Annotated in this window: 117 protein-coding genes and 1 tRNA gene (2 of these 118 only partly in view); 95 read left to right on the top strand and 23 right to left on the bottom strand. The window is 40.9% G+C overall.

Going from position 1 to position 115,343, the window contains the following annotated elements; genetic code table 11:
• From N523_RS0115235 to N523_RS0115215, 5 genes are all read right to left on the bottom strand, one after another.
• Window positions 1-2,268, bottom strand: partial view of an nSTAND1 domain-containing NTPase gene (locus N523_RS0115235; protein WP_028833947.1) — the 5' portion only. Its footprint begins 987 nt before the window's first position; 2,268 of the gene's 3,255 nt are visible here — the first part of the coding sequence; it begins with the start codon at window positions 2,266-2,268; its stop codon lies off the left edge, out of view.
• A 76-nt stretch (window positions 2,269-2,344) separates the two neighbouring features.
• Window positions 2,345-3,178, bottom strand: a complete 834-nt coding sequence (locus N523_RS0115230) for a mechanosensitive ion channel family protein (RefSeq protein WP_028833948.1) — start codon at window positions 3,176-3,178, stop codon at window positions 2,345-2,347.
• Between the two features lie 37 nt (window positions 3,179-3,215).
• On the bottom strand, window positions 3,216-3,947 hold the full coding sequence (locus N523_RS0115225) for an LrgB family protein (protein WP_028833949.1): 732 nt from the start codon (window positions 3,945-3,947) through the stop codon (window positions 3,216-3,218).
• The gene (locus N523_RS0115220) at window positions 3,940-4,293 is read right to left on the bottom strand and encodes a CidA/LrgA family protein (protein ID WP_013465649.1); all 354 of its coding nucleotides are present in this window, start codon (window positions 4,291-4,293) and stop codon (window positions 3,940-3,942) included. Before N523_RS0115220 ends, N523_RS0115225 begins: the two co-directional genes overlap by 8 nt.
• Window positions 4,294-4,376: 83 nt before the next feature.
• Entirely contained in the window at window positions 4,377-5,168 is a 792-nt protein-coding gene (locus N523_RS0115215; protein WP_028833950.1) for a crotonase/enoyl-CoA hydratase family protein, read from the bottom strand.
• Between the two features lie 290 nt (window positions 5,169-5,458).
• Here N523_RS0115215 and N523_RS0115210 point away from each other — a divergent pair, with 290 nt between their 5' ends.
• The 3 genes from N523_RS0115210 to N523_RS0115200 are packed head-to-tail and all read left to right on the top strand — an operon-like array spanning window position 5,459 to window position 7,151.
• Window positions 5,459-5,779 (top strand): HI1450 family dsDNA-mimic protein, encoded by a 321-nt coding sequence (locus N523_RS0115210; protein ID WP_013465646.1) that lies wholly within the window; start codon window positions 5,459-5,461, stop codon window positions 5,777-5,779.
• A 46-nt stretch (window positions 5,780-5,825) separates the two neighbouring features.
• Complete coding sequence (locus N523_RS0115205) at window positions 5,826-6,638, top strand: DUF481 domain-containing protein (protein ID WP_013465645.1); 813 nt, start codon at window positions 5,826-5,828, stop codon at window positions 6,636-6,638.
• Window positions 6,639-6,665: 27 nt separating this feature from the next.
• Window positions 6,666-7,151: a hypothetical protein gene (locus N523_RS0115200; RefSeq protein WP_013465644.1), complete on the top strand. Its 486-nt coding sequence runs from the start codon at window positions 6,666-6,668 to the stop codon at window positions 7,149-7,151.
• A gap of 41 nt (window positions 7,152-7,192) precedes the next feature.
• Here N523_RS0115200 and N523_RS0115195 read toward each other — a convergent pair whose 3' ends face one another.
• Together N523_RS0115195 and ygfZ are read right to left on the bottom strand one after the other, a co-directional pair.
• Complete coding sequence (locus N523_RS0115195) at window positions 7,193-7,678, bottom strand: FKBP-type peptidyl-prolyl cis-trans isomerase (RefSeq protein WP_013465643.1); 486 nt, start codon at window positions 7,676-7,678, stop codon at window positions 7,193-7,195.
• Window positions 7,679-7,689: 11 nt separating this feature from the next.
• Complete coding sequence (gene ygfZ, locus N523_RS0115190; protein WP_016899678.1) at window positions 7,690-8,601, bottom strand: CAF17-like 4Fe-4S cluster assembly/insertion protein YgfZ; 912 nt, start codon at window positions 8,599-8,601, stop codon at window positions 7,690-7,692.
• Between the two features lie 152 nt (window positions 8,602-8,753).
• On the opposite strand from ygfZ, the gene N523_RS0115185 reads away from it, so the two are divergent.
• Both N523_RS0115185 and N523_RS0115180 read left to right on the top strand, forming a co-directional pair.
• On the top strand, window positions 8,754-9,005 hold the full coding sequence (locus N523_RS0115185) for an FAD assembly factor SdhE (RefSeq protein WP_013465640.1): 252 nt from the start codon (window positions 8,754-8,756) through the stop codon (window positions 9,003-9,005).
• Window positions 9,006-9,060: 55 nt separating this feature from the next.
• Complete coding sequence (locus N523_RS0115180; protein WP_028833951.1) at window positions 9,061-9,417, top strand: hypothetical protein; 357 nt, start codon at window positions 9,061-9,063, stop codon at window positions 9,415-9,417.
• On the opposite strand, the gene nadB is transcribed toward N523_RS0115180, so the two are convergent.
• Window positions 9,392-11,002 carry an L-aspartate oxidase gene (gene nadB / locus N523_RS0115175; RefSeq protein WP_013465638.1) on the bottom strand — a complete coding sequence of 537 codons (1,611 nt, stop codon included), beginning with the start codon at window positions 11,000-11,002 and terminating at the stop codon, window positions 9,392-9,394. The genes N523_RS0115180 and nadB overlap by 26 nt on opposite strands.
• Before the next feature lie 245 nt (window positions 11,003-11,247).
• Between nadB and rpoE the strand changes: the two genes are divergently transcribed.
• The 10 genes from rpoE to pdxJ all read left to right on the top strand — a co-directional run bounded on the left by rpoE (window position 11,248) and on the right by pdxJ (window position 19,797).
• Window positions 11,248-11,829: an RNA polymerase sigma factor RpoE gene (gene rpoE / locus N523_RS0115170; RefSeq protein ID WP_028833952.1), complete on the top strand. Its 582-nt coding sequence runs from the start codon at window positions 11,248-11,250 to the stop codon at window positions 11,827-11,829.
• A 1-nt stretch (window position 11,830) separates the two neighbouring features.
• The gene (locus N523_RS0115165) at window positions 11,831-12,445 is read left to right on the top strand and encodes a sigma-E factor negative regulatory protein (RefSeq protein ID WP_024602341.1); all 615 of its coding nucleotides are present in this window, start codon (window positions 11,831-11,833) and stop codon (window positions 12,443-12,445) included.
• Between the two features lie 4 nt (window positions 12,446-12,449).
• On the top strand, window positions 12,450-13,403 hold the full coding sequence (locus N523_RS0115160; RefSeq protein ID WP_016899682.1) for a MucB/RseB C-terminal domain-containing protein: 954 nt from the start codon (window positions 12,450-12,452) through the stop codon (window positions 13,401-13,403).
• Window positions 13,404-13,415: 12 nt separating this feature from the next.
• Window positions 13,416-13,865 (top strand): SoxR reducing system RseC family protein, encoded by a 450-nt coding sequence (locus N523_RS0115155; protein WP_013465635.1) that lies wholly within the window; start codon window positions 13,416-13,418, stop codon window positions 13,863-13,865.
• A gap of 122 nt (window positions 13,866-13,987) precedes the next feature.
• A complete protein-coding gene (gene lepA / locus N523_RS0115150) occupies window positions 13,988-15,775 on the top strand; it encodes a translation elongation factor 4 (protein ID WP_013465634.1) in 1,788 nt (595 codons plus the stop codon).
• Window positions 15,776-15,791: 16 nt separating this feature from the next.
• Window positions 15,792-16,727, top strand: a complete 936-nt coding sequence (gene lepB / locus N523_RS0115145; protein ID WP_013465633.1) for a signal peptidase I — start codon at window positions 15,792-15,794, stop codon at window positions 16,725-16,727.
• Window positions 16,728-16,729: 2 nt separating this feature from the next.
• Window positions 16,730-17,407 (top strand): ribonuclease III, encoded by a 678-nt coding sequence (gene rnc, locus N523_RS0115140; RefSeq protein WP_008466504.1) that lies wholly within the window; start codon window positions 16,730-16,732, stop codon window positions 17,405-17,407.
• Window positions 17,397-18,329, top strand: a complete 933-nt coding sequence (gene era / locus N523_RS0115135; protein WP_013465632.1) for a GTPase Era — start codon at window positions 17,397-17,399, stop codon at window positions 18,327-18,329. Before rnc ends, era begins: the two co-directional genes overlap by 11 nt.
• Window positions 18,330-18,351: 22 nt before the next feature.
• Window positions 18,352-19,044 (top strand): DNA repair protein RecO, encoded by a 693-nt coding sequence (gene recO / locus N523_RS0115130; RefSeq protein ID WP_013465631.1) that lies wholly within the window; start codon window positions 18,352-18,354, stop codon window positions 19,042-19,044.
• Window positions 19,045-19,065: 21 nt separating this feature from the next.
• The gene (gene pdxJ / locus N523_RS0115125; protein WP_010387803.1) at window positions 19,066-19,797 is read left to right on the top strand and encodes a pyridoxine 5'-phosphate synthase; all 732 of its coding nucleotides are present in this window, start codon (window positions 19,066-19,068) and stop codon (window positions 19,795-19,797) included.
• A gap of 29 nt (window positions 19,798-19,826) precedes the next feature.
• Here the strand turns inward: pdxJ and barA are convergent, their stop codons facing one another.
• Entirely contained in the window at window positions 19,827-22,601 is a 2,775-nt protein-coding gene (gene barA, locus N523_RS0115120) for a two-component sensor histidine kinase BarA (RefSeq protein WP_028833953.1), read from the bottom strand.
• 111 nt (window positions 22,602-22,712) lie between these two features.
• Here barA and rlmD point away from each other — a divergent pair, with 111 nt between their 5' ends.
• The 5 genes from rlmD to eno all read left to right on the top strand — a co-directional run bounded on the left by rlmD (window position 22,713) and on the right by eno (window position 30,195).
• A complete protein-coding gene (gene rlmD, locus N523_RS0115115; RefSeq protein ID WP_028833954.1) occupies window positions 22,713-24,038 on the top strand; it encodes a 23S rRNA (uracil(1939)-C(5))-methyltransferase RlmD in 1,326 nt (441 codons plus the stop codon).
• Between the two features lie 8 nt (window positions 24,039-24,046).
• Window positions 24,047-26,203, top strand: coding sequence for a GTP diphosphokinase (gene relA / locus N523_RS0115110; protein ID WP_028833955.1), 2,157 nt, complete (start codon window positions 24,047-24,049; stop codon window positions 26,201-26,203).
• Window positions 26,184-27,008, top strand: a complete 825-nt coding sequence (gene mazG / locus N523_RS0115105; protein WP_028833956.1) for a nucleoside triphosphate pyrophosphohydrolase — start codon at window positions 26,184-26,186, stop codon at window positions 27,006-27,008. Before relA ends, mazG begins: the two co-directional genes overlap by 20 nt.
• Window positions 27,009-27,165: 157 nt before the next feature.
• Window positions 27,166-28,800 (top strand): CTP synthase, encoded by a 1,635-nt coding sequence (locus tag N523_RS0115100; protein WP_013465625.1) that lies wholly within the window; start codon window positions 27,166-27,168, stop codon window positions 28,798-28,800.
• A 96-nt stretch (window positions 28,801-28,896) separates the two neighbouring features.
• Window positions 28,897-30,195, top strand: a complete 1,299-nt coding sequence (gene eno / locus N523_RS0115095; protein ID WP_013465624.1) for a phosphopyruvate hydratase — start codon at window positions 28,897-28,899, stop codon at window positions 30,193-30,195.
• Between the two features lie 128 nt (window positions 30,196-30,323).
• On the opposite strand, the gene mutH is transcribed toward eno, so the two are convergent.
• Window positions 30,324-30,995, bottom strand: coding sequence for a DNA mismatch repair endonuclease MutH (gene mutH, locus N523_RS0115090; protein ID WP_028833957.1), 672 nt, complete (start codon window positions 30,993-30,995; stop codon window positions 30,324-30,326).
• Between the two features lie 530 nt (window positions 30,996-31,525).
• Here mutH and rppH point away from each other — a divergent pair.
• The 18 genes from rppH to N523_RS19490 all read left to right on the top strand — a co-directional run bounded on the left by rppH (window position 31,526) and on the right by N523_RS19490 (window position 47,794).
• On the top strand, window positions 31,526-32,044 hold the full coding sequence (gene rppH, locus N523_RS0115085) for an RNA pyrophosphohydrolase (protein ID WP_013465620.1): 519 nt from the start codon (window positions 31,526-31,528) through the stop codon (window positions 32,042-32,044).
• 23 nt (window positions 32,045-32,067) lie between these two features.
• Window positions 32,068-34,332, top strand: a complete 2,265-nt coding sequence (ptsP, locus tag N523_RS0115080; RefSeq protein WP_028833958.1) for a phosphoenolpyruvate--protein phosphotransferase — start codon at window positions 32,068-32,070, stop codon at window positions 34,330-34,332.
• A gap of 65 nt (window positions 34,333-34,397) precedes the next feature.
• On the top strand, window positions 34,398-35,207 hold the full coding sequence (locus N523_RS0115075) for a sulfite exporter TauE/SafE family protein (protein WP_013465618.1): 810 nt from the start codon (window positions 34,398-34,400) through the stop codon (window positions 35,205-35,207).
• Window positions 35,208-35,219: 12 nt separating this feature from the next.
• On the top strand, window positions 35,220-36,023 hold the full coding sequence (gene lgt / locus N523_RS0115070; protein ID WP_028833959.1) for a prolipoprotein diacylglyceryl transferase: 804 nt from the start codon (window positions 35,220-35,222) through the stop codon (window positions 36,021-36,023).
• Window positions 36,024-36,036: 13 nt separating this feature from the next.
• On the top strand, window positions 36,037-36,888 hold the full coding sequence (locus N523_RS0115065) for a thymidylate synthase (protein WP_028833960.1): 852 nt from the start codon (window positions 36,037-36,039) through the stop codon (window positions 36,886-36,888).
• A gap of 17 nt (window positions 36,889-36,905) precedes the next feature.
• Window positions 36,906-37,784, top strand: coding sequence for a UTP--glucose-1-phosphate uridylyltransferase GalU (gene galU / locus N523_RS0115060; RefSeq protein ID WP_013465615.1), 879 nt, complete (start codon window positions 36,906-36,908; stop codon window positions 37,782-37,784).
• A 276-nt stretch (window positions 37,785-38,060) separates the two neighbouring features.
• Window positions 38,061-38,912: an SPOR domain-containing protein gene (locus N523_RS0115055; RefSeq protein ID WP_197019879.1), complete on the top strand. Its 852-nt coding sequence runs from the start codon at window positions 38,061-38,063 to the stop codon at window positions 38,910-38,912.
• A gap of 70 nt (window positions 38,913-38,982) precedes the next feature.
• Window positions 38,983-39,579, top strand: a complete 597-nt coding sequence (locus N523_RS0115050) for an SPOR domain-containing protein (RefSeq protein WP_028833962.1) — start codon at window positions 38,983-38,985, stop codon at window positions 39,577-39,579.
• Between the two features lie 136 nt (window positions 39,580-39,715).
• Entirely contained in the window at window positions 39,716-40,306 is a 591-nt protein-coding gene (locus tag N523_RS0115045; protein ID WP_028833963.1) for a DUF4402 domain-containing protein, read from the top strand.
• A 37-nt stretch (window positions 40,307-40,343) separates the two neighbouring features.
• Window positions 40,344-40,793 carry a DUF4402 domain-containing protein gene (locus N523_RS0115040; protein ID WP_028833964.1) on the top strand — a complete coding sequence of 150 codons (450 nt, stop codon included), beginning with the start codon at window positions 40,344-40,346 and terminating at the stop codon, window positions 40,791-40,793.
• 21 nt (window positions 40,794-40,814) lie between these two features.
• A complete protein-coding gene (locus tag N523_RS0115035) occupies window positions 40,815-41,639 on the top strand; it encodes a fimbrial biogenesis chaperone (protein ID WP_028833965.1) in 825 nt (274 codons plus the stop codon).
• Between the two features lie 3 nt (window positions 41,640-41,642).
• Entirely contained in the window at window positions 41,643-44,633 is a 2,991-nt protein-coding gene (locus N523_RS0115030; protein ID WP_028833966.1) for a carboxypeptidase-like regulatory domain-containing protein, read from the top strand.
• An 18-nt stretch (window positions 44,634-44,651) separates the two neighbouring features.
• Window positions 44,652-45,314 (top strand): SPOR domain-containing protein, encoded by a 663-nt coding sequence (locus N523_RS0115025; protein ID WP_028833967.1) that lies wholly within the window; start codon window positions 44,652-44,654, stop codon window positions 45,312-45,314.
• Between the two features lie 67 nt (window positions 45,315-45,381).
• A complete protein-coding gene (locus N523_RS0115020; RefSeq protein ID WP_028833968.1) occupies window positions 45,382-45,975 on the top strand; it encodes a FlgO family outer membrane protein in 594 nt (197 codons plus the stop codon).
• Window positions 45,976-45,987: 12 nt separating this feature from the next.
• A complete protein-coding gene (locus N523_RS0115015) occupies window positions 45,988-46,665 on the top strand; it encodes a FlgO family outer membrane protein (RefSeq protein WP_013465606.1) in 678 nt (225 codons plus the stop codon).
• A gap of 8 nt (window positions 46,666-46,673) precedes the next feature.
• Window positions 46,674-47,351, top strand: a complete 678-nt coding sequence (locus tag N523_RS0115010; RefSeq protein ID WP_028833969.1) for a FlgO family outer membrane protein — start codon at window positions 46,674-46,676, stop codon at window positions 47,349-47,351.
• Between the two features lie 74 nt (window positions 47,352-47,425).
• Window positions 47,426-47,500: transfer RNA gene (locus tag N523_RS0115005), tRNA-Arg, on the top strand.
• Window positions 47,501-47,794 (top strand): hypothetical protein, encoded by a 294-nt coding sequence (locus N523_RS19490; protein ID WP_036959866.1) that lies wholly within the window; start codon window positions 47,501-47,503, stop codon window positions 47,792-47,794. It abuts the tRNA gene before it with no gap.
• Window positions 47,795-48,099: 305 nt separating this feature from the next.
• Here N523_RS19490 and N523_RS0114990 read toward each other — a convergent pair whose 3' ends face one another.
• From N523_RS0114990 to N523_RS0114975, 4 genes are all read right to left on the bottom strand, one after another.
• Complete coding sequence (locus tag N523_RS0114990) at window positions 48,100-48,267, bottom strand: hypothetical protein (protein WP_155949132.1); 168 nt, start codon at window positions 48,265-48,267, stop codon at window positions 48,100-48,102.
• 393 nt (window positions 48,268-48,660) lie between these two features.
• Window positions 48,661-49,593: an exopolyphosphatase gene (locus N523_RS0114985; protein WP_028833971.1), complete on the bottom strand. Its 933-nt coding sequence runs from the start codon at window positions 49,591-49,593 to the stop codon at window positions 48,661-48,663.
• Window positions 49,594-49,726: 133 nt separating this feature from the next.
• A complete protein-coding gene (locus tag N523_RS0114980) occupies window positions 49,727-51,175 on the bottom strand; it encodes a dihydrolipoyl dehydrogenase (RefSeq protein WP_028833972.1) in 1,449 nt (482 codons plus the stop codon).
• A 53-nt stretch (window positions 51,176-51,228) separates the two neighbouring features.
• Window positions 51,229-51,957, bottom strand: a complete 729-nt coding sequence (locus N523_RS0114975; protein WP_008466566.1) for a glutathione peroxidase — start codon at window positions 51,955-51,957, stop codon at window positions 51,229-51,231.
• 113 nt (window positions 51,958-52,070) lie between these two features.
• On the opposite strand from N523_RS0114975, the gene N523_RS0114970 reads away from it, so the two are divergent.
• On the top strand, window positions 52,071-52,970 hold the full coding sequence (locus tag N523_RS0114970; protein WP_028833973.1) for a LysR substrate-binding domain-containing protein: 900 nt from the start codon (window positions 52,071-52,073) through the stop codon (window positions 52,968-52,970).
• A gap of 14 nt (window positions 52,971-52,984) precedes the next feature.
• Here the strand turns inward: N523_RS0114970 and N523_RS0114965 are convergent, their stop codons facing one another.
• Complete coding sequence (locus N523_RS0114965) at window positions 52,985-54,172, bottom strand: flagellar assembly protein T N-terminal domain-containing protein (protein WP_013465600.1); 1,188 nt, start codon at window positions 54,170-54,172, stop codon at window positions 52,985-52,987.
• A gap of 139 nt (window positions 54,173-54,311) precedes the next feature.
• Here N523_RS0114965 and N523_RS0114960 point away from each other — a divergent pair, with 139 nt between their 5' ends.
• Window positions 54,312-54,770 (top strand): LPP20 family lipoprotein, encoded by a 459-nt coding sequence (locus tag N523_RS0114960; protein ID WP_010387855.1) that lies wholly within the window; start codon window positions 54,312-54,314, stop codon window positions 54,768-54,770.
• A gap of 88 nt (window positions 54,771-54,858) precedes the next feature.
• Here the strand turns inward: N523_RS0114960 and flgN are convergent, their stop codons facing one another.
• From flgN to flgA, 3 genes are all read right to left on the bottom strand, one after another.
• The gene (gene flgN, locus N523_RS0114955) at window positions 54,859-55,290 is read right to left on the bottom strand and encodes a flagellar export chaperone FlgN (protein ID WP_013465599.1); all 432 of its coding nucleotides are present in this window, start codon (window positions 55,288-55,290) and stop codon (window positions 54,859-54,861) included.
• Entirely contained in the window at window positions 55,283-55,603 is a 321-nt protein-coding gene (gene flgM, locus N523_RS0114950; RefSeq protein WP_013465598.1) for a flagellar biosynthesis anti-sigma factor FlgM, read from the bottom strand. Before flgM ends, flgN begins: the two co-directional genes overlap by 8 nt.
• Before the next feature lie 75 nt (window positions 55,604-55,678).
• Complete coding sequence (gene flgA, locus N523_RS0114945) at window positions 55,679-56,386, bottom strand: flagellar basal body P-ring formation chaperone FlgA (RefSeq protein WP_016899218.1); 708 nt, start codon at window positions 56,384-56,386, stop codon at window positions 55,679-55,681.
• Between the two features lie 138 nt (window positions 56,387-56,524).
• On the opposite strand from flgA, the gene N523_RS0114940 reads away from it, so the two are divergent.
• The 17 genes from N523_RS0114940 (at window position 56,525) to fliD (ending at window position 74,627) form a co-directional block, all read left to right on the top strand.
• Window positions 56,525-57,457 carry a chemotaxis protein gene (locus tag N523_RS0114940; protein ID WP_013465596.1) on the top strand — a complete coding sequence of 311 codons (933 nt, stop codon included), beginning with the start codon at window positions 56,525-56,527 and terminating at the stop codon, window positions 57,455-57,457.
• 20 nt (window positions 57,458-57,477) lie between these two features.
• On the top strand, window positions 57,478-58,308 hold the full coding sequence (locus N523_RS0114935; protein ID WP_013465595.1) for a CheR family methyltransferase: 831 nt from the start codon (window positions 57,478-57,480) through the stop codon (window positions 58,306-58,308).
• 129 nt (window positions 58,309-58,437) lie between these two features.
• The gene (flgB, locus tag N523_RS0114930) at window positions 58,438-58,848 is read left to right on the top strand and encodes a flagellar basal body rod protein FlgB (protein ID WP_013465594.1); all 411 of its coding nucleotides are present in this window, start codon (window positions 58,438-58,440) and stop codon (window positions 58,846-58,848) included.
• Window positions 58,849-58,850: 2 nt separating this feature from the next.
• Window positions 58,851-59,282: a flagellar basal body rod protein FlgC gene (gene flgC, locus N523_RS0114925; RefSeq protein WP_013465593.1), complete on the top strand. Its 432-nt coding sequence runs from the start codon at window positions 58,851-58,853 to the stop codon at window positions 59,280-59,282.
• Window positions 59,283-59,295: 13 nt separating this feature from the next.
• The gene (locus tag N523_RS0114920) at window positions 59,296-59,973 is read left to right on the top strand and encodes a flagellar hook assembly protein FlgD (protein WP_013465592.1); all 678 of its coding nucleotides are present in this window, start codon (window positions 59,296-59,298) and stop codon (window positions 59,971-59,973) included.
• A gap of 58 nt (window positions 59,974-60,031) precedes the next feature.
• Window positions 60,032-61,354, top strand: coding sequence for a flagellar hook protein FlgE (flgE, locus tag N523_RS0114915; RefSeq protein ID WP_024602010.1), 1,323 nt, complete (start codon window positions 60,032-60,034; stop codon window positions 61,352-61,354).
• A 133-nt stretch (window positions 61,355-61,487) separates the two neighbouring features.
• The gene (locus N523_RS0114910) at window positions 61,488-62,231 is read left to right on the top strand and encodes a flagellar basal body rod protein FlgF (protein WP_013465590.1); all 744 of its coding nucleotides are present in this window, start codon (window positions 61,488-61,490) and stop codon (window positions 62,229-62,231) included.
• Between the two features lie 21 nt (window positions 62,232-62,252).
• Window positions 62,253-63,041: a flagellar basal-body rod protein FlgG gene (flgG, locus tag N523_RS0114905; RefSeq protein WP_013465589.1), complete on the top strand. Its 789-nt coding sequence runs from the start codon at window positions 62,253-62,255 to the stop codon at window positions 63,039-63,041.
• Window positions 63,042-63,055: 14 nt separating this feature from the next.
• The gene (gene flgH / locus N523_RS0114900; protein ID WP_013465588.1) at window positions 63,056-63,739 is read left to right on the top strand and encodes a flagellar basal body L-ring protein FlgH; all 684 of its coding nucleotides are present in this window, start codon (window positions 63,056-63,058) and stop codon (window positions 63,737-63,739) included.
• Window positions 63,740-63,751: 12 nt separating this feature from the next.
• A complete protein-coding gene (locus tag N523_RS0114895) occupies window positions 63,752-64,846 on the top strand; it encodes a flagellar basal body P-ring protein FlgI (protein WP_028833974.1) in 1,095 nt (364 codons plus the stop codon).
• Between the two features lie 150 nt (window positions 64,847-64,996).
• The gene (gene flgJ, locus N523_RS0114890; RefSeq protein WP_028833975.1) at window positions 64,997-65,992 is read left to right on the top strand and encodes a flagellar assembly peptidoglycan hydrolase FlgJ; all 996 of its coding nucleotides are present in this window, start codon (window positions 64,997-64,999) and stop codon (window positions 65,990-65,992) included.
• A gap of 1 nt (window position 65,993) precedes the next feature.
• Entirely contained in the window at window positions 65,994-68,000 is a 2,007-nt protein-coding gene (gene flgK, locus N523_RS0114885; RefSeq protein ID WP_028833976.1) for a flagellar hook-associated protein FlgK, read from the top strand.
• A 2-nt stretch (window positions 68,001-68,002) separates the two neighbouring features.
• Window positions 68,003-69,262, top strand: a complete 1,260-nt coding sequence (gene flgL, locus N523_RS0114880; RefSeq protein ID WP_028833977.1) for a flagellar hook-associated protein FlgL — start codon at window positions 68,003-68,005, stop codon at window positions 69,260-69,262.
• 276 nt (window positions 69,263-69,538) lie between these two features.
• Window positions 69,539-70,990 (top strand): flagellin, encoded by a 1,452-nt coding sequence (locus N523_RS0114875; protein ID WP_028833978.1) that lies wholly within the window; start codon window positions 69,539-69,541, stop codon window positions 70,988-70,990.
• Between the two features lie 217 nt (window positions 70,991-71,207).
• Entirely contained in the window at window positions 71,208-72,689 is a 1,482-nt protein-coding gene (locus N523_RS0114870) for a flagellin (protein ID WP_028833979.1), read from the top strand.
• A 99-nt stretch (window positions 72,690-72,788) separates the two neighbouring features.
• Window positions 72,789-73,175 (top strand): flagellar protein FlaG, encoded by a 387-nt coding sequence (locus N523_RS0114865; protein ID WP_028833980.1) that lies wholly within the window; start codon window positions 72,789-72,791, stop codon window positions 73,173-73,175.
• A 27-nt stretch (window positions 73,176-73,202) separates the two neighbouring features.
• Window positions 73,203-74,627, top strand: coding sequence for a flagellar filament capping protein FliD (gene fliD / locus N523_RS0114860; protein ID WP_028833981.1), 1,425 nt, complete (start codon window positions 73,203-73,205; stop codon window positions 74,625-74,627).
• Window positions 74,628-74,816: 189 nt separating this feature from the next.
• Here fliD and N523_RS0114855 read toward each other — a convergent pair whose 3' ends face one another.
• On the bottom strand, window positions 74,817-75,140 hold the full coding sequence (locus tag N523_RS0114855) for a hypothetical protein (protein ID WP_028833982.1): 324 nt from the start codon (window positions 75,138-75,140) through the stop codon (window positions 74,817-74,819).
• On the bottom strand, window positions 75,140-75,535 hold the full coding sequence (fliS, locus tag N523_RS0114850) for a flagellar export chaperone FliS (RefSeq protein ID WP_008112168.1): 396 nt from the start codon (window positions 75,533-75,535) through the stop codon (window positions 75,140-75,142). The genes N523_RS0114855 and fliS overlap by 1 nt, the downstream gene beginning before the upstream one ends.
• 365 nt (window positions 75,536-75,900) lie before the next feature.
• On the opposite strand from fliS, the gene N523_RS0114840 reads away from it, so the two are divergent.
• On the top strand, window positions 75,901-77,337 hold the full coding sequence (locus tag N523_RS0114840; protein WP_028833983.1) for a sigma-54 dependent transcriptional regulator: 1,437 nt from the start codon (window positions 75,901-75,903) through the stop codon (window positions 77,335-77,337).
• Window positions 77,338-77,468: 131 nt separating this feature from the next.
• On the opposite strand, the gene N523_RS0114830 is transcribed toward N523_RS0114840, so the two are convergent.
• Window positions 77,469-78,056: a DNA-3-methyladenine glycosylase I gene (locus N523_RS0114830; protein ID WP_028833984.1), complete on the bottom strand. Its 588-nt coding sequence runs from the start codon at window positions 78,054-78,056 to the stop codon at window positions 77,469-77,471.
• Window positions 78,057-78,185: 129 nt separating this feature from the next.
• Here N523_RS0114830 and N523_RS0114825 point away from each other — a divergent pair, with 129 nt between their 5' ends.
• From N523_RS0114825 to N523_RS0114675, 31 genes are all read left to right on the top strand, one after another.
• Window positions 78,186-79,298, top strand: a complete 1,113-nt coding sequence (locus N523_RS0114825; protein ID WP_028833985.1) for a sensor histidine kinase — start codon at window positions 78,186-78,188, stop codon at window positions 79,296-79,298.
• Window positions 79,295-80,719 (top strand): sigma-54-dependent transcriptional regulator, encoded by a 1,425-nt coding sequence (locus N523_RS0114820; RefSeq protein ID WP_028833986.1) that lies wholly within the window; start codon window positions 79,295-79,297, stop codon window positions 80,717-80,719. Before N523_RS0114825 ends, N523_RS0114820 begins: the two co-directional genes overlap by 4 nt.
• Window positions 80,720-80,876: 157 nt before the next feature.
• Window positions 80,877-81,209 carry a flagellar hook-basal body complex protein FliE gene (fliE, locus tag N523_RS0114815; RefSeq protein ID WP_016899229.1) on the top strand — a complete coding sequence of 111 codons (333 nt, stop codon included), beginning with the start codon at window positions 80,877-80,879 and terminating at the stop codon, window positions 81,207-81,209.
• 20 nt (window positions 81,210-81,229) lie between these two features.
• Window positions 81,230-82,945, top strand: coding sequence for a flagellar basal-body MS-ring/collar protein FliF (gene fliF / locus N523_RS0114810; protein ID WP_008112179.1), 1,716 nt, complete (start codon window positions 81,230-81,232; stop codon window positions 82,943-82,945).
• Window positions 82,938-83,978, top strand: a complete 1,041-nt coding sequence (gene fliG, locus N523_RS0114805; protein WP_013465559.1) for a flagellar motor switch protein FliG — start codon at window positions 82,938-82,940, stop codon at window positions 83,976-83,978. Before fliF ends, fliG begins: the two co-directional genes overlap by 8 nt.
• 3 nt (window positions 83,979-83,981) lie before the next feature.
• Window positions 83,982-84,785, top strand: a complete 804-nt coding sequence (fliH, locus tag N523_RS0114800; RefSeq protein ID WP_013465558.1) for a flagellar assembly protein FliH — start codon at window positions 83,982-83,984, stop codon at window positions 84,783-84,785.
• A gap of 18 nt (window positions 84,786-84,803) precedes the next feature.
• Window positions 84,804-86,138, top strand: coding sequence for a flagellar protein export ATPase FliI (gene fliI / locus N523_RS0114795; protein ID WP_008112184.1), 1,335 nt, complete (start codon window positions 84,804-84,806; stop codon window positions 86,136-86,138).
• Window positions 86,138-86,584, top strand: coding sequence for a flagellar export protein FliJ (gene fliJ / locus N523_RS0114790; protein ID WP_028833987.1), 447 nt, complete (start codon window positions 86,138-86,140; stop codon window positions 86,582-86,584). The genes fliI and fliJ overlap by 1 nt, the downstream gene beginning before the upstream one ends.
• Before the next feature lie 87 nt (window positions 86,585-86,671).
• Complete coding sequence (locus N523_RS0114785; protein ID WP_028833988.1) at window positions 86,672-88,480, top strand: flagellar hook-length control protein FliK; 1,809 nt, start codon at window positions 86,672-86,674, stop codon at window positions 88,478-88,480.
• Window positions 88,481-88,537: 57 nt separating this feature from the next.
• Window positions 88,538-89,065 (top strand): flagellar basal body-associated protein FliL, encoded by a 528-nt coding sequence (gene fliL, locus N523_RS0114780; protein WP_013465555.1) that lies wholly within the window; start codon window positions 88,538-88,540, stop codon window positions 89,063-89,065.
• A 9-nt stretch (window positions 89,066-89,074) separates the two neighbouring features.
• On the top strand, window positions 89,075-90,166 hold the full coding sequence (gene fliM, locus N523_RS0114775) for a flagellar motor switch protein FliM (protein WP_010387912.1): 1,092 nt from the start codon (window positions 89,075-89,077) through the stop codon (window positions 90,164-90,166).
• Between the two features lie 20 nt (window positions 90,167-90,186).
• The gene (gene fliN / locus N523_RS0114770) at window positions 90,187-90,585 is read left to right on the top strand and encodes a flagellar motor switch protein FliN (RefSeq protein WP_013465554.1); all 399 of its coding nucleotides are present in this window, start codon (window positions 90,187-90,189) and stop codon (window positions 90,583-90,585) included.
• A complete protein-coding gene (fliO, locus tag N523_RS0114765; protein WP_024602027.1) occupies window positions 90,582-90,965 on the top strand; it encodes a flagellar biosynthetic protein FliO in 384 nt (127 codons plus the stop codon). Before fliN ends, fliO begins: the two co-directional genes overlap by 4 nt.
• A gap of 4 nt (window positions 90,966-90,969) precedes the next feature.
• On the top strand, window positions 90,970-91,710 hold the full coding sequence (gene fliP / locus N523_RS0114760; RefSeq protein WP_013465552.1) for a flagellar type III secretion system pore protein FliP: 741 nt from the start codon (window positions 90,970-90,972) through the stop codon (window positions 91,708-91,710).
• Window positions 91,711-91,751: 41 nt separating this feature from the next.
• Window positions 91,752-92,021: a flagellar biosynthetic protein FliQ gene (locus N523_RS0114755; protein ID WP_010387922.1), complete on the top strand. Its 270-nt coding sequence runs from the start codon at window positions 91,752-91,754 to the stop codon at window positions 92,019-92,021.
• Window positions 92,022-92,023: 2 nt separating this feature from the next.
• Entirely contained in the window at window positions 92,024-92,803 is a 780-nt protein-coding gene (gene fliR / locus N523_RS0114750; RefSeq protein WP_013465551.1) for a flagellar biosynthetic protein FliR, read from the top strand.
• Window positions 92,804-92,812: 9 nt separating this feature from the next.
• A complete protein-coding gene (gene flhB, locus N523_RS0114745; protein WP_013465550.1) occupies window positions 92,813-93,943 on the top strand; it encodes a flagellar biosynthesis protein FlhB in 1,131 nt (376 codons plus the stop codon).
• A gap of 71 nt (window positions 93,944-94,014) precedes the next feature.
• On the top strand, window positions 94,015-96,123 hold the full coding sequence (gene flhA, locus N523_RS0114740) for a flagellar biosynthesis protein FlhA (RefSeq protein WP_008112204.1): 2,109 nt from the start codon (window positions 94,015-94,017) through the stop codon (window positions 96,121-96,123).
• A 21-nt stretch (window positions 96,124-96,144) separates the two neighbouring features.
• Window positions 96,145-97,635: a flagellar biosynthesis protein FlhF gene (flhF, locus tag N523_RS0114735; protein WP_028833989.1), complete on the top strand. Its 1,491-nt coding sequence runs from the start codon at window positions 96,145-96,147 to the stop codon at window positions 97,633-97,635.
• On the top strand, window positions 97,628-98,488 hold the full coding sequence (locus N523_RS0114730; RefSeq protein ID WP_010387928.1) for a MinD/ParA family ATP-binding protein: 861 nt from the start codon (window positions 97,628-97,630) through the stop codon (window positions 98,486-98,488). The genes flhF and N523_RS0114730 overlap by 8 nt, the downstream gene beginning before the upstream one ends.
• A 26-nt stretch (window positions 98,489-98,514) precedes the next feature.
• Complete coding sequence (locus N523_RS0114725; RefSeq protein ID WP_008112209.1) at window positions 98,515-99,225, top strand: RNA polymerase sigma factor FliA; 711 nt, start codon at window positions 98,515-98,517, stop codon at window positions 99,223-99,225.
• A 40-nt stretch (window positions 99,226-99,265) separates the two neighbouring features.
• Complete coding sequence (cheY, locus tag N523_RS0114720) at window positions 99,266-99,649, top strand: chemotaxis response regulator CheY (RefSeq protein WP_008112210.1); 384 nt, start codon at window positions 99,266-99,268, stop codon at window positions 99,647-99,649.
• 16 nt (window positions 99,650-99,665) lie between these two features.
• On the top strand, window positions 99,666-100,433 hold the full coding sequence (locus N523_RS0114715; RefSeq protein WP_028833990.1) for a protein phosphatase CheZ: 768 nt from the start codon (window positions 99,666-99,668) through the stop codon (window positions 100,431-100,433).
• 14 nt (window positions 100,434-100,447) lie between these two features.
• A complete protein-coding gene (locus tag N523_RS0114710; RefSeq protein WP_028833991.1) occupies window positions 100,448-102,664 on the top strand; it encodes a chemotaxis protein CheA in 2,217 nt (738 codons plus the stop codon).
• A 53-nt stretch (window positions 102,665-102,717) separates the two neighbouring features.
• A complete protein-coding gene (locus tag N523_RS0114705) occupies window positions 102,718-103,869 on the top strand; it encodes a protein-glutamate methylesterase/protein-glutamine glutaminase (protein ID WP_028833992.1) in 1,152 nt (383 codons plus the stop codon).
• A complete protein-coding gene (locus N523_RS0114700) occupies window positions 103,862-104,626 on the top strand; it encodes a flagellar motor protein (protein WP_028833993.1) in 765 nt (254 codons plus the stop codon). Before N523_RS0114705 ends, N523_RS0114700 begins: the two co-directional genes overlap by 8 nt.
• Window positions 104,627-104,631: 5 nt before the next feature.
• Window positions 104,632-105,594, top strand: coding sequence for a flagellar motor protein MotB (locus tag N523_RS0114695; protein WP_028833994.1), 963 nt, complete (start codon window positions 104,632-104,634; stop codon window positions 105,592-105,594).
• A 12-nt stretch (window positions 105,595-105,606) separates the two neighbouring features.
• A complete protein-coding gene (locus N523_RS0114690; RefSeq protein WP_008112222.1) occupies window positions 105,607-106,377 on the top strand; it encodes a ParA family protein in 771 nt (256 codons plus the stop codon).
• Window positions 106,378-106,380: 3 nt separating this feature from the next.
• On the top strand, window positions 106,381-107,103 hold the full coding sequence (locus N523_RS0114685; RefSeq protein ID WP_028833995.1) for a chemotaxis protein CheW: 723 nt from the start codon (window positions 106,381-106,383) through the stop codon (window positions 107,101-107,103).
• Between the two features lie 21 nt (window positions 107,104-107,124).
• Complete coding sequence (locus tag N523_RS0114680; protein WP_008112225.1) at window positions 107,125-107,622, top strand: chemotaxis protein CheW; 498 nt, start codon at window positions 107,125-107,127, stop codon at window positions 107,620-107,622.
• Window positions 107,623-107,640: 18 nt separating this feature from the next.
• A complete protein-coding gene (locus tag N523_RS0114675) occupies window positions 107,641-108,042 on the top strand; it encodes a DUF2802 domain-containing protein (RefSeq protein WP_008112228.1) in 402 nt (133 codons plus the stop codon).
• Between the two features lie 27 nt (window positions 108,043-108,069).
• Here the strand turns inward: N523_RS0114675 and N523_RS0114670 are convergent, their stop codons facing one another.
• Both N523_RS0114670 and fliK read right to left on the bottom strand, forming a co-directional pair.
• On the bottom strand, window positions 108,070-108,378 hold the full coding sequence (locus tag N523_RS0114670) for an EscU/YscU/HrcU family type III secretion system export apparatus switch protein (RefSeq protein ID WP_010387940.1): 309 nt from the start codon (window positions 108,376-108,378) through the stop codon (window positions 108,070-108,072).
• 2 nt (window positions 108,379-108,380) lie between these two features.
• Window positions 108,381-110,546, bottom strand: coding sequence for a flagellar hook-length control protein FliK (gene fliK / locus N523_RS0114665; protein ID WP_028833996.1), 2,166 nt, complete (start codon window positions 110,544-110,546; stop codon window positions 108,381-108,383).
• A gap of 113 nt (window positions 110,547-110,659) precedes the next feature.
• Between fliK and ccmA the strand changes: the two genes are divergently transcribed.
• The 6 genes in view from ccmA to N523_RS0114635 are tightly spaced (at most 2 nt apart) and all read left to right on the top strand, a layout consistent with a single transcriptional unit that may run on beyond the window.
• Complete coding sequence (gene ccmA / locus N523_RS0114660; protein ID WP_155949133.1) at window positions 110,660-111,280, top strand: cytochrome c biogenesis heme-transporting ATPase CcmA; 621 nt, start codon at window positions 110,660-110,662, stop codon at window positions 111,278-111,280.
• Window positions 111,280-111,966: a heme exporter protein CcmB gene (gene ccmB / locus N523_RS0114655; protein WP_028833998.1), complete on the top strand. Its 687-nt coding sequence runs from the start codon at window positions 111,280-111,282 to the stop codon at window positions 111,964-111,966. Before ccmA ends, ccmB begins: the two co-directional genes overlap by 1 nt.
• 1 nt (window position 111,967) lies before the next feature.
• Window positions 111,968-112,705 carry a heme ABC transporter permease gene (locus tag N523_RS0114650; protein WP_010387946.1) on the top strand — a complete coding sequence of 246 codons (738 nt, stop codon included), beginning with the start codon at window positions 111,968-111,970 and terminating at the stop codon, window positions 112,703-112,705.
• Window positions 112,706-112,707: 2 nt separating this feature from the next.
• On the top strand, window positions 112,708-112,911 hold the full coding sequence (gene ccmD, locus N523_RS0114645) for a heme exporter protein CcmD (RefSeq protein WP_008112240.1): 204 nt from the start codon (window positions 112,708-112,710) through the stop codon (window positions 112,909-112,911).
• Entirely contained in the window at window positions 112,908-113,387 is a 480-nt protein-coding gene (gene ccmE / locus N523_RS0114640) for a cytochrome c maturation protein CcmE (protein WP_008465420.1), read from the top strand. The genes ccmD and ccmE overlap by 4 nt, the downstream gene beginning before the upstream one ends.
• A gap of 1 nt (window position 113,388) precedes the next feature.
• Window positions 113,389-115,343: the 5' portion of a heme lyase CcmF/NrfE family subunit gene (locus tag N523_RS0114635; protein WP_028833999.1), read on the top strand. The gene runs 7 nt beyond the window's last position; the window shows 1,955 of its 1,962 coding nt (coding positions 1-1,955); the start codon lies at window positions 113,389-113,391; its stop codon lies beyond the right edge, outside the window.

Below are 115,343 nucleotides of genomic sequence, written 5' to 3'. Positions count from 1 at the left end.
AAATAATGGCTCAGTAGCAGCGTAATCACTTTTATCATAATGAAGCTGACCGAGCCAAAAGGCATTGGCACCGGCAAGGGTGAGTAGTTCTAAATTATTTGGTTGTATTTTTAAAAGTGCCTCAAGACGCGTGCGGGCGTTTTCAAAGGCAGTGAAGGCCTCAATGGTTTTACCGCGCGAATAGGCCACTTCGCCCATGGCTTCGAGGGTTTGTGCATACTGAAAGCGACTTTTAAACTCGGCTTGTTGACTGCTAAAGTTAAATAGTGAGCTTGGCTCCTCGACTTGATTGGTAAAATACTCAAGTGCTTTATTACTAATGCCATCAAGTAAGTCCATACGCTTAACGCTGCGTAATTTATCGGCAAAGTCACCGACCATAAAGCCAAGTAGGCTTTCGGCCTCTTGGCGCTTTTGCTGTGCAAGTTGCTGCGCTTGAAAACTAGTGAAGCTCATGAATAGGGCAACACAGGTAAGTAAGCAAAGCAGTGCAATCGTGCCGCGTTTTATTATTGTTTTTGTTTTACTATTTTTGAGAGAGTTATTTATAAGGGCGCGTTCGTCATTGTCTAGTTTGAATATATTGTCGTTTAATAACGTGAGCGCTTCTTGCAATGGTTTACCCGGTGCTAATAGGTAAGCGCTACTTTTATGTTCATTAAGCCACTGTTGCGTGTGGTGGTGCAAACGGCTTTTAATAGCAAGGGCATCTTTATGATCGTTTATCCACTGTTTAGCACGTGGCCATTGGCGTAATAATGCCTCGTGGGCAAGGCTAAAGCAGGCTTCTTGGTTTTGTAAGTGCGATACAAATAAGCGGCTGTCGACCATGGCTTGTACAAGCTCTTTTTGGCTGGTGTTGGTTAATGCTTGTAAGCGGGCCGCACGGCTAGTAATGGTTTTACCATCTGAGTTTAGCGTCACTAACTGCGATAATACGCTTTTTAGTTGTTGTTGTTGTTTTGCGCTCAGCCCAATAAAAACATCTTCTGCCTTTTTACCAATGGCGCCTTCAATACCGCCGAGTTTTTCATACACGCTGTGCAATAACTCATTATTTTCACTGCGCTGTAAATACAGCTCTTGCAGTGTGTATTGCAACATGGGCAGGGCATCAGGGTTGTTGGCGGTATCTGCACACAGTATTTCATCCAGCGGAGTTTTGGTTTGCGGGTCGTGTGAGAACGTTAAATTAGCGGTTAATGCCGGCAAGCGAATAATTTGTTGTAGTTCCTGGCGGTTGGGCGGGGTTAAATCATAATGGGCGCCGTTCGCTTTTGCGGCCATAAGGCTGGGTTGCTCTACCACTAAAGGGTAAAAGTCGTTACGACACGCACTAAATACGATCACCGCTTTAGAGGTGGCTAAACGTTCAATAATCGATAAAAAATGACTTCGGGTGTTGGGACTAAATAGTGGCGATGAAAGCAGCACCTCTAAGCGGTCTATAAACAAAAAAAACTGCGGTGTGTTTAGTTTTGTATTTGCCTTACTGATTGCAGTTTGTAACGTGTTTATCACTTCGTCAATTGTGTGCTCTAATTGCTGCGCCAGTGTTTGCGAGCTTAATCCTTCAAATACGGGGTGTTGGTTTATATCCCAATCAAGCATGGCAGAGGCTAAATCTAAATACAGCCTAGTTTGATGCACATCTGCAAAGTCGAGCTGAGTGTATGAAACAACGCCAATACCATCATAACCACGCTCATCAAGTAGCTTTGGTAAAATACCCGCATTGACTAACGACGATTTACCCGTACCACTTGGGCCAAGTATTAAGCAAAAAGCACGACCACATTTCACTTGGTTTGATACGTTTTCGAGTAAGGTGGTGATGGCTTGGTTACGACCAAAAAATAAATGGGTATCAGTTGGGTTATACGCGCTTAAACCTAAAAAAGGAGAACCGCCTTGCCACGTGTTTATAGAGCTTGATGTATCTTCTGCAAATGGAAACTCAAGTTTTGCAATAATACGGTAGCCGCGTTTACGAATGGTTTCTATGTATAGCGGGGAGCTTGCCTTATCACCCAGTGCTTTTCGCAGTTGTGTGATGGTTTTATGCAGTGGGTTATCGCCTACTTCAATGTTTTGCCAGCACTGATTGAGTAATTCGTCGCTGGTGACCATATTGCCTTTTTGTAAGCACAGATATAATAATACATCCATTGCTTTAGGTTCTAATTGCGTTACTTTTTCAGCACATTGTATACAATTGCTGGCAGGTGTTACCTGCCAGTCGCCTAGATAAAAAGGTGATTGATGCATAAGGACTCGTTATTATTTTATTTGTAAGCACGCTTAATTAATTTAATATGATTTAAAATCATATTAAGGTTTTTATTTATTTTAGGTCGCTTTTATTAAGCGTAACAATGCGTTGTGGAAACGGAATTTCAATATTGGCATCGTTAATCGCTTTATACACACCGCCATTTATTGCGAGTTTAGTTTCAATAATTTTAGTGGTGGGCACCCAATAACGATAACTAATAGTGACGCCGCTATCAGCAAAACGTTCTATACCAATTTGTGCATTAGGGTGTTTAGCTACGAGTTCGTGATTGACTAATACGTTTTCAATAAGGCTTATCGCATTATCACTACAGGCACTGTAGGCTATGTCTATTTCACCTTTTACCAGTGAATAATTAAATGAGTTATGCAGAATTTCGCCAACAATATGCTTGTTAGGTATGGTTATTTCTACTTTTTCTTCATTAATTAATATGGTGTGCCCCAGCTCAATTACTTTTACTTGGCCACTAACGCCTTTTACTTCTATGGTATCGCCAACCACAAATGGCCGCGTAGCAATAATGGCAAGCCCCGCGCCATAATTAGAAAGCATACCTTGTAACGCTAAGCCTGCGCCTAATGAGGCGGCACCTATTGCAGCTACAAATGGGGTCACACTAATGCCAATTTTACCAAGCGCAATAATGATCACCATAATGATCAGCAGTACTTTTACAACATTACTGACAAAATTAGTCAGGGTGATATCAATGTTGTGGCGGGTCATTAAGTTTGCTACAACTTCGGCGAGCTTTTTAGCGACCCACAGGCCAACGAGTAGAATAAAAATAGCGCCCACTATTTGCATACTGTAGGTAACTAAATACTCGGTAAGTAGGGCGTAGTACTTTTCAAATTGCTGAATTTCGGAACTGATCATGCTGGGCTCTATTTTTAGCGATACTGTTATCCGCTTACTATAACAAAGTGTTAACTAAAATTGGATATAATAGTGGTACTATCACTGCGGTTAATAATGCACTGAGTGCCATAGCCACTGATGAAAATGCGCCTATTTTTGGGTGTTCGGCAATAGCTGCCGCGGTACCAATTGCATGGCACGCGGTACCGATTGCAATTCCTTGTGCCTCAAAGTTATAAATCTTAACTAATTTGAGCAATATAAAGCCAAACAAAGCCCCCAATAAACCAATAAAAATAACCATGGCAGCGGCAAGTGAGCTAATTCCTCCTAATGAGTCAGTAACCAGCAGTGTGATAGGGGTTGTTACACTGAGTGCCGCAACAGAGGCGCTCAATTGTGAGGGCACAGCAAATAAAATACTTAATACAAAAGCCACTAGTGTGGCGTTAACAATACCTATACTGCAAGTAGCGACAATTAATAGTAAGTTTTTACGTACGTGCATAAATTGCTGATAAAGTGGCAAGGCTAAAGCAACAATGGCCGGCTCTAATAGCCAACTTAGTAACTGACTATGTGAGGCAAATTGTGAATAGGGTAATTTAAGGTTGACTAACAGTAGGGCAATAATGCCAATGCTTAAAAAAACAGGGTTGGTTAATGACTTTAAAATAGTCTGATTTATTTTAAGATTAACCGCTCTTAGTGCAATAAAGAGAATAATAATAAATGGCACGGTTAACCACCATAGGCTGGGGGTTATGCTGGTGGTTAAGTTAGTCATTATTAGCTCTGCCTTTAAAATAGCCCACTAGGCTTGCCACTAAAATTAAACTACTGAGTGGGACTAATAAGATGACCGCAGTTAAGAAAGGCCAATGTGATTTAATTAGCCCTAAATGTTCTATAAAACCGACGCCTGCAGGAATAAAGAAAATAGGCATTACATTCAAAATAGGTGATGCGCAGGGGGCGAGTTGATGTTCTTTAACTATGCCTAATAACAGTAACGTTAGCAGCAAAACCATGGCGAGTAGAGGAGCAGGGAAACTCGCATCAAGAAGATGCATAATGAATTTGCTTGTTGCCAAGCACAGTAAAATAATAGCGCTACTTAGTAGGTATTTCATTAATTTGGCTCACTAGAATAGAAGAGCCTAACTTTAACAAATAACGCTGTTTTATGCATTGTGCCTTAGTATTACCATCAATGTTACCAGCGCTTGGCGTTTGTAAACTCAATATCAGCTTTCCCTTTAGCTTTAGCAATGGCTTTTTTAGTATTAGGGTTGATCAGTAAGCGAATTTGGCTCCATGTTTCTTTAGCGAGTATTTTTCGAGCAGGGGCTTTATAGCTTTGTTGAGTTACACGCTTTATTGCGGCTAATGTGTCAGGTGAGCGCGCTAGCAGTGTATCAAGCATCTCTTTAGTTGCTTTATCTGTATCGTCGGTTGTTTTGGTTACTAAACCTAGTTCAAAAGCATGTTGTGCGTTTATTGGATTTGCGTGACTTGCTAACCAAAGCGCTTGGTCGCGTTTTACTAAGCCTGAAAGCATAACATTAGCGCCCATATCTGGGCATAACCCCCAGCGCGCTTCCATAATGGCGAGTTTGGCATCGTGGTGAACAATCCGGTAATCGGCACCCAGTGCTATTTGCAATCCCCCCCCAAGGCAATTTCCGTTTATTTTTGCAATAACAGGCACACTCAATGATTGCCAACCAAGTACTACTTTTTGCGCTAAATTTTGATTACCAGGAAGCCATTTAAATAGGAGTTTTATAATATTTATTGGCGAGGCCATAACCGCGTTAATATCAAGCCCTGCACAAAAGTGTTCGCCTTCACCGGTTAATACAACCGCACGAATATTGGCATCTTTTTTAATATTTTTAATCACCTTGTTAAGCTCAATAAACATAGTAAAGCTTAAGGCATTTTGTTTTTCTACTCGATTTAATGTGACGGTGGCAATGCCCTGTTTTTTTTCTAGTTTTATCATCTTGCACTCCTCTGACCTGTTACTTGAGCTTATGTTTTTATTTGTGCTAAGTAAAGTGGGTGAAGATGAATAAAAAACAAAGTGAATTTTTTAATGCAATTGCGGTCTGTTATCTTTCAAGGCAAATTTAATCTTTAAAAGTCAACAGACCCTAATGCTAACCAATCCATTAATATCTATAAGTATTAGGTAAAAGCAAAAAAGTCAGTATTTAACGTGTTTTTTTTATCAAAACACTAACAACTTTTGATATTATGGCGCCAACTTAAAAGCTCAGAGGTTAACCACTCATGTCAGGTCCACGTTTATTTACGGTAGAAGAAGCAACCCATCAAGCTTATGATATTTTTTTGGAGCTGGCTCCCAACAACCTGAGTGATAAAGATGTTGAAGAATTTAACCTGCATCGTGAAGAACTTGGCTTTATTGAAGAAGATGAGCCCGATGAACAGTGGCAAGATTTTGTTGCACTAGAAATAGAGCCTGAGCATTTTATTCAAGTATTAGTGGGCCTTGAGTTTGATAACGAAGACGTCTTATTTGCGAAAATTTTAATTAGCCGTGATAAAGACGCGCCTTTTTGCCATATTTTATGGAAAGAAAGTGAATAACTTTTTCGGCCCCTTTTCATTATTACCATTTGCAAGAGAATGTATTTTGCGAAAGTACGTTGTATTACTGCTTTTATTATTTAGCTCCTACAGCTGGGCAGTGGATCCCTTTGAAGATTTTCATCAATATGGGGAGCTCTCCGATGAAGAAATTCATGAGCTACACAAAGGCGAAGTACTTTATGGTGATACCGAGTTTGGTTTTATTTTAAGTAAAGGTAATACCAACTCAACCAGTTTTAAACTCAAAGGTAATCTTTACCAAGATTTTGAAAACTGGCGTAATCAATTCAAAATAGATTCCTTATACAAACGTGACGAAAATGAAGAAACGGGCCAGTCGGATGTTACGGCTAATCGCGTGTTTGTTTCTGCGCAGGGTAACTATAAAGTTGGTGTTAAAAATTCGTCGTTCTTTATTTATGGTGATTATGAAGAGGATGAATTTAGCGGTCTTGATTTTAAAAGTACGGTGGCAACCGGCTATGGTGCACGTATTTATCAAGGGGTTAAAAACAAAGTAGATATAGATATTGGCCCTGGTTTATATCGCTCCGTTGCTGATGATGAGTCAACAATAAGCGAAGACGATAAAGACAAAATGGGTTACTTGTTACGTATTGCCATGCAATGGGAGCGATTAGTATCTAAGCGCACCCGATTTAATCAAGACATTAGTATAGAGCAGTCTTTATCTGGGCTTAACTCACGGTTAAAGTCAGAAACCGCCTTAATTAGCCAAGTGGTTGGGGCTGTATCGCTCAAGTTTGCTTATATGTACCGCTATAACTCTAAGCCTGAAGAAGATAAGCTTAAATATGATTCAGAGCTCAGCGCAACGTTAGTATACAGTTTTTAATTTTTTAACTTTTTAATTGAGAGTGTTATGTATCAGCATAAGCAGTATGCGGTATTTATATTTGTAGTATTGGCATGGATAGGTGGGTTTGTTGCACTTGCATGGAATTTAATGGGTGCCGATGTGCCGTTAATGGTATTTGCAGGTATTTTATTGCTGGTGGGTTTTTTATTTCATGGTTTAACCATTAAAGTTGATGAAGCCCATATTAGCTGGGCATTTGGTCCAGGCGTTGCGGGTCAAAAATTAGCACTAGAGGACATAGTTGACGTAAAAGCAGTACAAAACTCATACCGTCACGGTATTGGTATTCGCATTACGCATGATGGTTGGATTTATTCAGTATCAGGCTTTAGTGCCGTGCAATTAACGCTTAAAGATGGCAGCCAATACCGCTTAGGCACTAATGACCAAGCCGGATTAGTTGCTGCGCTTGAAGATAAAATAACCCCTGGCGAAGCACCAGCAGCAGAGCCTCAAGTTAAATTACGTACGCATAATAATATGCTATAAAAAAAGCGCCTGAGGCGCTTTTTTTATTACTGGATTAGGGTTTAGTGGTCGTGACCACAACCGCCTTCACCATGTACATGGCCATGCTCAAGCTCTTCAGCCGTTGCATCGCGTACTTCTAAAATCTCTACATCAAAATTGAGCGTAATACCAGCGAGTGGGTTGTTACCATCAACAATCACTTCTTCGTCTTGAATATCGATGATCATGACTGACTGGTCGCCGTCATCGGTGGTTGCACGAAATTGCATGCCCACTTCAATGTCCATGCCTTCAAACATTGATTTTGGCACGGCTTGCATTAGGTGATCATGACGTTCACCGTAACCTTCTTCAGGTTCAACTTTTACACTTAGTGTATCGCCAGCTTGTTTGCCTTGCAGCGCGTTTTCAAGTCCTGAGATCAGGTAACCCGTACCAACGATAAAAATTAATGGCTCACCGCCAAATGAGTTATCAATGGTATTGCCGTCATTATCTAGTACAGAGTAATGCATTTTTACCACTTTATTTGCTGCAACGATCATAGTCATTCCTATTATTCATCTTCAAGAGAGTAAGGTAGAGGCAGAATGTTTAGCTCTACCGAAGGGGTATGTTTTGCACGAAGAACCTGAGCGGTGTCAGTATCGTTTGGCAACACAACTAAGCCAGTTAAAGTGTGTGTTTTTTCATTAAAGCTTTGCGCAATAAGTTTGCCCGCGCGGCGCCAGTTTTCACCTAACTGGGTTTCGATATCGGGTGCATCGAGCAATCCTTCACTTTGCCCTGTAACGATATACATGGCACGTTTATTTTTACCTAAGTATTTCATACGTGCGACGGTTTCTTGGCCGGTGTAGCAACCCTTTTTAAAACTGATGCCATTGATGGCTTGAAGGTTAACCATTTGCGGCACATACTCATCAATTGCATCAACGCTTAACTGAGGCTCACCAGCTAGCAGTGAGGCCTGTTGCCACATAGCGTCGTTGTCGAGGGTAGATACTTCATCAGGTAAGCAAAATTGGCTATCAACCATAAGTAAAACGCGGTTTGGCGCAAGTTTAAGGGCTTTGCCGTTAGCAAAGTCGCATGCTGTGGCATCGTCACTAAAGTGAATATCAAGTTGCGTAAGCAAATCAGTTAGGTCATCACCTAATAAACCAATTAATCGCTCTGGGGCTTTATTAATTTCAACTTTTGCAAATACAGCGTATTTTTTTAACTCAGCCAGAGAGCGTTCTACTTCAGCACTTGATCCGGTTAAATAATAGTTTTGCTGGTAAGAAAATAGCTTAAATACACCCCACAGCTTACCTTTTGCGCTACAGTGACCTGTCCACAAAAAGTTGTTGTTGTTGATTTTATTGAGATCTTGAGTGATTTGTCCGTGTAGGTAAGATAATTTATCTGTGCCTGAGAGGCTAATAACCTGATGTGATAAAGGACATGCATAAACCAGAGACATAAACACCTTCTTTGCAATAACAAATGAAACCACATAATAACGTAGTTAAAGCCGATGGTACAGCCACCAACAAGCGTTGTTTTTTTATAATTTAGTGCTGTTAAATTAACGCGCATTTGTTAAACTCGAATTAATTAAATATGAGGTTTAAAATGGTTGAAATACATAGTAAAGCACGTATCCGTTGGGCTTGCCGCCGTGGCATGTTAGAACTAGATGTTTTGTTTATGCCGTTTGTTGAAGAAGCTTATGATTCGTTAGATGCTAAACAGCAGGCGACTTTTCAGCGCTTATTAACACAAGAAGACCCAGATTTATTTGCTTGGTTTATGGGCCATGAAAAATGTAAAGACGTTGAGCTAAACAGTATGGTTGAGCTAATTTTAGACCGAGTTCGTGTATAGGTTTACCGTCACAAATAATCAGACAGACCACAAACAGATTGTGGTCTTTTTTTGTGTGCTAACTTTAATATTATGCTTATTTACCACTTCTATTTTGGCAACTCTTTTTTGCATTGCGCTTAATATCGTTGCTGGCATTATCGTTTGGCGAAAAATCGTGGCTGCTCAGCCAGAGCAGGGCGTTATATTATTAGAGCCAAATCAATTTCGTTTTGAGAATGAAAAGCTGCTAATTCAAGGGGTTATTGGTAAGCAAAGCCGATTGCTTGGTCGCAGTGTGTGGTTGTATATTAATGGCTTTAGTGAAAACTATTGGCTGATTATCTCAGCCAATAGTGTTGATGAGCAAAGCTACACGCGTTTAAAACGCGCAACATTTGCGGCAATTAATTGCGCTTTGGAGTCAAAATAGTTGGCGTTGGATTTTCGTTTTGCTCTGGGTAGTCAATGGTAAAGTGCAGTCCGCGACTTTCTTTACGTTCCATAGCACTTCTAATTATAAGCTCGGCTACTTGAACTAAGTTACGTAACTCAAGTAAGTTATTACTCACTCTAAAGTTCGCGTAGTAATCGTGGATTTCTTGCTGTAATAGTTCAACACGATGAAGCGCGCGTTCAAGTCGTTTGGTTGAGCGCACAATCCCAACATAGTCCCACATAAATAATCGCAGCTCATGCCAGTTATGGGTGATCACGATTTCTTCATCTGAGTTAGATACGCGGCTTTCATCCCAACTAGGTAACTCAACCAGTGCAGGAGCGGTCTCTATTTTACTCAAAATGTCTTTTGCTGCTGCATGGGCAAATACAATGCACTCTAATAATGAGTTACTTGCCATACGGTTAGCACCGTGCAGCCCAGTGTAAGCCACTTCACCCACAGCGTATAAATTAGCTAAGTCGGTTTTGCCATTAAAGTCGGTCATAACGCCGCCACAGGTATAATGCGCAGCAGGGACAACAGGAATTGCCTCCTTGGTGATATCAAGCCCTACGCTTAAACATTTGGCGTAAATCGTTGGGAAGTGTTCAATAATAAAATCTTTGTCTTTGTGGCTAATATCTAAATATAAGCAATTTGCACCAAGGCGCTTCATTTCAAAATCGATAGCGCGCGCGACTATGTCGCGCGGGGCGAGTTCTTCTCGCTCATCAAACTCTTTCATGAATCGCGTGCCATCTGGGCGTTTTAAATAGGCTCCCTCACCACGCATTGCTTCGGTAATTAAAAAGTTTTGCAACTCAGGGTGATAAAGACTGGTTGGATGAAATTGATTAAATTCCATATTAGCAACGCGACACCCTGCACGCCATGCCATGGCAATACCATCACCGCTAGAAACATCAGGGTTAGAGGTATAAAGGTATACTTTACTTGCGCCACCCGTTGCTAGGGCAACAAATTTTGCGCCAATTGTTTCTACTTTTTTGGCTTTTTTATTCCACACATACATGCCATGAACATGTGAACCCGTTTTGCCAATACTTTTATCGGTAATTAAATCAATCGCGTTGTAATGCTCTAACAAGGTGATATTGCTGTGCGCTTGAACTTGGCTAATCAAGGTTGTTTGCACAGCTTTACCTGTAGCATCGGCTGCATGCAAAATGCGTCGGTGGCTATGCCCACCTTCACGAGTTAAATGAAAGCGCTCTTTACCTTTGCTATCAAACTCCATATCAAAAGGCACGCCTTGGTCAATCAGCCATTGTAGGCAGTCATGAGCATTGCTGGCAGTGTAATGAACCGCCTCTCTGTCGCATAAACCGCCACCGGCGTCTAAGGTATCTTCAACGTGAGACTCTATACTGTCATTTTTTTTATCAAAAACAGCGGCAATTCCGCCTTGGGCATAAAGAGTAGAACCTTCGGTTAATTCACCTTTACTAATTACGGTAACGTTACAGTAATTAGCCAAAGATAAAGCAAGTGATAAGCCTGCTGCGCCGCTACCAATAATAGCGACATCGGTAATGTGATGTTTATTTTGGTTCATCTGTGAGGTACTTTGCGGTTACAATGCTCAGATAGAGCAATATTTATTTTTAATACTTATAGTTGTACCATATTTGTAGCACTACCACGAAGTGGTTTTAGCGTATAAATACGTAATTTTTTAGCTATTTTATAAAAAAACAATATGAAGCAGAACTTTTTATTCATCTAAGGGTCAGAGTAGGTGTGAACAATGGCGACACTATGAATAATAAGCAAGAATCAATCAGAGGAGTACCGGCTCGAATGAGCGAGCAGGAATTAGATTTAGCGTTAGTGAAAAGGGTTCAGCAGGGAGATAAAAACGCCTTTAACCTATTAGTTAAGAAGTATCAGAACAAGATTGCCGGTTTGATCTCACGTTATGTATCAAATCAGGGTGACATTGCTGATGTAGCACAAGAGGCGTTTATTAAAGCGTATCGTGCCCTTCCTAATTTTCGTGGTGACAGTGCTTTTTATACTTGGCTTTACCGTATCGCCGTTAATTGTGCTAAAAATTACTTAGTGGCTCAAGGGCGTAAACCGCCAGCAAATGATATAGATGCTGACGATGCCGAGTTTTATGAGGGTGCTGATTCAATGCGTTCAAACGCATCACCTGAAAATTTACTATTAAGCGAAGAAGTAGGCGCTGTTATTTTTAATACGATTGATAGTTTGCCTGAAGATCTTAAAACCGCGATTACCCTTAGAGAAATTGAGGGGATGAGCTATGAAGAAATAGCCGTGGTGATGGATTGCCCAGTCGGGACGGTGCGTTCGCGTATTTTTCGTGCCCGTGAAGCAATTGATAACAAATTAAACCCATTAATAGGCGAGTCTTAGTATGACAAAAGCACACGTTAACCGCTTAGATAACGAATCGTTATCAGCATTACTTGACGGTGAGCAAGCATTAAATGATGCCGAGATTGCATCTGCTGATGTAGCTACATTTGGCCGTTACGCGTTAATCGGTGATGCAATGCGAGCTAAAGAAAACAACAAAAATATGGATTTTGATATTAGCGATCGCATTTCGTTAGCACTTGATAGTGAGCCGGTTTATGCAGACTTTAGCCAGTCTGAAAGTGTGGCAAAGCCGGTAAATACTGAAGCCGATAATAAAATCGTGGCGTTTAATTGGCGCAAGCCGGTTGCGCAGTTAGCAATTGCAGCTAGCGTGGCAATGTTTACTATTGTTGGCGTGAACACCTTGCCGCAAGGTGAAGATGCTGTGCAAAACGAAATTCCTTTATTACAAACCACGCCGTTAACCGGCATGGCATCGCCAGTAAGTTATTCATCAGCACCGGCGCTAGAGAACGCAGAGAAAGGCTTACGAGAGCTTCAACAGCAACGTATTGGCGCTCTAGTACTTGAACACCAGCGTCAAGCACGTGTGGCTCATTCGTTGAAAACTGCGAAAACAGATGAAACGTCACAAGAGGAAAAAAACTAATTAGATGAAAGTAATAACTTTTGTTATGTCGTTGGTGTTAAGTTTTAATGCTTTCGCCAATGACACAAACCCCGCTAAAGATTTACTGCTTGAAATGGCCAGTGCAGTTCATACACGTAATTTTGATGCCTCTTTTGTTGTTGTTAAAGGCAAAAGTATGGAGCCCTACCGTTGGGTGCATGCTAAACAGGGGGACGTTGAGCTTGAGCATTTGAGTTTACTCAACGGTGCTGGCCTTGAAATGATCCGCATTGACAACCAAGTTACCTATTTTGAGCCACAATCAGAGCCGTATTCATTAACAACCGACTCAATTGCCGGCCCTATTCCTGAAGTGCTTTTTAAAGATATTAACCGCTTAAGTGCGCATTATGATTTTGTGCTTGGTGGTAAAGGCCGTATTGCTGGGCGTCCCGCGCAATTAGTTCGAATTGAATCTAAAAACGAAGACAAATACAACTATTGGATATGGATTGATACTGAGTCGTCGTTATTATTAAAAGCGGCGTATGTTAATCATCAAGGTGAAGCGCTTGAGCAATTACAGCTCACTCATATTAGCGTGACTGAGCAACCGGCAAACTTATTATTAGAAGTGCTTAATCGTAACTTTCCAACCCCATTACCTGCCAATTCAATTGACGAACAAACTAAAGCGAATGCCATGAATTGGACTATTGGCTGGTTACCTGAGGGGTTTGAATTACTTAAGTCAGACAGGCATAAGCTCGACTTAAATAATGAATTAACAGATTATTATTTATTTTCTGATGGGTTTGTTGAAGTATCTGTGTTTGTACAACGACCACTACCGGGTAAGCGTTTAAGCGGTGCCCTCACCTCAGGGGCAACTACGATTTATGTACACAACGGCGGAAATTTTGATGTCTCTGTGGTGGGAAACATTCCAACCATGAGTGCCAAAGCCATTGCTGAGTCTGTATCGCGGGCATTATAAAGTAACTAAACTATGATTGAACAAACGTTAACCGTCGTGGCCCTTAGTGGCCACGTTGCGCATTTAGAAGCCCAACAAAAACAGGCCTGTGAAGGCTGTAATGGACGCTGTGGCTCACAAGTGTTTAGTAAGTTATTTGGTACCGCCAAAAAAACATTACCTTATAAATTTGAAACACAGTTAGAAATAGGCCAAAAAGTAACTTTGTCATTGGATGATAGCCATGTTGTAAAGCATGCCTTTGCAGTTTACATGCTGCCTTTGTTTTTGAGTTTAATATTCGCTTTAATAGCCAGTGAATTGATATTGTTAGCCGAAGGCTGGCAAATTTTAGCCGCGATATTGGGTGGGATCACCGGCTTTTTAATTGCTAAAACATGGGTGAAATCATTAAGACATGAGATAAAAGTGATAAAAATTCATCCAATTAGCCTCCCTTTAACTCAAATAGATGGTGATTGACGCCAATTAAATGTAAAATTGCGTTTTTATGCCACAGTAACTTGAAAATACACAGCAAGTATTTTCAAGTTATTTAGGCATATGACCTTAGTCCTTTAAAATAGAAGTTTAGAATCCAGTTTATGAAGCATATCCGTAATTTTTCGATCATCGCCCACATTGACCATGGTAAATCGACCCTTTCTGACCGTTTGATCCAAGTTTGTGGTGGTTTAACCGACCGTGAAATGCAGAAGCAAGTTCTGGATTCAATGGATATTGAACGTGAACGTGGCATTACCATCAAGGCACAAAGTGTAACCTTAAATTATAAAGCGAATGATGGTGAAACTTACCAGCTTAACTTTATCGACACCCCTGGGCACGTTGACTTTACCTATGAAGTATCGCGTTCGTTAGCGGCTTGTGAAGGGGCACTGCTCGTTGTTGATGCTGGTCAAGGCGTAGAAGCGCAAACATTAGCAAACTGTTACACCGCCATTGAAATGGACTTAGAAGTTATACCGGTACTTAATAAAATTGATTTACCGCAAGCTGATCCATTACGTGTAGCCGAAGAAATTGAAGACATTATTGGTATTGATGCCCTTGATGCCGTGCAATGTAGCGCCAAAACAGGTGTAGGTATTGCTGAAGTACTTGAAATGATCGTTAAAGATGTACCGCCACCAGTTGGTGATAAAGACGCGCCATTACAAGCGCTAATTATCGATTCTTGGTTTGACCCGTACCAAGGCGTTGTATCGCTAGTGCGTATCAAACATGGCGAACTTCGCGCGGGCGACAAAATTAAAATCATGTCAAACGAGAACGTACATACCGCAGATCATGTGGGGATTTTTACGCCTAAACAAACTAACACCGGTGTTTTACGCACTGGTGAAGTAGGCTTTGTTATTGCTGGTATCAAAGAAATACATGGTGCACCGGTGGGTGATACCATTACTCATCAAAAAAATGCGGCACCACTGCGCTTACCTGGTTTTCAAAAAATTAAGCCGCAAGTTTATGCGGGTATGTTCCCAATAGCCTCTGATGATTACGAGTCATTCCGCGATGCACTTAACAAACTAAGCTTAAACGATGCCTCGTTATTCTTTGAACCAGAAAATTCAACTGCGTTAGGGTTTGGTTTCCGTTGTGGCTTCTTAGGTATGCTGCACATGGAAATTATCCAAGAGCGTTTAGAGCGTGAATACGACATTGATTTAATCACCACAGCACCAACGGTTATTTACGAGGTCGTAACTAAAGAGGGCACGACGCAAATTGATAACCCGTCTGATCTTCCGCCAGTTAACGATATTTTAGAGATACGTGAGCCGGTTGTAGAAGCTAATATTTTAGTTCCACAAGAGTACTTAGGCAGCGTAATCACCTTATGTGTTGATAAGCGCGGTATGCAAACTAAAATGAGTTATCACGGTAAGCAAGTTGCAGTAACGTATGAACTGCCAATGGCTGAAGTGGTAATGGACTTCTTTGATAAGCTAAAATCAACAAGCCGTGGTTTTGCCTCGCTTGATTATAACTTTAAGCATTTCCAAACCTCAGACATGGTACGTGTAGATATACTTATCAATGGCGAGCGTGTGGATGCATTGGCTATCATTGTTCACCGCGACAGCGCACAATCACGTGGTCGACAGCTTGCTGATGCGTTAAAAGAACTTATACCACGTCAAATGTTTGATATTGCGATTCAGGCAGCAATTGGTCAACATGTAATCGCCCGAACAACTGTTAAGCAACTACGTAAAAACGTAATCGCTAAATGTTACGGTGGTGACGTGAGCCGTAAGAAGAAATTACTTCAAAAACAAAAAGATGGTAAAAAACGAATGAAGCAACTTGGTAACGTTGAAGTGCCTCAAGAAGCGTTCTTAGCCATTTTGAAAGTTGGTAAATAAAAATAAAGGATAATAAATGGCTGGCTACTTTTCAGTTTTATTGGTGTTGTTAACTTTAGGCTCAGGTCTAATATGGTTAATAGATCACTTAATGTTTGCCCCTAAAAGGCAAGAACGTTTAGCAATTGCTCAAACTTCTGCCGGTGGTCAACTTGATGAAGAAACCGCAGCATTGATTGCGCCTGAGCCAATGATTACTGAAACAGCAAAGTCGATTTTTCCGATGATTGCTGCTATCACTATTTTTAGATCATTTATTTTTGAGCCGTTTCAGATCCCATCGGGTTCAATGATGCCCACCTTATTAGTGGGTGATTTTATTTTAGTGCAAAAGTATTCTTATGGGATTAAAGACCCAGTATGGCGCAGCCAATTAGTGGATGTAAGCGAACCAGAGCGTGGCGATATTGTTGTTTTTAAATACCCGTTAGATGAGAGAGTGGACTATATTAAACGTGCTATAGGTTTACCTGGCGATAAAATAGTTTATCGTGATAAGCGTTTATATATTCAACCAAAATGCGAAGAAGGTGAAGTTCAAAAGGGCGCACTTCTTTGTAATGAATTCAATAAAATTGATTTTAAATTAATTAATGATAATGAATTTAAGCAAGGCCCAATGGATTTAGCGCGTTTAAATGAAGATTTAACCACGACTAACCATGACATTTTAATCAACCCAAAATCGCCTGAACGTAAGGGGCGTTACTACCAGCAATTGGGCACACCTGCGGATGAATGGGTGGTTCCAGCTGATCATTACTTTATGATGGGTGATAATCGCGATAACAGCCAAGATAGTCGCTTTTGGGGCTTTGTACCAAAAGAAAACTTGGTGGGTAAAGCTGTCTTTATATGGATGAGTTTTGAATTTGATAATGGCCCAGATGACATTTTACCAGGATGGGTTCCAACTGGTGTTCGTTTTGAACGCCTAGGTAATATTCAGTAACAATGAAAAAAAATGTAACAGAGTTATACAAAAGAATTGGCTACACATTTGCTGATCAAGGGTTACTTGAGCAAGCAATGACGCATCGCAGCCACAAAGGTCAACATAACGAGCGACTCGAATTTTTGGGCGACTCAATTTTGAGCTTTGTCATTGCCAATGCACTGTACGCTAAATTTCCTAAAGCACGCGAAGGCGATTTAAGCCGCATGCGTTCGACTTTAGTTCGCGGCCAGACGTTAGCTGAATTTGGCCTTGAATTTGAGCTTGGTGATTACCTACGCTTAGGTCCTGGCGAGCTAAAAAGTGGTGGTTTTAGACGCGAGTCAACCCTAGCGGATGCAGTTGAAGCTATTATTGGCGCTGTATTTTTAGATTCAGACATAGATCGCTGCGGCGAGCTTATTTTAGCGTGGTATGAATCACGTTTAGATGCTATTTCACCAGGGCTTAACCAAAAAGATCCTAAGACCCTGCTGCAAGAGTATTTGCAAGCTCGTAAGCTATCATTACCAGGCTACACCGTAGTTGATACTAAAGGTCAGGCACACAATCAAACATTCACGGTTGAATGTATCGTTGATGGAATGGATAGCATTATTTCTGTTGGCAGCTCACGGCGTAAGGCCGAACAAAAAGCGGCCGAAAAAGCATTGAAGATACTTAAAAATGAATCTTGATACCTTAATACAGCCTCATGAAGGCGAAATAGACACATTTTGTGGCATGGTTGCGATTGTTGGCCGTCCTAATGTGGGTAAATCAACACTGCTTAATGAAATTATTGAGCAAAAAGTCAGTATTACCTCACGTAAGCCACAAACCACGCGCCACCGTATTATGGGTATTCATACTGAGGGTAAGCACCAAGCGGTGTACGTCGATACCCCAGGCCTGCACGTTGAAGAAAAGCGTGCTATTAACCGTTTAATGAACCGTGCAGCGTCTAGCTCAATTGGTGATGTTGAGCTGATCATTTTTGTGGTTGAAGGCACTCATTGGAATGCCGATGATGACATGGTACTTAACAAAGTAAGCCAAAGTGGCAAGCCGGTATTGTTAGTTATTAACAAAATTGACCAAGTGAAAGATCGCGACCTTGTACTTCCACATATGAAGTTTTTAGGCGATAAGTTTGATTTTGTCGGTATTATGCCCGTATCTGCGACTCAGGGTAAAAACATTAACCTGATCAAAGAAGAAGTGACTAAGCGCTTACCACCGTGCGAATTTTACTTTCCTGATGACTACGTAACTGACCGCTCAATGCGCTTTATGGCGGCTGAAGTTATCCGTGAAAAGCTAATGCGCTTTATGGGTGAAGAGTTGCCGTATTCAGTGACTGTGGAAATAGAGCAGTTTAAATGGCAAGAAAACGGTATTTGGCATATTAATGGCCTGATACTAGTTGAGCGCGAAACGCAAAAGCGCATGGTAATTGGTAACAAAGGCGAAAAGCTAAAAGTAATCGGCCGTGAAGCGCGTAAAGACTTAGAAGAAATGCTTGAAAATAAAGTGTTTTTAGAGCTGTGGGTTAAAGTTAAATCGGGCTGGGCTGACGATGAGCGTGCCTTAAGAAGCTTAGGTTACGGTGAAGATTAACATTTTATACGCAGCATAATTTATGGACAGCGATTTCTATAAAGCTTATTTATTACATCGGCGTCCATATAGCGACTCGCAAGTAATGCTCGATATGCTAGTAGAAGGCGTTGGCCAGCTTAGAATGCTCGCACGAGTTAGTGGCCGTCAGGCCACTAAATACAAAGCTCAACTCCAACCATTTCAAGCCTTACTCGTCCATTACAATGGCAAATACGATCTAAAGTACATCAATAAATTTGAGCTTCATGGTAATCCGTTATTTTTAACCGGTGATAAGCTTTACTGTGGCTTTTATTTAAATGAATTAACCAACCGAATTGTGCCGATTAATGAACCCATTGATCAGGTTTTTCAACTTTATAAAACTCACCTAGAAAACCTTAATAGCGGGACTGACATGCAAGCAGTGCTTCGCTCTTATGAGTTTCAATTGCTAGAGCTACTAGGTTATGGGGTTGATTTTAGTTTTGATGCGGATGGTGAGCCAATTGATGACACGCAAACGTATAGCTACTTTGCAGAAGTGGGCTTTGCGGTGCAACACGACTCTCGTTCTGGGTTTACCGGTTCACAACTCAATGCCATAGCAAATCATGACTTTAGCCAAGCGGATGTGTTATATATGGCAAAGCAATTAAGTCGTTATTTATTAAAACCATTGTTGGGCAACAAGCCATTAAAAAGTCGTGAATTATTTACGGCCTCTCAATAAACAAATTTCACAGGTACAAAAATGAAAGATATTCTTCTAGGCGTGAACGTAGATCATATTGCAACGCTTCGCCAAGCACGAGGCACTTCTTATCCTGATCCTGCCCATGCAGCCAGTGTTGCAGAGCATGCCGGTGCTGATGGCATTACTATTCATTTACGCGAAGACCGCAGACACATTCAAGACCGCGATGTGTATGTAATGGCTAAAACCATTCAAACACGTATGAACCTTGAAACCGCAGTAACCGATGAAATGATTGCTATTGCGCTTGAGGTTAAGCCTGAATATGTATGTTTAGTACCTGAAAAACGTGAAGAGCTCACTACCGAAGGGGGCTTAGATGTGGCAGGCAATATCGATAAAATAGCCGCTGCGACTAAAACATTAACACAAGCTGGAATTAAAGTATCACTGTTTATTGATGCTGATAAAGCGCAGTTAGATGCAGCAAAAGCGTGTGGTGCACCTTATGTTGAAATTCACACTGGGGCTTACGCAGATGCCACCAACGATGAAGACACTGCCAAAGAGCTTGAGCACATTCGCCAAGGGGTGAAATATGCAGCCAGTATTGGTTTAATTGTTAATGCTGGCCATGGTCTGCATTATCACAATGTAAAACCAATTGCAGCGATGCCAGAGATTTATGAGCTAAACATTGGCCACGCTATTATTGCCCGCGCAGCCATTGACGGTTTAGACAAAGCGGTTCGTGATATGAAACGCTTAATGCTTGAAGCTCGCGCGTAGAGTTATAATTAACGATATTAAAGACGAGCTTATTTATTAGTGATATCAATGTTGGCATCAACAAGTAAGTTTTCAAGCTCGTCTTGCAACTCAAATAACTCGGGCTCAATATTCTCAAGCGTACATTCATTTTTAAGTGATGTTTCGATCGTTTCAGCCAATATTTTTAATTTTGGTACACCTGTATAGCAGCATGCGCCATGAAATTTATGGATAACGCTAAGTACTTGAGGGCAATCTTCGCTGGTTATTGCTTGATTTAGTAAGTTCAGGGTTTCGGGCACGCTTAGCAGTAACATATTAAGCATTTCATTGGCTAATTCTGCTTTACCGCCTGCACGTTGCAATGCCAGCGTCCAGTCAAGGCGAGTGCTATCAAAAGGAGCAGGGCTATGTTCAAATGTGCTTTTTGACTTATCACGACTCACTGGTAATTGCGGGCTATGATCGCAAATAATCTGGTTTAGCATATCTTCATCGATAGGCTTAGTTAAATAACCTTCAAAACCATCTTTTAATAACTGTTCTTTTTCACTATTAAGTGCATGCGCCGTCACGGCAATAATAGGCGTATCTTCATTCAAAGATGACTCTTTAATGAGTTTACAGGCTGTAATACCATCCATTATAGGCATTTGAATATCCATAAAAATCACATCATATTTATGGCTTTTGCTTAAACTATACGCTTGTGACCCATTATGCGCGGTATCAATTAATTCAACTTGCTCGTTGAGTAGGGTGTAAATTAATTTTAAATTAGCGTCATTATCATCCACCACTAACACTTTTAGTGGCAGCAGGGTTTGTTCATGCTGTTCTATATTATGTGCCGGGTGGTCGAGTCGATAAGGTGCTGCTAACAGCTCACATAGCTTTCGGTGATTAAGAGGTTTACTCAAACAGGCGTCAGCGCCGCTGCCGATGAAGGCTTCGCGCATGTTGTGCGATACGGTATTGAGCATTAAATATAAATAATCGGTTGATTCTCTAACCGCTTTTACATAGCTTTTTAAACGCTGCATATCGTCAACTGATGCCATGTGACCAATAAGACAAATATCAAAATTGATCTCTGAATTTTTTATGCACTCTAAAAATTCGGTTTCGTTATAGCAAGGAGTGACACTGACTTTCCACTCTTGTAATAATGAGGTAACAGCATGATGGGTATGCTTATGCGGCTCTAAATAAAGAACACGTTTACCAATTAATGACTGGGTAGGCAAATCGTTGATAAATACATGATTTGGTAATCTAAATACACCATTAAAGGTAAAACAAGTTCCGCTACCAGGGGCTGAATTTAAGGTAATACGGCCGCTCATTGCTTCAACGATATGTTTAGTAATAATAAGCCCTAAGCCGGTACCGCCAAATTTGCGGGTAATACTGGAGTCGGCTTGACCAAAGGCGGTGAATAGCGCGTCTTGTTTATCTGCTGGAATACCTACCCCAGTATCTGCGACTGACACTAAGACAGAGGTGCGCTCTTCATCAAGCAAACGATGGCTAATATCAACTTTTATCGCGCCTTTTTCAGTAAATTTTATAGCGTTACTTAATAAGTTAATCAGCACTTGTTTAAACCGTGTGGGGTCGCCGGTTAAGTGGTCAGGCACCTGAGGATTAATATAAATAGAAAGCTCAAGTTGTTTGTCGTGTGCGCTAGGTGCTAGTAATGTCATAACTTCGTTTACGCTATCGCGCAGTTGAAACTGAATAGACTCAAGCTCCATGGCTCCGGCTTCTAACTTGGAGAAATCTAATATGTCGCTAATAATAGTCATTAAGCTGTTAGCCGAAAGCTCTATGGTATCAAGGTAATCTTTTTGGTTTTTATTCAGAGGCGTTTTATAAAGCTGACGGGTAAATCCAATAACCCCGTTAAGTGGGGTGCGTAACTCATGACTCATTTTAGCTAAGAAGTCAGATTTAACACGGTTAGCATCCTGCGCTTCTTTTTTAGCCATGGTGAGCTGGATATTTTGTGTTTCGTATTGTTCAAGCGTTTCGCGGTAATCGCTGGTTGCCTGATCAATATTTTTTTGCATTTCATCTTTTTGCATCACCATAGAATGCGAGATGGTATTGAGCCCCTCACGTAATAACTCAAACTCGCCATTCATGGGTTCAGTTAATCCGGTTTGTCTTTTACCTTCAATCAACCTGTCGGTAGCAAGTACTAACTTATTAAGCGGGGTCATAAACATCCGACTAAGTCTTAGCGCTAAAATAGCGGCTAATACTAAGGCGAGAATAATAATAATACCGCTGACCAATAATGCACGTTGTTGGCCAATAACAGCTTTGTCGCGGTTAAGCTGAATCACAACGGTGCCCAACGAGGTTTGGAACTCAGAAGTATTCCAGTCGCTATTGGGGGTTGTATGGTTAATGATAGGGGTGAAAAAGGTTACTAAGTCTTCACTTTGCTGAACATAGGTGGCTTTAAAGCCATTTAATTGCGTTTGCTCAATTAAAGTGTCGAATGAGCGATGATAATTACTGGTTATAATAAGTTGGTTGTTATCATTAAAGATGGCAATCGATTTAATCGAAGGGGAGTGTTTGTTGTGTGTATAGCGAATGATGCGATTAAGCAGTTTTTTATTTTTTTCCAGTAAAGGTTGTTCAAGTGCAATAGCCAGAGGTTCAGCAATTGTTGTGCCTTGTTGATATAAAATTTCATCAAGCTCAATGTAACGATTTATTGTAAAATAACCACCTAGTAATAGCCCGATGATCACTGTGGGGATCAGGGTGAGTGTTAAAACAGAATCGCGCAAGCCTAGTTTGGTCATAATCTGAGCATTATTATCATTTTTATTGAATGTGAGTATATACATACTCATAGTTATTCTCAAAGTATCTAGGTAGAGACGTGATTCATCAACCTTTTAAGGTAATGCCTAATGGCACAAATATTTAAAGCAAAGAAAAAACCACTTCAACAGCAATCACTTGAACTTGATATAACGGCAATGGATCACCACGGACGTGGTATTGCTAAGCATAATAATAAAGTGTGTTTTGTCAGTGGGGCATTACCTGGTGAGCGAGTAAAAGCCAAGTTAGTTGATGATAAAGCACGTTACAGCCAAGCTGACACGCTTAAAATACTCAAAGCCAGTGAATATCGCACCACACCCATTTGTGAACACTACAGCCAATGCGGTGGTTGTCAGTTACAGCATTTAGATGCCACACAACAAGTCGTTGAAAAGCAAGCAGCAGTAAATCAATTATTTGCCAAATTTGCAAAATTAACCGATTTAAACTGGCAAGCTCCGCTGCTAAGCCAAGCAACGCATTACCGACGTAGTGCCCGCATTGCCGTAATGTTCGACAAAGCAGCAAAAAAAATGCGGGTAGGCTATAGAGCACGTGGCTCTAAAAGTATTGTTAGCATTAATCATTGCCCAGTATTAAGTGACGTATTTGCAGAGGTATTTAACGTATTTGATAACATAATTAATCATAATAAGGCGCTGCACAGTATAAGTCATTTGCAGTTATGCGCTGCAGATGAGCAACACTTTATTGTTATTCGTCATACAAAAGCCATTTCGCCCACAGATAAAGCGTTTGTTGAGCAAAGTGTCTCGGCATATCATTGGCAATTAGTGTGGCAAAGTGATAGCGATACCATTGATCATGCCCATTTAGCGATGCCATTTTATAAGCTTGATCAGTTAGATATAAAATTTGAATTTGGACTAAATAACTTTATTCAGGTCAATGCGAGTGTAAATCAGGCAATGTTAATTCAAGCGGCGAGTTGGTTAGCATTACAAGGTGATGAAAATGTACTGGATTTATTTTGTGGTATTGGTAACTTCTCTTTAGTGTTAGCAAAGCAGGCTAAAACAGTAACAGGAATTGAAGGCGTTACTTCGGCGGTTGCATTAGCGACGCAAAATGCGCACACTAACTCTATTACAAATACCCAATTTCATTGTTTTGATTTAACCACGAGTATTAAAAAAGCGCCGTGGTTTAATAAAGAGTTAGATATTTTAGTACTCGACCCCTCTCGCACTGGTGCTATGGCAGTTTTAGAGCAGCTTCCATTAACGCAGTTTAAAGCGATTTTATATGTCTCTTGCGACCCTGTTACCTTAGCCCGTGACAGCGCTATTATTTCGCAAGCCGGCTTTGAACTTAATAAAATAGGGCTAATGAATATGTTCCCTCATACGGGGCATATCGAAACTATGGCGTTATTTCAACGGAGGTAAAGCGCATTATGGTAGCGACACGTCAATCTCATCAACATGACAAAACGGGTGACTTTTTTTCACGCGTAGAATCTCTTGATTTGTCTCAGGAAAAAATTAGCTTACTCAATAAAGCACAGCAACTTTGCCAAACTTGCGATAATAGCGAACGCCAAAATACCGCCATAGAGATGGTGGAGATTTTGGTTGAGCTAAATTTAGATGCTGACTCGTTAGCCACCGCCTATTTAACCCCTTATTATTTAAATGATGTAGTGAGCATTGACGCTGTCGAAGAGCATTTAGGAAATCATGTTGCGGTGTTATTAACGGGTGTTTCGCAAATGGCCACCATAAGTACGTTAGCTCATCAAGGCAATGGCACCGTGCAGGTCGATAATATTCGTCGTATGTTGCTTGCTATGGTGGAAGATGTGCGTGCCGTGGTGATTAAATTAGCCGAACAGGTGTGCCATTTACGCAACGTAAAAGACGCGGCTGAAGAAGAACGAGTTATTGCAGCCAAAGAGACTGCGGATATATTTGCACCGCTTGCTAATCGCCTTGGTATTGGCCAATTAAAGTGGGAGCTAGAGGATTTAGCCTTTCGCTATTTACACCCAGATATTTATAAAAATATAGCTAAACAACTTGATGATAAGCGCCTTGCCCGTGAAGCGTATATGGCTGATATGGTTGAGCAAGTAAAACAGCGCCTACATGAAGCGGGTATTAAAGCTGAGGTATACGGCAGGCCAAAACATATCTACAGCATTTATAAAAAAATGGCGAAAAAGAACTACGAGTTTGATCAGCTGTTTGACATACGCGCGATGCGAATTGTGGTTGAGCGCCTGCAAGATTGCTACGGTGCCCTAGGCATAGTGCACACTAATTGGCGCCATTTAAATAAAGAATTTGACGATTACGTTGCGACCCCAAAACAAAATGGCTATCAATCTATTCATACCGTAGTATTTGGCCCCGAAGGTAAAACTGTTGAGATTCAGATCCGAACGCACGACATGCATCAAGATGCAGAGCTGGGCGTTGCCGCACATTGGATGTACAAAGAAGGTGCGTTACCAGGGCGTGGTTCAGGCTATGAGCAAAAAATTAGCTGGTTGCGTAAGTTACTGCAATGGCAAGAAGAAGTGGTTGATGGCAGCGATTTAGCGCAAGAGCTTAAAAACCAAGTGGTTGAAGACCGGGTCTATGTGTTTACTCCACGTGGAGATATTTTTGACTTACCGCTAGGGGCAACGCCTCTTGATTTTGCTTACTACATTCACTCCAATGTAGGGCATCGGTGTATTGGTGCAAAAATATTTGGCAAAATAGTGCCGTTTACTCATCAATTAAGTACCGGCGATCAGGTTGAAATACTGACCCAAAAGCAGCCAAATCCAAGCCGTGATTGGTTGAACCCGTCGCTGGGTTATATTAAATCGTCTCGCGCTAGAGCCAAAATCCACCATTGGTTTAAACAGCTCGACCGCGATAAAAATTTAAGTGCGGGTAAAGAAATCCTTGATAACGAATTACAAAAGTTAGAGTTAACTTACAAAGATTTAGACCCAGCGATAAAGCGCTTTAACTTTAGAGAGCTTGATGACTTAATGGTCGCCATTGGTGCAGGCGATATTCGCCTTAACCAAATGCTCAACTTTATTACCGATAGAACGGAGCACGAGCCGGTTATTCGCTTTAAATCGCCCAGTAAAGTGACTGGCGATAAAAACGGTATTGTGGTTGATGGAGTAGGCAGTTTAATGAGCCATGTTGCTCGCTGTTGCCGCCCTGTACCTGGGGATGAAATTATTGGGTATATTACCCAAGGCCGTGGCATTGCCGTGCATCGTGAGGATTGTGACTCGTTTAGTAATTTAAAAAACAAGCACCCAGAGCGCGTTATTTCAGTAAGTTGGTCAGATGATATTAGCAGCTCCTACGCGTTAACTATTCGTATTGAAGCCAGCGATCGGTCTGGTTTAATTCGTGATATTAGTTCTGCTTTGGCGAATGAAAAAGTCAATGTGCTCAATATGAATGTCAACACGGTTGATAGCACTCAAACGGCTATTTTTGTGATGCAAATAGAAGTGCATGACTTACAAGGCACAAATAAAGTGCTTTCTAAGTTACACCAGATAGAAGGGGTGCACAGTGCAAAACGAGGGCAGTAATCAGGCTAATAATGAGGCTTTAAGCCAACTGCTGGAAATAATGCAAACACTGAGAAACCCTGAGGGCGGATGCCCTTGGGATCTCAAGCAAACGTTTGCGTCAATCGTGCCGCATACTCTTGAAGAAGCCTATGAAGTGGCTGATTGTATTGAAACGAATAATTTAAGCGATTTAAAAAATGAGTTAGGCGACTTACTTTTTCAAATCGTGTTTTATGCGCAACTAGCACAAGAGCAGCAATTATTTAATTTTAACGATGTAGTGGCACAGTTAAATGAAAAGTTGGTGCGTCGTCATCCGCATGTATTTTCAGCGCAAGACACACCTAAAACCGATGCCGAATTAGCTGCGCAGTGGCAAGCAATAAAAGCACAAGAGCGTGCGGCTAAACCCCAAGGTCAAAGCTCAGTACTTTGGCAAGATATACCAAACAGTTTACCTAGCTTAACAAAAGCTAAAAAAATTCAGCAACGGGTCGCTGCGTTAGGGTTTGATTGGCCGACTTATCACGGTGCTATTGATAAAGTGAGTGAAGAGGTTGAAGAAGTGAAAGAAGCCTTAGCTCATGACCCATACTCAGATCATACAGCAGAAGAGCTAGGTGATTTGCTGTTTGCTACTGTTAATGTAGCGCGCCATGTTAAACGCGACCCCGAACAACTGCTTCGCAGTGCCAACGATAAGTTTTCTGCACGGTTTGAAAAGGTACAAAACTACTTAATTGCACAGGGTAAATGTATTGATTCTGCGTCTTTAGAGGAAATGGATGCAGCATGGGATGCGATAAAAAAACTAAATAAATAGGGACATAAAAAATGTTTGTTTTTTGTGCACAGATTTACCAATTTTAGCTGGATTGCTTAGCTATGTTTTGGTACAATTTCGCCCCGTCTTGTTTATATTCCAAAATCACTTGTTTGGGTATTATATTCCTTTTAATTCCTGATATTCTAGGGTTCGCATGAGTACAAAATTTATCTTCGTTACTGGCGGAGTTGTTTCTTCGTTGGGTAAAGGTATTGCAGCAGCATCGTTGGCCGCTATTTTAGAGGCCCGTGGCTTAGATGTTACCATTTTAAAGCTGGATCCTTACATCAACGTTGACCCAGGCACAATGAGCCCAATTCAACACGGTGAAGTATACGTTACCGAAGACGGCGCAGAAACGGACCTTGATTTAGGTCACTACGAACGTTTTATTCGCACCAAAATGACCAGCCGTAATAACTTTACGCAAGGGCGCGTATATGAAGATGTACTACGTCGTGAAAGACGTGGCGAATATCTTGGCGCAACAATTCAAGTTATTCCTCATATCACTAATGATATTAAGCAACGTGTTTATGATGGCGCAGAAGGCCATGATATAGCAATCGTTGAAATTGGTGGTACGGTAGGCGATATTGAGTCACAACCATTTATCGAAGCTATTCGTCAAATGGGCACAGAGATTGGTCGTGAACGTGCGCTATTTATTCACTTAACGCTAGTGCCATTCTTAGGCCCTGCCGGTGAAGTGAAAACAAAACCAACTCAGCACTCAGTTAAAGAGTTACGCTCAGTCGGTATTCAACCAGATATTCTTATTTGTCGCTCAGACCGTAAGCTGCCAAATAACGAGCGTGCAAAAATTGCATTGTTCACAAACGTTGAAGAAAAAGCCGTTATTTCACTGCCTGATGTAGACAGTATTTATAAAATCCCTGCGTTATTAAAGTCGCAAGAGTTAGACAACTTTGTATGTCGTCGTTTCCATTTAGACGCGCCTGAGGCTGATTTAGCTGAGTGGGAACAAGTATTGTATCAAGAGTCTAACCCAACGGGTGAAGTGACAATTGGTATGGTTGGTAAATACATTGAATTACCGGATGCATACAAATCAGTAAACGAAGCATTAAAACATGCGGGACTAAAAAATCGTTTAACTATTAATATTCAATACGTTGATTCACAAGACTTAGAAACTAAAGGAACGGATATTCTTTCTCGCTTAGATGCTATTTTAGTGCCAGGTGGTTTTGGTGGTCGTGGTGTTGAAGGTAAGATTTTAGCGGCTAAATATGCTCGTGAAAACAAAGTGCCTTACTTAGGTATTTGTTTAGGTATGCAGGTTGCGCTTATTGAATACGCACGAAATGTTGCCGGTTTAGTTGATGCAAACTCAACGGAATTTAATGCAAACTCAGAGGCTCCAGTGGTTGGTTTAATCACTGAGTGGCTAGACGCTGAGGGTAACGTAGAAGTACGTGATGAAAAGTCTGATTTAGGTGGCACAATGCGTTTAGGCGCACAAAAATGCCATTTAACGCCTGGCTCTAAAGTACACGAAGTGTACGGCAGTGACGAAATTGTTGAACGTCACCGTCACCGTTACGAAGTTAATAACAACTTCGTTGCACAGCTTGAACAAGCAGGTTTAAGCTTTACTGGTTTATCTGAAGATAAAAAGCTAGTAGAGATTATTGAAAATAAAGATCACCCTTGGTTTATTGCAGCGCAATTCCACCCGGAATTCACTTCAACGCCACGCGATGGTCATCCGCTATTTGAAGGGTTTGTAGCTGCGGCTCATACCTACCAAAAAGCGTCTTCGTAATTTAAAAAAGGCTGTGCATATTGCGCGGCCTTTTTTGTTTCTAAGGCTGGCCTAGGTTAGCCGTACTCACCATTTTGGGAATATAGAGGAATCAAGATGTCAGAAATCGTAAAAGTAATCGGTCGTGAAATTATGGACTCGCGTGGTAACCCAACTGTAGAAGCTGAGGTATATTTAGCTGATGGTTCATGGGGCCGTGCTGCTGCACCATCAGGTGCATCTACAGGAACTCGCGAAGCATTAGAATTACGTGATGGTGATAAAACTCGTTATTTAGGTAAAGGCGTATTAAAAGCGGTAGGTTTCATTAATAATGAAATTGCAGCGGCTTTAAAAGGTCAAAATGCACTTGCTCAAAGTGATGTAGACCAAGTAATGCTTGATTTAGATGGTACTGAAAATAAAGAAAAACTAGGTGCTAATGCTATTTTAGCGGTTTCACTTGCTAACGCAAAAGCGGCTGCACAATCTAAAAAAGTAGAGCTATACGAGCACATTGCTGACTTAAATGGCACGCCAGGTGTTTACTCTATGCCACTACCAATGATGAACATCATCAACGGCGGTGAGCACGCTGATAACTCAGTAGATATTCAAGAATTTATGGTTCAGCCAGTTGGTGCTGCTAATTTCCGTGAAGCATTGCGTATGGGTGCTGAAGTATTTCACAGCCTTGCAAAAGTGCTTAAAGCAGATGGTCATTCAACAGCTGTTGGTGACGAAGGCGGTTTTGCACCAAACCTTGCATCAAACGAAGCAGCACTTGCAGCAATTAAAGTGGCTGTTGCAAATGCCGGTTATGAGCTTGGTAAAGATATTACCCTTGCACTTGATTGTGCTGCCTCTGAGTTTTATGACAAAGAAGCAAATATCTACGACCTTAAAGGTGAAGGTAAAAAGTTTACCTCTGAAGAGTTTAACTACTTCTTAAAAGACTTAACTGAGCAATACCCAATTGTATCAATTGAAGATGGCTTAGATGAGTCTGATTGGGATGGCTTTGCACATCAAACTAAACTAATGGGCGATAAAGTTCAATTAGTGGGTGATGACTTATTCGTAACCAATACTAAGATTTTAAAACGTGGTATCGACAATGGTATTGCTAACTCAATCTTAATTAAATTTAACCAAATTGGTTCACTAACAGAAACGTTAGCGGCAATCAAAATGGCGAAAGATGCTGGTTTTACAGTGGTTATTTCTCATCGCTCTGGTGAAACTGAAGATGCAACCATTGCTGATTTAGCGGTTGGTACAGCTGCAGGCCAGATCAAAACAGGTTCATTAAGCCGTTCAGACCGTGTTGCTAAGTACAACCAATTGCTTCGTATTGAAGAGCAATTAGGCGCTAAAGCACCGTACAATGGTTTAAAAGAAGTTAAAGGTCAGTAATTCTTTAATTTGTTTAAAATTATAAAAATCCTCGCTTATGCGGGGATTTTTTATGCGTGTTATAAAGTAATGGGAAGGGCTGTCCATAGTGAAGCTGCAGTTTGTTTAAAGAGAGAACCTAAGACTTATTACAACTGAAACTGCTGTTTTAATATCTCTTTTGTAAAACTAGTTTTTAAGTAAAAGCCACGCGGCAGGGTTTTAATTATTTTCCCGTTTGGGCCTATGGCATCGGTAACAATATGGCTATTAGCGGCTTTTGGCCGTATTTGCATGGCGTCGCCTAAATACCCTGATATTTCATCTACCCGACCAAGCGCTATAAGCTCCATTTGCTCTTCCCAGTCACGCTGTAATTGCGCATCTTGCGCGGGGGAGGGTTGCCACAAAAAGCCACTGCCTATGGTTCTATCAAACGGAGCAATATCGCGCTCACTTAAAATAGGTAGCCATAAAACATGATTCAACTTTTTACGTACGCTACTTGTGTGCCAGGTCATGCCAGTTACATTCATTAGTGGGGTAACCGACACAAACGTGGTTTCTAATGGTTTGCCTTTATATGAAATGGGCAATGTTTTGAGCTCTATGCCTAAATTCTCAAAGTCGGGTAGCGGTTTTGACCCAGCACTTGCGCCTAATACATACTCAATCAGTTGACCTGTCCAGCCTTTTTCACGCAATAAATCATCTGGCGTTTTAAAGTGGTACTGCTGTGCGAGTTGTCCTAGTGTGAGTCCTGCAATAGCATCGACACGTTGCATTAATTGATTGATTGAATGAGGTTTTAAAGGTTGCATACTGTTTATTTTAGTTGAATAAATACCAACGCCATGATAGCAAATTAGTGTGTTAGTGGATATCTTTAGCGGTTGGTTGAATTTTGTTCGTGCTGTGTGTGGTGCAATTTTATGCACTGTTTTAAAACGCCAAGCTTAACTAAGTAACTGAACTGCATTGTTTTTTTTTGTTTTTAGTGTTCAGTTTTAATTAAGGTCTATAAATGTTGTAAGGATAAATACAGATGTATAAACATGTTTATCCACAGATTCTGTGGAGAACATCACTTTTTAGATCTTGTATTGTGGATTTGTTTGCTAAATGAGCGTGTTTTACAAAAGTTATGCACAAGCTGTGAGTAACCAGCACAAACAGTGTGGTTTTTATGTATTTATACATGGCAGTGTTGTTTGTTATTCACATGCAATGGATTTCGCTATTAATTTGCCTTAACCGAGGACGTTAACGGGGCTTGTACGTAATAGTATTTGCCGTATTGCAGCTAATGTGGAACAATCATAAAAAATCGACTTACAAATGAGGCACTAAGGTGATTGATGCCGAAGGTTTTCGTGCCAATGTCGGAATTGTAATTTGCAATAATCAGGGGCAAGTGTTTTGGGCCAGACGCTATGGTCAACATTCTTGGCAATTTCCCCAAGGCGGTGTTGATGATGGTGAAACACCAGAACAAACTATGTACCGTGAATTACACGAAGAAGTAGGTTTGCGACCAGAAGATGTAGAAATAGTTGCAAGCTCAAAACATTGGTTACGCTATAAATTACCCAAACGATTAATCCGCCGCGACTCAAGTCCGGTGTGTATTGGGCAAAAACAAAAATGGTTTTTACTGAAGTTACGCTGTAAAGATGAAGATGTAAATTTACTAAAAACGCACCATCCTGAATTTGATGATTGGCGGTGGGTGAGTTATTGGTATCCAGTAAGGCAGGTAGTATCGTTTAAACGGGATGTTTATCGACGTGTTATGAAAGAGTTTGCTCCTTTTGCTATGCCCTTCAATAAGCGAGAGCAACAAAAAGACAATTGGCGAAGCAAAAGGTAGTTTTACATAAAAAGGAGCAGTGTATGCTGGCAACACTCAGATCGATAGCTGAGTCTGTTTCGCAACAAGCGAATTTAGACGATGCGTTAGTGTGCTTTGTGAAAATGGTAAAAGATGCCATGAATACCCAGTGCTGCTCCATTTATTTTGCCGATTACAGTCAAGATAACTTTGTACTAATGGCCAGCGAAGGGTTAAACCCCGATGCGGTGGGTAAATTTAGAATTGGCTTTACTGAAGGACTTGTTGGGCTAGTTGCTCAGCGCGAAGAGGCGATTAACATTGCGTTTGCTAAATCGCATCCTCGCTTTAAACTCTCCCCAGAAGTCAACGAAGAAGGCTACAACGCTTTTTTGTCTGTGCCTGTTGTTCATCAAAAAAAGGTATTAGGCGTTATTGTTGTGCAACAGAAAATGGCTCGAGTATTTTCTCAAGATGAAGAGTCGTTTTTAATTACGCTCTCAGCGCAGTTAGCTTCACAGCTTGCGCATGCCGAAATAAAAGAAGTATTGCGCCAAGATGAGTCGTCTCATCAAACATCGGTTTTAAAAGGGGTGTCTAGTGCGCCAGGCATTAGTATTGGTAAAGCCTTTGTTGTTATTCCTAAACTTAATTTTAAGTCCATAGAGCTTACTAAAAATAGTGATGTGAATGAACAACGCCGTTTATTCACGCAAGCGGTTGCTGCAACGCGCAAGGAATTTAGCACCTTATCGATGACATTAAGCGATACTATACCGCAAGAAGCGTTGGCGGTGTTTGATGTGTATCAGCAATTATTGGATGCTAAAAGCTTAGGTCATAATGTAGAGGCACAATTACAAGAAGGTTGGTGTGCAAAAAGTGCATTAAAAATTGTGATTGAACGTTTAGTTGCGCAGTTTAATGAAATGCAAGACCCTTACATTAAAGAGCGTGCGGTTGATGTTAAAGACATTGGCTTACGGGTGCTTCATCACTTAGTGAATACCGAACATGCAATAAAAGACTACCCTGAAAACACAATCCTCATCGCTCACACATTAACTCCTGCGATGTTAGCCGAAGTGCCAAATGAGCGTTTAGCAGGTGTGGTAAGCATTAATGGTTCAGCTAATAGCCATGCCTCTATTTTAACGCGAGCAATGGGGGTGCCTGCAATTTGGGGTATTGAAGATTTACCGTTACTGCAGTTTGATAACAAAGAAATGATTTTAGATGCTTTTGCTGGGCGTTTATATATTTCGCCTTCGCAAATGCTTATTGATGAGTATACCGAGTTACAACATCAAGATAACTTACTCAACAATCGTTTTTTAGAAGAGCAATCACTGCCTGCAATTACCTTGGATGGGGAGCATATTAGTTTATTGCTCAACGCTGGGCTTGAACTTAATACGCAACAAAATAGTGCCCATATTTGTGATGGTGTTGGTCTTTACAGAACCGAAGCGTGGTTTATGCAAAAAGGGCAGTTTCCATCGCAACAAGAACAAGAAAAATGGTATCGCGAAGTACTCAGTAGCTATTACCCTAACCCCGTAGTTATGCGAACGTTAGATATTGGTGGCGACAAAGTTTTAGATTATTTTAATATTACAGAAGAAAACCCGTTTTTAGGATGGCGTGGTATTAGAATTAGCCTAGATCATCCTGAGCTTTTTTTAGATCAGCTCAAAGCCATGCTCAAAGCGAATATTGGCTTAGGTAATTTAAAAATAATGCTGCCTATGATCAGTGGCACTGATGAAGTTGAAGAGTCGCTGGCACTGTATAACCAAGCCTATTATGAGTTAAGCGAAACATTTCCTGAGCAACTAATAGAAAAGCCAGATATTGGCATTATGCTTGAGGTACCTTCAAGTGTATTTATGCTGCCAGAGTGGTCTAGAAAAGTCGATTTTTGCTCAGTGGGTAGTAACGATTTAACTCAGTATTTATTAGCGGTAGATAGAGCAAATGCCCGTGTGGCCGATTTATTCAATCCTTATCATCCAGCTGTGTTACGTGTATTAAATAATATTGCCAGCGAATGTGAGCACTATGAATTGCCCTTTAGTTTATGTGGTGAGCTTGGCGGCGATCCCGAGGGAGCAATATTACTCATTGCCATGGGCTATAGACGTTTAAGTATGAACTTATCGTCGTTAAATAAAGTGAGATGGGTGCTTAGGCGCTTAAATGTTAGCGACATGGAACAATTACTGAGCGAGTGTTTAGCACAGCCCAATGCTAAACAAGTGTTGCGTTTAACCCGTAATTTTATGATAGAGCATCAGCTAGGTAATTTATTTTATACACCTAAATGATAGAGCTGTTATTGTTTATATAATCAATTAAAATATACATATTCTTAAATGTATTAGAGATAACTATGTATGAACTAGGACTTCTAGTTGCAAGTTGTGCGTTATTAGGTTGCATTGTTGGTTTTTTAGCAGGACTTCTAGGCATAGGCGGTGGTTTAATCATTGTGCCGGTGCTAACGAGCTTGTTACTGGGTTTTAATGTGGCCGCTGCCGATCATGTATTAGTTATCGCTATTGCGACATCTTTAGCCTCTATTTTATTTACCTCGACTTCTTCAGCGTTAGCTCATCATAAAAATGATAATGTGCCTTGGAAAATTGCCCCTTGGGTAATGTCGGGTGTGGCCATTGGCGCCTTGATTAGCGGCTTTGCTGCCAGCTTTATACCTGAGAAAATGTTACGAACCGTGTTCGCAGTGAGTGTGGTTTTTATTGCTATGAGAATGGTGCTTTCTGCCCGTAATAAAGTGAGCGTAGGTCACCCGATGCCTGCAGGCCCCGTGCTAGGAAGTATTAGTGCGATAATGGGGGCACTATCTGGGTTGATTGGGATTGGCGGTGGCGCATTACTTGTGCCTATGTTGCACTATTTTTCGGTTGATATTAAAAAGGCAATTGGTTGCGCTGCTGCATGTGGTATTGTAATTGCCTTTTTTGGCTCTATTGGTTATGTCAGCGCCGGTTGGCAAGTAACTGACTTAGCGCATGGTTTTATGGGATTTGTTTATTTACCTGCATTGTTAGGGATTGTTGTTACCTCATGGTTTATAGCGCCAATAGGCGCCAAAGCAACGCATTACTTACCTGTGAATACAATTAAGAAAGTTTTCGCGATGTTACTTGTTATCATCGCTATTAAAATGGTTTTTAGCTAAAGGTTTATTTTTATGGCACTGGAGTTTCCTCAAATTGATCCAATAATTTTTTCTATTGGGCCACTTAGCGTTCGTTGGTATGGATTAATGTACTTAATTGGTTTTGCGTTTGCGATGTGGTTTGCGAATCGCCAAGCTAGTAAGTCCGGTTCAGGTTGGACTAAAGACGAGGTCAGCGATTTACTCTTTTACGGCATGCTGGGCGTTATATTAGGTGGGCGTATTGGTTATGTTCTGTTTTATCAATTTAGCTATTTTATCGAAAACCCCTTATATTTGTTTAGAATAGACCAAGGTGGCATGTCGTTTCATGGTGGGACACTGGGGGTGATCACTGCAATTGCTATTTTTGCTTACAAGCGTAAAAAATCGTTATTACAAGTCGGTGATTTTGTAGCACCTTTAGTGCCTGTTGGTTTACTGGCTGGACGTATAGGTAACTTTATTAACGGCGAGTTATGGGGGCGTACCACTGATGTTCCGTGGGCAATGGTGTTTCCAACTGGAGGCCCGCTTGCACGCCACCCTTCACAACTTTACGAAGCTTTTTTTGAAGGGCTTGTATTGTTTGTCATATTATTGTGGTTTATTAAGCGTCCACGTCCTGCGGGAAGTGTGTCGGGTTTGTTTTTACTGGGTTACGGCATATTTAGATTTTGTATTGAATATTTTCGCCAACCAGATGCGCAATTGGGGCTATTTGCCGACTTTATCTCTATGGGGCAAATTCTATCGTTACCAATGATAATTGGTGGGTTAGGCTTACTTATTTGGGCCTATAAACAACCACAATCAAAAACAGCGGCAAAAGCTTAAAAGAAGAAGTTAGATGAAACAATATTTAGAATTATGTCAGCGCATTGTTGACCAAGGAAAATGGGTTGAAAACAAGCGTACCGGTACACGTTGTTTAACGGTTATAAACGCTGATTTAGAATACGATGTGGCTAATAATCAGTTCCCAATGATCACCACGCGAAAAAGCTATTACAAAGCGGCTATTGCTGAGTTATTAGGTTATTTAAGAGGTTATGACAGTGCTGAGCAGTTTCGTAGCATAGGCTGTAAAACCTGGGATGCTAACGCCAATGAAAATAGTGCCTGGCTTAATAATCCTAATCGTAAAGGTGAGGATGATATGGGGCGCGTTTATGGCGTGCAAGGACGAGGCTGGCAACGCCCTGATGGTTCAACACTGGATCAACTTGCAAAGGTCATCAATAATTTAAAAAATGGCATTGATGATCGCGGCGAAATTATTACCTTTTACAACCCAGGTGAGTTTGAGCTTGGCTGCTTGCGCCCATGCATGCATACACATACCTTTTCATTACTAGGCGATACCCTGTATTTAACCTCGTACCAACGAAGTTGTGATGTACCGCTAGGTCTAAACTTTAATCAAATTCAATGTTTTGTTTTATTGGCACTGGTTGCACAAATTACTGGCCACAAAGCAGGTAAGGCATATCATAAAATCACCAATGCCCACATTTACGAAAATCAGCTAGATTTAATGCGAGATGTGCAATTAAAGCGCGAGCCATTTGCTTCTCCTCAATTAAAAATTAACCCAGAGATTAAGTCGCTCGAAGATATAGAAACATGGGTAACACGTGATGATTTTGAGGTGGTTGGTTATCAATGCCACGAGGCTATTCAATACCCATTTTCAGTTTAAAAAATAAGGAGAGCATAATGAAAGCAGTGATCCCCGTAGCCGGCCTTGGAACACGTATGTTACCGGCAACTAAAGCAATTCCAAAAGAAATGCTGCCCGTTGTAGACCGTCCACTCATTCAATACGTTGTTAGCGAAGCGGTTGCCGCTGGTATTAAAGAGATAGTGCTAGTAACGCATTCGAGTAAAAACTCGATTGAAAACCATTTTGATACCAGCTTTGAACTAGAGGCAACGTTAGAGAAACGTGTAAAGCGGCAATTACTTGCCGAAATACAGTCTATTTGCCCTAAAGATGTGACCATTATTCACGTACGTCAAGGTGAAGCAAAAGGCCTAGGCCATGCTATTAACTGTGCCGCCCCTATTATTGGCAATGAACCTTTTGTGGTTATTTTACCCGACGTTATTATTGATGATGTAGAAAGTGACCTAACAAAAGACAACTTAGCTGAAATGATTACTCGCTTTGAGCAAACTAAACACAGTCAAATTATGGTTGAGCCAGTCCCTAAAGATGACGTAGATAAATTTGGTGTTGTGGATTTAGGTGATGTTGAGTTAAACCAAGGTGAAAGCTCACCCATTCAAAGCATGGTAGAAAAACCACCCGTTGACGAGGCACCTTCAAACCTTGCTGTGGTTGGTCGTTACGTGTTGAGTAAAAATATTTGGCCATTACTGGCTAAAACCCCTCAAGGTGCTGGTGATGAAATTCAGCTAACAGATGCAATAGCCATGCTTATGCAAGATGAAAAAGTAGATGCCTACGCAATGAAAGGCCGAAGCCATGATTGTGGCAGTAAAATTGGTTATTTAAAAGCAACCATTGAATTTGCTCTTCGTCGTGATGAATTCGCCGGTGAGCTTAAAACGTTTATTAAAACGTTAATTTAAATAAACTTATCATTATTAGAAGCGCCTATATGGCGCTTTTTTTGATTGTAAAATAGCTTTTTTAGTATTTTAAATTATCACTATTTTTGCAGTTATACAGACATATTTAACATTGTGTTGTAATCTTTATGTTAACCCAAGTTGTTTTGTTGTTAACGTGCTTTATTGATTCAATTGAAAATTGACTTAATTGAGCGGTCTAAACTATTGAAAGAGAAACAATCAATGTGTGAATACAGCAAAAAGTATCACCGATATCTGTTAGTCGTATTACTGTTGTTATTAAGTACTGGTTGTACGATATCGCCTGATAAAACATCATTAAATGAACAAGTTAAAGATTCACCTGAATATGTAACTATCACTGCACTTGAGCTTGCTCAACTAAAAGATGCCGCCTTGCAATGGCAGCAAGCACGCTCTGGCATAGAGCGGCTATTAAAGTTAGAACGTGAGCTCACATATTTAGTTGATAACCTGGATATTATTAACAGTAAAGCAATAGCGCAATCTAATCAGGCTGTTAGCAATCGTTATGCTCGCTCAGTAATAAACACAAAGGCGCCGCCAAATCTTAGGTATGGTAATAATTACGCAAGCACCTCAGATAAAGTTGAACGACCAAGGCAAAGGTATAGTAATCGCTACGCAAAATCCTCTAAAGGGGACGCTCCATACAATCAGCGACACAGTAGTCGCTATGCTAGCGTGCCTACAAAAATGATTACAGCCCCTTCAAAAAGCTACAGTAAGCGCGCTGTTAGTTTGCCTGCGAAAGCAACGAACTCAATCGTGAAGAAAAAAGTATTCCCTCAAACATCGAAGCTAACAAAAGTGGCAATGGTTGATACCAACAAAAAAGTATTTGCATTGCAGGTTGCGTCACTCGATTCACAAGAGAGTGTTGCTAAAGAATGGAAGCAAATTAACAAAAAAGCAGCGCCTTTGTTTAAGGACAAAATCACGACAAATATTGAAAAAGCAAAGGTTAATAACAAAACCTATTATCGACTAAAATTAGGTGAGTATTTTAACTTTAAAAGTGCAGAGGATGATTGCGAAGTATTTAAATTTTATAAAGTTGACTGTTTTGTGAGTAACTACACTGACGGACCAATCAGGTTATAAAACAGTATTACTTGGCGCTTTTATTGCATAATAGCTTTAGATAGCTAGTCTTTTGTAATGGGTGCCTAAAGTGAAACTTCATTTAATAACATTATTAATACCATTTGCATTAGCTGGTTGCAGCAACCAGCTAATGCCTACCGATCCACAAAGTGATAAGCTTGTGCGTGAAAAAGATATAAAGCCTTACCTAGAGCAATGGGATAACAACAAAGAGCAAATAGCGCGCTTAAGCACCATGGAAGAAGACTTATCGTTATTGATTCAAGCGCTTTCTGCACAAACAGATATTGATACCGTACCAGAGCCGATGAAAGAGAAAGTTAAACGTGTTGAGTATGGCTCTAAGCAATCGTTACAACACTCATCAGAAACCGCTTTAGCTGATAACACTACCAGTACAAACAAAGCAATGTACGGTGTGCAAATTGGACGTTATTTAATTTCTAACGGAGCCAAAAGGCAAGTGCAGCGACTAAAAGAGCAATACCCTCAATTAAACAGTATTTTGCAATACCGCATTAATGAGCAACAAAAAGAATCAAGTACCTTTTATAGTGTTGTAGCAGGCCCGCTAAAAAATCAACAACAGGCGGCGCAGTTGTGTTTGTTTTTTTATAAGATGGGTAATAAGTGTACCTTAGCGGCATTTTCAGAGGATGTTTAAGGTTTTTTTCGCTTATTTTTGCATCCTGTTATTATAAATCAAAATAAAGTAAATATTTTCTAACTTTTTAGTGATTTTGGCCGATACTTAAATTAACCTGAACAAAAGGTTAACAACTTATATCTAAGGGAAAACTATGAACAAAATATTTACTAAAGCAGCGTTGGCTGCATCAATGGCAGTTCTTTCTTTCGGTGCTGCAGCTGAATCAGTTTCGTTTCAAGCAGGTGTTACAGTTCAAAATGCTTTTACCTTGACTAACGATTCGGCACTAGATTTTGGAACAATTCGTGCTTCAGCTGATTTAGCAACAACTGAAACAGCTACCCTTGTTTTAGCTGCAAACCCAGCAACCTCACCTACAACGGCTTCTACATCGATTGCAGATGCTGAAATCGCAATTTTAGTACCAGGTGCACCAGCCTCTTTTTCTGTTTCTGGCGTGTCTCCTTTCGGTTCACTAACCATTACGAATCCGCCAGAAAGTGCTATTTCACCTGATGCAGCACCTGCGGGTACTGCAGCATTTACTTTGGGAACTCCAACGTATTATGTGTTAACTGGCGCGACGCCTAACAGTGCAGCGACAACTGCCATTCAAGTAGACGCAAATGGTGAAGCGACATTTAATGTTGGTGCAACATTAACGACAGATGCCACTACACCTACTAGTGACTACATTGATGGCACTTACAGTGGTTCATTCACATTAGAATTAAACTATTAATGAGCAAAGCCTGCTTTATTACAAAGCAGGCTGTTTTATGAAATTAACTTTATTCATATTTGCAGCCTTCTTAACTTCAGGCTCGTACGCGCAGGTAACACCACTTGAGCAATTGAACTTTGGTAAAATTGTTATTAGTGATAATCAAAGTGTTAGCTCTATAACTTTGTTGCCTAGTAATACAAATACCTTAACCAATAAGATATATTTACTTGAAAAAGGCCATGCAGCTGAATTGTTGCTCGAAGGGTATCCAGCTCGTATTCAAGTGAATGTGAGTGACTTTATAAACGACCAACCTTTAAATAACATTTTCGGTGGTGCATCACTGATTTTAAATCAACTTATATACAATGCGACCATTACAACCGATACCACAGGAACGGCTTTATTAAGAGTTGGAGGGCAATTAAGTACCTCTGGTGACGGAAATACATATAAAGATGGCATCTTTGATACTACAATTGAAGTGACACTAAATTATTAGACAACTAGAGATGTTGATTAAATGACAATAATAAAAACTTTTTTTATCTTAGTAAGCTTTATTTTAATTAGCTTTCATTCTTATGCAAACTTACTCATTTCTCCAACAAGAATCAATTTTGATGAACGTCAACGTGTTGCTAAAGTCATTGTTGTTAATAACTCTAATGAATCTAAAACTTATAGATTGGAGTGGCAGGATAAAGTCGCACTAGCTGGCGGAGGGTATGCTAATTTAGCGGCTGATCAAGAAAGTTCATCTTCACTTAAAAATATGGTTAGGATTAGCCCATCGCAAGTTAGATTAGCACCAGGAGAAAGGCAGATTGTTAAGCTTGCTATTCGAAAGCCAAAAGGTTTAATAGAGCAGGAGTACCGCTCTCATCTAGCCTTTAAAGCACTTCCTAATGAAGTTCAAAGTCAGCAACAGAGGCTAGGCATTAAGGTAAACTTACTTTTAAGTTACACTATTCCTGTTATTTTGCGAAAAGGTGCTGTAAAACCGAATGTTAATATTAGCAACTTACAGCTTATACACAGCCCAGAAAAAAAGGCGCTTGAGATCGAAATTTTACGAGAGGGTGGCTTTAGTTCTTTTGGCAAGTTAGAAGTTTTCTTTAAGCAAAAAGGAACGGATACAGAGAAAAAGATCGCTATGTTAAACGATTTTAGTATTTACCCTGAGCTCAAAAGAACAACGGCGACGATACCAATTTTTGCAGATCAAAATATTCCGAAAAATGGCCAAATTCGCGTAATTTATACAGGACTTAAAGAATATCGCGATACTATTTTTAGTGAAAAGGTTGCGCCAATCAATAATGCAATTATCGGTAATTTGAAATAGGCGATGTATTACTTTAAGCGGTTAAAGTGGTTGCTGATCATTTTTTTATCTATTGATCCATTATTAGCAGCAGAGCCTGATACTCAGGCCATTTTTGCTAGCATAAAAAAAATAGATAAAAAATGGCAGCAATACAACACTGATCAAGCTTTAAATGAAAGAACAGAGCCTGAGCTTAATGTGCAGCAAGGTGAGGGTATCCCCGAAGGGGAGTTATTATTTTTTTCATCGTTCGTGAAAAAAAATTACCTGGGTGAAATGCTCGGGGTGAAAAGTAAAACCGGTGTATTAATCGATTTATTAAGTTTTTCAGAAAGTCTGGATTTTGCTATCGATATAAACAGCGATGACCTTATTGCTCAAGGCTGGTTTATTAGTGAAGATAATCAGTTTTATCTAGACTTAAATACAAATACAGCAAAAATTAACGGCGCTAGATATTCATTTAATAGCCAACAAGCTTATGCGGAGAACGGCGATATGTTTGTTGATAGTAACTTGTTAGCGCAGTGGTTTTCGTTAGATATTGATATTGAATATTCAGCACTTGAGCTAAATGTAAGCTCCCCCACCAAATTGCCTATAGAATTAAAACGCGAAAGAGAGCAGCGAGAAACTGTAACGAATAGAGAGTCACGTCAAGCAATCTTACCTTGGAAGGCCAGTCCATACAGCGCAATTTCATCGCCTCTTGCTGATGTGCAGCTTAGTGCAACTAAGAGTAATACGGATTCAGCGATAGGGTACTCTGTATTAGGATCAAATGACTTGGCCTATTTTAATACTCAGTATTTTTTTGCAGGACGAAAACAAGATTTACTATCTGATTCAAGATTATCATTTAGCCGTCAAAGTAAAGATGCACGCCTATTAGGTCCTTTAAATGCGACAACGGTTCAACTTGGAGATGTATTAGCAACTCAAGTCGGTAAACGATTTAATGGTAGTTACGCCAGAGGAGTAAAAGTTGATAACAAACCACTTTTTAAACAGGTTAATAGTAATCAAATTAACTTAACGGGTGCTATTCAACCAGGGTGGGATGTTGAGTTATATAGAAATGATGTACTGCTAGCGCAGCAGTTTAGCTTAGCTGATGGGCGCTATCTATTTGAAGACATTGATTTATTATTTGGCGCTAATAATTTTGAGCTGATTTTTTATGGTCCACAAGGACAAGTAGAGCGAAAAACAGAGCAATATTTTATAGATGGTAATAGTTTGTCAGCAGATGAATCGTTTTATGAGTTTTCAATTACTGAGCAAGGTGAGCAGTTATTCAATCAGTCACTTTATTCGACACAAGGCAAAGGTTGGCAGCTAGCGGGTCGTTATGAAACGGGATTAACTGATTATTTATCGGTTTATGCTGGTACATCAATATTAAATAGCAATTCGGGTGATAATGTTAACAATTATGCCTTTGGTTCAAACCTGAGTATATTTGATAAGGTATTACTTAATCTAGATTATGAAAAAAATAATAACGATGAAGATAAGCTAGAGGTCGCGGCTAGAGGTGAATTAGTTGGTCAATCGGTACGTTTAAGCCTGTCTCAAAACAATGAAAAAATAGTTGGTGATACAGATACAGCGAAAACTGAAAGTTATCAACTATACACGGCAGGAAAGTTATTTGATGAATCATTTGGAAGCTTGAGCTATCAAAATACGCTCGCCTATAACAACAGAGAATTTAGTGACTCATATTTAAGTGTTGATAATACCTTATCGTATAATTTAGGTGGTACCGTTGTTAGTAACAATTTAATTTGGCGAAAATTTGATTCTTTAGATGATGCAACAACACTTGGCAGTATGCGTCTTCAACATCGATTTGGTAAAACATACACTCGTTTTAGTGTTGACTACAGCGCAGACTCTGGTTCGACTATACTGGGTTACCAAGCAGAATTAAGCCGTAATTTATCTCAGAATTTGCAATCTGAATTCACACTAAGAAACTCCCGTATAAACGATTTAGTTTCTATGGAGTTGGGTCTAAATTGGCAAAGCGATAGTTTTAGCTTAAATAGCACAATGAGCTACGATGACGATGATAATTGGCGACTAGGTTTATTTAGTCGCTTTAGCATCGGTTTTGATACGAACACTGACGAGTACTTTTTAAGTAAAAGAAGCCTCGTAAATTCAGGGACTTTAATGGTTCGAGTTTTTCTTGATTCAAATAATAACAATATTCAAGATGATGGGGAAAAGGGAATTGAAGGCGTTAAGGTAAAAGGAGTTCAAAATTATCGCCGAGCTGTAACTAACGAAAATGGCTTAGCGATACTTAAAGGTATGCCGGCGAATAGAACAACCGACATAGTGATTGAGCCTGGTAGTATTAGCGAGCCTTTTTTAGTTGCCGCCAACGATGGCTTTTCAATTACACCGCGTGCCGGCTTTGTTGAATATATGGAAATCCCGCTTAATAACAGTAGTGAATTAGAGGGAACTGTTTACAAACAAGATGAGCAAGGCAGCAGTGAAGTACAGCCTTTTGCTACCATTAAATTACTCGATAAACAAGGTAAGCAAGTGGCGCAAACGCAAGCTGCCTATGATGGCTATTATTTGTTTACCGATTTACGCCCTGGCGAATATAAAGCGGTTATAGATGATGAGTTTAAGCAACGTAAATCCTTAAAAGATACGCAACAGGTGGTGGTTAAATTACCAGCACAAGGTGAAGTGGTAATGGGTGTTGACTTTGAGCTTAAAGAAAAAACACAAACGCCAGCGTATATTGCTAATGCGGGTGGGTTTTCATCATTGCCGATTATGAAAGCGTATTATCAATTAATTAAGCGCCATCTAAATGAGCAATCAAAGCGAGATGCTTTTTATATTAAAGACGATAAACAAAAACGGTATATTTTAGCCGTCGCTTATGCCGAGTCTGCCAAAGGAGAGCTTGAACAAGTATGCGCAGAATTAAAAGTGAAAGGCTTGAACTGCCAAGTCCAAGCGCAACTTATTAGCCACTAATAACAATAAGGTTTAACCATGCAACATGCTAATTTATATAAACGCTATTCAATACTCATCGCCTGTATTGGTGCTCTTTTTATATCTGGATGCAGCAGTCCCAAAACAACAGTAGAGTCGCCTCAGCCTAAACAAGCCAGTGCAAGCCTTTCTGACGAGGAGTTAGCGCAGCTAAAAGCATCGTCTCAACAGTGGCAAGCAGCCAAAGCAGGTGTTGAGCGTCTATTAGTTATTGAACAAGACTTAAAGTTATTAATAAGCCAATTAAATGCGGTGGCAAATCAAGGGTCTGCATCAAAAAATACGCCTGTAGTACCAACAGCTAAAGCTTCAGCTGAAACGGTAGCACCAAAAGAAGCACAAAAAGCTCAAGTGGCAACGAATGCAGCAGCTGATGAAAAACAAGCCGTTAAAGCGCTGTTTGCCCTCCAAGTTGCAGCCGTTACCGACAAAGACCGACTTAGCCAAAGTTTAAATCAAATAAAAGCCAGCGCATCTTCGTTATTTGAGGGGGAATTTGTGGCGAATGTAGAAACTATCAACGTGAGTGGCATGACTTACTACCGTTTAAAGCTTGGGGCTTATCAGGAACAAGCGAATGCGGCTGCTGATTGCGATAAACTTAAACAGCGCCAAATCAACTGCATTGTGAGTCATTACACCCAGCAGCCTTTAAAATAAATATGTGACAAGGGTATTCGGCATAATAATTGCTTTGTTGTTATTATGTTTTTAGAGGATGGCAACTATGCGCCTTTTGTTACCCTTACTATTATTAAATTTAGCGGGCTGTAGTTTAACACCTCAGCCAAAGCCGAGTATAAGCACTGATGCGACTAAAGCGGTTATGGCACCTTATACGGTGAACCAGTACGTAAGTAGCTTAAGTGCCCAGCTTAGCCATATTAAAGAGCCTTTTAAAAGCACTGCTTCAATTGCGGTCAGTAGCTTTTATTTAGCAGATGCCCTAGATTCTCACGTTGCTCAAGGACAGGGGGCAGGGCTTAGCCAGCAGATTCAGGAAAGCTTAATAACCCAATTCACCCAATTAGGTTATAACACGGTTGAATATCGGCTTGAAAACCAACTTAACTTATCAGCGAGTGCAGACTCAGTACTTAGCCGCAATACTGGCAACTTAAAGCAGCGTCAGATTATTGACTTTGTCATCACCGGTACTTTAACTCGCCAAGAGCATGCTTATATTGTTAATGCACGAATGGTAAATATGCAAACCAACCAAGTTGTATCTGCCGGCAGTACTGAAATTCCCATCAATGTGATGTGGAGCAATGAAAAAATACAGCAGCGCGGTGACTATATTTACCGCAGTGAATATTAATTAGGAGCACACATGAAACGCCTACTATTAACTTTATGTTTGCCACTAGGCTTTGGTTGTTCACAAATGACAAACCATAGTGACACACAAATTACCGACGATGCGCCTATGTTTTTTGAGCAACGCCCTGTAGCCGCACCTACACAAAGCGACTCGCTGTATCAAAATAAAACAGCAGTGATGAATAAAAACAAACAAGTTAACACGCCAACACGCAAAAATATTAATCACTATGTGCGTGGCATCATGCAAGATATGGCTGAAAATTTACAGTACGTAAATACTAAAACGCCATTAGCGGTATCAAGCTTTGTATTTTTAGATCGTGACTACAACAATGCTGACTTAGTGGGTAACCAAATAGCAGAGAGCTTTATGCATGAGCTGCATAATTTTGGTGTACCGGTCATTGATTTTAAAACCACCGATTATATGCGCGTAACGCCTGGCGGCGATTTTGTTTTTAGTCGCGACTACTTAGAGCTTAACCAAGAACAAAACTTTAGTTACGTATTAGCAGGCACGTTAGTAAACCACCAAGGCGGCATATTAGTAAACGCACGTATTGTTGGTTTAGCGAGTAAAGCGGTTGTAGGTTCTGCACAGGGCTTTATTCCGCAATCAGTGATCGACGCGTTAAATAGCAGTAACAGTGCTGATGGCATCATGCTAAAACAAGCGAGTAAGTGAGGTTTATCATGGCTAACTTAGCTAAGCGCTCAGCTTTAATTAGCATAATTGCATTTTCATTATTACTTTCAGGCTGTAATTTACTTGGTGAATCTAGCATGGCTGAACCCGCTAAGGCTGAGCCTGAACAAACGGTGGTAAGTAATCTTGATTTTAACCAAATCATGGCGCAAATGCAGCGCAATGACGAGCAAGAGCAATATGCTGATACAACGCAATTTAACCCAAACAAGCACCACAAAAGCTTAGTTAATTACGTTGAGCAAATGGCACTTGATTTAACCGACACCATGCAAGTAGCCCCGCAAGATGCAGCGATTGCGGTGACTTCGTTCGTTGATTTAGACGCAAGTTTAACTACAACAAGCCAGTTAGGTAATCAGTTATCAGAAACCTTTATACATCAGCTACAAAAGTTTGGTTATAGCGCCGTTGATTTTAAAACAGCCAATTTAATTACCGTAAATAAGCAAGGCGATTTTGCCTTTACACGTAACACTCGCAAACTTGCAGGTACCAGTATAGCCAGCCATGTATTGTCAGGCACCCTTATTTATAGAGAGGGCGGCGTAGAAATAAACGCACGCGTTATTGATATTCAAAGCAAACGCTTAGCAGCCAGCAGCCGAACATTTATACCGCTTTACGTATTAAATAAAGAAGATATATACTTATCAAGCAATTAACTTAATTTGATGCTTGATATAAAAAACCAGATGCCGTTATAATTTCCAAACACCTAGTACTTAGCACCCAGCGTGGCCTCTTAGTTAAATGGATATAACGGCCCCCTCCTAAGGGGCAGTTGCAGGTTCGATTCCTGCAGGGGCTACCAATGAAATCAACAGGTTACGGTTTTATTTCTATTCCTATCCCAACTCTATGTAGTATATTTGTAGCAATGTCAGCAATGTCAGCAATGTCAGCAATGTCAGCAATGTCAGCAATGTCAGCAATGTCAGCTATGTCAGCTATGTGGCATTTGCGGATAAAAAGTGAATTTGAAAGCCTGTTGGGTGGCGCCTTCGGCTTAACCAACCTACATTTTGACGTAGGTCGGATAAGTGGCGGAGCCACGCCATCCGACAAAAATGATGAATCTACCAGAAACAACTGCTTTACACTGTAAGTTAAACCACTCTATAACGACTATCGGCTGAGTGCCAACAGTTTAGATTGGTAACGCCCATAATCATGGGCTAAAAATGGTTGACTAAAATAAGCGAGGCAGGAGCAAAAGCCAACAGTTTTTAGTCCTGACTTATTCGCTTGTTATGTTTCAGTTGCTTGATGAGTAATTAGTATTTTTTCTATATCCTCAATAGCTTTATATTGTTTGTCGAGAACTTCATCTAAAGCGTTTTCCATACCAATTCTAGATAGGTTTTCTATCTCGATAGTGCCATCATTTAACGCAACTCTAATTGATTCTGCTTAAGATTTATATTCTGAAACTAGAATAGCTAGAGCAGACAACTTAGCATTTGTTTTTTCAAACGCTAATTGTTTTTCTGATAGTTTACGAGTTCGTACTATTGCCATAAAAGAAACACATACTGCAATTAAAGCAATTGAAGTGCTTATTATTTCATATTGACTCACAAACTCTCCTTGAAACATAACAGCTTTATCAGAGAACACTTCCCCTACTTTAGCGCGAAAACATCCTTATTTTATGAACTTGTATTAATAGCAAATAGTGTAAGCTATTGCCAGCTATAAATATTATGCCTTATGTAGCTTATATAAACATGTAAAAATAGGAAAGTTTCCTCTTATTCTTACTAAGTTAATGATGACTCACCCGAATGACTATATTTCTCTCAAAGAAGCCCTCCATTAAATTTTTCATAATAAAAAAGCGAGCTATCAATTAGCCCGCTTTATAAAATACTTTGCCGAACCCCGAACCCCGAACCCCGAACCCCGAACCCCGAACCCCGAACCCCGAACCCCGAACCCCGAACCCCGAACCCCGAACCCCGAGGCTATAACTCAGCCATCACTGGTAATCGTAGCAATCAGCTCACTCAATACTTCTTCGGCTTTGCTGGTTTCTACTTGGCAAGTGCCGGCATTTAAATGGCCGCCGCCACCGTATTTAAGGCATAACTCGCCAACATTAGTATTGGAGCTGCGGTTGGTGATTGATTTACCAATGGCGTACACCACATTTTGCTTTTTAAGCCCCCACATTTTATGTATTGAGATATTACATTCGGGGAACATGGCGTAAATAACAAAGCGATTAGTGGCGAATATGGTCTCTTCTTCGGTTAAATTGAGTACCACTAAGTTGTCGTGTACTGATGAGCAGCGGTCTATTTGCTCTTTAGCTTGTGCGTTGTGATCGTGGTATAAAGCAACACGCTCGGCAACATCTTCCATTGCTAGTATTTGTTCTATGCTGTGATCTTTACAGGCGTCAATTAACTTCATCATTAACTGGTAATTAGAAATTTTGAATTCACGAAAACGACCAAGTCCTGTGCGCGCATCCATAATAAAGTTCATCAGTACCCAGTCTGTTGGGTTTAAAATTTCGTCTTTTGTAAATTGTGCCGAATCCCCTTTATCGACCGCTTCCATCATGTCAGTTGAAATATTAGGGAATTTCTCTGCACCGCCATAATAGTCGTATACAACGCGTGCCGCAGAGGGCGCATCTGGGTCAATAATGTGGTTTTTTATATCGCTTGCGTTACGAACGGTTTCACTCAAGTGGTGATCAAATGCAATATGACAACCGGCAACATAGGGGAGGTTAGTGGTAATGTCGTTGCTGGTAATGGCTATTTTACCGTCTTGCATGTCTTTTGGATGCACAAATAAAATATCGTCGATTAAATCTAAATCTTTAAGTAATACGGCACACACTAGGCCGTCAAAATCGCTTCGAGTGACAAGTCTATATTTATTATTGCTCATTTTCGGTCCATTTTTGTTTGTTTATTAATCTGAGTGTAGCAGTTTAAACTCCATTTTATATACCAGTTTTTAACATAAAAAAAGCCAAAACAATGGTTTTGGCTTTGAGTAGCAAGTGTGTATTAGTGATGTGTTATGCGCCTGGGCCACATTCCATACAATGGTTAAGAATGTCTGGGCCAAATTTTAATTTAGCGTTTAAATCACGCAGTGCAGTGCGTAGACCTTCTTCAATAACAGGGTGATAAAAAGGCATATCTAGCATTTGTGGTACAGTCATTTTGTTTTGTACAGCCCATGCAAGTAAGTGTGCTATGTGCTCTGCTTGTGGGCCAATAAATTCAGCACCTAAAAATAAGCCGGTACCGTGCTCGGCATACACACGCATGTGCCCTTTGTTTTTTAGCATAACGCGGCTACGGCCTTGGTTTTCAAAGCTGACTTCGCCTATTTCAAAGCAGTCACAGCTTCCTAATCGTTCGCTAATTTCTTTAAAGCTTTCACCAACCATGGCTATTTGTGGGTCGCTAAACACAGCGGCAATTTTAGCTCTACGTAAACCAGCACGCACTTGAGGATAACGGCCTGCGTTTTGCCCTGCGATTGTTCCTTGATCAGATGCTTCGTGAAGCAGTGGGATCATGTTACTGGCATCACCGGCTATAAATATGTGTGAGTCGCCACATTGCATAGTATGGGCATCGGCCGTTGGTACGCCACGTTCATCGAGGTCTATGCCGGTATTTTCTAACCCTAGCTTATCGGTGTTTGGTACTCGCCCAGTTGCAGCCAGTACATAGTCAAACTGCTCAGTATGTTTAACACCTTGCTTGTCGGTATAGGTTAGCTCTGCTTTATTACCTACTTTTTTCATGTCTGATACGTTTGAGTCGGTATCAACATAAAATTCTTCTGCAAATACAGTGTTAGCGTAATCTTTAACCACGGGGTCGGTTAATGGGCCTATGGCACCACCTACGCCAAATAGTTTTACCTTTACTCCTAATCTGTGCAACGCTTGGCCAATTTCAAGGCCTATAACGCCAGGGCCAAATACGGCTACTGATTCTGGTAAATCATCCCAGTCGAATACATCGTCATTTATAATCAGTCGGTCGCCAAAGTTATTAAATACGCCTGGGTAAGAAGGGCGTGAACCCGTTGCAATTACAAAGCGTTTGGCAGTAATAATGGTGTGGTCGTCTATTTGTACGCGGTTGGCGTCTAAAAATTGTGCATAGCCACGAATTTTATCTTCGCTAGGTATTTCATCTACCGCTTCTACTACGAATCCTGCAAAGCGATCGCGCTCACTTTTTACTCGTGCCATAACGGCTTTACCGTCAATAACCGGTTTTGAGCTGTGAACACCAAAGGCAGGGGCCATTTCTATTGAATGGGCGGCTTCTGCTGCGGCAATCAATAATTTACTTGGCATGCAACCAACACGTGCGCAGGTTGTACCGTATGGGCCTGATTCAATCATAAGTACGTTTTGAGTAAATTGTTTAGCATTACGATAGGCACTTAAACCAGCGGTACCTGCACCTATAACAACAACGTCGGTTTGCAATTCTTTCATAGTGTTTATCCTTTAGTAAACAGGGGCATTGCGCCCCTGTTTTATTTACTTAATTAAGCAAAGTATTTTTCTAGGTCGTCTGAGCCACCAATGTGCTTACCGCCAATAAATACTTGTGGTACTGTTTCACGGCCCGATACCGCTTTAAGGCTGGTAAGTGATGCGCCAGCACCCATTACAATTTCTTCAAAAGCAAAGCCTTTAGCTGTAAGTAGCTCTTTTGCTTTTTTACAGAAAGGACAGCCAGGCTTAGTAAATAGAGTAACTGCTTCTGGTTTTACTTGAGTTGGGTTGATGTAATCAAGCATAGTGTCGGCGTCTGATACTTCAAACGGGTCGCCTGGTAAATCTGGTTCGATGAACATCTTCTCTACTACGCCATCTTTAACCAGCATAGAGTATCTCCAGCTGCGCTTACCAAAACCTAAATCGTTTTTATCAACTAGCATACCCATGCCGTCAGTAAATTCGCCGTTACCATCTGGTAGTAAGGTAATGTTTTGCGCTTCTTGATGTTCAGCCCATGCGTTCATTACAAAGGTATCGTTTACTGATACACAAACAATGTCGTCAACGCCATTTTGTTTAAGTACACCAGCTAACTCGTTGTAGCGTGGTAGGTGAGTTGATGAACACGTTGGTGTAAATGCACCAGGTAGTGAAAACACAACGACTGTTTTGCCTTTAAAAATGTCATCAGTAGTTACTGATTTCCATTCGTCGTTTTGACGCGTTGCAAATGTAACGTTAGGGATTGTTTGACCTTCAATATTGTTTAACATGTTTTTAGTTCCTCTTGATTTGTTGATAGCCATTATGGCGAACAATTAAATATAGTTCCAATCGTTTGTTTGTATTAAACTGATAGATGTAAACTATCAGGTTGAGTGTGAATATGAACTTAAAAGATTTAGAGTATGTCAAAGCGGTTGCCCACTATAAGCATTTTCGTAAAGCGGCCGATGCCTGTTTTGTAAGCCAGCCTACTTTAAGCGGGCAAATTAAAAAGCTTGAGCAAGAATTGGGTGTTATTATTTTTGATCGCTCTACCAAGCACGTTACCTTAACTGCCAAAGGTGAACGTTTATTGACACAAATAGCTGTCGTTTTAGAGCAAACACAAATATTAAAAGAGCTGGCAGCAACATCTAATGAACCACTGCAGGGTAAGCTTACCATTGGTATTATTCCAACGATTGCGCCTTATTTATTACCTACGCTACTAACATCAATGAAAGCAGCGTTTATAAATAGCCAGTTTTCGTTTATTGAAATGCAAACAACCACTATTTTAGCTGCGCTAGAAAGTGGTGAAGTCGACTTTGCAATTTTAGCGGATGTACCTGAACTTAAAAGTTACCATACCATTGATTTATATAAAGAAGACTTTTTAGTTGCCGTATCAAGCGATAACGTATTGTGTAAGCATAAAAAAGTGGCACTGCAAGACCTGCAAGGTTGCAACCTATTAATGTTAAGTGATGGCCATTGCTTTAAAGATCAAGCCCAGCAGTTTTGTTTTTCGGCAGGAGTCGATGTTTCCAGCCAGTATCAAGGAAATAGCCTTGAGACTTTATTAGCGCTGGTGGCGATGGATGATGGAATTACATTTGTGCCAAAACTTGCAGCAATACCACGAGTGGGTATTCATTATTTGCCTATTTTTCCTAATCAACAACGTAATATTGTGTTTGCATGCAGAAAGCATTACCCGCACTTATCTGGGGTTGAGCAATTGGCTCAGTGGTTAAGCGCCCACTCTAATTTAAAGGCTAAACTAAGCGAGGCGCTTTAGCATTTTACATGCGGCTATTGCTCGGCAATCTCTACAATGTCATTAATTTGTACGCCCGGCAAAGGCTGATCATTAATACTAACGGCAATAGCGCTGTGCTGATAAAGCTGCTCAATTCGTATACGGTTAAGTGTAGTGATGGTATGCGGCATAGTGTTGCCTTGTGCGTCGGTTAAATAATTATGATGGGCAATACTCAGTTGTTGGCCTTTTTCTAAGCCATGAGCCTTACCTAAATTAATCACTAATTTATTGTTTTCCATATGCATTATTTTACCTTGAGTAGGTAGACAGGCCATGGCAGCTTGTAGGTCGTAACTTAAGGTTTGGTTTATATCACTAATGCTTTGGCCAAAAGGTGATTGCCAAAACCGATTACTATTTACATCAATAATGGCTGTTTTTTCAAATGGCCAAATTGCTTGGCTTTGATAGCTATTTTGCCATAATGGCTCATAAGTGGTGCCATTAAATAAGCTAAACTCTATTTGGTAGTGGCGCTGATAGCTTTCATCTTGCCAAAACGCATAGTCGCTATTGAGTTTATCGCTGGTAGATAAACTGGTTATTTGACTTAACAGCACATATTGCGCGTTGCTGCGTGATGAAATTTCTTCTAACTGACTGTTTGAATAGTCATGCTGTTGATTAAAGTAGGTATCAACCTTTATAGCTTTGTTGAAATAGGCAACGGGTATTGCACTCATTTTTGATTTTTGCAACGAGGTATAAATGTTTTTACTGACTGCTTTGTTAATGTCAAATATTTGACCCATTCTCGCTTGTTCACGATTTGTTAATTGGCTTTGCGTGACAGCTATAAACTTATTAAAGTTACTTTGTGGACATTGCTCTGTTTGCGCAAAGATATCTAAGCGTAAGGTAATTGCAAACTCATCACTACTGCGGTTTTCACTGACAAGCTCTATTTTTTGAATTTCGCCTTGGCTACTTATTTTTAGCTGATCTTGGGTTAAAACACCATCAACAAGTGTTTGCACCGAGCTCACCCGCGCACCAGAGAATACAAGGGCTTGGGTAATCGCATCTTTTATTGCAGCGGCCTTTGCACCGGGAATGTCGCTATTTTGAATAACCGCATGGCCTGTAGACTCATACCACTGAGCGTGAGTAAAAGGTGAAAACGTTAATACAGCAGTGGTGCTTAATCCTGCCAATACTGCTTTTAAAAACGACTTCATACTCTTACTCCAATTAAACGTTAGCGTTAATGAGTCTCAGCAAGTAATGTACCACTATTATTTGTTGTTACAGAATATATGTATCACTGGCATTAAACGTGCATAACTGAGTTTAATTAGTTTTTAAAGGCCCTGTATGATGCGAGTAATGCCATTAATGATCACATTAGGCTGCTTAACGTTAAGCGGTTGTAGCAATATATTTGATAAGCACGTTGAATATAAATATGTTGAGCCAAATAATTACCCTGTATTAAAAGCAATAGGGTACGCGCCCATTAGTTTGCAGTCGGGAAGTAATGACACTCAAAAACAGCTTATGGCAATTAAAGCCTCCAAGCTAGAAGCATACCGCGAACTAACGGAACAAGTGTACGGGCAAAAAATTACCGCAGGCACAACCGTCGCAGGCTCTGTTGCCCAAGATGATTATTTACAGAGTAAAGTGCAAGGTATTATAAAAGGCGCGCAAATTATAAAAACTTATGCCGTTAATGATATGTATATTACTGAGCTTGAGCTTAATATGAAGCGCGTACACGACTTGTACATCGGTGAGATAAAACCACGGGAAGTGAAAAAAGTCACTTATTACTAAGCGACAAGTTATTACTAACCGACAAATTATTAATCATAAAAAAACGCCTAAACGAATAATCGTTTAGGCGTTTTTTTATGATTATTCTTTAGGCTTTTAGGTTACGCACAATGCTGTTGTCAGTATTAACTACACTACCGGCTTGATCGTAGGTCATAGACGAAGGTGCGCCAATTAAAATACCCTTTAATTGCTTTACACTTAACTGCGCCTGGTGCGCTGCATGAGCGTTAACTTCATTTTGTTTTTGACACTGCTCAAGCTTTTCTCGAGTTAGCTTTATTAAGTCAGCGTTTTCATCTGTTTGCTGATCATTACTGGCAATCAGTTTGCTGAGTTCTTTATCAAGGGTGCTTATACTGGTTAAAAAAGACATTTTTTGTTGGGCAATTTCTTTTAAACCTTCACCTCTTCGAGATGCAATCGCTGTAAGCTCCTGAGTGAGTAACTCGCTCAGTTTTGTTAAGCAAGTAATTTGCTCATTTAGTTTAATTGTAATTAAACTATTGTGATCAGCCATAAACGTTAAACTCAAAGTCTGCTAAATTTTTGGCAAGCTTCTCACTGTCGATTTGATAATTACCTTCAGTAATCGCTTTTTTAAGCTCAGCAACTTTGTTGCTATCAAAACCAGAAGACTGCTGCGCTTTCTCTTGTAACGATTTTAACTGCTTAGCTTGCGGTGTTAAGCTCACCGAATCGCTGGCAGCTTTAGGTGAAGGCGTTTGTGCCGCCTGTGTATTTGCATTATCTCTTTTTAAATCAACTTTTTGCTGTTGAGTGTTTGTTAAAACACTCGGTTGTTGATTTGATTTATTTACTTGACCGACCATAATAAAAATCCGTATATTGCCCAACTGATGCCTTTATATCGGCATTTATTAAAGATACTTTAGCATAAATTTATATTAAATATTTACTTGCACAGACTCTACACCATCTACACGCGCATTTAAAACTTTACCTGTCTTTTTGTTTTCTACTCTTACTTGCTCGCCCAAGGTGCCATCCTCTAATGCAATACCCGTCGTTTTCACTCTTAACCCTTTGATATTAGCATAAATTGTAACAGAATCACCTTTGCACACCATACATATTTGATTAAGTAAAACGGGCATTCCTTCACGGATGTTGCGTTTGCTACGACTACCAATAAGAGCCGTTGGATCTTCAAGGTACTGCGCTCTGATAAAGTGTGCAGGGCGCATATCAATACTTAAATGGGATGGAGTAATCACTTCACCTCGTGCTAAATTGGTAGTTGCAACTACAACAGGTGCTGATTCAGTGATTCTGACATGAACGTACTGTGCCCAGTTGTCACTATCGTTACATTTTATTTGAATAGTGACTTGGCGATTAAAGGGAGGCTCACTTGGCGTTATTAGCTCAGGCTCAGAATTACATTGGCGATCGGGAATGCGGCTATCTAGCGGTAATGCGCTAAACTGTATTTTGTTATCATTTGTAGTCACTGCTTTTTGAGCAACATAAGATACAGCCATTTCTTGCAATAACTCTTTACTAAATACTTGTGCCTTTAGTGGCAAAGCGAAGCAGAGGCTAGCAAGAAAATAAAAAACACTGTATCTTCTGGTTTTTTTTAACAAACTCATAATGTTTCGACTATGCTTATGGTTGCAAACAGGGTATAAATATTTTGCGTCAGAATTTAGACGCCCCCGTTGTGTTATGACGCTTTATTAATTGAAAGCAATTATCGTTCCTTATATTTGTTTTCTTAGGAGATTTAAATGGCCGGCATTTTAGACTCAGTAAACCAACGTACACAGTTGGTTGGGCAAAACCGCTTGGAATTATTGTTATTTAAGCTTAATGGGCGTCAGCGCTTTGGTATTAATGTGTTCAAGGTAAGAGAAGTTCTTCAATGCCCTCCATTGACTAGCATGCCGAAATCTAACACTTATATCCGTGGCGTAGCACATATTCGTGGGCAAACTATTTCGGTGATTGATTTATCTATGGCCGTAGGCGGGCGCCCAATAAAAAGCATCGAAGATGGCTTTATAATAATTGCTGAGTATAACCGTACAGTGCAAGGATTCTTAGTAGGTGGTGTTGAACGTATAGTTAACATGAACTGGGAAAAAATAATGCCACCGCCGTCAGGAGCAGGTCGTTATTCTTATTTAACAGCCGTCACTGAAATTGAAAATGAGCTCGTTGAGATACTCGACGTAGAAAAAATCTTAAACGAAATCTGCCCAGTTAATACTACCGTGAGCGATGATGTTGCCTCGCAAGGTAATATACAAAAAGATTTAGGCGAGAGAATAGTATTTATTGCTGATGATTCGGCTGTTGCGCGAAATCAAGTAAAACGAGCATTGGAACCATTAGGTGTAACAACTGAGTTGGCTAAAAATGGTAAAGAAGCTTTAATAAGATTAAAAGAAATTGCAGAGCTCGATTGCGTAAATGATATTACAGAGCGAGTAGGGCTACTCATTTCTGATGTAGAAATGCCAGAAATGGATGGTTACACGCTGACTGCAGAAATCAAAGCTAATCCTAAACTTGCGCCACTACATGTGATTTTACACACATCATTGAGTGGTGTTTTCAATCAAGCGATGATTGAAAAAGTAGGAGCAGATGATTTTATTGCAAAATTTAACCCAGACGAGCTTGCAACAGCCGTTAATAAATGGGTTCATCGTGATTAATAAACATAGGTGTTATTGATTTGACTAATAAAGATTTGCAGCAAAACGAATACGATCAATTTCGCTTATTTTTAGAACAACAGTGCGGTATTGTTTTAGGTGAAAATAAGCAGTATTTAGTAAAGAGCCGTTTGGCACCATTAATGTCTCGATTTAATGTTGAATCGTTGTCTGAATTGGTAAGTAAAACTCTCGGTGTGCATGAGCGCCAGTTGCGCGCAGCCGTTGTTGATGCCATGACAACCAATGAGACATTGTGGTTTAGAGATCAGTATCCGTTTGAGTTACTTAAAACCAGATTATTCCCTGAGTTTAAAACGTTAAACAGGCCATTAAAAATATGGTCTGCGGCGAGCTCATCAGGACAAGAACCCTACTCAATAGCGATGTCGGTTGCTGAGTTTCAATCCAGCAGCCCTGGTGTTTTAAAAATGGGTGCACAAATAATTGGTACAGATATATCAAATACCATGCTTGATATGTGTAAACATGCTGAATATGATGCATTGGCATTGGCTCGCGGACTCTCTGCTGAACGTCGTAAAAAGTTTTTTAAAGACAGCGGCAATGGTATGGCACAAGTGGTTGATTCATTGAAAAAGCAAGTGAGCTTTAGGCATTTAAATTTGCTCGATTCGTACGCTTTAATGGGTAAGTTCGATATTATATTTTGCCGTAATGTTTTAATTTACTTTTCACCTGAGGTGAAAGCCAAAATAATTGCACAATTCTCTCAAGCACTTAACCCTAAGGGGTATTTATTTTTAGGTGCGTCGGAGTCTATGTCTGGTTTAAGTACTGACTTTGATATGGTGCGTTGTAACCCTGGTATCATTTATCAAAAGAAATGACCTTCATTAATATATTATCCCTCCTCTAAACGACGCCTATTGCGTCGTTTTTTGTTTTTATCATCACTATTTTCACTGCTGGCTCATTTATTGCTTTATCGGTACTGAGTCAATTTTTTGGAGGTAGTTATGGCTATCAGTTTTGATAAAGCATTAGGCGTGCATCCGCATGCGATGTTGATCCGTTCGCAAAGAGCAGAAATGCTCGCTACTAATATCGCAAATGCTGATACGCCCGGCTATAAAGCAAAAGATATCGACTTTGCCTCAGCATTAAAAACGGCAAAGTCCAACCAACTAAGCGGCAATACCATGGTAAGAACCAATGAAAAACACATTGCCGGTGGTACCCGTAGTGTAGGTAGTAATGAACTATTTCGTACGCCAAATCAAACAGATACAGGTGATGGCAACTCTGTTGATATACAAGTGGAACGGAACTTGTATACACAGAATGCTATGGAGTATCAGGCCAGTGTCCAGTTTCTTAATGGTAAATTTAAAGGCCTGAAAAAAGCCCTCGGTAGTCAAGGAGCCTAATTATGAGTTTATATAATGTGTTTGATATTGCTGGTTCTGGTATGAGCGCGCAAAACGTGCGATTAAATACCACGGCAAGTAATATCTCTAATGCCAATACAATTAGCTCTTCACAAAATGAGACGTACCGAGCGCGACAACCTGTATTTGCTGCGGAGCTAACAAAAGCGTCAGCGTCAGCAAGCAACCCACAGGGCTCTGCCGTTGGTGTAAAAGTGTTAGGAGTGGTTGAAAGTAATAAACCACTACAAATCGAATATAACCCAAATCACCCGAGTGCGGATGAAAATGGATATATTTACAAACCCAACGTGAATGTTGTTGAGGAGATGGCAAATATGATTTCTGCTTCTCGCTCTTATCAGACAAATGTTCAAGTTGCTGATGCAGCTAAGCAAATGTTAAGTAAAACACTGCTGTTAGGTCAGCGGTAACTGAGGGTAGCTCATGAGTAACGATATTAGTACTTCTTCATCCTACATGGACTCTTTACGTTGGCAAGATAAGCAAGTGCCAAAAAAAGAAGAGAGTGATGCGTTAACCCAAGAAGATTTCTTTTCGTTGTTAACACAGCAGTTGTCATATCAAGATCCCAGCAAACCAGCTGATAACGATCAGATGATTGCACAAATGACAAACTTTACTATGGCTGAAGGGATCTCAAATTTAAACTCTAACTTTGAGTCTTTAGCTGCGTCGATGACATCAAATTCAGCATTGCAAGCATCAACACTGGTTGGTAAGCAAGCGCTGCTGGAGTCTGACACACTTGAGCTTAATGAGTCGGGTGAGGTAAAGGGAGCGATTGTTGCTGAAAAGCCGGTAGACAATTTAACGCTTCGTATTGAAGATGCATCAGGGCAATTAGTTAAAACTATTGATTTAGGCACGCAGCCTGCAGGTGCGGTTCGCTTTGCTTGGGATGGTAAAAACGAAGCGGGTGAACGACTTCCTCCTGGTGAATACAATGTTAAAGCTGAAGGCAGTACGGATGGCGAATTCTCTAGCTTACCAATTGCCTCATTCAAAAATATTGAGAGTGTTAATATTAATGGCTCAAGCGGCATTATTATTAATACCAAAGAAGGTGCGGTTAGGCTGACTGATGTCGCAGAAATCGCGTAATAGATTTTATGTATTTTTTAGCCAATAGGCTAAATATTTTTTAGGTTAGAGGTTAATTATGAGCTTCAATATTGCATTAACAGGCCTTGCTGCCGCACAAAAAGATTTAGATGTTACCGCCAATAATATTGCCAACGTAAATACCACGGGCTTTAAAGAGTCTCGCGCTGAATTTGCTGATGTATACGCATCATCAGTATTTAGCGCCGGTAAAACGAAAAATGGTGATGGTGTACAAACCACTATGGTTGCCCAGCAGTTTCATCAGGGCTCGCTGCAGTTTACTAATAATTCACTGGATTTAGCGATCACAGGTGAGGGCTATTTTGCTACCAGTCAAGACTTAGGCGCACAAGACTTTACCTACACGCGTGCGGGTGCATTTAAGCTTAATAAAGATAACTTTGTTGTAGATGCTAAAGGTAATTTTTTACAAAGCTTCCCAGTTGATGAAGTTAGTGGTGATACGACCTCTGTAAGTCTTAGTACTTCATCTGCTTTACAAATACCAGATTCTTCGGGCTCTCCGCGCTCTACTTCAAACGTTTATACATCATTTAACGTCGATTCTCGAGAAGATGTAATAGCTGTCCCTTTTGATGCAACAGACAGTACTACTTATAACTCTTCGACATCGACCACAATGTATGACTCACTTGGTGAGCCACATGTTCTACAATTCTTTTTTGTAAAAACAGCGCCTAATGAATGGCAAGTACATGGTACGCTTGATAAAACTCCCTTTGATGCAACTGGTGCCGCGACAGCAACACCAAGCCCGCTAAGTACCTTTGGGTTTGATGCTAGCGGTTTGCCTGCAACGACTAATGGTGCTCCAAATGTTGGTCCAACCTTTACTGATGTTAATTTAACCGGAGCTAATTTATCGGGTATTTTATCTAATGGCGCCCAATTTGATGATATTGCGATTAATTGGCGCGATGAGGCCGGTACTGCAAATAGAACGCCTACTCAATATGCGAGTCGCTTTGAGGTGAAAGCACTAGAGCAAGATGGTGCGACAGTAGGTCGCTTAGCGGGTATTGATATTGGTACAGATGGAAAAGTTGTTGCATCTTACAGTAATGGTGATTCAACTTACTTAGGTCAAGTTGCCATGGTGCGCTTTTCAAACTCACAAGGTTTGCAGCAAGTAGGTGACACTTCATGGAAAAAAAGTTTGACCTCGGGGGAACCAATTGCGGGTGAGCCAGGTTCAGGCACACTAGGCAACATTAATTCGTCAGCTCTTGAGCAGTCTAACGTAAACTTAACCAATGAGCTGGTTGATTTGATTAGTGCGCAGCGTAACTTCCAAGCAAACTCTCGTGCGCTTGAGGTTAACTCAACTATTCAACAGAACATCCTTCAGATCAGATAATCATATTTTGATTTACTAAGGCTGCTTAGTGCAGCCTTTTTTATTCCTCTCCTAAAATCTTATTCACACTTAAATTTAATTTGGCACTTATATTGCATTTACTCATACATAGATTTCTTAATGAGTCGATGTTATGGATAAAATGGTCTACATAGCGGCATCTGGCGCTAAACAAAGCATGCAAGGGCTTGCTCTTAAAGCCAATAATTTGGCAAATGCGAATACCACTGGGTTTAAATCTGATTTTGCGCAAGCACGGTCAATGCAGGCTTTCGGTGAAGGTTTGCCGACTCGTGTTTTTGCTATGCAGGAGCGCCCAGGATCTAACATGACATCGGGCGGTGTTGTCGAAACAGGTCGCAGCCTTGATATTGCTATGAGTGATAATGCATGGCTGAGTGTTCAGGATGCCTCCGGTAATGAAGCCTATACAAAAGTGGGTTCGTTAAATATAACGGCTGAAGGAATGTTGACTACCAGCGACGGTCGTCAAGTTATTGGCGAAGGTGGGCCAGTCATATTACCTGTACCGATTGAAAAAATTGAATTTAGCAAAGATGGCACTATTCAAGTTCGCCCTCAAGGTGCACCGGCTAACTTTTTAGAAGAAGTTGATCGGCTAAAAGTAGTTGATGCAAACAACGCTACACTCGAGAAGGGTAACGATGGCTTATTTAGAGCTAAACCAGGCCAAATAGTCGAAACATCAGCCAATGTACAAGTATTAGGTGGCACATTAGAAAAATCGAATGTAAATCCTGTGCATGAAATGGTCGATATGATCAGTCATCAACGCCAATTTGAATTACAAGTAAAACTGATGAAAACAGCTGAAGAGATTGACGAACGTCAAGAACAGCTGATGCGCATCGTTTAACTTTAACGTGAGGACATTATTATGAATCCAGCATTATGGATAAGTAAAACAGGGCTTGACGCTCAACAAACTGATATATCGGTTATATCAAATAACTTAGCGAACGCCAGTACAGTGGGTTACAAAAAAAGCCGTGCTATTTTTGAAGACTTACTCTACCAAAATATTAATCAACCAGGCGGTCGCTCATCGCAAGACACCGAAATGCCGTCAGGCTTAATGCTGGGCGCGGGTACGAAAGTGGTCGCTAATCAGAAAAACTTTTCCCAAGGTAACATGCTCACCACTGAAAATTCATTAGATTGGATGATTTCTGGTCCTGGATTTTTCGAAGTATTGCAGCCAGATGGCAATATTGCTTATTCGCGTAACGGCCAGTTTACCACCGACGGTGAGGGGCGAGTTGTAACTTCGGGTGCCGGTTACGTTGTTCAGCCTGAAATGAATGTGCCTGATGATGCACAGTCAATCACCGTATCTCAAGATGGTGAAGTGTCAGTTCGCATTAAAGGTCAAGCCGAAAACGTGGTTATTGGTCAAATTACTATTAGTGATTTTATCAATCCGTCGGGCCTTGAGCCTATAGGGCAAAACCTTTATACCGAAACTGCAGTAAGTGGTGCACCTGTTCAAGGTAACCCGGGGGTTGAGGGCTTAGGTACAATTATTCAAGGTTCACTTGAAACATCAAATGTAAATGTGACCGAAGAGTTGGTTAATTTGATTGAAACTCAGCGAGTTTACGAAATGAACTCAAAGGTAATTTCAGCGGTTGATGAAATGATGAGCTACATCAATCAACAATTATAGTCTTGGGGGATTGTATGCGTAATATCATGTTATTTGCAGTAGGGACTTTACTGTTAAGCGGTTGTGTATCTACACAAAATAATGAAGTAGTGCAGGACGATCCCTACTATGCACCTATGTATCCTGAGCCTAATATGGAGCCAGTGGTAGCAACTGGCTCTTTATTCAGTACTCAGTTATCGAATGACTTATATGCCGATAAGAAAGCACTTAGAACAGGCGATATCATTACGGTTAAATTGCAAGAGTCAACCCAAGCCACAAAAGCGGCTAAAACAGAAACAGATAAACAAACAGATGCTAGCCTCGATCCTGTTATTGGTTTAGGTGGTTTACCGGTTAATATTGGTGGCGATAGTATTCAATTTGGGGTTGGTAGTGATGCGTCGTTTAAAGGTGACTCAAAATCAAATCAATCAAACAGCCTAGTTGGCGATATTTCGGTTAACGTGATGCGAGTATTACCAAATGGTAATTTAGTGATTCGCGGTGAAAAATGGCTAACGCTAAATACCGGTGAAGAATTTATTCGCTTAGAGGGGTTAGTGCGTCCACAAGATGTTAATGCTGATAATACCGTTGAGTCTAATCGTATTGCGAATGCGCGTATTCAGTATTCAGGTAAGGGTCAAACTCAAGAGGCACAAAGCCCGGGTTGGTTAACGCGTTTCTTTAGTAGCTCATTGTTTCCCTTTTAGAGGACATTCAACATGAATGGTTTTAAAGTTTTTTGTTTTATGGTGCTACTAGGCTGGCAATTTACTGCCAGTGCTGAGCGAATTAAAGATGTGTCTATGGTCGAAGGGGTGCGCTCAAACCAATTAGTGGGCTATGGATTGGTTGTTGGTTTACCGGGTACCGGAGAGCAAAGCCGTTTTACCGAGCAAAGTTTTAAAGGCATGCTTAATAGTTTTGGTATTACACTACCTGCGAGTTTAAAGCCAAAAATTAAAAATGTTGCAGCAGTCGCGGTTCATGCAGAACTCCCTCCATTTAGAAAGCCAGGGCAAACTATAGATATTACTGTGTCATCGATTGGCAGTGCTGGCAGCCTGCGCGGTGGCACATTATTACAAACATTTTTAAAAGGGGTTGATGGTAATGTATACGCTATTGCACAAGGGAGCTTAATTGTTGGTGGCTTAGGTGCTGAAGGCCTAGATGGCAGCCGAGTCGTTATTAATACGCCAACCGTAGGGCGTGTGCCAAACGGTGCCACGGTTGAACGTGCCGTTAAAAGCCCATTTATGCAAAACGATTATATTACCTTTAATTTAAACCGTCCGGACTTTACAACCGCAAAACGTTTAGAGAAAACCATAAATGATTTAATCGGCCCAAATAGCGCACAAGCACTCGATGCCGCCTCTATTCGGGTTGTTGCGCCACGAGATGCCTCACAGCGCGTATCGTATTTATCAACTCTTGAAAACTTAGAGTTTAAGCCTGCGGATACTTCGGCAAAAATAATTGTTAACTCACGTACCGGCACTATAGTTATTGGAAAAAATGTAAAATTACAACCTGCGGCAATTACACATGGTGGCCTTACTGTGACCATTGCTGAGCAACAAAATGTGGCGCAGCCAAATCCTCTAGCAGAGGGGGAAACAGTGGTTACCCAACAAAGTATTATTGACGTTAATCAAGATGATTCACGTGCTTTTGTATTTGACCCAGGTGTAAGCCTTGATGATTTAGTTCGTGCTATTAATGAAGTTGGCGCTGCCCCTGGCGATTTAATGGCGATTCTTGAAGCACTTAAAGAAGCCGGTGCAATTAACGGTCAGCTTGTTGTAATTTAGTTTTATAAGATTCTAGACCCTAAGCCCTAGGGTCTAGGGTCTAGGGTCTTTAACCTTTCACCTTTCATCCTTAACCTTTCATCGCTACTCTTCTTTTGGCTCAATTATTGCATTTAACTAGGTATTATTAATTATTGTGTCAAAAAGCTGATGGAAACAAATCATCTAGATAAGCAAAACTTTTTTGATTTAGGCAACTTAGACTCTTTGCGTCGAGATGCTTTAAACAGCGGTGATGCATCAACCGATGCATCTAAAGCGGCGTTAAAAAAAGCGGCGGCACAATTTGAAGCTATCTTCACCCAAATGCTACTGAAAAGTATGCGTAAAGCCAATGAGGCTTTTGAAGACAAAGAAAGCCCATTTAATGCAAGTGGCGTGAAGTTTTTTGAAGAAATGCACGACCAACAGATGGCTACAGAGCTTTCATCAAATGGCTCTTTAGGTCTTGCTGATTTAATTGTGCAGCAACTATCGCCAGATGGAAAAAACTTTATGCCAGGCTCAGTTCTTCGTACAACGTCAGATTTCTTTAGTGACCAACGTGCGGGTAGCACCTTACCTCATCAAGAAAACCAAAAGGTCACTGAAAAAGTGCCGCTCGTTGATTCAACTGAAAAAAGCGAACAAAACATAGCGTCTGGCACATTTGAAAATGCTGAGGAATTTGTAAGCACCGTGTGGGAGCATGCAAAAGCAGCGGCTAAGAAAATTGGTTTAAATCCGGCGGTTATGGTTGCGCAAGCAGCATTAGAGACTGGTTGGGGTAAACATATTATCAGTAAAGGTGATGGCAATAGCTCAAATAATTTATTCAATATAAAGTCAGATAAAAGTTGGCAGGGCGAAAAAGCCAGTAAGGTCACTTTAGAGTTTGAGCAAGGCGCTGCAGTTAAAAAGCAAGCAAGCTTTAGAGCGTATGACTCAATAAAAGATAGCGTGAATGATTTTGTGGACTTTTTAACACAGAACCCTCGCTATCAAGATGCATTAAACAATACAGCAAAGCCGCACAAATTTTTAGACTCTTTACAGCAAGCCGGTTATGCAACCGACCCTAACTATGCAGACAAAATAAAAAGAGTGCTTAACAGTAACGAGTTAAAGAATATCGCCACAAGCGTTATCCGCCAAGGAGTAGAGTAACATGTCGTTTAATTTATTAAATATTGCTAATTCAGGAATAAGAGCAAACTCTGAGTTATTGCAAACGACAAGTAAAAACATCGCAAACGTTAATACTGAAGGGTATGTACGAGAGCGAACTGAATTTACTACCATGATTGATAATCAGGTGGGCCGCGGTCAAACGTACCGGTTATTAAATGAGTTTGCACAAAAGCAATTAAACCGAGATACCTCAAATAAAAGCTTTTTTGATCAATTTGTTAGCGAGGCGAGTCGGGTTGATCAAATTTTTTCAGAAAAATCAAACAGCTTATCAACTAGTATCAACTCGATGTTTAACAACGTACAAGAAGCACTTAACCAACCTTCATCTACGGTTGCTCGTTCATTAGTGATGAGTGATGCGCAAAATCTGATTGATCAAATGGACCGGCTTGCAGGTATTGTTTCAGAGCAAAAAGCAGTGGTTAATGAGCAATTAGAAATATTTTCTGAAGAGGCGAATACGTTAATCGAAAGTATTAGTTCGTTAAATCAAGAAATTGCGGGTGTTCATGGCACTAAAAACGAAGCAGATGCTAGCTCAGCTTACAATGAGCGTGATAAAGCAATACGTGATTTATCAAAACTAATTGATATAGAAACACTCGATGGCCCTAATGGTGAAAAACAAGTATTTATGGGCACAGGTGAAGCGGTTGTTATGCAAAATGGTTCATTTAACTTATTTTCGATTAGTGGCGATCCCGATGCTAATTTTAAAGAGTTACGCTTAGATGTAAATGGTGGCCAAGCCGTTCCACTAGAAATAGATCCCACTAAACTCAAAGGTAAAATTGGTGGCTTATTGGCATTTAGAGACGATATTTTGGTGCCTGCACAAAATCAAATAGGTCAGATGGGCATTGCGCTTGCTGATTCGTTTAATCAGCAAAACCGTTTAGGAATGGATGCAAACGGTGAGCTTGGAGGAGATATTTTTGATATCCCAACGGTCAGTGCTTTTGTTTATCAAGCAAATACCGGAACAGCTAATATGTCAGCAACCGTTGAAGCTGGTAAAGGCAGTGAACTACCAGCGAGTGATTTTGTGATCACCTATACGGGGAACCCTAACGAAGTAAGTATTCAGCCAATAGATAATAAAGGCGAGCCTTTAGGCAGTGCATCGTTAGCTGTTATTCCACCGAGTGGCATTATTGACTCTGCGGCAATCACCAGCGGGGAGTCGTTTGGTTTAGAGCTAAACGTAACCGGAGCTGGTAATGCCGGTGATCAATTTCAGATAAAACTTAATAGTGGCGCGGCTGGCAATATATCGCTGACAACAGGTCGAGGAGAAGACATTGCCTTGGCCTCTCCAATTAGAACAGCAGACGGGCTTGATAATACAGGCACTGGGACTATTTCACCGGGTGATGTGAGCGATGTAACTACCGGCAGTTTTACAAACCCTTTAGGCTTAGCAAATGGTCCTATTAACATTGTTAAAACTGCTAATGCTAACGAATATCAACTTACTGATGGTAATGGTACAACCACGTTTACGGTTACACCGCCTGCTAACAATATTTTGGCGCAAGCGGGGCCTCCTTATGATGGCTATGGTTTTGACTTTAATATTGAAGGGGTACCGGCTACAGGTGATACCTTTAATTTAGAATTTAATGAAGGCGGTTTTGATGATAACCGTAATGGTCAAAAACTTGCTGACTTACAAAACACCGATTTAGTACGTCAAAATGTAGTAGCGAGCGCCTCAGCTGATAATCATAAAACCTTGAACCAGGCCTATGCTGGATTAGTAACCGATGTTGGTGTAGTTACCAGTCAAGCAAAAACCAACGGGGCGGCATTTGATGCTTTAGCACAGCAATCAGAAGCGTGGTATGAATCGTTATCCGGCGTAAATTTAGATGAAGAGGCAGCTAATTTGCTGCGTTTTCAGCAATCTTATGCTGCATCGGCTCAAGTACTGTCTGCAGCACGTTCTATTTTTGACACTTTACTGAGTGCGGCGAGGTAATTATGCGTTTATCAAATAATTTAATGTATCAAAATAACATTAATAAAATACTTGAGAATCAACAAAATGTAGCTGGTGCGCAGGAGCGCGTTACGACAGGTCAAAAATATTTGAGTACCTCAGAAAACCCTGCTGCTATTTCGCAGGGTATGTTGTACACCAATAAAATAGAAACTAATGAGCAGCTGACGAAGAATATTAACCAGCTAAAAGGGCGTTTAGAAACCGAAGAAAGTTTATTACAAGGTATGAACGACACTATTTTAGAAGCGCAAATGTTAACTATACGAGCGGGCAATGGTTCGTTAGGTCAAAGTGATTTAGCTTCAGTTGCCAGTGAACTAAAAGAATTGCAAAAATCGCTGCTTAACTTAATGAATAGTCAATCTGAAGGGGGGAAATACCTTTTCTCTGGCTATCAAGACGATATTCAAACTTATACATTTAATAGCACTAATGGCAAATACGAATACCAAGGCGATCAAGGCCAGCACGAAGTAACCATTGCAAAAGGCGTTGAGATCAAATCAAGCGATAATGGCTTTAATGTATTTGAACGAGTTGATGCACGTCTTGATGTGGTATCGAATGATGGAGCGCCATCAGGCGGTATTACCGCTGGAACTGTTTATGTTCAAAATCAAGGTGAGTTTGATCGTTTTCATAAAGATAATTATAACTCAGACCCAGATCCGATTATTTCTCCAACGATCAATACCTATAACGTTAATGTGATCCCTGGTGCGACCCCTTCATCGCCTGATCAGTATGAGATATTACGTGATGGTAATCCTCTTGTACCACCTGTGACTGGTGAAGTAACTGATGAGCCGATTGAATTTGCCGGTATGGAAATTCAACTTGAAGGTGTAGCACCGGGGCAGCTTGATTTTACCCTTGAGAAACCAAGCAAAGAAAATGTATTGAATACACTAGAAGATTTGATCATTAGCCTAAATGACGAACAACTTGATGAAGCGCAAATTAACCAAGCATTATCGGATGGTTTAATTCAGCTTAAAAACGCCAGTGAGCAAATTGTATTTACACAAGCTGGCTTAGGTGGGCGCATGAATGTGGTTGAGCGTGTAACTGATTCAAACAGTGCACTAGATATCAATAATCAAGAAAACAGATCCAGCCTAATTGAAATTGATGCCGCTGAAGCCATCAGCGATCTTACTAAACATGAGTCTGGTTTACAGGCCTCACAAGCGACTTTTGGTCGCTTGGCTAAACTTTCATTATTCGATTATTTATAAATACCATCGAAGGCAGGTTATTACTTTACGAGAAAAGTAGGTAATAACTTGCCTTAACGTAGCGGCAAAAAACTGTCACCCCCCTTTTTCTCTCCTGTCAAAAAAATGCTCACTATTTATTAAATACCGTAATAAACGTTATTTAGTTGTTATAAAACATGGGTTTAATATTTTATTATTAGTTGGCACAAGTAATGCATTCAACTAGTCATAGACAGTGTGGTTTTTGCTTAAATATTTTGAACCACATTCTGATTGAAACTAGGAGATGGTAAAATGGCTTTAAGCGTAAATACAAATGTTGCATCACTTAATGGGCAACGCAATCTATCTAAATCTAGCATGGCACTTGAAACCTCAATGCAGAGACTATCATCTGGTTTGCGTATTAATAGCGCAAAAGACGATGCTGCAGGTTTACAAATTGCCAACCGACTAACTTCTCAGGTTAATGGCCTAACGGTTGCTCAGCGTAATGCCAACGATGGTATTTCCATGGCGCAAACGGCTGAAGGTGCGATGCAAGAGTCTGCAAACATTCTGCAACGTATGCGTGACTTATCACTGCAATCAGCGAATGGTTCAAACAGTGCGGTTGACCGTGCATCACTGCAAAAAGAAGTAGCAGCCCTGCAACAAGAACTAACACGAATTGCAGACACCACCAAATTTGGTGGCACCAGCTTACTTGACGGTACATTTGGTACAAAACAATTCCAAGTGGGTGCAAATGCGAATGAAACCATTAATGTAAGCTTACGTAATGTAGCTGCCAACGCTATTGGTGCATATGAAGTAAAAGGAAACAGTACTTTACTGGGTGCTGTTGCAACACAAACAGCGCCACTTGCTACGGCAACTGGCGCTGTGGCTACTGCAGGATTAAATATAAATGGTGTTGCAATCCCTGATGCAGGTGTTACGGGTAAAGGCGCTGCTGAAATAGCCGATACCATTAATAAAGAAGCAACAGGGGTTACTGCCACTGCAAAATTAGATGTTACTATTGCTGGGCTAACATCAGCAGATAACAGCGACTTAACTCTTCGCAAAGCGGGTGCTGCGGTTGATACTTATAAATTATCAGAATTTGGTGGTGATCTTGACCGACTTGCTGAAAAGCTGCAAGCCGATGGCTATGATGCAATCGTAGACGATGGTTCGTTAACACTAAAAGCTGAAGGTGTTGACGGTATTCAAATGACAGGTACTGCCGGTACAGCTACTATTGCTAACAATGCAACAGGTGGTACGCCAGTAGCTGGTGGCGCTACCAATAATGATATCAGTGTTTCATCATCACTGACCTTATCTTCGTCAGAAAAAATTGGCATATCGGGTACTGATGTAGATGATATTCTAGGCGGTACAAATATTTCAGCTACCGGTGGTTCTGGTGAATTAACATCTGTTGAAAGTGTTGATATATCAGGTACGACTAGTGCGGGTGCGCAGTCTGCGATTAACACTATAGATGCGGCGCTTGCGCAAATTGACGCCCAGCGTGCAGACTTAGGTGCGGTGCAAAACCGTTTTGGCTTTACCATTGCCAATCTTGCAAACGTCTCTGAAAACGTGTCAGCTTCTCGTAGTCGTATTCAAGATACCGATTACGCACTTGAAACCGCAACGCTGACTAAAAACCAAATAATGCAACAAGCCGGTACTACTATTTTGTCTCAGGCAAACCAGTTACCACAGGCGGCATTAAGTCTTTTAGGTGGCTAATACCCGCTAACTATAAAAGAGCCAAGCAAATATGCTTGGCTTTTTTGTCTGCATTTCAATCAATTAAAAGTTTTTACTGTTTTTTTTAAAAAAAAGCTAAAGGTAATTTTATAACGGCCGTTAACTTAATTAGAACGGAGCTTGAACAGATTTTTATTGTGATGGCTCTTGGTTAAAATCAATTAGTTACATTACGAAAGTAATCAGGAGTTATAACATGGCTTTATCAGTAAATACTAACGTTGCATCACTAAATGCACAAAGAAACTTATCAAAATCTAGCGATGCATTAGGTACATCAATGCAACGTCTTTCATCTGGTATGAAAATCAACAGCGCGAAAGATGATGCGGCAGGTCTACAAATAGCTAACCGTCTTTCTTCACAAATTAATGGTTTAGGTGTTGCTCAGCGTAACGCTAACGATGGTATCTCAATGTCGCAAACCGCTGAAGGTGCGATGCAAGAGTCATCAAACATCTTACAACGTATGCGTGACCTATCTTTACAATCAGCTAATGGTTCAAACGATGCTAACGCTCGTGCAGCACTACAAAAAGAAGTTGGCGCATTACAGCAAGAGCTTACTCGTATCGCTGAAACGACTAAATTTGGTGGTACAAGCTTACTAGATGGTTCGTTCGGTACTAAACAGTTCCAAGTAGGTTCTAACGCCAACGAAACAATTAACGTTAGTTTGCGTGATGTTTCTGCTGATGCTATCGGTGCAAACAAAATTGAAGGTGCAGGTACTGTTTTAGGTGTTGCTGCAGCTGCAACAGCGTTAACTACAGCAACTACTGCTGACCCAGATTTAGTTATAAATGGTAAAGCTACAGCGGTTGGTGCTGGCGATGGCGCTGCAACAATTGCAAAAACTATCAATGATGCTGCTGCAGGTGTTACTGCTACAGCAAAATTAGATGTAACAATCTCTGCGTTAGGTGCTGGTGATGATGGTATCTTAGAAATTGGTAATACCGCAACAGGTGCTTCAGGTGTTGTTGATGGTGCTGATGATGGTGTAGGTGCTGACTCTTACGATTTAGCTAACTACGGTGGTGATATTGACCGTTTAGCGGCTGATTTGCAGGCTGATGGTTACGATGCAGTTGTAAACGACGGTAAGCTAACGCTTAAAACCGAAGGTGTTGATGGTATCCAGATTACTGGCTCTACCACTGCTAATGCAACCGTAAGCTTAGAAAATAACTTAACAGCCGGTGCTCAGCTTGCAAGTGCAAATGCTGCAATGAGCGTTACATCTTCATTAAGCTTAAGCTCACCTGATAAAATCGGTGTTTCAGGTACTACGGCAAACGAAGTTTTAGGTACTGGCGCTGCAGCTATCGGAGCAACAGGTGGTACAAGTAAATTAGTTTCAGTGGAAACTGTTGATATTTCAGGTACAACCAGTGCTGGCGCGCAAAATGCAATCGAAACAATTGATGCGGCGCTTGCGCAAATTGATGCACAACGTGCTGACTTAGGTGCGGTACAAAACCGTTTTGGTTTCACTATTGCTAACCTTGCAAACGTATCAGAAAACGTATCAGCTTCTAAAAGCCGTATCGAAGATACAGATTACGCTGCAGAAACGGCTAAACTAACTAAGAACCAGATTATGCAACAGGCTGGTACAACAATCTTAGCTCAGTCTAACCAGTTACCACAGGCAGCACTTAGCTTATTAGGTTAATTTAATAATAAGCTCTATACTTAACTACTAAGGAAGGGGCAACCCTTCCTTTCTTGTATAGGTATAAAGCTTTATATCGCTTTATAGTAGGAGCGAATTATGGAAACGCAAAGTTTAAATCTAAATATCAGCTCAGCGCAAAAAGGTGAGGTTAGCTCAAGTTACCAAGCCCCGTCACAAGTTAAGCAAAACGCCGATGAGCAAAAGAATACACCCATCACCACCACGGCAAGTAATAGTGAAGTTTCTGAAACTGAGTTGTCATCTGAAAAACTAGAGAAGGTGGTACAACAATTGCAGGACTTTATGGGCGAAATGAATCGTAGCCTACAGTTTAAAGTAGATGAAGATTCTGGCCGTAATGTTATTAAGGTAATTGATAAAGAAAGCGGTGATTTAGTTAAGCAATATCCCTCTGAAGAAGTATTAGGTATTGTTGCTAAATTAGCAGAAGCCACTGGCGTGTTAGTTGATTTTAAAGTTTAGTTTGAGCAATTTAAGAGGGTAAGTATTATGGCTATTTCATTTACAGGTATAGGTTCAGGACTTCAAGTTAATGAAATTGTAACTGCTTTAGTCAATGCTGAAAAAGCCCCTTATCAAGCACGGGTAACACAACAGCAAGCAAATTTTACTACGGACATTTCTGCGGTAGGGACCTTAAAAGCGTCTTTAGAAGAGCTTAATGGTTCTCTAGAATCATTGGGGGACATCGAAAACTTTCAAAAGCGTACTATCAGTGGTAGCGATGACTTTGTCTCTTTAAGCTCTGAAAAAAACGCGCAAACTAACAACTATTCTATAAAAGTAAACAGCTTAGCTGAAAACCACAAGTTAACCTCAAGTGCCATAGCAGGTGATGAGGCTGTGGGTGATGGTAAGCTAACCATTAGTTCAGGTAGTAATAATTTTAATATTGATGTGTCAGATACAGCAACCCTTGCTGATATTCGTGATGCTATTAATAATTCTACCGATAACGACTCAGTTAATGCCACTATTATTACTGATGATACGGGGCAGCGATTGGTATTATCAAGTAAGGAAACTGGCGCAGAAAACGCAATAAAGATTGTGGTTGATGATGTTGGTGATGCTAATAATACTGATTTGTCTGGCTTATCACGACTAGCTTATGACAGCGATGCTGCATCTGCAACCTATGCTGAAAATTTAAATGAAGTAACGGCAGCGACCGATGCCTCAATTACGATTGATGGGACGCTTGTTGCGACAAGCAGTACAAATGAGTTTAAAGATGTCATTGAGGGTGTCACCATTAATGCCAAAAAAACGCACAACGCAGATGATGATTTAAGTAAAGCAACGATAACAGAGAACAATAATAATGTTGCGGCTGGATTAAAATCGTTTGTAGAAAAGTTTAATGCGTTTATTGACTTATCAAATCAGTTAGGTCGATCTAGTGCTGAAGAGGGGGTAGGTGCGCTTGCGGGTGATTCATTACTTAGAGGTTCAGTAAACCAAGTACGCTCGATGTTAACATCTGAATTTAGCACGGGTAATGGTAATACCGACTTTTTAGCTAACTTTGGTATTAGAACTGAGCGCTCAGGTAAGTTAAGTATTGATTCTGATGCACTTAAAGCTGCGGTAGAAAGTGATCCACAAGCTATCCAAACGTTTTTTGTTGGCGAAAATGACGGTGATGGTTTTGTTGGCCAGTTAGATACTGTTATTAAAGGTTATACGGCCTCTGATGGTATTATTAGCTCTCGTATAGAAGGTCGCGAATCACAAATTTCTAAACTAGAAACTGACGTAGAAAAGTTTAATACCCGTATGGCTAAATATGAAGAGCGATTATATAGCCAGTACAACGCAATGGATTTGCTCGTTGCTAACCTAAACTCGACAGGGAGTTACTTGCAACAGCAATTAGCTAACCTACCTGGTGTGGTTAAAAAGTCTAGCTAAACAATTAACCTTGTTTAGCAAATAAAGCCTGGCTTATGAGTCAGGTTTTTTTATGTTTGTTCGATTGTTAGTAACTAACTGTGTTGTTTTATAGTGAGGTTTGAGGAAATAAAAATACAGAGTGAAAAATCTGCTTAATCACTCTGTAAAGGGGAATAAAATAGGGGGGGCCTAAAGTAAATAATATGTTTAAATATTAGATTTATACTTATTCACCGCGCCTTTGCTTTTTTGTTTCTTTATAATTTCTATCGCTAACTTTTGTTTTTCGCTATCAAATAGTGTTGAAAGCTGTGCCACAAATGCGATTAAAAACTCAAGCTCAGATTCAGAATAAAAACCGTCGTCATGCTTTAAAGATTCATTCATGTAACTGTCTAACCGGCTATGAATATTCAGTGCTTGCTCAATATCCCAATCCTGAGAGTCAGTAATCAAACTAACCAGCTCATTGCAGTAGTCTCTGGTCTTACTATCAGTAATTTGTGAGCTCGTAACCTGCTTTAAAGTCATTACAGTTGTGGTTCTCTTTGTTCGAATGGAATTGCTTCCCAGCCTGACTTAATCTCTTTAATTAAGGTAATTACTTCATCAATTTTATCAATGTTGTTTTCAAGGTTTGCAGTTAATAAGCAACGCTGACAGTAATCGTACAAAGAGTCTAAGTTAGTTGATACTTCATTATTGTCTTCAAAATTTAACACTTGCTGCAACGCACCAAGTAGCACAATACAATCAGAGATTGCGTTGCCTTTTTTTTCTAACTCTTTACGTTCAATAAATCCTTTTGCAGCAGAGAGCTTGCCAACAATATTTACAAACACGAGTTTAACTTGGTCGTAGGGAGTCATCTCTTTAACGCTGCTAACTGTTATTTGACGGTATTTATTGATTGATGCATGAGCCATGGGTAATTCCTCAAATTTTAATTACTGTGTAGAACCTTAAGCAAGTTTAGTTCCAACATAAGTTTGACTATTACTTATCGGCAAAAACAGTCACACCTTTAAGTAATAATAGCACTTTTTATGAGTTTCTTCTGTGTAGAGTCGCATCATCATCAGTGGCAAAACGTGTTAGATAATTCATCCTAAGTCGGTATGCCGTTATAAATAGTTAAAGAGTTATTAGTTATAAAGTATTAGCTTTGCGGGGCGGGTGTCTGTTTTTTGGCGTTAATGTCAAAAAATCGCCGCTATTGCTTGCATCCAAACCCAACTGGCTTACAATTTGATTAATAAAACAAATTAGTGAAATAAATGGCTCGCTAAAGATGATCTTAATTTTAGATAATAATAACAATCGCTCTATTGGATTATACGCATCGCTTACTTTTATTGGTGAGGCTGTACAGTTGCAAACAGAAGCTGACTTTGAACAGGCATGCAGCCACTATCAAAACAAAGAATGTATTGTGGTGTTAGGTGCTTTGCAGTCTTTAGATCACGAAAGTTTAATTAAACGATACCCAACATTTCCTTTTTTACTCATTGGTGAAACGCTTAAACCTTTGTTGAGTTTGGCTAATGTTGTGGGGTTGATATGTGAGCCATTTACTCATGAAATAACCACACAGCTGTTACACGACTGTCAGCAATATCAGCGCATGTTGCCGCATGAACATAAAAATAATAAAGAGAAAAGCACCTTTGATGGTCTTGTTGGTGAAACCAAAGCGGTAAAAGATTTACGCTTTTTAATTACGCAGGTTGCAAAAACCGATGCCAATGTACTTATTTTGGGTGAGTCGGGCACAGGTAAAGAAGTGGTCGCCCGTAACGTACATTTGCTTTCTAAACGTAATAAAGGCCCTTTTGTACCGGTCAACTGTGGGGCTATTCCTGCTGAGCTATTAGAAAGTGAACTATTTGGTCATGAAAAAGGCGCGTTTACTGGGGCTATTTCAGCACGAAAAGGCCGTTTTGAGTTAGCGCAAGGTGGCACGCTATTTTTAGATGAAATAGGGGATATGCCATTACAAATGCAGGTTAAATTACTGCGAGTGCTCCAAGAGCGTAGTTATGAGCGCGTTGGTGGTACCAAAGCGATCCAAGCTGATGTCCGTGTGATTGCTGCAACCCACCGTGATCTTGAAAACATGATAGAAAAAGGCTCATTTAGAGAAGATTTATACTATCGCTTAAATGTTTTTCCTATTGAGAGCCCATCTCTTGCTCAACGCGCAGAAGACATACCATTACTACTTAAAGAGCTTATGCGCCGTGTAAATGAACAAAGCGGTACTACGGCTAAGTTTACAGAGCGTGCTATTGATAGTTTAAAAGAACATGCTTGGCCGGGTAATATTCGTGAGCTGGCGAACCTTGTTGAACGAATGGTTATTATGTTTCCAGATAAGGTGGTGGATGTTCCTGATTTACCCAATAAATACCGCTACATTGAAGTTGAAGCCTATGAGCCACAGTACCCAGAAGAGCTGATGGAGCGTGATGCCTTTAATGATATTTTTAGTGGCGGATTTAGCGAAGATGAAATAGATCTAGAAGATGACTTTGCTCAGGCCGCACCTGGTTTATTGCCCGATGAAGGTATTGAGCTTAAAGAGTACTTAGCTGAGCTTGAAATTAACTTAATCACACAGGCATTAGAGCGCTTTGATTACGTTGTCGCCCGTGCTGCTGAAGTACTTGGTGTAAGACGAACCACACTGGTCGAAAAAATGAAAAAATATAACCTTTCTAGAGATTGAGAGCTAAGTGCATGTGCTAGGTACTAGGCGCTAGGTGTTAGGTTAGAAAAAATAAACACCGCGTTTAATTCAAACTCGGCGCTATACTTGTCAGCGGGTTTACCCCGCGTCTCGTAACCCGTAACCCCCACCTAGCCTAGCTTTTTAACTTCTTCTTTTCTAAAGCAATTATTACTATGATCGTTAACCATACCGCACGCCTGCATGTAGGCATATACTGTGGTTGGGCCTAAAAATTTAAAGCCACGCTTTTTTAAATCTTTTGCAAATAATGTTGATGCCTCAGTAACTGCGGGGTAATCCGCAAGCGTCTCTAAATCGTTTACCTGAGGTTTATTACCAACAAACCGCCACTGGTAATCACTAAAGCTGCCAAACTCTTTTTGAATAGCAATGAAGCACTTTGCATTATTAATTGTTGCGGCTATTTTTAAGCGGTTGCGAACAATTCCCTCATTTTGCATTAATGTTTCTAGGTCCTGCTCAGTAAAGGCCGCTACTTTATTTACATCAAAGTTTGCAAAGGCGTTTTTATAATTAGCGCGCTTTTTTAATATGGTGTACCAACTTAACCCTGCTTGTGCCGATTCTAACGTTAAAAACTCAAAAAGTAGGTGATCGTCATACACAGGTACGCCCCATTCATGGTCATGATAATCCACGTAGTCTGGTTTTGAAGTATCTAACCATGGACAGCGATACTGAGCTTCTTCTTTCATGCTTATTCCTTAGCGCGTCATTTTTACGGCACGTATTTTAACTATTTAAATTGTTGATATTATTATGAAATAATTTTGGTACATATTGTGCATTAGCCAGTGTATCTACATTATTTTAGAGAGTTGATTATGGCCCTTGCAAGTGTGCTAAAACCCCAGTTTATTTCTGCTAATCAGTATAACCCATGTTTACTGCAAGAGGAGTATGTTGGTGAGTTGAGTGATTTGCGTCAACAAGCAAGTTGGCTCTCTCATCTGGTTGATACCATGCCTGCGGGCGTGATTGTACTCGATGGTAAAGGAATGATCGCTAAGGCAAACCAAATAGCTATCGATATGCTCGGCGAGCCATTAGAAGGAGAGAAGTGGTTTAGCGTTATTCAGCGCTCATTTCGTCCTCATCAAGATGATGGTCATGAAGTGTCGTTAAAAGATGGACGCTTAATAAAGCTCGATATTACTGCACTCGCGCCTGAGCCTGGGCAACTTATACTAATGACCGATTTAACCGAAACCCGACGCTTACAAAAGCGAGTCGCGCATATGCAGCGTTTAAGTGCCTTAGGTAAAATGGTGGCGTCTTTAGCTCATCAAGTACGCACACCGTTATCAGCGGCTATGTTGTATGCCGCAAATTTAGGCTCAAAACGCTTACCCGAAGCGTCTCGCGGCAGTTTTCATACTAAATTAATGTCACGTTTAAAAGATTTAGAAACCCAAGTAAACGACATGCTGTTATTTGCTAAAAGTGGTGATCAACAAGTTGTTGAGCAAGTGTCGATGCAACAGCTACTAAGTGAAGTTAAAGCCGGTGCCGATGCTATGGTAGCGCTCAATGATAGCGAATTAAATGTGAGCTTACCTGAGCCTGATATTGAAATTATGGGTAACAAAACAGCATTGGCAAGCGCAATTCAAAACCTAATTCATAATAGTATTCAAGTCATTGGCAGTGGTGCACAAGTACATCTTAGTGCTTTGCGTGATATACAAGACCCTGATTATGTCCGCATTAGTGTTAGTGATAATGGCCCTGGGCTTGATTTAGCACAAACTGAAAAAATATTTGAACCCTTTTATACCACTAAAAGCCAAGGTACTGGTTTAGGACTTGCCGTTGTAAGTTCAGTGGCCAGTGCACATCAGGGACGTGTTGAAGCAGACAACAACCCACAAGGGGGAGCAATTTTTAGTATGTTGCTACCTATTAGTGTCACATCTAAATTAGGGGAGTCACAATGAGTAACACTATTTTAGTTGTAGAAGATGACGCCGGACTTCGTGAAGCATTAATTGATACGCTTGAAATGTCAGGTATAGCCTGTATGGCCGCCAATAGTGCCGAGCAAGCCATGGTGCTACTAAAAAAAGAAGTATTTTCATTGGTGGTCAGTGATGTACAAATGGGCGCAATGAGCGGCTTGGATTTATTACGTAGTATTAAATTAAATTACCCTGATTTACCCGTACTAATGATGACGGCCTATGCCACTATTGATGATGCTGTAGAGGCTATGCGTTTAGGCGCGATTGATTATATGGCTAAGCCATTTGCACCAGAAGTGCTATTGAATATGGTGAGTCGTTACTTACCAGAAAAAGAAAAAGAAACAGACGGGCCCATTGTCGCCGACCCTAGTAGTATTCAATTACTCGAACTTGCTAATAAAGTTGCTCGATCAGATGCCAGTGTGATGGTGCTTGGGCCAAGTGGCTCTGGTAAAGAAGTACTGGCGCGTTATATTCATGACAAATCAAAACGCTGTAATGAACCGTTTGTAGCGATTAATTGCGCTGCTATTCCAGAAAATATGCTCGAAGCCACTTTATTTGGTTATGAAAAAGGTGCGTTTACCGGTGCGATACAGGCTTGTCCTGGTAAGTTTGAACAAGCGCAGGGGGGTACTATTTTACTTGATGAAATCACCGAAATGGATTTAGGCCTGCAAGCCAAGCTGTTACGTGTACTACAAGAGCGTGAAGTTGAGCGTTTAGGTGGTCGTAAAACCATTGCACTGGATGTACGTGTGCTTGCCACAAGTAACCGAGAGTTAAAAGAAGCGGTTGCTGAAAACCAGTTCCGCGAAGATTTATACTATCGACTCAATGTTTTCCCACTGCTATGGCGACCACTGTGTGAGCGCCCAGGGGACATTATTGTGTTGGCTAAGCATTTGATTGAACGTCACTTAAGTAAAAGCAAAGAGCCAATGGCGTATTTAGATAGCAGTGCAGAGCAAAAACTGCTTAGCCATAGCTGGCCCGGTAACGTACGCGAACTAGATAACGTTATCCAGCGAGCATTAATTTTACGCAGTGGAAATAGTATTGATGAGCATGCTATTTTTATCGAAAATCTAGCCCCAACGCATTTTGTGGCAGAAACTAAAGCTGACATTGAGCCTGTAAAAAGTAGTCTCAGTAACGCTTATTATGATGAAAAAGCAGCGCCTGCAGATGAGCAAAAAAATGATTTGTTAGCCGTCGATACTGGTAGTTACAAAGATGAGCTTAAAGATAAAGAACATCGTATTATTTTAGAAACCTTGGCACGCTGCCAAGGAAAACGTAAAGAGGTCGCCGAAACATTAGGTATTAGCCCGCGTACTTTACGCTACAAATTAGCACAAATGCGTGATTTAGGTATTTCCCTCCCAGCATAACCCCCATAAGCCCTAAGTTCAATCACTTGAATTTAGGGCTGTCAAAACTCTGACTGCTTAATTATTTTACTTAAAGCGTTGTTTTAATTGGTTTTAATTTTTGGCATGTTTTGTGCTTTATTCTCTTTAAGAGTTTACTGCATTATCAGAGACAATTATGAAAATTCAAAACAGTGCTTTATTTCAAGAAATGCAATCAATGGCTGCGGAGGCCACACGTAGTAATCAAGTTAATAACTTGCCAACGCAAGTGCAATCAACCTCTACAGCACAGTTTGGTGACATGTTGAGTAATGCCCTTAATACAGTGCATGAACTTCAGCAAGACACAGGGCAAAAAGTAAAAGCGGTAGAGAATGGCGACAGAAGCGTATCACTTGCCGAGGCTATGATTGCTTCGCAAAAGTCTTCTGTGGCATTTGAAGCTACGGTACAGGTTCGTAATAAGCTTGTTGAGTCTTATAAAGAAATTATGAACATGCCTGTTTAACTAGGTAGTGGAGAATTATTGTGGCGCAATCTAATCAATCTACAGATCTGGCACTTGCTGATGGCATGATGGAGCAAAGTGAAAACGAAGATCAACAAGAGCAAAAATCAGGCTATTTCAGTGCCCTTGGCGGTGTTGATGTTTTACGTCAAATTACCCTGATTGTTGCATTAGCTATTTGTTTAGCCATTGCTATTTTCGTTATTATTTGGGCTCGTCAGCCAGATATGCGCCCTTTAGGTAAAATGCAAACTGAAGAGTTAATAGAAACACTCGACTTTTTAGATGCACAAAAAATTGACTACCAACTTGATGGCAATGTGGTCTCGGTGGATGAAACTGAATATCAAAATATCAAGTTATTGATGACCCGTGAAGGTTTAGATCAAGGGCCTACATCAGGTAGCGACATTATTATGCAAGACATGGGGTTTGGGGTAAGCCAACGTTTAGAGCGTGAGCGCCTTAAACATGGCCGTGAGCAACAACTTGCCCGTACTATAGAAGAGCTAAATAATGTTACTCGCGCCAAAGTATTGTTAGCGATTCCCAAAGAAAATGTGTTTGCCCGTAGAGAGAAAAAACCCTCTGCAACTGTTGTACTTACTCTTAAACGCGGTCGCTCTTTAGATGGCGAAGAAGTTGACTCGGTTGTTGATATGATAGCTTCAGCGGTACAAGGGCTTGAGCCTTCGCGCGTTACTGTGACCGATCAAAATGGTCGTTTATTAAATTCAGGCTCGCAAACCTCTTTAGCTGCACGCTCGCGTAAAGAATACGATATAGAACGTAAACGTGAGCAAGAATACCTAGAAAAAATCGACAGTATTTTGATCCCCGTGGTTGGATTAGGTAATTACACCGCACAAGTAGATTTAAGTATGGACTTTAGTGCGGTAGAAGAAACACAAAAACGTTACAACCCAGATTTACCTGCGGTAAGAAGTGAAACGACCTTTGAAGAAAATAATATTGGTGGCCTAGCGGTTGGTATTCCAGGCGCGCTTACTAATCAGCCACCAGTTAACTCAACTATTCCTGAAGATGCGATGGCGGGCGGTGCAGGCACTGCAACCTCACCGAGTAGAACTCACAAAGAAGCCACTCGTAACTATGAACTCGATACCACTATTTCACATAAGCGTCAGCAAACTGGAGTGATCCGCAGAATAAGCGTCTCTGTTGCGGTTGATTACCTGCCTACGGTGGGTGAAAATGGTGAAACAACTATGACGCCACGCTCGGTTGAAGCCCTGTCAAATATTCGTCGCTTGTTACAAGGTGGCGTAGGCTTTGATATGCAACGTGGCGATGCACTTGAAGTAGTGACCGTACCATTTGTTCGTGAAGACTCAGCGCTTGATTTCGAGTTGCCTTTATGGGAACAAGATTGGTTTATGAAAATGATGCGCTTAGTATTAGGTGCACTGGTTATTATTGTACTGATTTTAGCTGTCGTTAAACCTATGCTTAAACGCTTAATCTACCCAGATAATACACTTGAAGAATACGATGAAGATTCTCTTAGTTCAGGTGTTGATCTTGGTGACAGCACATTAGATATGCTAAATAATGACTTTGATTCTGCTTCTGTTGGCTTCTCAAGCGATGGTACACTACGCTTACCAGACCTACACGGCGACGAAGACTTACTCAAAGCGGTTCGTGCCCTTGTAGCCAATGAACCAGAACTATCATCACAAGTAGTGAAAGCGTGGTTAACAGAAGATGACTGATCAAGAACAAAAACAACTACCTCAAGCGTTTGATGTTGATAAACTTGATGGTGTAGATAAAGCGGCAATATTATTGCTGAGCTTAACTGAAGAAGATGCAGCGCAAATCCTCAAGCACTTAGAGCCAAAACAAGTGCAAAAGGTCGGTATGGCCATGGCGGCAATCGATGATTTGTCGCAAGCTAAAATTAGCGCGGTTCATAATTTGTTTATTGAACAAATTCAAAGCTTTAGTACGATTGGTTTTCAGTCTGAAGACTTCATCAAAAAAGCACTTACAGCCGCATTAGGTGAAGATAAAGCCGCCAGCTTGATAGACCAAATAGTGATGGGCTCAGGCGCTAAAGGTCTTGATTCATTAAAATGGATGGACTCTAAACAGGTGGCTAACATTATTCGTAATGAGCATCCACAAATTCAAACAATTGTTCTCTCTTACCTAGAGCCTGAACAGTCGGCTGAAATTTTAGCGCAATTTCCTGAAAAAGTGCGCCTCGATTTAACCATGCGTATTGCTAATTTAGAAGAAGTACAACCGGCAGCATTGCAAGAATTGAATGAAATTATGGAAAAACAATTTGCCGGTCAAGCGGGTGCACAAGCTGCGAAAATGGGTGGCTTAAAAGCTGCGGCAGATATCATGAACTACCTCGATACCAATGTTGAAGGGCAGTTAATGGATTCAATCCGTGAGCATGACGAAGAAATGTCGCAACAAATTCAAGACTTAATGTTTGTCTTCGAAAACTTAATGGATGTAGACGACAGAGGCATTCAAGCAATCCTGCGTGAAGTGCCGCAAGATGTATTAATGAAAGCCATTAAAGGGACCGACGATGCCCTTAAAGAGAAAATTTTGGGTAACATGTCAAAACGTGCTGCTGAAATGCTCGCTGATGATTTAGAGGCTATGGCTCCTGTGCGCATTAGTGAAGTAGAAGCGGCGCAAAAAGAAATTTTATCAACAGCACGTCGCCTTTCTGATTCAGGTGAAATTATGCTTGGTGGTGGCGGTGGTGAGGAGTTCTTATAACCTATGAGTCACTCTAAAGGTCGCCCATTACATGCAGATGAAGCTGATGAGTTATTAAAAAATTGGCCAATTCCTGATGTTGCTCCTGATGAGCGAAGCTTTCGCAATCGCTCTACGGCTTATGGCACACCCTTAGCCGAGCTATACCGTAAAGAAATAGCAAAAGAGCAAGTAGAAGAACCGGAAGAACCAGAGCTGCCTTCATTAACTATGGTAGAGCTGGAGCGTATTCGCCAAGATGCCTACGAAGAAGGCCTTAAACAAGGGCACGAACAAGGCTATATAGATGGCTTTGACAAAGGCGTAACCGAGGGTAAAGAGGCGGGTTACAAAGAAGGTGTAGAGCTGGGTAAAACACAAGGCCAAGAAGACGTTAAACCCTTAATTGATGAGCAGTTGACCAGCCTGCGTGGCTTACTAGATAGTTTAAGCGACCCGCTTAAAAAAGTGGACGAGCAAGCAGAAAAACAGCTGGTACAGCTAGCCACTATGCTCAGTGAAGCGATTATTTATCAAGAAGTAAAAACATCACCTGATATTATTTTACATACTTTGAAAAAAAGCATTGATGCACTTAATGCAGAACAAGAAAAAGTTCGAATTCATCTTCATCCAGATGACTTATCGCTGATAAAAACCAGTTATGGCGAACAAGCTATTGAAGATAATCATTGGCAATTAATTGCAGAACCCACTCTAGAGCGGGGCGGTTGTGAAGTTAAAACAACGTTATCATCTTTAGATATGACCTTGAAAACCCGTGTCAAAGAAACGTTGGATAGCTTTTTGCATAACAGTGGTATCTAACTTTTTTATTGGCGTGTTATGTCTGTGAGCGATACTTCATTAAGCGAACGCTTATCTCAATACCAACGGCATATTAAAATTCCAGCGCCTGCAGTCGCGGGAGTTTTAACGCGTGTGGTTGGTTTAACACTGGAAGCCAAAGGTTTGCGCGCTCCGGTAGGCAGCCAATGTAAAATTGAAACAATGAACGGCTTTGTTGACGCTGAAATTGTTGGATTTAACGATCAAACTTTGTATTTAATGCCTAACGACCACATTTCAGGCGTACTGCCTGGTGCGCGAGTTATCCCCCAAGTTAATGACACAGGTTTGCCTGTTGGCATGAGCTTACTTGGTCGAGTGGTAGACGGCTTAGGCAGACCTTTAGATGGCTTAGGTAAAATTAATGCAGAACATACACTCAAATTTGCTCAAAATGCAATAAACCCTCTTGCAAGACGCCCCATTAGTAAGCCTATGGATGTGGGGGTACGTGCTATTAACTCGGTGATTACTGTCGGCCAAGGCCAGCGCATGGGCTTATTTGCAGGCTCTGGTGTGGGTAAATCAGTATTATTAGGCATGATGACCCGAGGCAGTGAAGCCGATGTGATTGTAGTGGGTTTAGTCGGTGAGCGTGGTCGAGAAGTAAAAGAATTTATTGAAGAAATACTGGGTGTTGAAGGGCGTAAACGTTCAGTTGTTGTTGCAGCCCCCGCTGATGCCTCACCATTAATGCGATTAAAAGGCTGCGAAAGTGCGGTAACCATTGCAGAGTATTTTCGAGATCAAGGCTTAAACGTATTGTTATTACTCGACTCGGTGACGCGTTATGCTATGGCACAGCGTGAAATCGCGCTGGCTGTGGGTGAGCCCCCTGCAACAAAAGGCTACCCACCTTCAGTATTTGCTAAATTACCTGCGCTGGTGGAAAGAGCGGGTAATGGCGGGGAAGGGCAAGGCTCTATTACTGCCTTTTTTACCGTACTGAGTGAAGGCGATGACATGCAAGACCCGATTGCTGATGCTGCACGTGCCATACTTGACGGACATATTGTTTTATCACGTGATTTAGCCGACAGCGGCCATTATCCTGCCATTGACATAGAAAAATCGATTTCACGGGTTATGCCACAAGTGGTGTCTGAGTCGCACATGCAACAAGCTCGTGTGCTTAAGCAAGTGTATTCAATGTATCAACAGAACAAAGACATGATCACCTTGGGCGCTTATCAAAAAGGCAGTGATCAAATGCTCGATCAGGCGATAAACATGATGCCAAGAGTGAACGCATTTTTACAACAAGGGATGCGTGATGTGATTAGTTATGATGACGGCCTTCAAGGGCTAGCGCAATTATTAGGACAAGCATAATGGCTAAAAATAAACTGCATTTGTTGCTCAGGCTCGAAAACGAAAAAGAAGAAACGTTACGCATGAGCTACTTGCAAGCTAATCAAAATTTGCAATTAAATCAGCAAAAGCTGCAAGGCTTAAATGACTTTCGACTTGAATACACGCAGCAACTTCATATTAAGGGGCAATCGGGTTTATCAAGTGCCGGATTTAGTCAGTATCATGCATTTATTGCTAAAATTGAAGAAGCGATCCGTCAACAAGCAAGCACTGTTAATACCGCAAAGCAGGTGGTTAGCCAGCGTAAAACTTTGTGGTTAAAGCAACAAGTAAAAGCGAAAGCGGTTGCTAAGTTAATTGAAAAACAACAGATAAAAGCGGATATATTGGTCGCTAAGAATGAGCAAAAAATGCTCGACGAGTTTTCCTCTAATCAGTTTTATCAAAGGCATAAAGCACTATAAGGTAGGCATGCTAATTGCTTAGATTCTACAAGAGCAATGATTTTTAGGATTGTGCGGTGGGCTGTTGCCGCTTTTATTAGGTGATTTATGGCGATGAATGATATTTCAATGTTAGCGGTATCTGAGCAAGACTCATACTTAGTTAAAAAAGACAGTGATAAAGCAAAGCTAGACAGCAGTAATGATGCGGGCTTTTTTGATCAATTAGCACTTGCTAACCAAGCCTCTGAAACACATAGTGCGCAAGCCAAAGTGCCACAAAAACAACAATCAGATGAACAAGTCGACCTAAAAGATCAAACCAGCGAAGAACAGCCTTTGAGCGGTGAAGATATGCTGGCGCAAATTAATGCGGCACAAGTCATCGATACCTCAGTAAAAAATAACCCCCATGGTGGTGCGCAGTTAATAGACAAAGACGCTGTTAAAATAAACGCTAAGCCTGAAGATAAGCTGGCACCTATTATTACTATGCCAAGTGATGCCGTTGTGGATGATGAAATCATTCCACAAACACAAAATGTACAAGGTGCTAATTTAGCAGGAAAAGGCGAAGGTGAGCCGACACTGCTTGACACAAAAGCGCTAGCAGCTGTTAATGCGAGTCAAAAAGGCGATGTTGTTTCAAGTCAATTAGCAACAGATAAGGTGGCCGATAAGCCGACTGATACCACAACCGTAAAATCATCATTAGACTCATCAATTTTGGCGCTGTTATCAAAAGATGATAATGCCATTAAAGCAGATAAATTATTGGCAAATTTAACACCTGCTCAGCAAGGTGAATTAGCCACTGAGCTTAATGCGATGAGCAAGCCAATTAATAAAGATAACCTAGCGGATTTAAAGCAATTACTCAGTAAGTATGTGAGTGAAAGTGAGAAGCCGCAAACACCTCAGCAGACCATTAATGCACAAATAAGTACGTTAACTACCTCAGAAAAACAGGCCTTACTCAATCAGTTGCAGGGTTACGTTAAAAATGAATCTTTATCAACGAAAGAACTTACCTCGCTAAAAGGAGTAATCAGTGATTTAGAGACCGCGATTAACGCGGACAGCTTGTTTAGCGCCAAAGATAAGCCACTATTTTCAAATAATGCTTTGGCGGGAGCAATAGCGCCAAAAGCACAGGCTGGTACTGAATCAGCCAATGTAAAACCTGAGCTAAAATTAGAGAGTTCAAAATCGGTAGCTGATAACCCTGAAGAGCTTGCCAAACAGTTAGACGCATTACAAAAAGAGAGCATGCGCAGCACTAATGCTGAGCAAATGCCACCGCGTGCAGCACAAATTTTCTCTCAGATCATTAATATATTTGACAAACAGTCGCTTAGTAGTCTCGCTAAATACGATACTTTAGGGTACGAACAAGCTATTATTGAAGCGCAAAGCTTGCAAGCAGGACAGTTACAAAGTACAGCACAAGCGAAACAAGTAAGCATTGATCCTGCCACGTTACAGGCTTTAAACATTATTAAAAGTGATGCGGCAAAAATGCTACAAGAGCGGGTTAGCTCAATGTTAAGTATTAATAATAAAGAAGCTGAAATTCGCCTAGATCCGCCAGAAATGGGCAGCATGCAAATTCGTATTAGAAGTGATGCTGAGCAAGCACAAATCAACTTTGTAGTGCAAAACCAGCAAGCCAAAGAAGCGCTGGAGCAGTCGTTACCTAGGCTTAGAGAAATGCTGATGCAGCAAGGTTTAGAACTAGGTGAAAGCAGTATTTCTTACGGTGATTCCTCAGGTGAGCAAGCACAGCAACAAGAAGGTGATGCACAAGGGCAAATGGCCAATAATCGCTCTACAGATGAGACAAATAGTGAGCAACCAGATAAGCAAATACAGGGTTCTGGACAACAAACGTCATCATCAATAGATTACTATGCCTAAGTCCTGCTATTATAATAGTTAAAACAAGCAAATACCTTTGCAAATAAAGGAAATACAATGGCTGAAGATACTAATTTAGAAATAGAAGAAGTAAGTAAAAGTAAAAGCAAACTCATAATAATTATTGCCGCTGTATTACTTATTGTTGGCGCTGTGGCAGGGTACTTTTTATTATCAGGTGGTGATGAGCCAGTAGAAACCCTTGCAGATGATGCTGCCAATGGTGAGGTAGCTGCTGCGCCAACAAGTTCTTCGGCAACGGTTGGCAGTGCTTTATATGTTGCGATGCCTAGACCGTTTATTTTTAATGTGCCAGGGGCTAGTCGCGATAGAATTGTACAGATTAAAGTGCAATTATTAGTGCGCGGCGATGGTAATGAAGAAACGGCTAAAAAACACATTCCACTGATTGAAGGCACACTCCTGAGTGTATTTTCCATGACAACGGCTGATGAACTTAGCACCAGTGTAGGCAAAGAAACACTGCGTTTTACTGCACTTGATAAAGTACAGGCCGCTATGATGGATGTTGAAGGGAATAAAGTAATTGAGCGGGTACTATTTACCGGCTTTGTGATGCAATAAGGGGCCAGTGTGAGCGATTTATTATCCCAAGACGAAATTGATGCACTATTACATGGTGTCGATGAAGTCGAAGAGGAAGATATACACGACGGTGAAGATGGTGAGGGAAGTACACTACAGTACGACTTTTCTTCGCAAGATCGCATCGTGCGTGGTCGCATGCCGACACTTGAAATTGTTAACGAGCGATTTGCCCGTCACATGCGAATTAGCTTATTTAACATGATGCGCCGCACCGCTGAGGTGTCAATTAACGGCGTGCAAATGATCAAGTTCGGTGAGTACATACATACCTTGTTTGTACCAACGAGTTTGAATATGGTGCGTTTTCGCCCACTAAAAGGCACCGGCCTTATTACCATGGAAGCACGCTTAGTATTTATACTGGTAGACAACTTCTTTGGTGGCGATGGCCGTTATCATGCCAAAATTGAAGGACGTGAATTTACCCCAACAGAACGCCGAATCGTGCAAATGCTGCTAAAAATAATCTTTGAAGATTACAAAGAAGCATGGGCACCGGTGATGGATGTGTCGTTCGAGTACCTCGATTCTGAGGTAAACCCTGCGATGGCTAATATTGTTAGCCCAACCGAAGTAGTGGTTATCAGCTCTTTTCATATTGAGCTGGATGGTGGCGGGGGAGACTTTCATATTGCGCTACCTTATTCAATGCTCGAACCTATCAGAGAGCTATTGGATGCGGGTGTTCAGTCTGATACTGAAGATACCGATTTACGTTGGAGTAAGGCGCTTCGTGACGAAATAATGGACGTAGAAGTCGATTTATCGACCCAGCTACTTGAAGTTGATTTAAGCTTAAAACAAATAATGGAGCTCAAAGCTGGGGATATAATTCCAGTTGAAATGCCTGAGCATATTACCGTATTTGTGGAAGAGCTCCCTACATTTAGAGCTAAAATGGGTCGTTCACGCGATAACGTTGCGCTACAAATTAGTGAAAAAATTAAACGCCCTGATTCAGTTAAATCTGAGCTGCATGTCTTTACCAAAGGCGGCAAAAAAATTGATTCAGATGCAGAATTAGCAGAACTAGAAGATGATTTACACCTTTCAAACGGTGTAGACTTAGACTGGTAATTGATTAAAAGGTTAAAAGTATGAGCGATGATCAAGATACAATGGACGAATGGGCAGCAGCACTTGCTGAAGCTGAAGGCACTGACGATAGTCCTGAGGTCAAAGTAACCGAGCTTGATGAGCTTGATGATTCAAAGCATGAACTCAGCGGTGAAGAAAAACGTAAACTCGATACTATTTTAGATATTCCCGTTACTATTTCTATGGAAGTAGGGCGTTCTAAAATTAATATTCGTAATTTATTACAACTTAACCAAGGTTCGGTCGTTGAGCTTGACAGGGTTGCCGGCGAACCGCTTGATGTTTTAGTTAATGGTACTTTGATTGCGCATGGCGAAGTGGTTGTGGTGAACGATAAGTTCGGTATTCGTTTAACGGATGTAATTAGCCAGGTTGAACGGATCAAAAAGTTACGATGATAGCACTAGCCAGTTTAAGCAATTCGGTGTTTGCAGCAACAGATGCTGCAACACCGACCACAGATATCGTATCCATGGTGTTATCTTTGGGTATGGTTGTGGTGTTAATTTTAGTGTTGGCTTTTTTTGTAAAAAAGCTCAATCCAAATTTAACCAATAACGATGAGTTTAAAGTGATCCGCAGTCTTCCGTTGGGATCACGTGAGCGCTTAATGGTGGTTGAAATAGATAATGCACAGCACCTATTAGGGGTTACTCCACACAGTATTAATTATCTACACAAGTTAGAAACCCCCCTAACAGAAAAAGAGTTACCAGAATTAGCGAAGCGGTTTGGCAAAATGTTGAATCCGCAACTTAATCAAAATAAAAAGAACTAATATTATGACTAAATGGCTGCTTTTCCTATTTGCCATGGTGTTCGTCCCAGGGGTCAATGCCGAGGGGATTGACGCGCTGACGATCACCACTAATGCCGATGGCACCCAAGACTACTCAGTGACGCTACAAGTGTTGGCGATCATGACGGCTATGAGCTTTATTCCAGCCGCCATTATCATGATGACCTCTTTCACTCGAATTATTGTTGTTTTAGCTATTTTGCGCCAAGCCATTGGTTTGCAGCAAACGCCTTCGAACCAAGTATTACTAGGTATGTCGCTGTTTTTAAGTATTTTTATTATGGCGCCAATTTATGAGCAAATAAATGAGCGCGCTATCGAACCGTATTTAAGTGAACAAGTAACGTCACTTGAAGCACTTGATTTAGCCAAAGAGCCAATGAAAGCGTTTATGCTCTCACAGGTACGTATAAAAGATTTAGAAACCTTTGCTAAAATAGCAGGTTACGATCAGCTTGACTCGCCTGAAGCAACGCCAATGGTTGTGCTTATTCCTGCGTTTGTGACCAGTGAGCTACAAACCGCTTTTATTATTGGTTTTATGTTTTTTATTCCCTTTTTGATTGTCGATTTGGTGGTTGCATCGGTATTGATGGCCATGGGTATGATGATGTTATCGCCCATGATTGTGTCGCTACCGTTTAAGATTATGTTGTTTGTATTGGTTGATGGGTGGAGCTTGGTGATGGGTACACTCGCTAAAAGCTTTGGCTTGGGCACGTAGTTGTGCACTCTTCATTGAACCAATCACATTAGGAGTCGTCCATGGAACCTGAAGTATTTGTTGATATTTTAAGTGGAGCCCTATTTTTAGTGATTAAGCTGGTGTCTGCCATTGTGGTACCTGGCTTAATTATTGGGTTGGTTGTGGCTGTGTTTCAGGCAGCAACCTCAATTAACGAACAAACACTGAGTTTTTTACCGCGTTTATTAATCACCATCAGTGCCCTGATTGTGGGAGGACATTGGTTTACTCAAGAGCTAATGGACTTTTTTAATCGCTTAGTGCTGCTTATCCCCGAAATTGCAGGTTAACAATGGAATTTCCATTTTCCGTTGTCATTCAATGGTTAAGTGATTTTTTACTGCCCTTAGTGCGCATCAGCTCTATGATCATGATCATGGCGGGTATTGGCGCAAAAAACGTACCTGCTCGAATAAAAATGGGCTTGGCTGTTGTGGTCACCTTCTTAGTTGTTCCTGTTCTTCCTGCTGCTACATTTACTAATCTATTTTCTTTTGAAATGATTTTAGTGGTACTCCAACAAATGTTGATTGGTGTCGCAATTGGTTTTGCGTCCACACTATTACTCAATACGTTTGTGTTAGCCGGTCAAATTCTTGCTATGCAAACCGGTTTAGGTTTTGCATCTGTTGTTGACCCCTCTAATGGGATGAGTGTGCCTGCAGTGGGGCAATTTTATCTTATATTAGCTACCTTATTATTTTTTGTGTTTAATGGTCATTTAATGATGATTCAAATGGTGGTGCACAGTTTTGAAGTACTCCCGATTGATGGCAATTGGTGGGCGGTTGATCATTACTGGGACATAGTGACATGGGGTGGTTGGATGTTTACCACTGCATTAGTGCTGTCATTAGCACCATTAACCGCCATGCTGGTTATTAATATGGCATTTGGTATTATGACCCGTGCTGCACCGCAGTTAAATATTTTCTCGATAGGCTTCCCGTTTACCTTAGTGGCAGGGCTCGTTATTATTTGGGCAACGCTCGGTAACTTTGTCACTCAGTTTGAGTTCCAATGGCTAAAAATGGTTGAGCTGATGTGTACTCTAGTTGGTTGTTCCCCTTAGGAGAGCGTAATGGCTGAAGATTCCGGACAAGAAAAAACCGAAGAACCCACCCCCAAAAAAGTTGATGATGCTAAAAAGAAAGGCCAAATAGCGCGTTCTAAAGAGTTAGGTACCATGTTTGTGCTTATTTTTTCTGCTATTTCCTTATTAATGTATGGGCCTGAAATTGGCAAAGGCTTGTACCGCATTATGGGAAGAATGCTGAGTCTTAACCGCAATGAAACCTACGACACCACCAAAATGTTTGCCGTATGGGGAGAGGTGGCCGACGTACTGTTATTTCCTATGTCGATGTTTGTACTCATTATTGTATTGGCTGCATTTATCGGTAATACCATGCTTGGCGGCTTTAATTTTAGTTGGCAAGCAGCTGCGCCCAAAGCCAGTAAAATGTCGCCAATGAAAGGCTTTACCCGCATGTTTGGTCCACAAGCGGCTATAGAATTGCTTAAGTCATTATTAAAGTTTGGCTTGGTGGCCGCATTTGCTATTTTTTTAATTAATACGTTTTTTGATGAAATCTTACATTTAAGTATAGAAAGTGCGCCTGGCAATATTGTTCATGCTTTGGAAATTTTAGCGTGGATGTTTTTAGGCATGTCTTGCACCTTAATTATTATTGCTGCTATTGACGCCCCATTTCAAAGCTATAGTCATAACAAACAGCTTAAAATGACTATGCAAGAGGTAAAAGACGAATATAAAAACTCAGAAGGTGATCCGCAGATTAAAGCGCGCATAAGGCAAACCCAACGTCAAATGTCGCAAAAGAGAATGATGCAGGATGTGCCAGACGCCGATGTTATTGTTACCAACCCTACTCACTATTCCGTAGCTTTAAAATACGATACAGAGCGAGCAGGCGCGCCTATTGTACTAGCCAAAGGTGTGGATGAGCTCGCCATGCAAATTCGTAAAATTGCATTGGGTAATGAAGTGCCTATTGTTGAGTCTCCAACTTTAACCCGAGCGCTTTATCATACTGCAGAAGTGGGTGAGCAAATCCCCGATCAGCTCTTTACTGCGGTTGCTCAAGTGCTTGCTTATGTGTTTCAGCTTAAACGGTTTAAAAAAGGCCGTGGAAAACGCCCTGTTGCCCTTAATAAAAAGCTGCCTATCCCCGATGAATTTAAGTATTAACTGCTAACCAACTAACTTGGAATAGTTATTGCAATTTCAGCGTAGTGTCAATTTTTTGAAATTGTAGAGTTATGGAATTTAAAGCGGTATTACAACAACTTAATAAAGATAAAAAAGAATATGCGAAGGGCGTTGGTACACCGCTTTTGGTGTTGGCTGCGCTGGGCATGGTTATTTTACCACTGCCTCCATTCCTGCTTGATATATTATTTTCGTTTAATATCGCGCTTGCGTTAGTTGTATTACTGGTCACTGTATACACCATGAAACCGCTTGAGTTTGGGATGTTCCCAGCGGTGCTGTTAATTGCAACCATAATGCGCTTAGCACTCAATGTGGCCAGTACCCGGGTGGTACTGCTTGAGGGTCATAACGGTGGGGATGCTGCTGGTAAAGTTATTGAAGCATTTGGTTCAGTGGTAATCGGTGGTAACTACGCCGTGGGCTTGGTGGTGTTTTTAATTCTGATCATCATTAACTTTGTGGTAATCACCAAAGGTGCTGGTCGTATTTCAGAAGTATCAGCGCGTTTTACTCTAGATGCTATGCCAGGTAAGCAAATGGCCATAGATGCAGATATGAATGCCGGTTTTATCAGTGCCGAGCAAGCCAGAGAACGTCGTGAGGAAGTAACCCGTGAAGCTGACTTTTATGGTTCTATGGATGGTGCTAGTAAATTTGTAAAAGGTGATGCTATTGCTGGCATAGTCATTTTAGTGATCAATATTGTGGGTGGCTTATTTGTTGGCATGATCCAACATGATTTAAGTTTTTCACGCGCTATGGAAGTGTACACACTATTGACCATTGGTGATGGCTTAGTCGCGCAATTACCTTCATTACTACTTTCAATTGGTACTGCAATTGTTGTAACCCGTCAAAATGAATCGCACAACATGGGCGATCAGTTTAAGAAGCAATTAGGTAACGAAAAGTCGTTATTTATTGCCTCAGGTATCCTTATTACTATGGGCTTAGTCCCAGGTATGCCACACCTTGCATTTTTAAGCTTAGGGGCGCTTTTAGGTTACCTTGCATACTATACTCAGCAAAATAAACTGAAATTAGCCGCTGCAGAAGCAGAAGAAGCCGAAAATGCCGCCTCAGGTACCGGAATTGCGGCTAAACAAGAGCAAAAAGAACTGGGTTGGGATGATGTTCAACAAGTTGATGTTATTGGTCTAGAAGTCGGTTACCGACTCATTCCTCTCGTTGACCAATCACAAGGTGGCGAGCTGTTAAACCGTATTAAAGGAGTGCGTAAAAAACTATCTCAAGAGCTGGGCTTTTTAGTGCCGCCGGTGCATATACGCGATAATCTAGAACTCGACCCAAATGCATACCGCATAACCATGATGGGTGTATCAAGTGGTGAGGGTGAGCTTAAACATGGTGATGAATTAGCGATTAACCCAGGCCAAGTATTTGGCCCGCTAAAAGGAATTGAAACTAAAGATCCTGCGTTTGGTTTAGATGCAGTTTGGATAAAACCTGATCAAAAAGATGAAGCACAGTCTTTAGGTTACACGGTGGTTGATTCGGCTACCGTGGTGGCAACCCATATTAGCCAGTTACTCACCAATAGCGCCGCATTATTACTCGGACATGAAGAAGTACAGAACTTATTAGATATGTTAGGTAAGAGTCACCCTCGCTTAGTTGAAGGACTTGTACCTGAGGTATTACCGCTGACCACCATCGTTAAAGTACTACAAAATTTATTAAACGAAGGGGTGGCAATACGAGATATGCGCTCAATTGTTCAAACCCTTGTTGAGTATGGCCCTCGTAGCCAAGACCCAGATGTATTAACGGCTGCAGTGCGAATATCACTGCGTAGATTAATCGTTCAAGATGCCGTTGGTATGTCTTCTGAAATCCCTGTCATAACCTTGGCGCCTGAGTTGGAACAGATGTTGCATCAGTCACTTCAAAATGCAGGTGATGAAGGTGCCGGAATAGAACCAGGGCTTGCTGATAGACTTCAAACATCATTGAATGAAGCGCATCAAAATCAAGAAATGGCCGGTGAACCTTCAATATTGCTAACGTCAGGAATGTTACGCACTGTGTTATCTCGATTTGTTAAATACACCATTCCAGGATTGCGAGTGATGTCTTATCAAGAGATACCAGATGAAAGACAGATCAAGATTGTCAGCTCTGTAGGCCAACAATAAGATTTTAAAGGGGTTTGAATTATGAAAATTAAACGTTTTTTTGCTAAAGACATGCGCACTGCACTAAAAGAAGTAAAAGAAGAGTTGGGTGTTGATGCGGTTATTATGTCAAATAAAAAACTAGCTAATGGCGTTGAAATTGTTGCTGCAGTTGATTACGACAAAGCAGCGACAAAACCGCCAGAGCAGCCTCAAAGCCAACCTGCTGAAAGAGCTTCATTTGCACATACTGAGCAAAGTTCACATAATTTTGTTAAACCAGAACCGCAACGCGCTCAACCTAAGCCACAGGCAAAGGTTGCAGATAGCTTACAAGCTTTACTAGAGCGTCAGTCTCCACGTCCTCGTTCAGCAGAGCTTGCTTCAATGTTTTCACACTCTGGCATTGACACTTCTGGTCACTATCAAGAACAAGAGCCTGTGCAATCACGACCTAAAAATATGTTTGAACGTGAACAAAGCGCGCCAGTGCGCCCTCGTACCCAAGCCGATAGCTTAGGTTTTGACGACTTAGACAGTGGCTTTGACGATTTAGATTCACCTAGCGCACCGCGTCAGCAAACAATGCATAAAGAATCCAGTGACATCAGCACAATGCGTGAAGAAATGAACGCAATTCGTCAACTATTAGAGCACCAAGTATCAGGTTTAATGCAGCAAGATATGGCACGTCGCGACCCGACCCGTGCATGTATGATTGACCGCTTAGTCGGTATGGGGATAGAAAAAAATGTTGCTGAGCAAATGGCATGTTTTGTACCAGACGATGTGTCTCGCCAACAAGGCTGGAAAGCTTTATTGAACATGGTTGAAGATCAAATGCAAACCACGAACAACGAAATACTTCGCCAAGGCGGTGTTTTTGCGTTAGTCGGACCTACTGGCGTGGGTAAAACCACCACAGTTGCAAAACTGGCAGCATTGGGTGCACAAAAATACGGTGCCGATAAAGTAGCGCTTATTACTACCGATACCTACCGTATTGGTGCTTATGAGCAGCTAGCAACGTATGGTCGTATTATAGGTTGTGGCGTTAAACAAGTTAAAGATGCAAATGAATTAGCAGAAGTTTTATACCATTTACGAAATAAACGTCTAGTCTTAATTGATACAGCAGGAATGAGTCAACGTGATTTACGCTTAACCGAGCAGTTAAACACCTTGATGCGTAATCAGCGTGTTGATATACGTAGTTATTTAGTATTAAGTGCGACGGCGCAAATTAATGTATTACAAGAAACAGTAAGGCACTTTAAAAAAGTACAGCTAAGTGGATGTATTTTTACTAAACTTGATGAGTCATTGAGTTTAGGTGAGATTATTAGTATTGCGATTCAAAATCGTCTCCCAATAGGGTATCTTACTAACGGTCAGCGAGTACCAGAAGATATTAGAGTGGCAAATGCCGAAAAACTAGTAAAAAAAGCTGAGCAATTGTATTTAAAAAGAATAAAAGCACAACAATCACGACACCAATCAGTGGCGTCGAGCACAGTAGAGATGTATGATTAACACAGTTTTAGATCAAGCAAGCGGCCTTCGCAAAATGAGCAAGAATAATAATAACGGCGTAAAAGTTATCGCTGTCACCGGCGGCAAAGGTGGAGTGGGTAAAACGAACGTATCCCTTAACACGGCAATCGCGTTAGGCCAACAAGGCAAACGTGTGCTTGTACTAGATGCTGATTTAGGATTAGCGAATTGTGATGTGATGCTTGGACTGCGCGTTGAGCGTAATTTATCTCATGTTTTATCGGGCGAATGTGAACTTGATGATATTTTAGTCGAAGGTCCCGCAGGCATAAAAATAGTGCCTGCAACATCGGGTTCGCAAAGTATGGTTGAGTTATCACCCTCAGAGCACGCTGGACTTATTCGTGCATTTAGTGAACTTAACACCGATTTTGATATTTTAATTGTTGATACCGCTGCGGGTATTTCCGATATGGTGCTGAGTTTTTCTCGCGCAGCGCAAGATGTGGTTGTGGTGGTATGTGATGAGCCTACATCAATTACCGATGCCTATGCTTTAATTAAAGTACTAAGCCGTGAGCACGGCGTTTATAAATTTAAAATTGTTGCCAATATGGTGCGTAGTTTACGCGAGGGGCAGGAATTGTTTGCAAAACTTTCAAAGGTTACCGACCGATTTTTAGATATATCGATGGAGTTGGTTGCAACGGTTCCATATGATGAAAATATGCGCAAATCAACGCGCCGCCAAAAAGTAATTGTTGAGGTTTTTCCTGGGTCGCCTGCTGCGATTGCTTTTAAAACACTGGCGACAAAAATTGCTAAGTGGCCAACACCTAGTCAAGCCTCGGGTCATTTAGAGTTTTTCATTGAGAAACTAGTTAGTAACTAACAATGACAATACCGGTGAATAGAGCTATGGGATATCAGTCAACACAGAATTTAAATATGATTGTTGAAAAGCATGCCTCATTAGTCAAAAAAGTGGCGTGCCATTTAATTGCTCGTTTACCGGCCAGTGTGCAGCTAGATGATTTAATTCAATCGGGTATGATTGGTTTAATTGAAGCTTCAAAAAACTTTGATGCAAGTAAAGGCGCAAGCTTTGAAACCTTTGCCGGTATTCGTATTCGTGGTGCGATGATAGACGAAATGCGCCGAGGCGATTGGGTTCCACGTTCAGTTCACAGAAAAAGCCGTTTGGTTGCAGAGACTATTGTTGCGCTTGAGAACAGTTTAAACCGTGAGCCTAAAGATAGTGAAGTTGCTGAAAAACTTGAAATTTCGCTAAATGAGTACCATCATATTTTAAACGATGTAAATGTAAGCAAAGTGTTAGGCATTGAAGACCTTGGTATAGATGACGATGTGATTACACCTCATGGCCAAGATTTAGCACTAGACAAACCGTTCAATAATGTTAAAAATGAACGGTTTAATGAGTCTTTACTCAGTGCAATAAAGTCGTTACCGGAAAAAGATGCAATGGTGCTTTCTTTATACTATAACGATGAGATGAATTTAAAAGAAATTGGGCATATACTCGATGTAAGTGAATCGCGTGTAAGTCAGATACATGGTCAGGCGATGATTAAGCTTAAAGCAAAAATCAATGACTGGATAAACTAGAAGTAAGTAAATAAAGGTTCAGGCCTCACTGGAGGATGTTTTGGATAAAAACATTAAAATTCTTGTTGTTGATGATTTCTCAACAATGAGACGTATTATTAAAAACCTGTTGCGCGATTTAGGTTTTACCAATGTTCAAGAAGCAGATGACGGGTCAACTGCTTTGCCTATGTTGCAAAATCAAGCGTTTGATTTTGTTGTAACAGATTGGAATATGCCAGGCATGCAAGGTATTGATCTTTTAAGGGCAATTCGAGCTGATGAAAAATTAAAGCATATTCCTGTTTTAATGGTTACAGCAGAAGCTAAAAAAGAACAAATAATTGCTGCGGCCCAAGCAGGTGTTAATGGTTATATTGTTAAACCATTTACTGCAGGTACATTGAAAACTAAATTAGAAAAAGTGTTCGAACGCTTAGGTTAATGAGAGGGAGAGGCTTATGTCAGCACCTGCTGCGCCTCAGATTACTTTAGAACAAGCTCGCCAGTTAGTTGTTTTTTTAGAAAATGGTGAGCAAGATAAAGCGAATCAGTTAATTTTAGAAACAGCTTCACAAGAGCAATCACAGTTATTTGCTGAGGTGGGTAAGTTGACGCGTCAACTGCACGAAGCTTTAAAAAGTTTCGAGTTAGACACGCGTTTAACAGACATTACCACTGATGCCATCCCTGACGCTAAAAAACGCCTTAACTATGTCATGGAAATGACAGAAAGCGCAGCCAATAAGACAATGGATGCGGTTGAAGCAAGCTTACCATTAGCACAAGAAATCGCTGACGAAATAGCTGATATCAAGCCAACGTGGGATCGTTTAATGAACCGCGAAATAGAGCTTGGTGAGTTTAAATCACTTTGTCATAGTATTGATAAGTTTATGAGCAGTTCTCATCACAAAACCGATGAGTTACAAATGCTGATGACTAATGTACTGATGGCTCAAGACTATCAAGATTTAACCGGTCAGGTTATTCGCCGTGTTATTGAACTTGTCCGTGAAGTTGAAGAAAGTTTAATTCACCTGTTAACTGCATTTGCAGCGCAAGGTGGTGAGGTTGAACCAACTGAACAACCAGAAAAAATAGAAGATCCCATTGTTGCACAAACACTAGCAGGTCCCGAAGGGCCTATTATTGATAAAGAAACGCGTAATGATGTTGTATCTGATCAAGATGAAGTTGATGATCTATTATCAAGTTTGGGCTTCTAATAGGAGAGTACTGCATGAGCTTTGAAGTCGATGAAGATATTTTACAAGACTTTTTAGTAGAGGCCGGAGAAATCCTTGAGCTTTTATCTGAACAGTTAGTAGAACTGGAAAACAACCCAGATGATACTGAGCTACTAAACGCAATATTTCGCGGTTTCCACACTGTAAAGGGTGGCGCTGGCTTTTTGGCTATGACAGAGCTTGTTGATGCATGTCATGGTGCTGAAAATGTGTTTGATTTACTGCGCCAAGGTGTAAGAACAGTTAACTCTGAATTAATGGATGTGATTTTACAAGCACTGGACACCATTAATGAAATGTTTGCCACGATTAAAAATCGTGACCAGCCAGAGCCTGCTGATCCAGAATTACTTGCAGTACTTCACAAACTTGGGCAGCCACCGACATCAGAAGAGCTTGCCGGCGATTCTGTGGTTGAAGATATAGCTCCTGTGGAAACTCCATCGGTAGAGCCTGAACCAGTTGCAGAGCAACAGAGCAACGATGCTGAAGAAGACCCGTTTGCTTTTGATGAATTATTTAGCGGCCCAGATAGCAGCAGTACTGAGTCTCAGATTGATGAAATAACCGAAGACGAATTCGAAAGCCTACTTGATGAACTTCATGGAAAAGGGCAAGCTCCACAAGAAAAACAATCATCATCAAGTGACAATGATGTCAGTGGTGATATAACTGACGATGAGTTTGACAGCTTATTGGATGAACTTCATGGTGTAGGCAGCTTTGGCGAAGTGAGCCAAGCAACCGCAAGTACACCACAACAAACACCATCAGCCCCTGTGGCTCCACCAAGTAACGAGCAAAGCTCGGGCGATGATGAAATAAGTGACGACGAGTTTGAAGCGTTACTTGATGAACTTCATGGTAAAGGTGCACCTAAGTCGATAGAAACACCGGCTCCTGTAAGTAAACCAGAACCAGTGGCAGCTAAAAAGCCAGAACCAGTTGCTGCAGCTAAGCCACAGCCTAAACCAGAGCCAGCTAAGCCGGCTCCTGCGGCACAAGCAGCTAAAGCTGCGCCGCCTAAAAAAGCAGCGCCTCCACCGGCAGAAACAACAGTACGTGTTGATACCAAACGCCTAGACCAAATAATGAACATGGTGGGCGAGTTAGTACTTGTGCGAAATCGCTTAGTGAGTTTGGCGACTAATTCTGATAGCGAGGCTATGGGTAAAGCTATTTCCAACTTAGATGTTGTGACTGCTGATATCCAAGGTGCAGTAATGCAAACACGAATGCAGCCAATTAAAAAAGTATTTGGCCGTTTTCCTCGTGTTGTACGTGACTTAGCACGAACACTTAAAAAAGATATTAATTTATTACTTGTCGGTGAAGACACCGATTTAGATAAAAATTTAGTGGAAGCATTGGCCGATCCATTGGTGCATTTGGTTCGCAACTCGGTCGACCATGGTATTGAAATGCCCGATATTCGTGAAGCATCGGGTAAACCTAGAACAGGTACGGTGACTTTATCAGCTTCGCAACAGGGTGATCATATTCTACTTACCATCCAAGATGATGGTGCCGGTATGGATGCTGAAAAGCTTAAAAAGATTGCGATTAGTAAAGGGGTGCTTGATCACGACCAAGCGAGTCGTCTTTCTGATACTGAAGCTTATAACCTTATTTTTGCACCTGGGTTTTCAACCAAAGAAGAAATCTCAGATATTTCTGGCCGTGGTGTTGGTATGGATGTGGTTAAAACAAAAATCACTCAGCTCAATGGCTCGGTTAACATAAAATCAGAAATGGGCGTAGGGACTACTTTAGAAATCAAAGTTCCACTAACACTTGCGATATTGCCTACCTTAATGGTGGTGGTGGGAGAGCAAACCTTTGCCTTGCCGCTAGCGGGTGTAAGTGAAATATTCCACTTAGATTTAACAAAAACTAATGTGGTTGATGGCCAGCTAACGATTATTGTTCGTAAAAAGTCGATTCCATTATTCTACCTTGAACATTGGCTTATAAAAGGCGCTGATAGAGGTCAGCGAAAAGCACAAGGGCATGTCGTTATTGTGCAAATAGGGACTCAAAAAGTAGGGTTCGTTGTTGATTCACTAATAGGTCAAGAAGAAGTGGTGATTAAGCCTCTAGATGCATTATTGCAAGGTACGCCGGGTATGGCGGGTGCGACTATTACCTCTGATGGTGGAATTGCACTGATATTAGATGTACCGAGTATGCTAAAGCATTACGCTGGATAATAAAAAGTAGGTATAAACTTTATGCCTACCCATTCATTGAATAAGAGAGCGAAATGGCTGTTAAAGTTTTAGTAGTTGATGATTCAAGCTTTTTTCGCCGCAGAGTGAGTGAAATTCTTGAACAAGACAGCGGCATTGAGGTAATAGGCTTTGCTGTAAATGGCCGAGAGGCCGTCGAAAAAACAGCTCAGTTACGTCCTGATGTTATCACCATGGATGTTGAAATGCCGGTGCTGGATGGTATTAGTGCTGTGAAAGAGATCATGGCGAGTAATCCAACACCTATTTTAATGTTTTCATCGTTAACACGAGCAGGGGCATCTGCCACTTTGGATGCGCTTGATGCTGGGGCGATGGACTTTTTACCTAAAAAGTTTGAAGATATTGCTCGAAATAACGATGATGCAATTAAGTTATTGCAAAATAAGGTTAAGGAAATAGGCCGCCAGCGTATTGGAAGAATTACGAGAACGGCCCCATCTCCAAGTATTAGTAAACCAGCGTCAAACAGTTCTGAACGCTTTTCTAACCTTGCTAAAAAGCCGATAGTTCAACCTGATCGTAGCTTTAATAATGCGAGTCCTGCACCTACTAACAGCAGTGCCTCAGCGCGTGCCAGTGGTAAGCAGTATCAGTTAGTTGCTATTGGTACATCCACAGGTGGGCCAGTTGCACTGCAAACTATTTTGACGCAATTACCTGCTAATTTTCCACACCCTATTCTACTCATACAGCATATGCCTGCTGCATTTACCCCGGCCTTTGCTACTCGCTTAGATGGCTTGTGTAAGATTAAGGTAAAAGAAGCGCAGCAAGGCGATAGATTACAACCTGGGTGCGCTTATTTAGCGCCAGGTGGCCAGCAAATGATGGTAGAAGGACGTGGCTCTAATAGAACCCTTCGTGTGTTTGAAGATAAAAATGAACGAGTAAACTATAAACCAAGTGTTGATATTACCTTTGGCAGTGCGGCCAAAGCGTATCAAGGTGATGTGCTTGCCATTATTTTGACAGGCATGGGTGCAGATGGTCGTGATGGTGCTCGCATGCTTAAGCAAACTGGCGCTACAATTTGGGCTCAGGATGAAAAAAGCTGTGTTGTCTATGGTATGCCTCAGGCGATAGCCAGTGCAGGTTTAGCGAGCGAAAGCATTAGCCTTCATGATGTGGCTGCACGCTTAAAAAGAGAGGTTGGCTGTGGATAAGCTTTCTGTTTTAGGATTACTGGTTGCATTAGGTGCTATTGCAATCGGTTATTCTTTAGAGGGAGGTGTGGTATCTGCGCTGTTTAATGGGCCTGCACTAATTATTGTATTAGGCGGTACATTAGGTGCGGTGATGCTACAAACATCAGCCAATACATTTAAAAAAATGCTTAGTATTACTCATTGGGTTTTTGTTACCGACGACCATGATATTGAAGATGCTATTGAGCAAGTAAAACGCTGGTCGCATAAAGCCCGTCAAGAAGGCTATTTAGCATTAGAAAACGAAGCACTTGCGCATTCAGATCCCTATGCTGCCAAAGGACTGAGTTTATTAGTTGATGGCTGTTCAGAGCAAAAACTACGCGATACCCTCGAGATTGACTTATTACTTGAGCGAGAACGATTACTTGAGGCTAGCCGGGTATATGAAGCAATGGGTGGGTATAGCCCAACTATTGGTATTTTAGGTGCTGTACTTGGGCTTATTCAAGCCATGTCATTTATTAACGATCCTGAGCAGTTAGGAACGGGTATTGCCACCGCGTTCATTGCAACTATATATGGTGTTGGTTTGGCTAATTTATTATTTTTACCTATGGCCAATAAGCTAAAGCAACGGGTTGAACAAAAGATGCTTTATCACGAAATGTTAGCGGAAGGTGTAATTGCTATTAGCCAAGGTGAGAGCCCTATTAATATTGAACTAAAGCTTGAAGCCTACCGCGTTGAACGTCCAATTTTACAGGCCCATTAGCGCCTATGTTACGCCGTCGCTTACGTCATCACCAATTAAAGAGCCAACATACTGAGCGTTGGTTAGTTTCTTATGCGGATTATATGACCATAATGTTTGCATTTTTTGTTGTATTGTATGCAATTGCGATAAATAAAGAAGACAACATCAAGGTTTTATCTGATTCTCTTGAGCATGTTTTTGATAAGTCTGCAAAACAATATTCTCAGCAGGGTAACGGGGTAAATGGTGATGCTTTATTGCTTGAAAGGGTGACCCCTGAGGCTGAAATACTCTATGGCGAAAGTATTCAAGAGCTAGAGCAAGGCCCAGTGTTACTCGATGGTCAAAGTGACAATAGCAATATTAGTCAACGCCACTTAGGTAAGCCGCTGGATAGTTTATTGGCTAAATTACAATCGTCGCTGATTGATGAGATACGCAGTGGCGAGGCTAGCTTAGAACTAAGCCAAGACTGGTTGGTTATTGAGCTCAATTCCGGATTGTTGTTTGCCAGTGGTAGTGCTGTTGCACATAACAAGGCCAAAGAGATTGTAAAAAAAATTGAAGCAATCATCGCATCAGTCGATAACTATATAAGAGTACGCGGGTATACAGATAACGAAACCATACGAAATGAAATATTTCGTTCTAATTGGGAGTTATCAGTGGCGCGTGCAACCTCAATATTAGTTGAGCTAGAGCGTTTGGGCATTGAATCCGCGCGCATGGCCATTGAGGGATATGGTCAATACTCGCCCTTTGCCGATAATGATACCGAAGCTGGGCGTGCTGAAAACCGTAAAGTCGTGATTGCACTTTCTAAATATGGTTTAGCACCAGAGCCCTCTGATGAACAAACGAAATCATCAATTTCAGTATCAGAGCAAAGTCAGCCAGAAATTGAGCTACCTGCCCAAGACGATACAATAAAAATAATCCGTTTACCGCATGGTGGCATCCGTGTTACAACGCGCAACGAACAGTAATTAGGATATAATGTGAAAGTTTGGACAGTAGCCAATCAAAAAGGGGGAGTAGGCAAAACCACTACAGCGGTTAGCCTTGCAGGGATCCTTGCGCTTCAAGGCAAGCGCGTGTTATTGATTGATACAGATCCTCATGCTTCACTAACCTATTACTTTGGTATTGATTCAGAAGATTTAGAGGTCAGTGTTTACGATATTTTTACTCGCGGCTCGAGTATGAAAAGCGAAGAAATATTGCAAGCATTATGCCCCTCAACAATTGAAAACCTTGATATTTTACCTGCAACTATGGCGATCGCGACACTTGACCGTAGCATGGGTAATAAAACGGGAATGGGCCTGATTTTAAAAAAAACACTGGCTAAAATTAGCGAGTATTACGATTACGCAATTTTAGATTGCCCACCTGTTTTAGGTGTGCTGATGGTCAATGCGCTTGCCGCCTGTGAAAGAGTGTTAGTGCCGGTGCAAACTGAGTTCTTGGCGCTTAAAGGGCTCGATAGAATGATGCGTACTATGGAGTTAATGCAAACCTCTCAAGCGAAAAGCTATGAATATACTATAATTCCAACTATGTATGATAAACGAACCAAAGCATCGCTTGAGGCCTATAAAACATTACAAGAAACGTATAAAGAAAAAGTATGGCCAGGCGTTATTCCTGTTGATACTAAATTTAGAGATGCAAGTTTAGCGCAAAAAGTACCGGTAGATTTTTGCCCAAATGCGCGTGGAGTCTATGCTTATAAAGCATTACTTAAATATTTAATAAAACAAGGTTAATAAATGAGTAAGCAATTATTTGCTAATGAAAAAGTAGTCACTCAGTACTTAGGGGCGTTATTATCTGATGACGAACCAACAAAAGACCTTGAGCCTGTTGCTAAACTGCTTGAGCAGGTAACGTATGAAGAGCAAAAAGAACAACCAGTAATAGTTGAGCCTGTTGTTGAAGTTGAAAAGCTTAATAAGCAAGTATCGAATGTAGAAATTGACACCCACCAAGAGCAACACGTCGTGCCTGAGCAAGAGGTGGCTGTAGGTGGTGAAGCTGACTACTTTGATGGTGAGTTTCAAGCGCTGTTTTTTGAAGTGGCAGGGCTTACTTTAGCGGTGCCGCTAAAAGCCTTAGGTGGCATTCATGAGCTTGGAGAAGTAAATCATTTATTTGGCAAGCCTAAGTGGTTTAAAGGGGTTATGATCAACCGAGAAGAAAAGCTCAATGTTGTTGATACCGCTCGCTGGGTTATGCCTGAAAAGTACGATGAGCAGTTAGAGGCATCTTTAAATTATCAATACCTCATCACTTTAGGTGATAGCCAATGGGGTTTATTAGCAGAAAAACTAATAAATAACATTACATTGAGTAAAGAAGATGTAAAATGGCGTACAAATAACAGTAAGCGCCCATGGCTTGCTGGAGTAATTAAAGAAAAAATGTGTGCTTTAATAGATGTTAATAATTTAAACGCACTATTAGAGAAAGGCTTAGATAGCCGTCACAAGTAATGACCATTACGAGGTAAGAGCATGAGTGAAGATAAATTACTGTCAGCTAAGAAAAATGCAGATAATAATGATGAGATTTTGCAGTGGGTTACGTTCAAGCTAGAAGATGAAACTTATGGCGTAAATGTAATGCAAGTGCAAGAAATACTGCGTTACACCGAGATTGCTCCTGTACCAGGTGCACCTTCGTATGTGATTGGTATTATTAACTTACGTGGTAATGTTGTTACCGTTATTGATACTCGCTCTCGTTTTGGTTTACCTGATATTGAAGCGACGGATAATTCACGTATTTTAATTATTGAAGCAGAAGAGCAAGTGATTGGCATTCTAGCCGATAGCGTTTCTGAGGTTGTTTACCTACGTAGCTCTGAAATTGACAGTGCGCCAAATGTAGGTACAGAGGAAAGTGCTAAATTTATTCAAGGTGTATGTAACCGCGACAATGAGTTACTTATTCTGGTTGATTTAAATAAACTACTTAGTGATGACGAATGGGATGAGTTAAGCGATATATAAGCTTCTCTACATAAAACTATGTTATTACTTGGTATTGCTATTGCGGGTTTAGTTTTTGGACTATTCTCGCTGCTTTTAATTGTGATGTTTAAAAAGCGCTATGCGAGTGAGCTTGGCGCGCAATTACAACAGTTTAAAGATTCATCAGAGCAGATTAATATTTTACGTAGCGAAGTGTCAGAGTTGCGAACCGGTTTACTGAGTATTGGTAAGCGTGTGCTTGAGGTAGAACAACAAAACCAAGAGCTTATACAGCAACAAGCAGCTCAAAAATACGATGACCCCGATGCTAAAATATACTCTCGTGCAGTAAAAATGGTTGAGTTAGGTGCTGATTTAGATGAGGTTATTCGCGAATGTGAATTACCCCGCGCCGAGGCTGAACTGTTGTTTTCATTACACAAACAAAAAGGCGCTTAGCGCCTTTTTTGCTTTTATAACACTGCGTTATGCTTTTATATTTAGCTTTCCCTGAAAGTCTTGCCAACCAGGCGGAAACTTTCCTCTAACCACGTATGAAAACGCAATGAGCTCAGCAATAACAAAGTACAACTCTTTGGGGATCTCTTCTGCGAGGTCTAGTTTCGATAGTGTATTTGCAAGTGCTTCATCTTGATGGATTAAAATTCCTTTTTCTTTGGCTAGGGCAATAATTTCATCCGCCAGTTCACCAAACCCTTTAGCACTTACAATGGGTGAATGTCCCGCCTCGTAGAGTAGTCCAATTGCTGAATTGCTTTTTGATGACTCAGTCATGACTAAACCTTAATATTAATAATGGCATGCGATTGGTAAAATGCTTGATGGTTATCATCCGCTCGTTTTAGTTTAAGCTCACCCACTTGTAAGCCTTGTTTTGCCAGTTTTGAGCGTAAATTATCAAGATGTGGATGAGCTAAAGCGCTCACCGCTTGGGTTGAGGCTAACAACTGACAATCTAAAGCTTTATCCATGAGTTCTGCTATTATTTGTAGCTTACCCAGTTCGGCATAATCAAAGTTGAGCCTAACAAACCAGACATTTTTATCCGCTAGTTTACCGCTACTGTGCTTTTTATACTGCCCTAAAGTTATTTCTGTTTGCGCCGCTTCAGCAGGCAGCTTCATCGGTAATAAAAATTGCACCAAGGCGTTTGTGTCAGGTTGTTGACTAATAGCAGGCGTTTGTACTTGGCTTAATGTGTTCTTAATTTGGGTTAATTCACCTGCTAATGCTTGTACTTGTGGTTGCTGTAATTGTTCCAACAATTTATTGGCGCTATTACCCACTTTAAACGTCGGTAATAAAACCTGCAGTAAAGCTTCTAAACCCGTTTGATTATTAATACTCACCGCACTTGGATTTTGGTTAATGATAGGCGCGGCTAAAATGCTTAATGAAAGCTGTTCAACACCTCTATTAAACGAGCTTTGTAAGATGTCGCTTTGAAGTTGTGTGGGCTTTATGGTGCTGAGTATTTCGCGCTGTATGGTTGCTGGGTGTAAATTAGTATCTGACAACATGCGATTAAAAGCCTGATTAACTAAACGGTTTAAATCGGTTCCTTGATCAGTCAGTTTGCTTGTAATGGTATTAAGTTGGCTGCTTATTATTTGGTTGGTCGCATCTTTTTGTTCTATTGAGGTGTTTGGACTGTGTTTTAAAACCGTCGCTAATAAGAGTTTTTCTAAAGGCTGTAAGCTCTGACCTAATGTAGCCGCGTTAGTTGATGGGGATGAAAAAGGAGTCACTAAAGGAGATAAAGTGTGTGCTGCTAACGGTTGTTGTTGCCACATAGAAACGCTTGATTTTATTTGCTGGGTAAATTGCATTAGGGGCGGCGCTAAATTTGACACGTTTTTTAATTGTGTCATGTCAATTTTTTGCATTGGGGTGAGCCATTTTTGCTGAGCATCGCCTGTAAATTCTGGTTTTTGAGATGAGCTTACCGAGGTCGTAAATGGCTTGCTTTCAAAGTACTTTACCGCATCTAAAATACGCGTTTTAAAATCAGCAAAACTGCTTTTCAACCATGATTGTATCGGACTATTTATCGTGCTGAGCGGATGCTGTTTACTCGGCGAGTGATCAATTAGGCCTTGCGATTGTTGCAAAGAGAGCATCTCATTAAACGGTTTACTAAATGAGTTTTTAAGGCTCACAGTCATAGTGTGATAAGCGGTTTTGATCAGTAATTTATCTGCTTGGTGAGTAATGTTTACCTTAGTCGGGATGGTAGGTAGTTCACTTAATTGTCGATGACTTAGGTTAATAGTTAATGAGTCTTTAAAAGAGTTTGGGCTTAATACCGCAAACTTAGGCATAGCATGAAGCTGAGCAGGGGTTAAATTACTGGCAAGCAACTGTGTTAGTTTGGCTTGGTTTATTGGCTGTGAATGCACTATATCTGCAAAACGGTTAATAATATTAAGTCGTGTACCTTTGCTATCCGTTTCAATCATCCCCTTTATTAAAGGCTCATCTGCGAGTAATTGTGCAACGTGTTTATTAATAGCAATACTGGCATTAAATTTTTCAATGACCAACTTTGGTGTTGGTTGTAATACCACCTGAAGTGATAATGGACTGTTTTGAATATCACTTTGGGTGTTTATAAAATTTAAAAATCGTTGCAACTGAGTCGGTTGTTTAATTGTTAAAGTTGTATTGTTAGGGATGATGGTTAAGCTTTTACCATCTGCACTTAACTGTATGTTAGCGCTTGCTATTTTTTCAACGTTTGTGAATGTCTCAGTTGTCCCAAGGCGAATCGTTTGCCAATGCTTATTCATAAACACATCAAGCGTGACTGAATCTTTAGAAAACTGAATATTTTTTGCCGCCAGCACTTCAGGTGGCAGTGTTGCTAACGCAGCCTTACCTGAATCAGTTGTTTGATTACTAACCTGTGGGTTAGACAATGTGATGTGCGTTGGTGTATTCATTATTTTATATCAAGTTTTCTTTATTTTAAGTAAATCGATTCTAAAGCAATATTCGTATTACCCTATCATTATGGTAGACTTACGGCTAATTTTTGGCAGAGAGAATCGTCATCTTGTTACACATTAAGTCCGTTACTTGTATCAAGCAAGAGCGTTGTTTGTTTGATGAACTTAATTTTAGCCTTAAAAGCGGTCAAATCATGCAGTTAGCCGGCCCTAATGGGGCTGGTAAAACATCATTATTGCGCATTATTGCTGGTTTTTCGCTGCCGGATGAAGGTGATATTTTATACCTAAATCAATCTATCAAAAAATATTATGACGAATATGCCAGAGACTTATTATTTATAGGCCATAAAACCGGTGTTAACGTACAACTTAGTGCACTTGAAAATGTAGCACATTGGTTGGCTATTAATGGTTATGTTGATACTCCTGACTTATACCCTTTATTAAGTAAGTTAGGTTTAGTGGGACTGGAAGATGTGCCTGTAAGAATGTTATCTGCGGGTCAACAGCGGCGGGTGGCACTCGTTCGATTATGGTTATCTGAAGCGAAGTTATGGATTTTAGATGAACCTTTCACGGCGCTAGATAAAACCGGGGTTGCCTTTTTACAGCAACGTTTTACTGAGCACTTATCAAAGGGGGGCGCTATTTTGTTAACAACACACCAAGATTTAACCACCCACTTTAGTGACTTACAAACGTTGACTTTGGAGTACCGCCACTAATGACACGACAGCATTCATATTGGCAGTTATTTGTCGCGGTATTTAGCAAAGACGTTAAGCTCGCTTTTCGTCAGCGCGCTGAAATAGTTAATCCTATCTTGTTTTTTTTAATTGTTATCTCACTGTTTCCATTAGCCATAGGGCCTGAGCCAGGCTTGCTATCAAGAATGGCACCGGGCATTATTTGGGTGGCGGCTTTATTATCGACCATGCTTGGCCTTGATAAACTGTTTAGAGATGATTACCACGACGGCTCTTTGGAGCAGCTCATTGCTTCGTCATACCCCTTATCATTAACGGTGCTGGGCAAAGTAGCCGCACACTGGGTGATCACCGGCCTCCCGTTAGTGCTAATGACCCCTTTATTTGCTTTACTACTAAATTTAGAAACGACTGCCTTAGTGGCAACGTTATTAACGCTATTATTGGGCACGCCTTTATTGAGCTTCATTGGCGCAATAGGAGCGGGTTTGACTGTGGGATTACAAAAAGGCGGCATTTTAATGAGTCTGCTCGTTTTGCCTTTGTATATTCCGGTTTTAATTTTTGCAACTTCCGCTATTGATACCAGCACTATGTCGCTGGATTACAGTGGTCAGCTTGCAATCCTTGGTGCAATGTTAGTCGTTGCGACTATCAGTGCGCCAATTGCCATATCATCAGCATTAAAAGTGAGTGTAAGTTAATATGTGGAAGTGGTTACATCCGTATGCGAAAGCAGAGCGAGCATATCAATTATGCAATACTCTACTGCCATATTTTGCAGTAGTAACGGTTATTAGTATGGTTGTTGGTTGGGTATGGGGATTAGGTTTTGCTCCTGCCGATTACCAACAAAAAGACAGTTATCGTATTATTTTTATTCACGTGCCCTCCGCTATTTTATCTATGGGCGCCTATTCATCAATGGCGATTGCAGCCATTGTTGCGCTTGTATGGCAATTACGCAATGCAGAGCTTGCGGTGATTGCAATAGCACCCGTAGGTGCCTGCATGACCGCAATAGCCTTAATCACCGGTGCTGCGTGGGGTAAACCTATGTGGGGTGCTTGGTGGGTATGGGATGCACGACTGACCTCTGAACTCATTTTGTTATTTTTATATCTAGGGGTGTTGTCTTTGTACCATGCCTTTGAAGATAAAAAATCAGCCGGTCGCGCCGCGTCTATTTTAGCTATTGTTGGGGTTATTAACTTGCCTATCATTCACTTTTCGGTGGAATGGTGGAATACCCTGCATCAAGGGGCAAGCATCACTAAGTTTAACCGCGACGCGGTAGATCCAAGTATGTTTTGGCCGTTAATGATTAATATTTTAGCCTTTGCCGCGTTTGTTGGTACTGTGACTTTAATTCGTCTTAAAAATGAAATTTTACACCGTGAAAAGCACCGCCCATGGGTGCGACAGTTGTTAACTAAGGGGTAATTATGCAGTTTGACTCGTTTTCAGATTTTATTGCAATGGGAGGCTATGGCTTTTATGTATGGCTTTCTTTTGGTACATGCGCATTAATTTTATTAGGCATTTTATTTAGCTCGTTACGCGACAAAAAACAAATTTTAGCGTCGGTGGAGCAGCAAATTGCGCGTGAAACTCGAATTAAAAATTCTAAGCAGGAGCAAACCTCGTGAACCCTAGACGTAAAAAACGCCTTTTGGTTATTATTGCCGTACTCTTTGGTATTGGTGGATCAATTGGTTTAGTGTTGTACGCCTTACAAGAAAACATTAATTTGTTTTACACCCCCAGTGAATTAATTGATGGTAAAGGCCCGAATAAAGAAAAGCCTCATATAGGACAAAAGCTCCGCATTGGCGGTATGGTTGTCCCTGGTACAGTGCAAAGAAATGAGCAAAGCTTACAGGTAAGCTTTAAGTTGATTGATACTGGCCCATTGGTCACGGTGCGTTATCAAGGAATTTTGCCTGATCTATTTCGTGAAGGGCAAGGAATTGTTGCACAAGGTGTGTTAGTTGAACCTAACGTCATTGAAGCGTTTGAAGTACTGGCTAAACATGATGAAGAATATATGCCAGCCGAGGTTGCCGAGGCAGTAAAAGGAATTAAGCACGAGAAACCAAAATACAATTTAGATAGTGGGAGCTAATATGATCCCAGAACTTGGTTATTTTTCCCTAACATTGGCCATGGTACTGAGTATTCTGTTGTGTATTTTCCCACTTTGGGGTGCACACACAGGAAACCTTCGTTTGATGCGCGCTGCGCCATCACTTGCTATTGGTCAGTTTGCATTTGTTGCTTTGTCTTTTGCTGCACTTATTTATGCCAGCTTAACCGATGATTTTACCGTATCTTATGTAGCGTATCACTCAAGTAGCACCTTGCCTTGGTATTATAAAATAACCTCAACATGGGGTGGCCATGAAGGCGCTATTTTACTGTGGTTATTAATGCAGGCCGGTTGGACCGCCGTTGTTGCTTTGCGTTCAAAGTCACTGCCTTGGGTACTTCGTGCTCGTGTATTAGGTGTGCTTGGCTTTTTAGGTGTCGGATTTATGATGTACACCTTGCTACTTTCAAGTCCGTTTGAACGTTTACTACCCTATTTCCCTGTTGAGGGACGCGATTTAAATCCATTATTACAAGACCCGGGGATGATCATTCACCCTCCATTACTTTATATGGGGTATGTCGGTCTTTCTGTTGCTTTTGCCTTTGCTATTGCCGCGTTGTTAACCGGCAAGCTTGATAACACCTGGGCAAAATGGTCACGCCCATGGACAATGACGGCATGGGGCTTTTTAACCTTAGGTATCACCATAGGTAGTTGGTGGGCCTATTCAGAGCTAGGCTGGGGCGGCTGGTGGTTCTGGGATCCTGTTGAAAATGCATCACTCATGCCATGGTTAGTCGCAACCGCGTTACTGCACTCTTTAAGTGTGACAGAAAAACGTGGCGTATTTAAATCATGGACAGTGTTACTGGCTATTGCGGCGTTTTCATTAAGTTTACTAGGCACCTTTATCGTTCGCTCAGGAATTATTGTTTCGGTGCATGCCTTTGCAACAGACCCTGATCGTGGCTTATTTATTCTTGGCTTTTTGGCCGTAGTTGTTGGCGGCGGTTTAGCGTTATATGGCTTGCGTGTCTCACAAGTTAAAAGTGAAGGGCGTTATAAATTTGTATCGCGTGAAGTGGCACTTTGGTTAAACAATATTTTCTTAGTGGTTGCTACGTTAATTGTACTGTTAGGTACATTATTACCTATGGTGCACAAGGAAATGGGGCTAGGCAGTATTTCAATTGGCGAACCTTTCTTTAATAAAATGTTTGCTATTTTACTGGTGCCATTTGCTATTTTAATGGGCATTGGACCTTTCCTGCGTTGGAAGCAAAATAAGTGGGCCTTTTTACAAAATAAAATATTTGTAGGCGCATTAGTCAGTATTATCATTACCTGCGCATGGTTATTTAGTGGCTATGAGGTAGTGACTCCATTAACACTTTTAGCAACCACGCTAGGTGTATGGATATTTATTGCCACTTTTATTGATTTATATACCAAAGCAGCGGTTCATGGCTCGCTTAAGCTCGGTATAAAGCGTTTAGGTTTAAGCTATTGGGCAATGGTGCTGGGGCATGTTGGTTTAGCCTTCGTTATAGCGGGCATTACACTCACCTCGGCGTATTCAGTTGAGCGTGATGTATCGATGAAGCAAGGCGATATCGTGCAGCTTAACCAGTATCAATACCGCTTTGAAGGTGTGAAGACTATTCGTGGTGCAAACTACAGTGGTCATGCTGGTGTCGTGACGGTATTAAAAGGGAATGACACTGTAACGCGTTTATATGCAGAAAAGCGTCGTTACGATATTGGTATGCAATTTATGACCGAAGCCGCTATTGATGCCGGATTCACTCGTGATTTATATCTTGCGCTTGGTGAGCAACTAAGTGAAGGGGCATGGTCATTACGCATTTACCATAAGCCGTTTGTACGTTGGATGTGGATTGGCGGTATTCTGATCTCACTCGCTGGTTTTGTGATTTTATTCGATAAGCGCTATCGCGCCTCACCGCGAAAAGATGAAATAGAGGGGGC

Origin of the sequence: Pseudoalteromonas sp. 23_GOM-1509m, from assembly GCF_000518425.1 — a bacterium.
Lineage (GTDB): Bacteria > Pseudomonadota > Gammaproteobacteria > Enterobacterales > Alteromonadaceae > Pseudoalteromonas > Pseudoalteromonas tetraodonis.
Note: the sequence above shows the minus strand (reverse complement) of the source record. Positions and strands in the feature narration are given on the sequence as shown.

Bases quoted from the DNA above. Each gene is read 5' to 3' on its own strand.
- N523_RS0114965 (WP_013465600.1), bottom strand. From the start codon at position 54,172: ATGAAGTCGTTTTTAAAAGCAGTATTGGCAGGATTAAGCACCACTGCT.
- N523_RS0115020 (WP_028833968.1), top strand. From the start codon at position 45,382: ATGCGCCTTTTGTTACCCTTACTATTATTAAATTTAGCGGGCTGTAGT.
- N523_RS0114940 (WP_013465596.1), top strand. From the start codon at position 56,525: ATGGCCGGCATTTTAGACTCAGTAAACCAACGTACACAGTTGGTTGGG.
- N523_RS19490 (WP_036959866.1), top strand. From the start codon at position 47,501: ATGAAATCAACAGGTTACGGTTTTATTTCTATTCCTATCCCAACTCTA.
- N523_RS0114695 (WP_028833994.1), top strand. From the start codon at position 104,632: ATGTTACGCCGTCGCTTACGTCATCACCAATTAAAGAGCCAACATACT.
- nadB (WP_013465638.1), bottom strand. From the start codon at position 11,002: ATGAACCAAAATAAACATCACATTACCGATGTCGCTATTATTGGTAGC.
- N523_RS0114975 (WP_008466566.1), bottom strand. From the start codon at position 51,957: ATGTTAAACAATATTGAAGGTCAAACAATCCCTAACGTTACATTTGCA.
- lepB (WP_013465633.1), top strand. From the start codon at position 15,792: ATGGCTGGCTACTTTTCAGTTTTATTGGTGTTGTTAACTTTAGGCTCA.
- ccmD (WP_008112240.1), top strand. From the start codon at position 112,708: ATGCAGTTTGACTCGTTTTCAGATTTTATTGCAATGGGAGGCTATGGC.
- N523_RS0114730 (WP_010387928.1), top strand. From the start codon at position 97,628: ATGATTAACACAGTTTTAGATCAAGCAAGCGGCCTTCGCAAAATGAGC.
- flhF (WP_028833989.1), top strand. From the start codon at position 96,145: ATGAAAATTAAACGTTTTTTTGCTAAAGACATGCGCACTGCACTAAAA.
- relA (WP_028833955.1), top strand. From the start codon at position 24,047: ATGGTAGCGACACGTCAATCTCATCAACATGACAAAACGGGTGACTTT.
- fliS (WP_008112168.1), bottom strand. From the start codon at position 75,535: ATGGCTCATGCATCAATCAATAAATACCGTCAAATAACAGTTAGCAGC.
- fliD (WP_028833981.1), top strand. From the start codon at position 73,203: ATGGCTATTTCATTTACAGGTATAGGTTCAGGACTTCAAGTTAATGAA.
- fliE (WP_016899229.1), top strand. From the start codon at position 80,877: ATGAAAATTCAAAACAGTGCTTTATTTCAAGAAATGCAATCAATGGCT.
- N523_RS0115040 (WP_028833964.1), top strand. From the start codon at position 40,344: ATGAAATTAACTTTATTCATATTTGCAGCCTTCTTAACTTCAGGCTCG.
- mutH (WP_028833957.1), bottom strand. From the start codon at position 30,995: ATGCAACCTTTAAAACCTCATTCAATCAATCAATTAATGCAACGTGTC.
- N523_RS0115100 (WP_013465625.1), top strand. From the start codon at position 27,166: ATGAGTACAAAATTTATCTTCGTTACTGGCGGAGTTGTTTCTTCGTTG.
- flgJ (WP_028833975.1), top strand. From the start codon at position 64,997: ATGGAAACAAATCATCTAGATAAGCAAAACTTTTTTGATTTAGGCAAC.
- fliG (WP_013465559.1), top strand. From the start codon at position 82,938: ATGACTGATCAAGAACAAAAACAACTACCTCAAGCGTTTGATGTTGAT.
- N523_RS0114675 (WP_008112228.1), top strand. From the start codon at position 107,641: ATGTTATTACTTGGTATTGCTATTGCGGGTTTAGTTTTTGGACTATTC.
- ygfZ (WP_016899678.1), bottom strand. From the start codon at position 8,601: ATGTCTCTGGTTTATGCATGTCCTTTATCACATCAGGTTATTAGCCTC.
- ccmB (WP_028833998.1), top strand. From the start codon at position 111,280: ATGACACGACAGCATTCATATTGGCAGTTATTTGTCGCGGTATTTAGC.
- N523_RS0115215 (WP_028833950.1), bottom strand. From the start codon at position 5,168: ATGATAAAACTAGAAAAAAAACAGGGCATTGCCACCGTCACATTAAAT.
- N523_RS0115185 (WP_013465640.1), top strand. From the start codon at position 8,754: ATGGTTGAAATACATAGTAAAGCACGTATCCGTTGGGCTTGCCGCCGT.
- N523_RS0115210 (WP_013465646.1), top strand. From the start codon at position 5,459: ATGTCAGGTCCACGTTTATTTACGGTAGAAGAAGCAACCCATCAAGCT.
- pdxJ (WP_010387803.1), top strand. From the start codon at position 19,066: ATGAAAGATATTCTTCTAGGCGTGAACGTAGATCATATTGCAACGCTT.
- N523_RS0114725 (WP_008112209.1), top strand. From the start codon at position 98,515: ATGGGATATCAGTCAACACAGAATTTAAATATGATTGTTGAAAAGCAT.
- rlmD (WP_028833954.1), top strand. From the start codon at position 22,713: ATGGCACAAATATTTAAAGCAAAGAAAAAACCACTTCAACAGCAATCA.
- N523_RS0115015 (WP_013465606.1), top strand. From the start codon at position 45,988: ATGAAACGCCTACTATTAACTTTATGTTTGCCACTAGGCTTTGGTTGT.
- flgL (WP_028833977.1), top strand. From the start codon at position 68,003: ATGCGTTTATCAAATAATTTAATGTATCAAAATAACATTAATAAAATA.
- N523_RS0115200 (WP_013465644.1), top strand. From the start codon at position 6,666: ATGTATCAGCATAAGCAGTATGCGGTATTTATATTTGTAGTATTGGCA.
- eno (WP_013465624.1), top strand. From the start codon at position 28,897: ATGTCAGAAATCGTAAAAGTAATCGGTCGTGAAATTATGGACTCGCGT.
- N523_RS0114825 (WP_028833985.1), top strand. From the start codon at position 78,186: ATGGCCCTTGCAAGTGTGCTAAAACCCCAGTTTATTTCTGCTAATCAG.
- N523_RS0114710 (WP_028833991.1), top strand. From the start codon at position 100,448: ATGAGCTTTGAAGTCGATGAAGATATTTTACAAGACTTTTTAGTAGAG.
- N523_RS0114670 (WP_010387940.1), bottom strand. From the start codon at position 108,378: ATGACTGAGTCATCAAAAAGCAATTCAGCAATTGGACTACTCTACGAG.
- flgK (WP_028833976.1), top strand. From the start codon at position 65,994: ATGTCGTTTAATTTATTAAATATTGCTAATTCAGGAATAAGAGCAAAC.
- rpoE (WP_028833952.1), top strand. From the start codon at position 11,248: ATGAGCGAGCAGGAATTAGATTTAGCGTTAGTGAAAAGGGTTCAGCAG.
- N523_RS0114985 (WP_028833971.1), bottom strand. From the start codon at position 49,593: ATGAGCAATAATAAATATAGACTTGTCACTCGAAGCGATTTTGACGGC.
- flgA (WP_016899218.1), bottom strand. From the start codon at position 56,386: ATGAGTTTGTTAAAAAAAACCAGAAGATACAGTGTTTTTTATTTTCTT.
- N523_RS0115230 (WP_028833948.1), bottom strand. From the start codon at position 3,178: ATGATCAGTTCCGAAATTCAGCAATTTGAAAAGTACTACGCCCTACTT.
- flhB (WP_013465550.1), top strand. From the start codon at position 92,813: ATGGCTGAAGATTCCGGACAAGAAAAAACCGAAGAACCCACCCCCAAA.
- flgM (WP_013465598.1), bottom strand. From the start codon at position 55,603: ATGGTCGGTCAAGTAAATAAATCAAATCAACAACCGAGTGTTTTAACA.
- N523_RS0114650 (WP_010387946.1), top strand. From the start codon at position 111,968: ATGTGGAAGTGGTTACATCCGTATGCGAAAGCAGAGCGAGCATATCAA.
- N523_RS0114895 (WP_028833974.1), top strand. From the start codon at position 63,752: ATGAATGGTTTTAAAGTTTTTTGTTTTATGGTGCTACTAGGCTGGCAA.
- fliJ (WP_028833987.1), top strand. From the start codon at position 86,138: ATGGCTAAAAATAAACTGCATTTGTTGCTCAGGCTCGAAAACGAAAAA.
- flhA (WP_008112204.1), top strand. From the start codon at position 94,015: ATGGAATTTAAAGCGGTATTACAACAACTTAATAAAGATAAAAAAGAA.
- N523_RS0114855 (WP_028833982.1), bottom strand. From the start codon at position 75,140: ATGACTTTAAAGCAGGTTACGAGCTCACAAATTACTGATAGTAAGACC.
- N523_RS0114920 (WP_013465592.1), top strand. From the start codon at position 59,296: ATGAGTAACGATATTAGTACTTCTTCATCCTACATGGACTCTTTACGT.
- N523_RS0114980 (WP_028833972.1), bottom strand. From the start codon at position 51,175: ATGAAAGAATTGCAAACCGACGTTGTTGTTATAGGTGCAGGTACCGCT.
- ptsP (WP_028833958.1), top strand. From the start codon at position 32,068: ATGCTGGCAACACTCAGATCGATAGCTGAGTCTGTTTCGCAACAAGCG.
- flgE (WP_024602010.1), top strand. From the start codon at position 60,032: ATGAGCTTCAATATTGCATTAACAGGCCTTGCTGCCGCACAAAAAGAT.
- flgC (WP_013465593.1), top strand. From the start codon at position 58,851: ATGAGTTTATATAATGTGTTTGATATTGCTGGTTCTGGTATGAGCGCG.
- N523_RS0114970 (WP_028833973.1), top strand. From the start codon at position 52,071: ATGAACTTAAAAGATTTAGAGTATGTCAAAGCGGTTGCCCACTATAAG.
- fliK (WP_028833996.1), bottom strand. From the start codon at position 110,546: ATGAATACACCAACGCACATCACATTGTCTAACCCACAGGTTAGTAAT.
- N523_RS0114755 (WP_010387922.1), top strand. From the start codon at position 91,752: ATGGAACCTGAAGTATTTGTTGATATTTTAAGTGGAGCCCTATTTTTA.
- N523_RS0115075 (WP_013465618.1), top strand. From the start codon at position 34,398: ATGTATGAACTAGGACTTCTAGTTGCAAGTTGTGCGTTATTAGGTTGC.
- N523_RS0115165 (WP_024602341.1), top strand. From the start codon at position 11,831: ATGACAAAAGCACACGTTAACCGCTTAGATAACGAATCGTTATCAGCA.
- N523_RS0115065 (WP_028833960.1), top strand. From the start codon at position 36,037: ATGAAACAATATTTAGAATTATGTCAGCGCATTGTTGACCAAGGAAAA.
- N523_RS0114865 (WP_028833980.1), top strand. From the start codon at position 72,789: ATGGAAACGCAAAGTTTAAATCTAAATATCAGCTCAGCGCAAAAAGGT.
- N523_RS0114870 (WP_028833979.1), top strand. From the start codon at position 71,208: ATGGCTTTATCAGTAAATACTAACGTTGCATCACTAAATGCACAAAGA.
- flgN (WP_013465599.1), bottom strand. From the start codon at position 55,290: ATGGCTGATCACAATAGTTTAATTACAATTAAACTAAATGAGCAAATT.
- rnc (WP_008466504.1), top strand. From the start codon at position 16,730: ATGAAAAAAAATGTAACAGAGTTATACAAAAGAATTGGCTACACATTT.
- fliL (WP_013465555.1), top strand. From the start codon at position 88,538: ATGGCTGAAGATACTAATTTAGAAATAGAAGAAGTAAGTAAAAGTAAA.
- fliN (WP_013465554.1), top strand. From the start codon at position 90,187: ATGAGCGATGATCAAGATACAATGGACGAATGGGCAGCAGCACTTGCT.
- N523_RS0115030 (WP_028833966.1), top strand. From the start codon at position 41,643: ATGTATTACTTTAAGCGGTTAAAGTGGTTGCTGATCATTTTTTTATCT.
- N523_RS0115010 (WP_028833969.1), top strand. From the start codon at position 46,674: ATGGCTAACTTAGCTAAGCGCTCAGCTTTAATTAGCATAATTGCATTT.
- N523_RS0115195 (WP_013465643.1), bottom strand. From the start codon at position 7,678: ATGATCGTTGCAGCAAATAAAGTGGTAAAAATGCATTACTCTGTACTA.
- N523_RS0115045 (WP_028833963.1), top strand. From the start codon at position 39,716: ATGAACAAAATATTTACTAAAGCAGCGTTGGCTGCATCAATGGCAGTT.
- N523_RS0114680 (WP_008112225.1), top strand. From the start codon at position 107,125: ATGAGTGAAGATAAATTACTGTCAGCTAAGAAAAATGCAGATAATAAT.
- N523_RS0114785 (WP_028833988.1), top strand. From the start codon at position 86,672: ATGGCGATGAATGATATTTCAATGTTAGCGGTATCTGAGCAAGACTCA.
- flgH (WP_013465588.1), top strand. From the start codon at position 63,056: ATGCGTAATATCATGTTATTTGCAGTAGGGACTTTACTGTTAAGCGGT.
- barA (WP_028833953.1), bottom strand. From the start codon at position 22,601: ATGACCAAACTAGGCTTGCGCGATTCTGTTTTAACACTCACCCTGATC.
- fliO (WP_024602027.1), top strand. From the start codon at position 90,582: ATGATAGCACTAGCCAGTTTAAGCAATTCGGTGTTTGCAGCAACAGAT.
- fliP (WP_013465552.1), top strand. From the start codon at position 90,970: ATGACTAAATGGCTGCTTTTCCTATTTGCCATGGTGTTCGTCCCAGGG.
- lepA (WP_013465634.1), top strand. From the start codon at position 13,988: ATGAAGCATATCCGTAATTTTTCGATCATCGCCCACATTGACCATGGT.
- N523_RS0114715 (WP_028833990.1), top strand. From the start codon at position 99,666: ATGTCAGCACCTGCTGCGCCTCAGATTACTTTAGAACAAGCTCGCCAG.
- N523_RS0115225 (WP_028833949.1), bottom strand. From the start codon at position 3,947: ATGACTAACTTAACCACCAGCATAACCCCCAGCCTATGGTGGTTAACC.
- N523_RS0115025 (WP_028833967.1), top strand. From the start codon at position 44,652: ATGCAACATGCTAATTTATATAAACGCTATTCAATACTCATCGCCTGT.
- N523_RS0115220 (WP_013465649.1), bottom strand. From the start codon at position 4,293: ATGAAATACCTACTAAGTAGCGCTATTATTTTACTGTGCTTGGCAACA.
- N523_RS0114685 (WP_028833995.1), top strand. From the start codon at position 106,381: ATGAGTAAGCAATTATTTGCTAATGAAAAAGTAGTCACTCAGTACTTA.
- galU (WP_013465615.1), top strand. From the start codon at position 36,906: ATGAAAGCAGTGATCCCCGTAGCCGGCCTTGGAACACGTATGTTACCG.
- N523_RS0114820 (WP_028833986.1), top strand. From the start codon at position 79,295: ATGAGTAACACTATTTTAGTTGTAGAAGATGACGCCGGACTTCGTGAA.
- fliH (WP_013465558.1), top strand. From the start codon at position 83,982: ATGAGTCACTCTAAAGGTCGCCCATTACATGCAGATGAAGCTGATGAG.
- N523_RS0114840 (WP_028833983.1), top strand. From the start codon at position 75,901: ATGATCTTAATTTTAGATAATAATAACAATCGCTCTATTGGATTATAC.
- N523_RS0115160 (WP_016899682.1), top strand. From the start codon at position 12,450: ATGAAAGTAATAACTTTTGTTATGTCGTTGGTGTTAAGTTTTAATGCT.
- era (WP_013465632.1), top strand. From the start codon at position 17,397: ATGAATCTTGATACCTTAATACAGCCTCATGAAGGCGAAATAGACACA.
- recO (WP_013465631.1), top strand. From the start codon at position 18,352: ATGGACAGCGATTTCTATAAAGCTTATTTATTACATCGGCGTCCATAT.
- N523_RS0114960 (WP_010387855.1), top strand. From the start codon at position 54,312: ATGCGAGTAATGCCATTAATGATCACATTAGGCTGCTTAACGTTAAGC.
- N523_RS0115155 (WP_013465635.1), top strand. From the start codon at position 13,416: ATGATTGAACAAACGTTAACCGTCGTGGCCCTTAGTGGCCACGTTGCG.
- flgG (WP_013465589.1), top strand. From the start codon at position 62,253: ATGAATCCAGCATTATGGATAAGTAAAACAGGGCTTGACGCTCAACAA.
- N523_RS0114830 (WP_028833984.1), bottom strand. From the start codon at position 78,056: ATGAAAGAAGAAGCTCAGTATCGCTGTCCATGGTTAGATACTTCAAAA.
- flgB (WP_013465594.1), top strand. From the start codon at position 58,438: ATGGCTATCAGTTTTGATAAAGCATTAGGCGTGCATCCGCATGCGATG.
- N523_RS0114875 (WP_028833978.1), top strand. From the start codon at position 69,539: ATGGCTTTAAGCGTAAATACAAATGTTGCATCACTTAATGGGCAACGC.
- N523_RS0115035 (WP_028833965.1), top strand. From the start codon at position 40,815: ATGACAATAATAAAAACTTTTTTTATCTTAGTAAGCTTTATTTTAATT.
- N523_RS0114910 (WP_013465590.1), top strand. From the start codon at position 61,488: ATGGATAAAATGGTCTACATAGCGGCATCTGGCGCTAAACAAAGCATG.
- fliI (WP_008112184.1), top strand. From the start codon at position 84,804: ATGTCTGTGAGCGATACTTCATTAAGCGAACGCTTATCTCAATACCAA.
- lgt (WP_028833959.1), top strand. From the start codon at position 35,220: ATGGCACTGGAGTTTCCTCAAATTGATCCAATAATTTTTTCTATTGGG.
- N523_RS0114705 (WP_028833992.1), top strand. From the start codon at position 102,718: ATGGCTGTTAAAGTTTTAGTAGTTGATGATTCAAGCTTTTTTCGCCGC.
- fliR (WP_013465551.1), top strand. From the start codon at position 92,024: ATGGAATTTCCATTTTCCGTTGTCATTCAATGGTTAAGTGATTTTTTA.